This window comes from Microbacterium sp. NPDC056234, from assembly GCF_042267585.1.
Lineage (GTDB): Bacteria > Actinomycetota > Actinomycetes > Actinomycetales > Microbacteriaceae > Microbacterium.
Genome location: NZ_JBHJTE010000001.1, coordinates 612,881 through 722,007, shown reverse-complemented (window position 1 = coordinate 722,007; position 109,127 = coordinate 612,881). Strand labels below are relative to the sequence as shown.

Genomic DNA, 109,127 nt, shown 5'->3' with positions numbered 1-109,127 from the left:
TGGGCAGGATGATCGACGAGTCCAGCCCCACCATGTCGCCGCGACCGCGCACGAACGTCTGCCACCACTCGCGGCGGATGTTCTCCTTGAGCTCGGTGCCCAGGGGCCCGTAGTCCCAGGCCGAACGGGAACCGCCGTAGATCTCACCCGCTTGGAACACGAACCCGCGGTGGCGGGCGAGGCTGATGACCTTGTCAAGACGGGACTGTTCGGCCACGGTGGCTCCAATGGTCGGAAGGTACGGGAAGAACCCGTGATCACGGGCATCCCAATCCTACCGGCGCTTCTCGAGGCGCACGATGCGAGAACCTCGCGCAGTCGCACCGGCAGGGATACGGTCATGTGCATGAGCACAACGCGGGGGGAACGCACGGCCGGCGACAGGGATACGCGCTTCTTCGGGCAGCCGTGGGAGCTCGCGCACATCTTCGGCGTCGAGATGTGGGAGCGGTTCAGCTTCTATGGCATGCAGGGCATCCTGCTCATCTACATGTACTTCTCGATCGCCGACGGCGGGCTGGGAATCGACAAGGACGTCGCCACCGGAATCGTCGGCGCATACGGCGGCACCGTCTACCTCTCCACGATCCTCGGCGCCTGGGTGGCCGACCGTCTGATGGGCTCGGAACGCGTGCTGTTCTACAGCGCGTGGGTCATCATGGCGGGCCACGTCGCCCTGGCCCTGTTGCCGAACGCGTGGGGTCTCGGCGTCGGGCTGGTCCTCGTCGCGATCGGCTCCGGTGGGCTCAAGGCCAATGCGACGGCCGTCGTCGGCACTCTCTACGGTCCGAAGGATGTGCGACGGGATGCCGGATTCTCGCTGTTCTACCTCGGCATCAATCTCGGAGCGTTCCTGGGCCCGCTCATCACCGGCTTCCTGCAGAGCAACGTCGGATTCCACTGGGGGTTCGGGGCCGCGGCGGTCGGCATGGCGCTCGGATTGATCCAGTACTCGTTCGGTCGCAAGCAGTTGCCGGAGGCCTCCCGCGCCGTCGCCAACCCGTTGCCGCGGGACCGGTTCGGCCTGGCGCTCGGCATCGCGGCCGCCGGGATCGCGCTCATCGTGGTGCTCGTGCTGACCGGCGTGATCCGCGCCGACAATCTCGCGGCCGTCGTGATCCTGGTGACGGCGGTGGCCGCCGTCGCCTACTTCGTCGTCATCATCGGCTCTCGCGCGATCAGCGGGGATGCCCGGTCGCGCGTGATCGCATTCATTCCTCTGTTCGTCGTGAACGTGGGTTTCTGGTCGCTGTACCAGCAGCAGTTCACGGTGCTGACGATCTACTCGGACGAACGTCTGGACCGCACGATCCTGGGATGGACGATGCCGATCTCGTGGATCAACTCGATCGCACCGATCTTCGTGATCATCCTGTCGGGGACATTCGCCGCGATCTGGACGAAGTTCGGCGACCGCGCTCCCTCGGCGCCGGTGAAGTTCGCTCTCGGAGCCATGATCATGGGTGCAGCATTCCTGCTGTTCCTGCCGTGGGCGAACGGAGACGCGAACTCGACGCCGCTGCCCGCGATCATCGTGATCCTGCTGGTGTTCACAGTCGCCGAGCTGTTCATCTCACCGCCTGGCCTGTCGGTGACCACGAAACTCGCCCCGGAGCGGTTCCACACGCAGATGGTCGCGCTGTACTTCCTCTCGGTCGCACTCGGCACCGCGATCGCCGGCTGGCTCGCGCAGTTCTACGATCCGGACGACGAGGTTCCCTACTTCACGATCATCGGCGGCATCGCGATCGCGATCGGCATCGCGCTGCTGCTGGCTGCTCGCCCGGTGCTCGCGCTCATGAAGGGGGTGCGGTGAGCCTCGGGCTCACGCCAGCAGTCGCGTCTCCATGTCGGTGATCGCGCCGCCGTCGCTCTTCAGCAGCAGCAGGGAACTCGGAACCCCGCCGTGAGACGCGAGCACGCCGACCCCGTCGCCGAGCTCGACGACCTCGAACGCGTAGTCGCGCGCGAAGCGGTGGAACTCGGCGGCCTGGGATGCGACCTGCTCCGCGCCGCGCACGATGCGAACCCCCGCCGGGCCCTGATCGACACGGAACTCGACGTCCGGATGCAGCACGGCCAGGAGCCGGCTGAAGTCCCCGCTGCCGGCGGCGACGAGGAACGCGTCCACGACCTCGCGCTGCTGTGCACGAGTGGCTCGCAACTGGGGCGACGACGGAGTCGCCCCGCGGACGCGCTCCCTCGCACGGCTCGCCATCTTGCGCGCCGCCTGAGGCGACCGCTCGATCACCTCGGCGACGTCATCGAACGGCATTCCGAACACGTCGTGCAGCACGTACGCCAGCCGCTCATCCGGCGTCAGCTGCTCGAGCACGAGCATGAGCGCGTAGCCGACGCGATCGACCTGTTCGGCACGCTCCGCCGGGGCTGCCTGCGCGTCTGAGGACTCGACGTCCGGCAGGCTGTCGAGCGGATTCTCCTGCCGCCTGGTCCGCGAACGGAGGTGGTCGAGGCAGATCCTGCTCACGACACGGGTCAGCCACGCTCGCAGATCGTCGATCGCACCCTCCGCGCGTTCGAGACGGAACCACGACTCCTGGACGGCATCTTCGGCATCGGCGCGCACGCCGAGCATCCGGTAGGCCACCGCGGTCAGATAGCTGCGGTGCAGATCGAACTCCGCGGCCAGCGCGTCGGAATCACTCATGGTCTCTCCCGTCGGGTGCGAGGTTATCGTGCGGATGCCGGCGCGGGAACGAACGTGCGCGAGAACAGATTCGTGGGGTCGTACGCGCTCTTGATCTCTGCCAGTCGCACCCGCGTGCGCTCGGGGTACACGGATGCCACGGCATCCGCCGCCGTCCCGTCCAGGGAATTCGCGTACGCACCGTCGATGTGCGCGAGCAGCGGACCCCACAGATCCGTCATCCGGGCGAGCAGGTCGTCGTATGCCGGCGCCGGTGCCACGGCGAAGCTGCTGACCATGAGTGCAGCATGCCGGTGGGCGAAGGCCGTGGCTTCGGCGGGGGTCGCGCCGAACGCGCCGCCGAGCGCGTGCAGCGTGATCGCTGCCGGCTGCTCCTCCGCGGCCATTCGGACGACGGCCTCGACCGCGGCATCCGTATTCGCGTCGGCGACGAAGCCGCTGCGCAGAGCGACGCGCAGGACAGCCGGAAGCTCCTGGCCCTCGTGCAGGATCTCGGGGTACGGCGCCACGCGCACGTCCTCGGTCAGCGGCGTCGCCGCAGCGCTCAACGCCGCCAGCACGTCGCCGACTTCACCACCGTCGCTGCGAGCGAGCGTGACCTGGATCGGGGCTTGGCGTCCGCCGGCGAGCGGATTCGCCAGCACCAGCGTCGAGCTGATCTCGTCGGTCGCTGTACGCATGAGGCGCGCCCACGCTGGGACGACCTGTTCGGCGCTGTCCGCCGGGAACGAGACCGTCGCGACGGTGAATCGCGAAACCTGTTGCGCCTCGAACTCGAACGCCGTCACCACGCCGTACGCGCCGCCTCCTCCTCGAAGCGCCCAGAAGAGGTCGGCGTGCTCGTGCTCGTCGGCGCGCAGCACGTCCCCTGCGGCCGTGACGAGCTCGACCGCGCGCAGGTGGTCCAGCGTGAGCCCGTGACGACGCACCATCCATCCGATTCCTCCGGAGAGGGTCAACCCGCCGACGCCGACATCCGCGGTGTCCCCGGACGAGATCGCGAGCCCGTGCGGCGCGAGCGTCTCGGCGACCTGTCGCCAGAGCGCTCCGCCGCCCACGCGCACGCGGCGGTCGGCGAGCAGTTCGACCGCATCCAGCGCGCTCAGGTCGATGACGATGCCGTCATCCGTCGTGCTCAGCCCCGCCGCGGAATGCCCGCCGCCGCGGATCACGAGCGGGCGGTCGGATGCCGCGGCGAACCGCACGGCGCACTGCACGTCGGCGACGTGCGACGGGCGCAGGACGATCGCCGGTCGGGCGGTGGCGAGCGCCGTGCGCGCCGCGGACTCGTAATCCGGTGACTCCGGCGTGATGATCGTGCCGTCGAAATCGGCGAGCAGGTCGTCGGTGGTGTGCATGGGATCTCCTTCGGATCGGGGTTCATGAAGGAGACGCTCGGCGCACGGCGAATGTGACCGACTCCGAAGTCGTGATCGCGATCAGCGGTTCGGGTAGGCGGTGCCGCCCCCGGCGGCGAGCGCGTTCGCGACGATATCGAGGTGCTCGCGCATCATGTCCTCATCGAGCGCCGGGAGGATGTCGTTCCAGAACTCGAGGATTGCGCCGCGGCCCTGCATCATCCCGGCCGGGCGTGCGAGGGCCCACATGTGCAGGTGCGCCGAGCCATCGTTCCACCGCGCGAAATGGCAGCGCGCGACGCCGGGGATCGACTTGACGGCCTGCGAGATCCGCTGCATCAGGGGGCCGTACCCTGCCAGCACCTCGTGCGGGGCGTCCTCGAGCAGCCAGTGCTCGCGCGGCGCGATCGCCCCGATGAAGGGCAGGCCGCCCGGCTCCCACCCGGCGGTCACCTTCCAGTGCTCGTCCTGCCAGATGGTGTGCGGGTTGGTCTGGCAGGTGCGGCACTCGGTGGGATCGACCTCCCCGCCGCGCGGGACCTCCGGCACCAGCATCGGCTCGAGCGGGCGCATCGTGAGCTCTTCGATCGCCCAGGGCAGCCCTTCGGCGAGCGAGGACGCATCGAGGCGCTCCCCGATGGGCAGTCGGCGGTGATAAGCCGAATCGGCAGGATGCTGTTCGAAGGACGCGTCGCTCATGCCACCATGCAACCATGTCGGCGCTCGACGCGTCCCGGTGTCGCCAGCGCCGATAGCCTTGTTCGGTGGGTACGGATGAGGAGAAGGCGCGTCGGCGCCTCTCCAGGACCCCTCCCCGGTGGGCCACGGTCGCGGTTCTGGCCTTCGCAGGACTCTGCTCCTCGTTCATGTTCACGCTCGTCGTACCGCTGCAGGCCGAGCTGCCCACCCTGTTGAACTCCTCCCGCGAGGACACCACCTGGGTGGTGACCATCACGCTGCTCGTCGCGGCCGTCGCCACGCCGATCTCCGGGCGTCTGGGCGACATGTACGGCAAGCGTCGCGTCGTCGTCGTGCTCCTCGCGCTTCTGATCGTCGGCTCGCTGATCGCCGCGATGTCCGGCTCGATCGTCGGCGTCATCATCGGCCGCGGGCTGCAGGGCGGCGTCACGGGCGTCATCCCGCTGGGCATCGCGATCATGCGCGACATCCTGCCGCCGCAGAGGCTCGGCACGGCCGTCGCCCTGATGAGCGCGACCATGGGCGTCGGCGGCGCGGTCGGGATGCCGGTGGCCGCGCTCCTCGCCGTGCACGCCGACTGGCACACGCTGTTCTGGCTCGCGGCGGCTCTCGGCGTCATCGGCCTCGTGCTGGTTTTCCTGTTCGTTCCGGAGGACGTGCTGCGTTCCCCCGGCCGCCTCGACATCCCCGGCGCGATCGGGCTGGCGATCGGCCTGACCGGCATCCTGTTGTTCGTGTCGCGCGGCGCCGAGTGGGGTTGGACGGCCCCGCTCACCCTGGCCTGCATCATCGGCGGCGTCGTCGTGCTGCTGGTGTGGGGCTGGTACCAGCTGCGCACGAGCGACCCGCTGCTCGATCTGCGCGTCGCCGCCCGGCCAGCCGTGCTCTTCACGAACATCGCCGCGATCGGCATGGGGTTCGCCCTGTTCGCCTCCAACGTGACGTTCCCGCAGATGCTCGAGCTCCCGGTCGAGACCGGCAGCGGGTTCGGGCTCGACATGGTCGGTGCCGCGCTCATCGTGATGCCAGCCGGCCTGGTCATGATGGTGATCTCGCCGCTGTCGGGCTGGCTGGAGCGCACGATCGGCCCTCGACCGCTGTTCACCGGCGGCGCCGCAGCCATCGTCCTCGCGTACGTGTTCGTGCTGCTGTGGTCGAGCGAGGTCTGGCACATCCTCGTCGCCAACCTCTTCATCGGCGTCGGGATCGGCTTCACCTTCGCGGCCATGCCGATGATCATCATGCGCTCGGTACCGGCGAACGAGACCGGCGCATCGAACGGGCTCAACGCGCTGTTCCGCTCGGTCGGAACCTCAAGCGCCTCGGCGGTCATGGGCGGCGTGCTCGCCGCGATGAGCGTCGACGTCGATGGCGTGGCCCTGCCGACGCGCGAGGCCTTCCAGGTGTGCTTCTGGCTCGCGATCGCCGCCGGCATCGTGGCGGTCGTGCTCTCGCTGTTCATCCCCCGTCAGCGCGCCGTCGAGCCGCACCCGTCGCTGCCCTGAGCCGATCAGCGCGACGGGTCATGCTTCGTCACGCGAATCGGCGGCATCCCCGATGGCCCGATAGCGTCGGAGGATGAGCACGATCGCCACAACCACGTCCGGAAGCCTGCCTCGCACCGAGGCCCTCATCGCGGCCAACGCCGCCCGCGCGCTGGGTGACGACGGATTCACCCTCGAAACCACGGCCGAGTTCGAGGCCCTCGTGGCGGATGCGGTGATCGACGTCGTGCGGCGCCAGCGCGAGGCGGGCATCACGCTCGTCGGCGACGGCGAGTTCGGCAAGGCGATGTCGAACCCGCTCGACTACGGCGCCTGGTGGAGCTATTCGTTCCAGCGTGTGAACGGCCTCGCCCTCACGGACAACAATCTCTTCTCCCAGCCGACGGCGGTCTCGACCCCCGGCAACATCGAGCTCACCAGCTTCGTCGACCGTCGCGACCGCCAGCTGTTCCCCGCGGTGTACAGCGACCCGCACTCCGGAGCGTTCGAGGGGAAGCCCGCGACCGAGTTCCCCACGACCACCGGCGCGCTCTCGTACCGGGGTCAGGATGCCGTGGCCGCCGACATCCGCCAGCTCAAGGCCGCCCTCGGCGAAGGCGAACAGGGCTTCATCACGGCGATCGCTCCCGGCTCGGCCGCCCGAGTATGGAACGAGCACTACGCCACCCACGAGGAGCACCTGTGGGCGTGGGCGGAGACGCTGCGCGAGGAATACAAGGCGATCACGGACGCCGGGCTCATCGTCCAGCTGGACGACCCGTCGCTCGCCGAGAACTGGGATCAGATCAGCCCGGAGCCGAGCGTCGAGGATTACCTGGCCTTCACGGCGAAGAGCGTCGAGGCGCTGAACTATGCGATCCAGGGACTGCCCAAAGAGCTCGTGCGGCTGCACCTGTGCTGGGGATCGTGGCACGGTCCGCACGTCACCGACATCGAGATCGCGAAGATCCTCCCCGAGGTCCTCAAGGCGAATGTCGGATCGATCTCGTTCGAGGCGGGCAACGTCCGCCACGAGCATGAGTTCGGCGCATGGGCCGACGCGGCAGTGCCGGACGATCTCGTCCTGGTGCCCGGCGTCGTCAGCCACGCCACCAATGTCGTCGAGCACCCCGATCTCGTGGCTCAGCGCATCGACCGGTTCACGAACATCGTGGGCGCCGAGCGTGTGATCGCATCCACGGACTGCGGTCTGGGCGGCCGCGTGCATGCCGACATCGCCTGGGCGAAGCTGGCGGCTCTCGGTGAAGGTGCCCGCCGCGCCCGCGGATGAGTCCGTCACCCCTCTGAGCGGCCCTTGTCAAGGCCGCGCCGATCGCGATTCCGATCGGTAGGGTCAGGGCATGACCGACACGACCGCATCAGCCAGCAGGACCGAGGACATCGTCCGCCAATCGGCCGTCATCGCGGCGGCCGTCTTCATGCTGATCGGTGCCACGGTCGGAGGCGGCGCGTTCGGCGGTGCACCGGTGAACGAACTGCAGAACGGCGCCCTGGCTGCCGACGGCTCCTACCTGGCGCCCGCGGGTCCCGCCTTCGCGATCTGGACGGTGATCTACGTCGGCCTCGCCGGCTACACGATCTGGCAGGCGCTGCCGGCGCAGCGCGCGGATGCGCGCCAGCGGCGCGGGGGCTGGTGGATCGCAGCATCCATGGTGCTCAACGGACTCTGGCTCGTCACGGCACGGTACGGCACGCTCATCCTCACGGTGCTCGTGATCGTCGCGCTGCTGGCCGTGCTCGCCCGGATCATCGTGCTGCTCGGCGCCTCGCCGGCCCGGAACATGATCGACCGACTGCTCGTCGACGCGACGATGGGCCTGCACTTCGGCTGGGTCACGATCGCGACCGTCGCCAACACGTCCGCCTGGTTGACCCAGACGCTGCCGGAGGACCTCGCGTCGCAGGCGGATATCTGGGGCGTGACCGTGCTCGTCATCGTGACGGTGATCGGCGTGATCAGCGCCCTGGTGACGCGGCGGGTCTCCCCGGCGATCGCCTCGGCCTGGGGCCTCGCGTGGCTCGCGTTCGGGCGCCTGTCCGGCGAGCCGGCGAGCACGGCGATCGGTGTCACCGCCGCGGCGGCCGCAGCGCTCATCCTGGCAGCGGGCGTCTACGCCGCGATCCGCTCGGAGCGGCGCCCCGTGAAACGGGGCTGATCAGTGCGCGTACTCCATCAGCTCGACGCCGAGCACACGGAAGGCGTCGTGCGCACGCAGTCGATGCGCGATGGAGAGATCGTCGAAGCACACGATCATCGCGTAGGCGATGCCGGAGCGCGGCCCGGCGAGCACGCCGGCCTCCGCTCTCACCCCTCGGTCGCGTCCGGTCTTGTTGATGAACAGCAGCCCGTGCTCGTCATGGTCGTGAGCGAACGGGTCGAGCCCGGTCGACGCGGCCACGAGGCTGAGATCCTGATTGAGGCTGAGCCATTCCGCGACCTGGGCGCTGACCGCGGCATCCACGACCTCGGAGTTCACCAGCGCCGAGAACAGGCCGGCCAGCTCACGGCTGGATCCCACCGCGACCTGCGGGGCGTCATCGGGACCGCGGCGATCACGGAAGCGGTCCAGGATCGCGGTGCGGGTGAGGCCGAGCCCTTCGATCCGGGCACTCACCCGTTCGTGCCCGACCCGCTGCAGCAGCGCGTTGACGGCGATCGGGTCGCCAGCGGTCGCGGCGAGCACCGCGAGATCCGTGAGCGGGAGCGCCGGTGCGCGCAGATGACGCCAGAGTCCGGAGGTCGTGACCTCTTCGACCGATGATCGATCGACGATCTCGAGCGGATCCAGCGAACCGTCCTCGAACGCCGCGGCGACCTCGATCAGCAACGGCACGACGCCGAGACCTGCGATCGGCATGGTCACGTGATCGTCGCCGGACAGGACGTGCGCGTGCGTATCGAGGTCGACGACGTGCACCGAGACCTGCGCCCCGGAATCCACCAGCTCCTCCAGCGCCTTCAGCGTCGCATCGAAGGATCGCCGCCCGACAGCCGCGCGACGCGGCAGACGGCGGGCGCTGCGGTGCGAACGGCGCACGGCGGTCGACGGTGCGCCGTCGACGGGCTCATGGGCCGGGGGGAGGGAGGGTCCCACGCGTGGTCCTTCACGGCAAGGGGGGATGGAAGGGGTCCGGGAAGGGCAGGCTACCCGGGCAGCACGGATATCGTAACCCCGCCCGATACCCCTTCGATCACCACGAGCCCTGAATAGTCACCAGATCGTCACACGCCCGTCAGCGGGCAGGAACAGGGCATCGTTTTCTGCGACGTCGAACGCTGTGTAGAAGGCGTCGATGTTGCGCACGATCTGGTTGCAGCGGAACTCGTTCGGCGAGTGAGGGTCGATCGTCAGGAGGCGGATCGTCTCGGCATCCCGGCTCTTCTGCTGCCATGCCTGTGCCCACGACAGGAACAGCCGCTGCACGCCGGTGTACCCGTCGATCACGGGTGCCTCCGCGCCGTCCAGCGACAGCTCGTAGGCCTTCAGTGCGATGCCCAGGCCGCCCAGATCGCCGATGTTCTCGCCGATCGTGAGCGCGCCGTTGACGTGGTGCTCATCGGCCAGCCCGACAGGGACGAGCGCGTCGTACTGTGCGATCAGCGCCTTGGTGCGCTCCTCGAAGGCGGCGCGGTCGGCGTCGGTCCACCAGTCCTCCAACTTGCCCTGGCCGTCGTAGCGGCTGCCCTGATCGTCGAAGCCGTGTCCGATCTCGTGGCCGATGACGGCACCGATGCCGCCGTAGTTCGCCGCGGCATCGCGGGTGGCGTCGAAGAAGGGGTACTGCAGGATCGCCGCGGGGAACACGATCTCGTTCATGGAGGGGTTGTAGTAGGCGTTGACCATCTGCGGCGGCATGTGCCACTCGAGTCGGTCGATGGGCCCACCCACCTTGTCGACGTTGCGGTCGTGCTCGAACACGTTGGCGCGGCGGACGTTGCCGAACAGGTCGGACGCGTCGATCTCGAGCGAGGAGTAGTCGCGCCACACCTCGGGGTGGCCGATCTTGGGCGTGAAGGCGTCGAGCTTGGCGAGCGCCTTCTCACGCGTCTCGGGGCTCATCCATTCGAGCTCGGTGATGCTCTGCCGGTACGCCTCGATGAGGTTCGCGACCAGCTCGTCCATGGCGGCCTTGGCCGTCGGCGGGTAGTGACGCTCGACGTAGACCTTGCCGATCGCCTCACCGAGGGCCCCTTCGGTCACCGAGACGCCGCGCTTCCAGCGCTCGCGGATCGTCGGGATGCCGGAGAGCTCAGTGCCGTAGAAGGAGAAGTTCTCCAGAACGATGTCGTCGGTCAGGTACGGGGCGGCTGCGTGCACGACCTGGGCGCGCAACCACGCCTTCCAGTCGTCGAGGCGCTCGGCGACCAGCAGCGCGCCCAGGCCCTCGAAGAAGCTCGGCTGCGAGACGACCGCCTCGTCGAACGCGCCGGGATTCGTCGGCGCGACGGCGTCGCGCCACGGACCGAGGTCGACGCCGGCGATCGTCTGGATCTCGTCCCACGTCTTGAGGTTATAGGTCGCGACCGCGTCGCGGCTGCGCACGTTGTCCCAGTGGTGGCCGGCGAGCTCGGTCTCGACGGCGATCGAGCGGTCGGCCTCGGAGGCGGCATCCGCGAGGCCGGCGAGCGCGAGCAGGCGCTCGAGATGCGCGCGGTACGTCGCGCGGGTGCTCTCGAAGCTCTCGAGGCGGTAGTAGCTCTCGTCCGGAAGCGACAGACCGGACTGCACGAGCACGGGGACGTAGCGGTCGGGGTCGCCCGAGTCCTGATCGACGTAGAAGCTGATCAGGTGTGCACGGCCGTCGCGCTCGTAGACGCCGAGGGTGCGAAGGAAGGCGGGGATGTCGTCGATCGCGTCGATCTCGGCGAGCGTCTCGGCCAGCGGCGTCACACCGCCAGCCGCGATGCGCTCGGTATCCATGAAGCTGGCGAACAGATCGCCGATCTTGCGCGCCAGCGTGCCCGCATCGGCGGTCTGCGACTCCTCGATGATCGCGCGCACATCCTTCTCGGCCTGCTCGGCGAGGAGGTGGAACGAGCCCCAGCGCGCCTTGTCACCGGGGATCTCGGTGCGATCGATCCACGCGCCGTTCACATGCCGATACAGATCGTCCTGCGGTCGGATGTCGGAGCTGAACTCGGAGATGGCCAGGCCTGCGGGGAGCGCGTCAGTCATGAGCAACAGCCTACGACCGGGATCGGACAGGGCGGATGCCGCGACTCACCGGGACGGCAGATGATCTCCGATCGCACCGGCAGCCGCACCGACCAGCGTCTCGCAGGCCTGCGCGAGGCGCAGCGCGAACGGCGACGCGTCCGTGCGTCTTGTCAGGGCGTGGGCGGAGATCCCGTCGATCGTCGCGAGGATCTGCCAGGCCACGGCATCCGCATCGTCGGTGCGGAAGATCTCGGAGCGCGTTCCGTCCCGGATGATGTCCGCGATGAAGAGCTGCCATGCGTTCATCTGCTCGTCGATGGCGACCGCGAGCGTTGCGCTGCGCCGGCCGAGCGACCAGGCATCCACCCACACGAGGGTGACGTCGTCGTGATCGCTGCTGAGCACGGCCGAGATCATCCGCGCCATCCGGGCCGCCGGCTCGGCCTCGGTCTCGGCGCGGGTGCGGACCTCGTCCAGTTCGGATGCCGTCAGCTCGCGGAAGGTGCGGGCGATCAGGTCGTCCATGCTCGAGGCATAATGTGCGACCAGCCCTGGCGCGACACCGGCGCGGGCGGCGACCGCGCGCAGCGTCAGCGCGGACAGGCCTTCCTCCCTGGCGAGCGCGAGCGCCGCGTCGTGGATCTCGCCGGAGCGCTGCTGAGGGCTCTTGCGCGTGCGGGGACGGGCATGGGGCGTTGACATGGTGTCTTCAGTGTAGGAACATCTTGTATTGATCGCATGATCAATACTCGCGAGAGGGAGACGACATGAGCTGGCGGATGCCGCACGAGGGCGACCGGCACGAGCGCACCTGGATGGCCTTCCCTCGCGCGGGGATCACCCTCGGCGACGGCGCGACATGGCAGGAGACGGCCTACCGCGCGTGGACGGACACCGCGCTCGCGATCGCCGAGTTCGAACCCGTCACGATGCTCGTGGACCCGACCGAGACGGCGCGTGCGACGGACATGCTCGGCTCGGCCGTCGAGCTCCTCGAGACCCCGCTGGACGAGTTCTGGATGCGCGACTTCGGACCCACGTTCGTCCTCGACGACGAGCGACCAGGCGTCCTCGGCGGGGTCGATTGGATCTTCAACGGCTGGGGCGCGCCCGCGTGGGCGCAGTGGCAGGTCTCGGCGGGTGTTGCGCGCATCGTCGCCGAGCGCATCGGAGCCGAGCACATCAGCTCCGTGCTCGTGAACGAGGGCGGCGGCATCCACGTCGACGGCGACGGCACCGTGCTGCTCACCGAGACCGTTCAGCTCGATCCGCACCGGAACCCTTTCGCCGACAGGGCCCGCGTCGAGGCCGAGCTCGCGCGCACGATCGGCGCGACGAAGGCCATCTGGCTGCCTCGAGGACTCACCCGTGATTACGACGAGTTCGGCACCGGAGGCCACGTCGACATCGTCGCCGCGTTCGCCGGCCCTGGACGGGTGCTGCTGCACCGTCAGGACGACGCCGCGCACCCCGACCACGTCGTCACGCGCGAACTGAAGGCCTTCCTCCAGAACAGGACGGATGCCGCAGGCCGCCCGCTCGAGATCATCGACGTCCCCGCGCCGACCACGCTGCGCGACGACGAGGGATTCGTCGACTGGAGCTACATCAACCATCTCGTCGTCAACGACGCCGTGATCGCCTGCGGATTCGGGGAGGACGACGCAGATGCCCGAGCGAGGGAGATCCTCGAGGAGGCCTACCCCGGTCGTCGCGCGGTGACCGTCGACGCTCGCCCGATCTTCGCGCGCGGCGGCGGAATCCACTGCATCACCCAGCAGCAGCCCTCAACGAAGGGGGTGCCCGCATGATCGATGTCGTCGAGGCATCCATCGCCGACCTGCGCAGGGCGCTCGAGACCGGTGCGGCCACGAGCGCGCAGCTCGTGCAGGCCTACCTGGACCGTATCGACGCCTACGACGCACCCGGCACCGCGACCGCGCTCAACGCTGTCGTGGTGCGCAACCCGAAGGCGCTCGCGGAGGCCGCGGCATCCGATGCCCGACGGGCCTCCGGGGCCCTGCTCGGCCCGCTCGACGGCATCCCGTACACGGCGAAGGACAGCTACCTCGTCACCGGCCTCACCGCGGCGGCCGGGTCCCCCGCGTTCGCCGACCTCGTCGCCCAGCGCGACGCGTTCACGATCGAACGCCTCAGAGCCGGCGGGGCGATCTGTCTGGGACTGACCAACATGCCGCCCATGGCGAACGGCGGCATGCAGCGCGGCGTCTACGGCCGAGCGGAGAGCCCGTACAGCGCCGAATGGCTGACCAGCGCCTTCGGCTCCGGCTCCTCCAACGGCTCCGGCACCGCGACCGCTGCCAGCTTCGCCGCATTCGGGCTCGGCGAGGAGACCTGGTCGAGCGGTCGAGCGCCCGCGTCGTGCAACGCCCTCTGCGCGTACACGCCGAGCCGCGGGGTCATCTCGGTCCGAGGGAACTGGCCGCTCGTGCCCACGATGGATGTCGTCGTGCCGCACACCCGCACGATGGCCGACCTGCTCGAGGTGCTGGACGTGATCGTCGCGGATGACGCCGAGGTGCGAGGCGACTTCTGGCGCGCGCAGCCCTGGGTGACGATCCCGCGGGCATCCGAGGTGCGTCCGGACTCGTTCGTCGGCCTCGCCGCCGCCGATCTGCGCGGCGTCCGGCTCGGCGTCCCGCGCATGTACATCAACGCGGACCCGGACGCCGGGACCGGCACGACGATCGGTGGATCCACCGGACAGCGGATCGAGACCCGCGCGTCGGTGATCGAGCTGTGGGAGCAGGCGCGCCGCGCCCTCGAGGACGCGGGGGCGCAGATCGTGGAGGTCGACTTCCCCGCGGTCACGAACTACGAGGGCGATCGCGCCGGCGCCCCGACGATCGCCACCCGAGGGTTGGTCTCGCCCGAATACCTGCGCAGCGAGATCGTCGACCTGTCCGCCTGGGCGTGGGAGGACTTCCTCCGAGCGAACGGCGACCCTCGACTTTCGACGCTCTCCGCGGTGGACGGCGCCCAGATCTTCCCGCCCCCGCCCGGCACCCTGCCGGACCGCTACGACGGGTTCGACGACGACATCGCGGAGTATCCCGGTGTCGTGGCGGCGCGACCGTACGCGGACTTCATCGACATCCCGCACCTGGCCGCGGGCGCCAGAGGGCTCGAGGAGACCCGCCGCGTCGATCTGGAGACATGGTTGGATTCGCAGCGCCTCGACGCCGTCGTCTTCCCCGCGATGGCCGACATCGGCCGGGCCGACATGGACACGAACCCGGCATCAGCCGACGCCGGATGGCGCAACGGCGTGTGGGTGGCCAACGGCAATCTGGTCCCGCGCCACCTCGGCATCCCGACCGTCACGGTGCCGATGGGTACGATGCCGGACATCGGGATGCCGGTCGGTCTGACGTTCGCCGGGCGGGCGTACGACGACACCGCCCTGCTCGCCCTCGCCCTGGCCTTCGAGGCGACCGGCGCACGGCGCACCGAGCCGCAGCGGACCCCACGGCTGCAGACACGCGGCTGACGGACGGGCGCGGTCTCAGCCGCGCCGGAACCAGCTGCGCCGCCGGGCCTGCGTCGACGATGGAGCGGGCTCCTCGGCGACTGCGGCGGTCATCGCCGACGCCCTGCGCTCGCGCCACGCCGCGATCTCGGCATCCACATCGCGCGTCCGCGTCACGACCGGCGGGCCGCCCATCAGCTGACGCCGCGCGTCGACGACGCGCTTGTTGAAGTCCTCGAGCACGTCGCGGACGTCGCTCTCATGGCTCAGCGTGTCGAGCTGGTCGTTCAGCTCGCGGTCCTCGGTCCGCAGCATCAGCGCCGGGGGGCCGAGACCGGTGAGGTTCTCGGTCTCGATCTTGCGCCGGATCCACCAATCAGGGTCGTGATGCGTCCCGAGGCCCTCCAGCGGTTTGCCCGCGCCGGGCAGGTCGTCGAACTCACCGCGACGGATGGCGACCTGGATCGCGGTCTCGACGAACTCATGCTTGTTCTCGGCGGTGAGCTGCATCGGCGCCGGCGCAGCTTCGGCATCGGACTTGTCGGTCTGCCTCGCCCAGTAGCGGGCGGCGTTTCCTCGGGGATCGCTCATCGTGCACCTCCGGATTCCGGTTCCTCCAGCCTACCGACGACGCCGTCCCCCCCACGCCGTAGGCTCGGAGGGTGACCGCCCGTGCAGCATCCCTGAACCGAGAGATCCTGCGCCTCGCCGTCCCTGCGCTGGGGGCCCTGGTCGCCGAACCCGCGTTCCTCATCGTGGACGCCGCACTGGTCGGTCACCTCGGCACGACGCCGCTCGCCGGGCTCGGGATCGCCGGTGCCGTCCTGCAGACGATCGTCGGGCTGATGATCTTCCTCGCGTACTCGACGACCCCCGCCGTGGCGCGGCGCTTCGGCGCCGGAGATCCGAAGAACGCCGTATCGGTGGGCATCGACGGCATGTGGCTCGCCCTGGGCCTCGGAGCCGTGCTGGCGGTCGCCGGTGCGATGGCGTCGCCCTGGCTCGTGTCGCTGTTCGGGGCGTCGGATGCCGTCGCCGAACAGGCCGACACGTACCTCGCGATCTCGATGTGGGGCCTTCCGGCCATGCTCATCGTCTTCGCCGCCACCGGCCTCTTGCGCGGGATGCAGGACACCGTGACACCGCTGTGGATCGCGGGGCTCGGTTTCGCCGCCAACGCCCTTCTGAACTGGCTGTTCATCTACGGATGGGGCTGGGGCATCGCCGGGTCCGCCGCCGGGACGGTCACGGCGCAGTGGGCCATGGTCGCCGCGTACGTCGTGGTGATCGGCCGGCTCGCGCGACGGCACGAGGCATCCGTTCGACCCCAGCGGGACGGCGTCCGCGGGTCGGCGCGCTCGGGCGGCTGGCTGTTCCTGCGGACCGTGAGCCTGCGCGTCGCTCTGCTCGCGACCGTCGGAGTCGCGACCGGGATCGGCACCGCAGAGCTGGCCGGCTGGCAGGTCGTCTTCACGATCTTCTCGGCGGCGGCCTTCGCACTGGATGCCCTGGCCATCGCCGCGCAGGCCCTCATCGGCAAGGGACTCGGCGCCGGCGATGAGCGCACCGTGAAACGGGTGCTCGCGCGCACGGTCGCGTGGGGTGCCTGGTTCGGCGTGATCGTCGGCGTCGTGATCGGCGGCCTCTCCGGAGTGATCGGTCTGGCCTTCACGGGGGATCCGGAGATCGCCGCCCTCATCCAGCCGGCGCTCATCGTCCTCGCCGTCGCACAGCCGGTCGCCGGTGTCGTCTTCGTGCTCGACGGCGTGCTGATGGGCGCCGGCGATGCGCGATATCTCGCGATCGCCGGCGGACTCAACCTCGTGCCGTTCCTGCCGGCACTGTGGATCATCGCCGCCGCCGGCGTCGATGACACGACGGGTGTGACCTGGCTGGCCGTGGCGTTCTTCGGCGTGTACCTGCTCGCCCGCCTGGCGACACTCGGGTGGCGGGTCCGCACGGGTCGTTGGCTCACCGCGACCGTCTGACCGCTCACGCCTCCCGGCTCTCGATCTCGGCGAGGTGAGCCATCGCGCGAGCACGAGCCGCCTTGTCCTCGGCATCCTGTGCGGGTGCGGCCCGGTCGGCGCGGTGCATCGCGTAGGCCCACGCGGCCAGCCCGAGCAGCGGACCCCAGAGCCAGAACGGGAACATCGCCATGACGTAGAGCGTGTCGACGGTGCCTGCGGGAGACCCGAGTCCCTCGGCCGCGAACTCGATGCCGCCGGCCGTGAAGAGCACACTCACGAAACCCGCAGGGAGGATCGCCAGTGCGGGCGGGACGGCTCGCCCGCCGAGACCGGCCATCCAACGGGGGAACCGCTCCCCCCACGGACGGACGAGGCCCAGCGTGAGCACCCCGCCGAAGAGGATCGCGGATCCGAGCATCAACCCGGTCAGCTGCGTGCCCGGCGACTCGGCGAACATCTCGGCGCTGCCGCCGAACATCGGCCAGGGAGTGAGCCACGTGAGACGGGCGAACGTGTACGGGACCGCGCACAGGGCGGCCACGACGGTGATCGCGACGCGGTGACGCAGCACCCCGCGCGCGAAGGATCCCCGGGTGTCGACACTGACGCCGATCACCCAGGTGAGCAGGGACGCCGCCGTCAGCGCATGGGCGAGAGACATCAGCATGGTCGGGAGGATGCCGACCATGGCGGCCAGGATGCTCGGCAGGAGGGATGCCCCTTCGAGGTTCGTCGCGGCGTAGACGACCACCGCGATCACCAGCAGAGCGACGGGCACTCCGATCCACGGGCGGCGGATGGCCAGCAGCGTCGTGGCCACCACGATGCCGATGGGCACGAGCAGGGCGAACGTGTAGCCGGCGGCGGGGATCACGCCGCCGGGTGTCCCGAAGGCGATGATCGCCGCGACGAGCAGACCGACGACGCGCAGGGCCGTCAGGCTCGAGTTCGTCGTTCGCAGCGTCGTGGCGGCGAGCACGGCGACCGCGACGGCGCCGAGCGCCGCGCACAGGACGATGACGGATTCGGCGGTCGTTCCGCCGACCCGTTCGAGGAAGGTGGGAGCGAGGTCGTCCGTCCAGGCGACAGCATCGGGGGCGAGGAGCCGGAGCAGCGTCACGGCGGCGATGACCGCACCACCGAGGACGGCGGTGAGAAGGAGCAGCGAGCGGATTCGATTCGACATGCCCCCACGCTAGGAACGCGCGCCCTGCCCGCACATCGCCCACCGTGGCGACCGGGGTCACCCGTACGGGTGAGATCCGGCGAGTCGCGCTCGGGTGTTCCCGGTCGCCGCCGGTGCGGCCAGCCCTGGAGGCGGTCTGACCCGCCGTCCTCACTCTCCCGGGCGCAGCACACCGTTCTCGTATGCCCAGATCACGACGTGGACGCGATCGGGCAGACCGAGCTTGGCGAGCACGGCCTTGACATGGGTCTTGACGGTGTTCGCCGACAGGAACAGCCGGCGGGCGATGTCATCGTTCGATGCGCCGCCTGCGAGCAGCAGCGCGACCTCCTGTTCGCGCGGACTGAGCACGGCCAACGCGGCATCCGGTTCCCGAGCGGGCGAACCGTCCCGCACGAAGGCGATCATCGCCGCCATCGCCCGCTCGCCCAGCACCGGGTCGCCCTGCGCGACCGCCGCCACGGCATCCGCGACCTCCTGCGGGGCGGCATCCTTGGTCAGGAACCCGCTGGCTCCGGCACGCACCGCCGCGAACACGTATTCGTCGAGGTCGAACGTCGTCAGCACCAGCACGCGCGTGTGCGGTCGCAGCCGCAGCACCTCCGCGGTGGCAGCGATCCCATCCGTGCCCGGCATCCGCACGTCCATCAGGACGACGTCGACGGCCTGGCCGCGCACGAAGGCGATGGCCTCGTCTCCCGAACGGACGGAGCCGACGATCTCGAGCCGCTCGTCGCGGCCGAGCATCATCGCGAGCGCCTCACGCAGCAGGTCCTGGTCGTCGGCCAGGAGCACTCTGATCGTCATGGTCGGTCCTCCCCCGTCGCCGTCGTGGAATCCGCGCGCGGCAGCTCGGCCCTGACGACCCAGCCATCCGCCGCGGCTCGGGCGGACAGCGACCCGCCGGCCAGCCGCACCCGCTCGGCGAGTCCGACGAGCCCGACACCGGCACCGAGCTCGGTCACCCGACGCCCTGCGCCCCCGTCGTCGCGAACGGTCGCGACGAGTGCGGCGCCGCGCCAGTCGAGGGTCACCGCCACCCGCACGGGCGGCTCGGTGTGCCGCAGCGCGTTCGTCAGCGCCTCGCGCACGACGTGGTGCAGCGCGAGCACCACGACCGGCTCGAGCACTCCGACCGCACCGCGTTCGTCGAGTTCGACCACAGCCCGGGGGCTGCGTGCGGTCTCGACCAGTGCTCGCACGGCGTCCAGGTCCGGAGCAGGAGTGCGGCCGGCGTCGTCCGCCACGATCCCGCGCATGCCCCGGAGCGCCTCCCGCCCGGTGCCGACGACCACCCCGAGCGCCCGTTCGCTCGTCTCGGGGTCCTCCCGCAGGAACGCCCTGGCGACCTCGGCCTGGGCGATCATCACGGTCGTGGCGTGCGCGACGAGATCGTGCAGGTCGCGGTTGATCCGCTCTCTCTCCTCGGCCACGGCGCGTTGCGTTCGGGTGCGCAGTTCCTCATCCGCGCGCTCTCGTCGCAGCCGCTGCAGGACGCCGAGGGCCCAGGACGCCGCGATCGCCGCCGACAGCCCGATGAAACCGCCGAGCTGCCAGAGCGGGTTGTCGAGTCCCGGCGTCGTGAGCACCACGACGATCGCTCCGACGATGCCGACGGCGAGTGCGGCGGTGCTGTATCGGCGGTCGCACTGGAGCGCGACCTGGCCGAGCACGAGCAGATACGCGATGCCGGACGGATACATCGCGGCCGAGTTCACCCCGCCGACCGGGATGAGCGCCAGCGCGAGCATGAGCGCGCTCGCGACGACGAAGGCGACCAGCGGGTGACGTATCGCGACGAACGACAGCACATGCAGCAGCGCGAACAGCGCGATGGCCGCGGCCAGCAGCAGCCCGGTGAGTCCGGGAGGCTGCGCGAGCGCCGCCACGGTCGCCGGCAGCAGGATCGCCGCGAGCACCGCGGTCGTGATCACGTCGAGCCGCTGCCACGCGCGCGGCGCGTGTCGCCTGGCCCGCTGCTCCGTCGTCATCACCCGCCCATCCTCTCGTATCGGACGCTCGGGGAGGCCGGTCGGCCCGCAGGGCTCAGCCGGCGTACCGCCGGCACCACTCGTACATGACCACGGCGCCGGCCGCCGATGCGTTGATCGACCGGGTCGACCCGTACTGGGTGATCTCGATATGTCCGGATGCCGCGGCGAGCGCCTCCTCGGTGAGCCCTGGCCCCTCCTGGCCGAACAGCAGTACGCATCGCTCCGGCAGATCGGCTCGATCGACGGGCACCGCCTCGCCGACGTTGTCCACGGCGATGATCGGCAGCCCGGCATCGCGCGCCCAGGCGGCGAACGTCGCGACATCCTCGTGGTGCACGACGTGCTGGTATCGGTCGGTGACCATCGCGCCGCGCTTGTTCCACCGACGACGCCCGATGATGTGCACCGTGTCGGCGAGGAACGCGTTGGCGCTGCGCACGATGGAGCCGATGTTCATGTCGTGCTGCCAGTTCTCGATGGCGACGTGGAACGGATGCCGCTTCGTATCGAGGTCGGCGACGATCGCCTCCATCCGCCAGTAGCGGTACCGGTCGATGACGTTGCGGGTGTCGCCGTGCTCGAGCAGCTCGGGGTCGTACTGGTCGCCCGTCGGCCGCTCGCCCTCCCAGGGGCCGACGCCGTGGGTGCTGCGCTCGGGGGTCTCGCTCACCTCGCCAGCGTAGTCTGGAGCGGTGGCCTCCCCCGCAGCAGACGACTACCTGAAGACGGTGTACGCGCACACCGAGTGGCAGGATGCCCCGATCACCCCGTCGCAGCTGGCGGCGAAGCTGGGCATCGCTCCCTCCAGCGTCACCGAGATGGTCAAGAAGCTCGCCGCCGCCGGGCTCGTCTCGCATGTGCCGTACGGTGCGGTGCGGCTGACGGATGCCGGGCTGTCCCGCGCGCTGGCGATGGTGCGCCGCCACCGCCTGATCGAGACGTGGCTCGTGCAGGAGTTCGGGTACGCCTGGGATGAGGTGCACGACGAGGCCGAGGTGCTGGAGCACACGATCAGCGATCGCCTTCTCGAGGGCATCGACGAGCGCCTCGGGCGCCCGCGCTTCGACCCGCACGGCGATGCCATCCCGGATGCCGAGGGCCACGTCGAGCGTGTGCCCTTCGTCCTGCTGGCGGATGCCCCTGCCGGTCACACCGGGCGGGTTCTGCGCGTCGACGATCGGGACCCCGAACTGCTGCGGACGCTGGAGACGGCAGGCCTCGGCGTGGGGGCCGAGGTGCTCGTGCGGGAGTCGAGCGTGGTCGTCGGCGCCGTCGAACGCGACCTCGACGACGCCGCGCACGCCATCTGGCTGAGCCGCTAGTCGCCGACGCGACCGCTCGGTGGACGACCGCATCCCGGTATGGCAATAATTTCCACGATTGTGCAAGACTATGAAAATCCTTGTCACAATCGATGAAGTGAGGACTCGATGAAGAGACGCCCCCTGGCTGCGGCCGCAGCCGCTCTGCTGATGATCGCCGCCCCGACGGCCGCCGCAGCGACGACCAGCGCAGACGAAGACGTGCTCTACAAGTACGTCAAGAACGCCGACGGCACGTACGGCTACAGCACGACGCCGGTGGAGACGTACCCCGGCTCCGGAACGCAGGTCTCGATCCCGACGGATCTGGTCGAACAGCCCCGCCGCTTCTCCAGCGCCTGGGTCGCCACGATCGGAAACCTCAACTTCGGCAAGCCGACCGGCGAAGCCGACTTCGCCGCGAAGTACGACGCCGTCCTGGACGACTTCGAGTCGTGGAACATGAACTCCGTGATCTTCCAGGTGCGCCCCCTGCTCGACGCGTACTACCCGTCCGAGATCAATCCGTGGTCCGAGTTCCTCGGCGGCCCGCAGGGCACCGATCCCGGATACGACCCGCTGGCGCACATGATCGAGGCGACCCACGAACGCGGCATGGAGTACCACGCGTGGCTCAACCCCTACCGCGTGACGAACACCAAGATGACCGCCTCCGCCATCCTCACCGCGCTGGGCATGACCGCCGAGCAGGTCAAGGCGCTGAGCACGCCCGAGTACATCGCGGCGCTCAACGCTGCAGGCATCCTCGCCGACGAGAACTTCGCCGTCCGGCATCCGGAACTCGTCCTGTCCTTCGAGGAGAAGCTGTTCCTCGACCCTGGCCAGCCAGCGGTGCGCGACTACGTCGCGGCATCCGTGGCGGAGATCGTCGAGAACTACGACGTCGACGCGATCCACTTCGACGACTACTTCTACCCGTACCGGATCACCGTCAACGGCGTGAACGTCTTCTTCGGCGAGGCCGGCGAGGACCGCGCGACATTCGAGCAGTACGGACTGACCGCGGGGTACGCGGACACCACGGCCGGTATCGAGCAGTGGCGACGTGACAACGTGACAGGGCTCATCACCGACGTCCGCGATGCGATCACGACGCACAACACCGCGAGCGGCACTGCCGTCCAGTTCGGCGTCAGCCCGTTCGGCATCTGGGAGCACAACGCCAACGACCCGGCCGGATCGCACACCCCGATCACGTCGTCGCAGAGCTACAGCTCGTCGATCTTCGCCGACACCCGCGGATGGGTGCAGGACGAGCTGGTCGACTACCTGACGCCGCAGATCTACTGGAGCTTCGACCAGGGTGCGGCGCCGTACGGTGAGCTGGCCGAGTGGTGGAGCGGCACGACGGCCGACAGCCGCACTCAGATCTACACCGGACACGCCCTCTACAAGCACGTCAACAACGGCGGGTTCGAGTCGGCGTGGATGAACCCGCAGGAGGTGCCGAACCAGATCCGCTTCAACCAGAAGCTCGACGGCATCGACGGCAGCGTCCTGTTCAGCTACAACGACATGCGCCCGACGGATCTGTCGACGGTCGCGCCGGCCCTGCAGCCTCGCCACCAGGCCAAGAACGAGGCGGTCGAGCTGCTGAAGGCCGAGGCGTTCTCGTACCCGACCCTCGTACCGGCCAAGCCGTGGCTCTCGGACGGCGACGTGACCGCGCCGGGCAGCGTCACCCAGGACGGCTCGACGCTGTCGTGGGCGCAGTGCGGCGATGCCCGTTTCTTCGCCGTGTACGCGGGGACCGGATCGGCCGATGAGGTCGTGCAGGCCCCCGGCGCGCTGGTCGACCGCGTCTGGGCGGGCGACGCGACCTCGTTCGAATACGAGATCCCGGCCGACGCCGACCCGGATTCGACCTGGGTCGTGACGGCGCTCGACGCGGCATCCGTGCAGAGCGACGCGGTCGAGGCTGCGGCGCCGTCGCCCCACCCCGGCGGCGGCAACGGCAAGGCCAACGGGCACGACAAGGGCGAGGGCGCGGGCCAGGGACACGGCAACGGCAACGCGTGCAAGGCACCGCGCGGCTGACGCCCATCGCACAGCAGCACCGCCCGTTCCCGCCTCGGGGGCGGGCGGTGCTCGTGCGGGCGGCATCTCGTCGGCGCGCACGTCTAGGCTGAGCACATGGCAGAACGCACCGAGATCGAATGCTGGCTCACCGACATGGACGGCGTGCTGGTCCATGAGAACGACGCCATCCCCGGTGCGTCCGAGCTGCTCGCCGGTTGGGAGGCATCCGGCACCCCGTATCTGGTGCTGACGAACAACTCGATCTTCACGGCGCGGGATCTGTCCGCTCGTCTGCGGGCGAGCGGCCTGAGCGTTCCGGAGGACCGGATCTGGACCTCCGCGCTGGCCACGGCGGCATTCCTGCAGCAGCAGGTGCCCGGGGGCTCGGCGTTCGTCATCGGCGAGGCCGGCATCCTCACGGCCCTGCACGATGCCGGGTTCGTCATGACCGAGACCTCCCCCGACTTCGTCGTGGTCGGCGAGACGCGCAACTACTCGTTCGAGGCCATCACGAAGGCCATCCGCCTCATCAACAAGGGCGCGCGCTTCATCGTCACGAACCCCGATGCGACGGGTCCGAGCGCTGACGGTCCTCTCCCGGCCACCGGCGCGATCGCCGCTCTCATCACGAAGGCCACGGGCAAGGAGCCCTACGTCGTCGGCAAGCCCAACCCGATGATGTTCCGCTCGGCGCTGAACAAGATCGGCGCGCACTCCAAGCGCACCGGCATGATCGGCGACCGCATGGACACCGACGTCGTGGCCGGCATCGAAGCGGGGCTGCACACGGTGCTCGTGCTCACCGGCATCAGCGACCAGGCCGAGATCGAGAAGTACCCGTTCCGCCCGGACGAGGTCGTGAACTCGGTCGCCGATCTGCTCCCGGACGCCTGACATGGGAGCCCTCGACGACGGCGAGCAGCTGCGCGCGGCGGATGCCGAGGCGTGGCGCTCCTGGCTCGAGGACAACCACACCCGCACGGCCGGTGTCTGGCTGCTGAGCATCCGAGGCTCGCGCACCGAGGGCGTCGGCTACGAGGATGCCGTCCGGCAGGCACTGTGCTTCGGCTGGATCGACGGTCCGGTGCGCACGTTCGACGACGCCACGGTCGGCCAGTGGTTCTCACCGCGTCGACCGTCCAGCGGGTGGGCGGCCACCAACAAGGCACGCCTCGCGGAGCTCGAGGCCGCCGGTATGCTCGCCCCGGCCGGCCGCACGGCGGTCGAGGTCGCGAAGGCGAACGGCTCGTGGACGATGCTCGACGGACCGGAGGCCGGCATCGAGCCGGATGAGTTCGCCGCGGCGCTGGATGCCTCGCCGATCGCCCGCGCGAACTGGGACGCGTTCCCCAAGTCGGTCAAGAAGTTCGGCCTCACGCACATCGCGATGGCGAAGCGTCCGGAGACGCGGGCCGCCCGTATCGCGAAGATCGTCGCGGATGCCGCGGAAGGAAAACGGCCATGAACCAGAGCGACATGCTCTTCCTGGTGCTGATCCTCATCGGGATCTCATCGCTGACCCTCATCACGGTCCAGCTGCTCAAGCGCCCCAAGCGCGATGACCGCGGCGAGTGGTACGAGGGGCCCTGGGACGACGACGACCGGCCGAGAACGCGCTGACGTCAGCCCAGCGTCAGGCTCTGCACGCCGGTCACCGGCTCGGGCATCCGCAGGGGTCCGTCGCCGGGTGTGATGGTCCCGAGGATCCGCGGCTCGCGCGCACCGGTACCGCCGGGGATGACGGCGGGGACGCCGTGCATCGTGCACCACCCGATCAGGGCGAACAGGATCGCCTCCTTGGCGTCCGCCGACGCGCCCAGTTCATCGGCGAGCACGACCTCCACCTCCGGCAGCGCGTCGCGCAGGCCCTGCATGATCAGAGGATTTCGGCATCCGCCTCCGGAGACCGCGAGGAAGACGATCCCCGCCCGTCGGACGTCCTGCGCGACCGTGCGGACCGTGAGCTCGGCAAGCGTTCGGACGAGGTCGGCGACCGGGATGTCGCGTCCCTGCTCGGCCACCGTCGCGCGGATGTAGTCGAGATGGAAGTGCTCCTTGCCCGTGCTCTTGGGCGCCGCGAGGGAGTAATAGGCGTCGGCCAGCAACGCGTCGAGCAGTGCATCGTCGACCCGGCCGGCGCGGGCGATCGCGGCATCCTCGTCGTACCCGAGATCGTTGAGCCGCTCGGCGGTGACGATCGCGTCGACCAGCGCGTTCGCGGGGCCGATGTCGTACGCCGAGACCGTGCCGTCGCCGACGACCGTGATGTTCGCGATGCCGCCCAGGTTCAGCGCCGCAGAAAACCCCGAACGGTCGCGCAGCAGCAGTTCGTCCAGGAAGGACACCAGCGGTGCGCCGTGCCCGCCGACGGTGATGTCGCGGATGCGGACATCCGAGATCACGGGCGCACCCACGCGCTCGGCGATCCAGGCGGGCTGTCCGATCTGCAGCGTCCCGCGGGCATGATCGCCCTGGACCCAATGGAAGACGGTCTGCCCGTGGCTGCAGACGGCGTCGACTCCCCCGACGGATGCCGCGGCATCCGCTGCGACCTCGGCGAAGGCCTGACCGATCAGGGTGTCGATCTCGCAGACCTCGGCCATGGTCGTCTGCGCCGGGGGAAGGGCGGCGACCAGACGGGCGCGCAGCTCGGGCGCGTAGGGGACGCTGTCCTCGTGGAGCACCCGGCCGTGCAGTCGGCCGTCGGTCTCGGTGAAGTCGACGACCGCGACGTCGATCCCGTCGTGGGAAGTGCCGGAGAGCAGTCCGAGAACGCGCATCCGCTGTCCTTTCGTCGTGTCCTCCGAGCCTACGACGGATTTGTCAGGACGCCTGCCGAATGAGGCAGACGTGGTCGTTCGACACCACCCAGGGGGCCGACACGCCAGATGTCGGACCGAATCAGCCGAAACGTCCGACGGGTGGTGTGTCGGCCCCCGGCGGGCGAGCGCTCACCCTGCGGCTTCGAGCACCGTCCGCACGTCCTCACGGTCGGTGAGCGCGAGTGCATCCTGACGAGCCTGCTCGAGGACGTCGTCGATGCGCACCCGCACACCGGTCTCGGCCGACTGCACGGCGGCCTCGACCATCGCGAGGCTGCGCAGGTTGTCGCGCGCGGCGTTCTCCGGTGCGCGGCCCGTGCGCAGCGCCGCGACGAACGCGGCAAGCGATCCGGCGAGCTCCGACGGACTCGGCTCGACCGACGCGACGGCCGGCTCGCCGGCATCCGGCCGGTGCACGCGCGGAGCGCCGTCACCATCCCACTCGGCCGAGCCGTCGGCGGCGCTCACTCGCCACGATCCGTTCCAGGAGGTCTCGAGACCGGGGGCGCACCAGCTGCCGTCGTAGACGTAGCGGGCGCCGCCGTCGAACTCGAACACCGCGACAGCGTTCGCCGCACCGTCGTACCAGCTCCACTCGGGGTTGTACTCCTCGCAGTACACCGATACCGGCTCGGCATCCACGACATATCTCGCAGCGTCGAACGCGTGGATGGCCATGTCGACGAGCAGCACGTGCGGCATCTGCTCGCGGAACCCGCCGAAGTGCGGCGCCTTGAAGAAGTCCGTGCGCACCGTGCCGATCGTCCCGAGTCCTGCCACCTCGCGCCGGAGTGCGCGCAGTGCGGGGAAGAACCGTCGCGACTGGCTGATCATCAGCAGCTCACCTGCGGCCTCGGCGATCGCCGTCTGCACCATCGCCGCAGCGACGGTCGGCGCCGCTGGCTTCTCGCACAGCACCGGCAGCCCGGCCTGGAGCGCCTCCCGGTTCACCACGAGGTGCGCCTCCGGAACCGTGACGTTGACCACGGCATCCGCCGACGTCGCCTTCGCGACCGCCGCGGCGCTGCGGCCGATCTCGACGCCGTCGAGTCCGGCATCCGTCAGGGCGGCACGCGCGGTGTCGAGGTCGAGGTCGACCAGGCCGACCAGTTCGACATCCGGGTTCGCCGTGATCGTGCGCAGCCAGGCGCGCCCCATGCCTCCGGCACCGACCTGGACGAGCCGCAGCGGTCGATCTGCCGCGACCGTACGGAACGTCATCGCTCCATCGCCCCCTGATAGCCCTGTCCGTTGTAGAAGTCCTCGCGCTCGTAGCGCAGCAGCACGGGGCTCTTGCGCTCCGGGCGCAGGGTCCGCGCCCATTCGACTCCGTTGGAGAGAACCTTGCGCACCTCGGCCTGGTGGTACACCGGGTAGTCCTGGTCGCCGGGGCTGAAGAAGAAGATCTTGCCGAACCCGCGCCGGTAGGTCATGCCGCTGCGGAACACCTCGCCGCCCGAGAACGTCGACAGGAACACCAGCTCGTCGGGGGCCGGCACGTCGAAGAACTCGCCGTACATCTCCTGCGCCGGGATGATGAACGGATGCGGGATGCCCTGCGCGATCGGATGCGTCGGGTCCACCGTCCACACCACCTCGCGGTCGTCCTTCGACCGCCAGCGCAACGTGCAGCTGGTGCCCATCAGCTTGCCGAAGATCTTCGACCAGTGCCCGGAGTGCAGCACCAGCAGGCCCATGCCTGCGAGCACGTGCTTGTGCACGCGGTCGACGATCTCGTCCGCCACGTCGCCGTGGGCGGCGTGCCCCCACCAGACGAGCACATCGGTGTTCGCCAGCAGCTCTTCGGTCAGCCCGTGCTCCGGATCGTCGAGGGTGACGGTGGTGACGACCGCTCGATCGCCGAGGTTCTCCTCGATGCCCTCTCTGATCGTGGTGTGCATGCCGTTCGGATAGATGTCGCGCACCTTCTGCTCGACCTGCTCGTGACGGTTCTCGCCCCATACGACGACGCGCACGGGGTTGTCGGGCGTGGTGATCCCGGTCATTCTGGTTCTCCTCGGTGTGTGGTTCGGACGATTACTTGACGGCGCCGCCGGTGGCCCCCGCCGCGATGTAGCGCTGAGCGAGCACCAGCAGCAGGATGGCAGGGATGGACGACAGCACGGCGGTCGCCATGACGGCGCTCCAGTTGGCGACCTGGGTTCCCAGGTACTGGTAGATGCCGAGCGTCACCGGGGTGATGTCCTCGGTCGTGGTGAGGGTCAACGCGAACAGGAAGTCGCTCCACGAGAACAGGAACGCGAAGAGTCCTGCCGTGATGAGCGAATTCTTGGCCACGGGCAGCACGATCGACCAGAACGCCCGGAAGTGCCCTGCCCCGTCGACACGTGCCGCCTCGATGATGGACGGTGGGACGCTCATCATGAAGGCGCGCAGGATCATGATCGAGAACGGGATCGCCGAAGTCGCATCCGCGAGGATGAGGCCGGGGATCGTGTTCAGGATGCCGAGGTCGTTGTACGCCGCGTACAGCGCGTTCGCGATCACGATCCCGGGGATCATCTGCGCGATCAGCACCGCGAGCAGCGCCACGTTGATCCAGCGGTAGCGGAACTGCGCGAGCGCGTAGGCGGCCGGCGCTGCGATCGCGAGGCTCAGGATCACGGTGCCGACCGAGATGATGAGGCTGGTGACGAGGTTCGCTCCCTGGTCGGCGATCGCCTTCTCGTACCCGGCGAAGCTGGGGTTCCAGGGGAAGAGCGACGCGGTGAGCGTGTTTCCCGACGGCTGCAGCGAGGCGTTGATCATCCAATAGACGGGGAACAGCATGATCGCGAGGAAGAGGATCCCCACTGCGGTGTACAGGATGCTGCGCCCGGAGCGGCGCTGCGCGCGGCGCGCGGCGGCGGCGTCGCCGGTGACGATGGCCATGGTGGTCATGTGCGGTTTCCCTTCTACTCGTCGACGGCCTTGCGGTTTCCGCGCAGGTAGACGACGGCGAAGACCAGGGAGATCAGGATCAGGATGTTGCTGAAGGCGGCGCCGACGCCGAACTCGAAGTCGATGAACGACGTCTGGTACGAACGGATCGCGACGGTCTGCGTCGCGTTCGCCGGACCGCCGTTGGTGAGGCCGAGGATGATGTCGATGACCTTCAGCGTGTAGACGACGCCGAGCACGAGCACGACGTTGATGACGGGGCGCAGGTTCGGAAGAGTGATGTGCCAGAACGCCTTCCACCCGGTCGCGCCGTCCAGGGAGGCGGCCTCGTACAGCTCCTCCGGGATGTCCTGCAGCCCGCCGTACAGGATCGTGACGTTGAACGGGATGCCGACCCAGATGTTCACCAGGATCACGCTCAGCAGGGCGACATCGGGACTCGTCAGCCAGGGGACGGCGCCGATTCCGAAGTTTCCCAGAAAGGCGTTCAGGATGCCGCTGTCCTGGTCCATGATGGACCGCCATGTCGCGCTGGCGACGATCAGCGGGAGCAGCCACGGCAGCAGCAGCATCGCCCGCAGGAACCCGCTCAGCGGGAATCGGCGATGGAAGAAGACCGCCAGCGCGAGCCCGATCACGAACTGGCCGGCGATCGACCCGATCGTGAAGAGCGCCGTATTCCCCAGCGCCGGCCAGAACAGGTTGCTGCTGACCACGGTGACGTAGTTCTGCAGTCCCACCCATGGTGCTTCACCCGTGAAGAAGGTCTTGGTCGTGTAGTCCTGGAAGCTCATCGTGAGGTTCTTGACCACGGGGTAGCCGAAGAACAGCACGATGTAGAGCGCGGCCGGCACCACGAACAGGGCCTTGACGATGCTGTCGCGGCGGATGCGGACCCGACGCGGTGGAGGCGGGGCCGACGCGGCCGGAGCAGCCTTCGCGATCGCTGTCGTTGTCATCTCGATCTCCCTTCCGGATACCCCGCGGCGCGACGGAGCGCTGCCGCGGGGTATGCGCATCGGATGCGGACTCAGCCCTGGGCGGCCTGCTCGAACGCGACATCCGGTGTCGCCTTGCCGGTGAGGGCGAGCTGGATCGCGTTGTAGATCACGGTCGCCTGCGTCGGCCATTCCTCGCCGAGCTTGCCGGTGCGCGAGCGGGCGTTGACGACCTGGTCCGCGAACGCGGCCATGTCGGGCATCTTCTCGGTGAACTCCGGGATGACGTCGGTACGCGTCGGGACCGTGAAGCGGGTCTCGCCGGCCTGCAACGCGATGTCGTCGCTGCCCATGCACTCGACGAACTTCGCCGCGTTGGCCTGCTTCTCGGCGTCGCCGGTCTGCGGAACCGTCCAGACCTCACCGCCGAGCGGGGCGACCGGAGTCTGGCCGGCCTCGTTCACCGGCAGCTGCACGCTCGCCCAGTTCACGTCCGTCTCGTTCAGAGCAGGGATGTTCCAAGGGCCGTTGACCATCATGGCCGCCTTGCCTGCGGCGAACTGGTCCTTCACATCGCCCTGGCTCCAGTTGATGACGCTCTGGGATGCCGAGCCCGAATCGACGAGATCCACCCAGAGCTGCAGCGCTTCGGCGTTCTCGGGCGTCTGGAGATCGGTCTCATCTCCGCCGTTGGTCCACATGAAAGGCAGGAACTGCCAGGAGCCCTCGTACGTCGCGATGGCGGAGAACGCCATGCCGTACTGGTCGCCGACGGTCAGGGACGCAGCGGCATCCTTCAGCTCGGCCCACGTGGTGGGCGGGGCGATGCCGGCGGCCTCGAGGGTGTCGACGTTGTAGAACAGGCCGAGGGTGTTCACTGCCGGCGCGAGTCCGTAGACCTCGCCCTCGTAGGTGGCGGCCTCGATGATGCCGTCGATGTAGCCGGAGGTATCGACGTCGAAGTCGCTGAGCGGGGCCAGCGCGCCGCTCGCCGCGATCTCCTGAACGTCCGGGTTGTCGAGCATGAGCACGTCGGGGAGCGTCTTCGATGATGCGCGCTGGAGCACCTTCTGGATGAGGTCCTTGCCCGGCACGGACTCCCTCTCGATCGTGAGATCGAGCTCGGCCGCGCACTGGTCGAGGAGGTCCTGGACGAGCCCCTTGTCCGGCTCGTTGTTGTAGTAGTCGAGGATCGTGATCGTCGACGGGTCTCCGCCCGAGGCTCCGCCTCCCCCACTGCACCCGGCGAGGACGAGCGGGACGGCGGTCAGAGCGGCGGCGGCAGTGAACAGCTTGCGTCGAGTGCGCATCGGTGACTCCTTTGTGTGAGATGCGGGGTACAGCGAACGGTGCCGGACGGGCTCGGTGCGCCCTCGTCACGGCAATCGTTAAAGCGTTTAAACTCTCGGTGGGAACGAGTATGGATCGATAAGTTGTTCTTGTCAACAAGTGGATCGAACGGGAGCGCCATGGTCACCATGAATGACGTCGCGAAGCGCGCGAACGTATCGATCGCGACGGTCTCCTTCGTCCTCAGCGGGGCGAAGCCGATCTCGGCGGGCACTCGCGAACGGGTCGAGACCGCGATGCGGGAACTCGGCTATCGGCGCAACCCCGTCGGCGCCGCACTGGCGCGCGGACGCACGAACATCATCGCTCTGCTGTATCCGGCGCTGCAGCGACCGGCGACCGGATCCGTGATGGGGTTCTTCACGAGCGCTGCAGCCCGCGCGCAGGAGCGCGGCTTGAATCTCGTGATGTGGCCGATCAGCAACGACGCGAATGAGGCCGCCGCGCTGGCGAACACCGGCCTGGTCGACGGGGTGCTGCTCATGGAAGTGCAGATGGAGGACGCACGGGTTCAGGCTCTGCTGCCCGGAAGCACGCCCTTCGTCCTCATCGGCCGCACGCGCGACCCCGCTGGCCTCACTTTCGTGGACGTCGATTTCGAGACGTCGATGTCCGAGGCCGTGGCGGCTCTCGACGAACTGGGGCATCGCCGCATCGCGTTCATCACCGGGAACTGGGGCGACCTCCACCTCGAGGGGCACGGCGCCGCGGAGCGCTCCCGTGCGTGCTTCCGCAGGGAGATGTCCCGGCGGGGCACCTCCGCACCGCTGATCGTGCCGTGCCCCGAGAACTCACTGGACGGACGTCGGCTCGGCCGGACTCTGGCCGCCGAGCATCCGGACCTGACCGCCCTGGTGCTGATGAACGAGCACGCCGCACCCGGCATCGTGATGGGGTTGCGGGATGCGGGCAGCCGCGTCCCCGACGACATGTCCATCATCTCGATCGGCTCGTCCGCCAACATGGCGGGCATGGCCGACCCTCCGCTGAGCTTCATGCGGACTCCCGGAGAGGAACTCGGCAGGCTCGGCGTCGACGCGATCATCGAGCGGATCGAGAACGCCGACGCCGAGCCCCCCGCGGTCCTGCTGGCGTGCGAGATGCAGCCCGGCGAGTCGCTCGCGCCGGCGCGAGCGACTCGCTGAGCGAAGGGTCAGAGCTCCGAAAGCGGAACCGGGCTCGGTCGCTCGCACGTGCTCGCGACCTCGATCGAGGTGCCCTCCTCGGCCGCCCGCAGCACGGACAGCATGACGTCGAGCGTGTGGAATCCGACCGCACCGGACGCGCGTGCGTCGTCGGCACCCGCCACCGCGCGGTCGTGGATTCCGACGCCACGGCCGGCACCGACGTATCCGGCCGAGACCGGAAGCGTCTCCCACGCGTCTCCGCCGAGGACCCTGTGCTGCACCTCGCCGTCGAACCGATTGGGGTCGGGGACCACCAGCGACCCCGTCTCACCATGGACCTCGATGTTCGACGCCCGCGTCGCGACGGTGTCGAACGACATCACGAGCGTCGACAGCGCCCCGGACTCGTGCGTGAGCACACCGGTGATGTGGGTGTACACCTCGACCGGAATGCGCTCGCCCGCACGAGGCCCCGATCCGATCACGCGCTCGTCGCGCGTCCGGCTGCCCGCTCCCACGACGCGTGTCACGGGTCCCAGCAGCTGGATCAGCGCCGACACGTAGTACGGCCCCATGTCCAGCAGCGGTCCGCCACCCGGGAGATAGTAGAAGTCCGGGTTCGGATGCCACCGTTCATGCCCCGCGGTCATCATGGTCGCCGTGGCCGAGATCGGCGTGCCGATCAGACCGTCATCGACGGCCTTCCGCGCGGTCTGCAGGCCGGTGCCGAGCACCGTGTCCGGCGCGCAGCCCACCCAGGCACCCGCCGCGGTGGCCGCATCGAGCACAGCGGATGCCGACGCGACATCGGCCGTCAGCGGCTTCTCGGTGTAGACCTCCTTGCCCGCGGCGATGATGCGCAGCGCGACCTCGGCGTGCGCCGCGGGGATCGTCAGATTGACGACGAGCCGGATCGTCGGCTCGTCGAGGAGCTCGTCGATGCTCAGCGCCCGGACCCCTGGTACGCGCGCCGCGACCTCGGCTGCGCGCTCCGGAACGAGGTCCGCCACGGCGACGAGTTCGACGCTGTCCAATCGCGAGAAGGTGTCGAGGTACTGGGCGGCGATGTTGCCGCAGCCGATGATCCCGACCTTCAGGGCGCTCAACGGCTGGCCCACAGCATCCCCCGCTCGACGATCGTGCGGACGTTCGCGTCCTGCAGAACTTCGACCGAGTGGCCCGGCGTCGCGACGAAGATGCGCCCCTTGCCCCACAGTCGCGTCCAGACCGCGGGCGAGACGATGGGCCGGTGCCAGGGGTGGTACGGCTGGACCGGGTGCGTCGTCGTGGCGAGCACATCGTTGAGGTCGTCGTGCAGCACCCAGTACTGCTCGGTCTCGAGCTCGAAGTCCGAGAGGCCGGCCAAGATCTCGTGCGAACGCCCCAGGTCGGTCAGCTCGACCGTGTACCGCAGGTAGTTGTCCTGCGCCTTGCCCACGCGCTCGTCGGGGTGACGGCTCGGGTGCGTCGCGAACTGACCGCCGACGAGCTGCAGGTAGTCCGAGCTGTTTCGGTACGAGTCGGCGATGCCGCCGTGCCACCCGGCCATGCCGGTGCCTGCCTCGATCGCGGCGCGCAGCCCCTTGACCTCCTCCGATGCGATCGTCGTCATCGTGTTGCTCTGCACGATCAGGTCGATACCGGCCATCGTCTCGGCGTCGGCGTAGACCGCCGGTCCGTCCTCGATCCTGACCTCGAACCCCTGCTCGCGCAGGAACGGGACGAACAGATCCGTCGCCTCGACGGGTTGATGCCCGTCCCATCCACCGCGCACGATGAGGGCTGAACGCGTATTGCTCACCAGGTCTCCTTTTCCGATCGACGCTGATCTGGACATCGCGCCGTCCTCGATATATGTTGCCAGAAACAACTTTTGAAGTGAAGCCGTCGAAGGAGACAGACGTCCATGCGTGTTGCGTTGATCGGTCATGGATTCATGGGCGCAGCCCATTCTCAGGGCTGGCGGACCGCCCCGCGGTTCTTCGATCTGCCGATCCGGCCCGAGATGCACCTGCTGGTCGGGCGGGATGCCGCGAAGGCCTATGCCGCCGCTGAGCAGTGGGGCTGGGCCGAGACGGCGACGGATTGGCGCGCCGCGGTCGAACGCGATGACGTGGATGTCGTCGACATCGTCACCCCCGGCGACACGCACGCCGAGATCGCACTGGCCGCGCTGCGCGCCGGCAAGCACGTGATCTGCGAGAAGCCGCTCGCGAACACCGTCGCCGAGGCGGAGGAGATGACGCGGGCAGCCGAAGAGGCCGCGGCCGACGGCATCCGCTCCATGGTCGGGTTCACGTACCGCCGGGTCCCGGCCGCCGTGTTCGCCAAGCAGCTGGTCGCCGACGGCAGGCTCGGCGAGATCCGCCAGATCCGCGCCGAGTACCTGCAGGACTGGCTGTCGGATGCCGAGGCGCCCCTCACCTGGCGGCTGCAGAAGGACAGGGCGGGCTCAGGCTCGCTCGGCGACATCGGCGCCCACGCGATCGACATGGTCGAGTACGTCAGCGGGATCCGGCTCGAGAGCGTGTCGGGGATCCTGGAGACCATCGTCTCCGAGCGGCCGCTGCTCGGCGAGGGCGTCGGGCTGTCCGGTACCGCGTCGACCGAGCGCGGTCCGGTCACCGTCGACGACGTCGCGCTGTTCCACGGCCGGTTCGCGAACGGCGCCCTGGGTTCCTTCGAGGCCACGCGCTTCCGCACCGGACGCAAGAACGCCTTCCGCTTCGAGATCTCGGGGTCGCTGGGTGCGCTGTCGTTCGACATGGAGCGGATGAACGAGCTGGAGTTCTACGACGCGACCTCGCCCGATCTCGAACAGGGTTTCCGCCGCATCCTCGTCACCGAGGCCGGACATCCGTACACCGGATCCTGGTGGCCGACCGGTCACATGCTCGGCTACGAGCACGGCTTCTCGCACCAGGTCGTCGACTTCGTGCAGGCCGTCGCCGAGGGGACGCAGCCGCGCCCGTCGTTCGCGGACGCCCTGCATGTGCAGCGGGTCCTGGATGCGGTGGAGCGCAGTTCCGTGGCCGGCAGCGCCTGGACGCCGATCGGCTGACCCATTCTGGGGGCCGACACGCCACGTGTCGGACCGAACGCGGCCGAACGTCCGACATCTGGCGTGTCGGCCCCCGGTCCGGCGGGTGTGCGAGCCGAGCGCGAGCTACCGCAGCACGAAGGCGCCGGCGCCGATGAGCGGCCCCTCGTCGCCGAGACCGGAGCGCACCACGCGAGTGCGACGGGAGTACTCGTGCGCGGCGCTCGCGGTGAGCGCGGCCTGCACGAGATCGATGTAGTCGTCGGAGACCCGCGAGAACCCGCCGCCGATCGCCACGATGTCGAGGTCGACGAGGGTCGCGGCGTCCGCCAGCGCTTCTCCGACCGCCTTCGCCGAGCGCTCGATCGCGGCCCGTGCCGTGGCGTCGCCGGCCGCGGCATCCCTGGCGAGATCCTCACCGGTCGCGCCCGTCCAGCCCTGCGTCTGCGCCCACGCGGCGCTGGCGGGCCCTGAGGCGATCTCCTCGAGGGTCAGCCCTCCCTCTCGGCGGACCTGCCCGAGGTGACCGGCGTTGCCGGTGGCACCGGCGATGTACGCACCGTTCACGACGAAGCCGCCGCCGACGCCGGTCGAGACGACGATCGACAACGACGCGTGCGCGTCACGGGTGGCACCGAGCCAGGATTCGGCGAGCGCGAGCGCCCCGCCGTCGTGTCCGAAGACCGTCGGCAGCCCGCGGCCGAGGATCCCCGAGGCGGTCGTGCGCACCGCATCCGCGAGACCGTACCCTCGGGCTGCGGGCATGTTCACGGGGAGGATCTGGCCCGCGTTCCGGTCGATCGGCCCGGCGCTGCCGATGCCGGCTCCCACCAGCTCGGCACCCTCGGGAAGTCGGGAGAGCGCATGGGCGATCACTGTCGCGATCGCGTCGTCGAGCGACGCGGGGGTGGCATCCCGGCCCGTCTCCCGGCGGCTGCGGCTTCCCGGCACAAGGGCGCCGTCGTCGGCCACGAGTGCGGCCTCCATCTTGGTGCCGCCGACGTCGACGGCGAGGGCGTAGCGGGTCACTGGGCTCCCTTTCCGCGCGGCATCGGCGCGTTCATCGGTCGGAGAAATTCTCTCGGTCGGCCCAGCACCGCGCAGGCTCTCCGACGCCGCGCAGATCTCCGACCGGCCGTCACTGCGGGTCGAGTCCGAGGTCGTCGAGGTCGAAGGCTGCGCGCCACTCGAGGCCCGCCTCCTCGATCGCGGCCTGGGCACCGGTCTTGCGGTCGACGATCACGGCCACCGCGACGACCTCGGCGCCTTCGCGGCGCAGAGCCTCGACGGCCTTGAGCGCGGACTGGCCGGTGGTCGAGGTGTCCTCGAGCACGACGACGCGCTTGCCCTTGACGTCCGCGCCCTCGATCTGGCGGCCGCGGCCGTGGTCCTTGGGCTCCTTGCGGACGACGAAGGCGTCCAGGGGGCGATCCGTCGCGACGGATGCATGCATGACCGAGTTCGCGATCGGGTCGGCGCCGAGCGTCAGGCCGCCGACGGCTGCGACGTCGAGGTCGCCGATCAGATCGAGCATGATGCGGCCGATGGCCGGGGCCGCGCGGTGATCGAGGGTCAGCTTGCGCATGTCGACGTAGTACGTCGCCTTCTTGCCGCTGGACAGAGTGAAGTCGCCATGGAACACCGCCTCATCCGTGATGAGGGCGAGCAGGGACTGGCGGTCAGCGTCGAGGGTCACGGCATCCAGTGTAGGACGCGGGCCCTGTCGACGACGGCGCGCGTCGCCTATCGTGGCGGGCAAGCGAAGGATGCCGGAGGTCTCATGTTCTCGTTCGATCCCTATGCCGAGCTCGCCGCGCTGCGCCCCGTGGCGCCGTTGGAGCTCACCAGCCCCGATTTCACCGCGGGAGGACCGCTGCCGGCATCCGCCTGGTCGGCTTCCCGCGGCGGAGAGGATCGCGCGCCGGCGCTGCAGTGGTCGCAGCCGCCTGCCGGCACCCGGAGCATCGCGATCAGCTGCTTCGATCCGGATGCCCCGACCGGATCGGGTTTCTGGCACTGGGCCGCGTTCGACATCCCGCGTGGCGTCATGTCGCTCCCCGGCGGGGACGGCACGGCCTCTTCGCTTCCCCGCGGTGCCCGCGTCCTGCCGAACGAGCAGCGCAGCGAACGCTTCATCGGCGCTGCTCCTCCTGCCGGCACCGGCGTCCACCGCTACTTCTTCGTCGTCGATGCTCTCGACGTCGAGACGCTCGACATCGAGCCGCGTTCGACGCCGGCGGTCCTGGGATTCAACCGGCATTTCCACACGCTCGCGCGCGGCGTGCTCGTCGGCACCGCGGACCCCGCCGAGCGCTGAGCGGAGGGCACCGGCGACGACGCGTCTGTCCGACCCGCCCCGTAGGCTGGACTCATGCGCTTGGCCACCTGGAACATCAACTCCATCCGCACCCGCGTCACCCGCGCCGTCGAGTTCGCCGTCCGCGAGGACATCGACGTCCTGGCGTTCCAGGAGATCAAGTGCAAGCCGGAGCAGTTCCCCTTCGCGCCGTTCGAAGAGGCCGGTTATCACGTCGAGGTCCACGGCTTGAATCAGTGGAACGGCGTGGCCATCGCCAGCCGCCTGCCCATGACGGACGTGCGCACTTCGTTCGCCGGGATGCCCGGTTTCGCCAAGGGTCATGAGGGTCCGGATGCCCCACTGGAGGCTCGTGCGCTGGGCGTGATGGTCGACGGTGTGCGGGTGTGGAGCCTGTACGTCCCGAACGGCCGCAGCCTCGACGATCCGCACTACGCGTACAAGCTGCACTGGCTGGAGCAGCTCAAGAACGCCACCGCCGCCGAACTCGCCGCGAACCCGGATCTGCCGCTGGCGCTGGTCGGCGACTTCAACATCATCCCGTTCGACGCCGACAACGGCGACCCGGCGATCGTCGAGGGCGTCTCGACTCATGTCTCCCCGCCGGAGCGCCAGGCGTTCTTCGCCCTCGCTGAGGCCGGGGTCGCCGACGTCGTCCGCCCGCTCATCCCCGAGGGCTACACGTACTGGGACTACCAGCGCCTGAAGTTCCCGCGCAACGAGGGCATCCGCATCGACTTCATCCTCGGGTCCCGCACCCTGGCGGATGCCGTGACCGGCGCGTCCATCCACCGCGAGGAGCGCAAGGGCGAGCAGCCCAGCGACCATGTTCCCGTGGTGGTCGATCTCGACTTCGGCTCGGTGGAAGAGGACGACGATCTTCCGATGATCTTCTCCTGAGCGGCATGGCGATCCGCCTCATCGCGACCGACCTGGACGGCACGCTGCTCGACGCCGCCAGCTCGGTGTCGCCACGCACACGGGCCGCTCTGGATGCCGCGCGCGCTGCCGGAATCCGTGTCGTGCCGGTGACCGCACGTCAGCCGATCGGGCTGCAGCAGGTGGCGGCCGGGGCGGGCTTCGCCGACTGGGCCCTGTGCGGCAACGGCGCCTACGGCGTCCACCTCGCAACCGGCGAGCACCTGTTCGCCCAGGAGATCCCCGCGGCCGTGCAGCAGCAGTTGGCCGAGGCGCTCGGGGAAGTCATCCCTGATCTGGTCTTCGCGAGCGTGCGCGATGTCGGCGAGAGGTTCGTCGCGCAGCACGGCTATGCCGATCTCGCCCAGCTCAGCGATCACAAGCGAGACCCGGCGACCATGGGCGGAGTGCCCCTGGCAGAGGTGCTGTCCGCCCCGAGCCTGAAACTCGTGATCCGGCATCCGTCCGTGCCGATTCCCGAGATCTTCGCCGCGCTGCAGGCACTCGGCCTGACCGGGTTCGAGGCGACCCTGTCCGGCGCACCGTTCGTCGAGGTGATGGCCGAGGGCGTGACGAAGGCGACCGGCCTCGCACAACTGTGCACGCACCTCGGCATCGATCGCACCGAGGTCCTCGCGTTCGGCGATGCGCTCAACGATCTCGAGATGCTGCACTGGGCCGGCCGCGGCGTCGCGATGCCCGGCGCCGAGCCCGTCGTCCGGGATGCCGCGGACGAGGTCGCCCCGGCATCGAACGACGACGACGGGGTCGCGCTGGTCATCGAGCGCCTGCTCGCGTGATCACACCGCGTACGCGCGCTGCGAGGCCGCGCTACGACCCCATGGTTCCCGTCTGCACATCGCCGGGCAGCGGCGCATACCGCAGCAGCAGCGTCCCGCCGTCCCCGCTCGATGCGCTGAGCAGCTTCATGTTCGAGGGGACCGCGCCGTCGGGGAACACCTTCTTGCCCTGCCCGAGCACGACCGGATAGACCCAGAGCTGCAGCTCGTCGTAGAGCTTCTGCGCGAGCAGGGTCTGAGCGAAGTCGATGCTTCCGATCACGTGCACATCGCGATGCCGCGACCGCAGGGCCGCGATCTCGGAGGCCAGATCCGCTCCCACGCGCGAGCTGCCCTGCCAGCCCAGGCGGATGTCGGCATCCCTCGATGCGACATACTTGGGCACTCGATCGAACAGCCGGCCGATCCAGCCCTCCGGCCCCGTGGTGTGCTGGGGCCAGTAGCCGGCGAAGATGTCGTACGTGCGGCGCCCGAGCAGCAGGGCGTCGAGGGTCTCCATGCCCTCCGCGACGCTGCGGCCGACCGCCTCGCTCTCCAGCGGCGCCTGCCACCCGCCGAACGGGAACGCGCCGGATGCGTCCTCCTCCGGACCGCCCGGCGCCTGCGCGACGCCGTCGAGTGTGGTGAACAGATCGATGATGATGCGTCCGTCAGTGCTCATGTCATGCTCCCTTGCGTGACCAGCGGTGCGATGTGGAATGTCGACGCGAATGCGTCCAGTGCGCTCTCGTCGCCGCGCACCACGGCGACGAGATCCTGCGCGATCGCCTCGGCCGGCCTCACGTCGCCGGCGATCAGGCGTCGAATGCCGGGGCCGGCGACGATCACGGCATCCGGCTCCCCTTCGGGAAGGCGCCCGCCGACGGGCGGTGCCGGCGGTGCGAGCTGCGTGACCGCGAGTGCTCCCGCCGCCACGATCACGCGCAGCACGATGTCGCCGAGGTGCAGCTCGATGTCGGCATCCGTCGCGTGGTCGGGCCGGAACGACGTCCGAAGCGCCATGGTGAGCGAGTCCGGTGTGACGACGTCACCGGGTTCAGGGTCGCCCATCGCCTGGAATCCCCAGCGCCCGAGGGCGAGCAGGATCGGCTCGAGCGAGCGCCCGTACGGTGTCAGCTCATAGACCAGCCCGCAGTTCATCAGCGGCACGCGACGCACGACCCCGCCCTCCTGCAGCTCCTTGAGCCGTGTGGAGAGGATGTTGGTCGGGATCTTCGGCAGCCCCTGCTTGAGATCGGTGTACCGGCGAGGGCCGACGAGCAGATCGCGGACGATGAGCATGGCCCACCGCTCGCCGATCAGCTCGACGGCCGTCGTCACGCCGCAGTACTGGCCGTAACTCCGGGCGGCCATCAGGCCGACTCGGCGCCCTGCTCCGCCATGAACGTCTCCGGGCCCTGTTCGGCGGCCGCCGGGTCCATGTACAGGAACTCGAGCACGTTGCCGTCCGGGTCCTCGAGGTCGCGCGAGTACATGAAGCCGTAGTCCTGCGCGTCCCGCGGCTCGATACCACCGGCCGCCAGCCCCTTGCCGAGCACGTCGTCGACGTCCTCGCGCGAGTCGCGGCTCAGTGCGACGAGCACCTGGGCCGCGCTCTTCGCGTCGACGACCTGCTTGTCGGTGAACGTTCCGAAGTACTCGCGCGTGAGCACCATGAAGAACACGTCGTCGCTCCACACGATGCAGGCGGCGTTCTCATCGGTGAACAGCGGATTGATGTCGCAGCCCAGTGCCGTGTAGAACGCCTTGCTGCGCTCGAGGTCGGCGGTGGGCAGGTTGACGAAGACTTTCGTGGACATGCTGACTCCCTTGTCGATTTCCGGTCGTCCGATTCGGACGAGACCGATACTTGCAAATAACAACCATGCTTGTCAATAGCAAGTTCTCGTGACGGATCCCCCGCAGGGCGGATGCCGCGGCATCCGCTTTTCCGTACGGTTGTGACATGCCCGCACCGACCCGCCCTGTCACGCCTCAGCAGCGCCGGTACGACCTCCTCCTGGCCGGAGTCGTCTTCGTCTCCGGCGTCGTCAGTGCCGTGCTGTCGTCGATCTCGGAGATCTACGGCGACGAGCAGGCGCCGCTGTGGCACGCACTCGTATACCTCGTCGTTCTCGCGGCACCCCTCGCGTTTCGGCGAGTCCGGCCGGCTCAGGTGGCGATCATCGTCTCGGCCGCGTACTTCGCGGCGGTGACCTTCCGGATCCCCGAGCTGTACGCCGGCAACGTGGCGATGTTCATCGCGCTGTACACGGTGGGCGCGTGGATGACGAACCGCCGAGCCGCGATGGTCGTCCGGTCGGTGATCATCGCGGGCATGTTCGGATGGCTCATCATCACCACGTATCGGGACGCGATCGACATCGCGCGCGACGAAGAGGTCATCGCCGGTGCGATGTCCCCCTACATCGCCTTCATGATGCTGCAGCTGCTCCTGAACGTGCTGTACTTCGGCGGCGCCTATTACTTCGGCGAGCGCGCCTGGGGCGCCGCCATGCAGCGCGCCGCGCTGGAGCAGCGCACCGCCGACCTCGAACGCGAGCGCGAGGTCACCGCGGCGCAGGCCGTCGCCCTGGATCGGGTGCGCATCGCCCGCGAACTGCACGACGTCGTCGCGCACCACGTCTCCGTGATGGGAGTGCAGGCCGGAGCCGCCCGCGTCGTGATCGATACGGCTCCCGATCAGGCCGCGCACATCCTGTCCGGCATCGAGGAGTCGGCCCGCGAGGCCATCTCCGAGCTGCACAACCTGCTCGAGACGCTGCGCTCCTCGGACGAGGATGCCGCGGACAGCGCCTCCACGCTCGAGGTGGGCGACATCGCCGACCTGGTCGCGGCGACGACGGAAGCCGGCATCCCGACCACCTACGACGTCATCGGCGAGCCGCGCGCTGTGCCGCCGATGATTGCCGTGAATCTCTACCGCATCGCCCAGGAGTCCCTCACGAACGCGCGCCGTCACGCCGGAGCAGGCGCCACCGCCGACGTCCGGCTGCGCTACACGGACACCGCAATCGAACTCGAGGTCGTCAACACCGGCCGCCGCGTCCTCACCACCAGAGCCGGACTCGGCCAGCTCGGCATGCGCGAGCGCGCCGCCGCGTCCGGAGGAACCATCGAGTCGGGGCCGCGGGACCGCGGCGGCTGGCGCGTCCGCGTCACTGTGCCGCTGGTCGCGGCGCTCGCTGAGGCATCCGCGTGAGCGGCGGGATCCGCGTCCTCCTGGTGGACGACCACGCCATGCTGCGTGCCGGGTTCCGGACGATCCTCGATGCGCAGCCCGACATCACCGTCGTCGGCGAGGCATCCACGGGCGCGGAGGCGGTCTCCGCGGCATCCGCTCTCCTCCCGGACGTCATCTGCATGGACGTCCAGATGCCGGACATGGACGGCATAGCGGCCACCAGACGGATCATCGCCGACCCCGACGTGCCGGCCGCGATCGCCATCGTGACGACCTTCGACCGCGACGACTATCTGTTCGCGGCGCTGGATGCCGGCGCCAGCGGGTTCCTGCTGAAGAACGCCGGCCCCGAGGACCTCGTCGCGGCGGTGCGGGCGCTGGCCGCGGGCGACGGGATGCTGGCACCGGAGGTGACCCGCCGGGTGCTGCAGCGGTTCGGGCGCGAGCGTTCCGTGACCGCGACCCTCGTGCCCGCCGAGCCCTTCACCGACCGCGAGGCCGAAGTGCTCGCGCTGATGGCCGAGGCGCTCAGCAACGCCGAGATCGGAGCACGCCTGTACATCGGCGAGGCGACGGTGAAGACGCACGTCTCGCGGATCCTGCAGAAGCTCGGCGCCAGGGACAGGGTGCAGGCCGTCGTGCTCGCGCTGCGCGGAGGACTGGCGTGACGTCGGGAGCGCTCACGGCGACCGCGGTCGGCGTGAGCATCGACGAGCAGATGCTCCTTCCGACCACGTCCGCGACGATCACGGCGGGCAGCGCACTGGCCATCCGCGGCCCGAACGGGTCGGGCAAGACCACCCTGCTGCGCGTGCTCGCAGGCAGCGTTCGCCCGTCGACCGGCGAAGTCCATTGGGAGGGCGAGCCCCTGCGGATCAGACGTGCGGATCATCGCGCCGTCATCGCCGCGATGATCGGGATGCCGGCGATGGCGCGCGACCTCACACTCGTCGAACAGTTGCGCTTCGTCCGCGCGACCTGGGGAGATTCCGCGTCCGAGGGCGAGCGCACTGCGCTCGAAGGACTCGCCGAACTGGGCATCTCCGCTCTCGCGGCGCGTTACCCGACCGAGCTCTCGTCGGGACAATTGCAGCTGTTCTCGCTCGCACTCACGTTCGCCCGCCCCTGCCGCGTGCTGCTGCTGGATGAGCCGGAGCAACGGCTGGACGCCCACCGCCGCAGCCTCGTCGCCGACGCGCTGCGGCGCCGAATGGCCGCCGGGTGCGGAATCGGGCTCGCCACGCACAGCGGGAGACTCGCTCGAGCGATCGGCGCCGATGTGCTGACCGTCGGCGAAGCGCCGTGACGGACGATGCCGGCGAACGCGGCAGGATCGCCGCGGCTCACGCAGTGCGACGCAGCCGTGCAGGGCGGCCGACCCGCGCGGACGCCGCCTACCTCGTCTACGTCGGTCTGCTCGTCGCCGCCATCGCCGGAGTGCCCGTCGTGCGCACGATCGTCCTGGCACTGGCGACGCCGGAGGCCTTCGACGCGCTGACCCGCCCCGAGACCGCCCGCATCGTCGGGGCGCTGGGCGGACTGCTGTGGATCGGCGCGCTGGCGCTGGGGCGCGTGCGGGGGCCGATCGCGCCGCCTCCGTTCGCGGCGGCCGTCCTCGGTCACTCAGACATCTCGCCGCGGCGGGCCTGGGCGAGGACGTTGACCCGCGTGAGCGTGGGCACGATGCTGATCAGCGCAGCGGTCGCGGTGCTGGCGGTCAGCGGCCTGCTCGCGAACGGCGTCCACGTCGAGCGCTGCATCGCATTCGTCGCGGGCTGCGCACTTCTCGCCCTTCCGGCGGTCGCGATCTGGCTGGCTGGTCAGGTGCTCGGCCGACGAGGCGCCGGGACGCTCGCCGTGGTCCTGGGCGCTCATCTGATCGCTGTGCTGGCCGGCGTGCCGCGGCTTCCGGCATCCGCTCTGGCGTCGCTGTGGGACGGGTCCGGCGGACCGCTGGGGCTTGTCGCGCTCGGCATCGCGGCGATCGCGGCCGTCGCGATGCTGCCGCTGCTGCTCGCCAGGCTGCTTCCCGAGACCGTCGAGACCCACGCGAACCGATGGGAGGCGATGTCCGTGCTCGCGGCCACGGGAGATCTCGCCGGGGCAGCCGACCGGACGCGCCCCCTCCCGACGTCCGGCCGACGGCTGCGCATCGCGATGCGTCGACCCCTCATGTTCGCCGTGCTGCAGCGCGATGCGATCGGCTCGGCCCGAACGCCGCTGAGACTCGCGGTCGCACTCGTGACTCTCGGGCTGACCGGTGCGGGGTGGGCCTGGTTGTCTGGCCTGGTCGGCGGTCCCGTCCGGGTCGCAGCGATAGGCATCGGACTGATCGCATTCCTCGCGGTCGGCGCGCTGATGGACGGAAGCCGAGAGGCGGCCGACGCCGCCGGTCGCCCGGCACTGCATGGTCGACCTCCGGCGCGGATGCTTCTGCTGCACCTCTCGTGGCCATGGCTGTGCGCCATCGTCATCCCCACGACGGTCGCTCTCCCAGCCGGCGGCGACGTCGGAGCGGTCGTAGCCGTCTTCGGCGCGGTGCTCGTGGCGGTCCGCGCGTACGACACGACGAAGGGCCCACTGCCGATCGAGTTGATGATGCCGGTGCCGACCCCGGCCGGCGACGCATCGGCTATCGGGATCTGGCTCTGGCAGTCCGATGCACTGCTGTGGACCGCCGCGCTGTCGTTCGGAGCCTCCGTGGCGATCGCCGCGGGCCCGCTGGCGCTGGTGTGGTCGGCGGTGGCGCTGGTCGCGCTCGCCGCGCTGACCGTCGGGCGGCTGCGACGCGCGTCGGCGTGAGCCGGTCGGAGCCGTCCGCTGACAGCCCGCGATAGCCTCGCATCCATGACCGAAACCGCCGTCTCGATGTCGCGTCCGATCACGGCGGGCGTCGTCACGGCACTCGTCGGGTTCACGAGCTCGTTCGCGGTCGTGCTCACCGGACTCAGCGCCGTCGGCGCATCAACGGGTCAGGCCGCGAGCGGCCTGCTGGCGCTGAGCCTCACGATGGGGATCGCGTGCATCGTGCTCGCCTGGCGCTACCGGATGCCGATCACCTCCGCCTGGTCGACGCCGGGCGCCGCGCTGCTCGCCGCCACGGGAGCGGTCGAAGGCGGGTGGCCGGCGGCGGTCGGGGCGTTCCTCGTCGTCGCGGCGCTGATCCTCGTCGCCGGACTCTGGCCGGGCTTCGGACGTCTGATCGCACGGATCCCGGCGTCCATCGCGCAGGCCATGCTGGCGGGCGTGCTGCTTCCCCTGTGCCTGGCGCCCGTCACCGGAATCGCGGAGAACCCGTGGGGCGTGCTGCCGGTTGTGCTCACGTGGCTCGTGTTCGCGCGGCTCGCGCCGCGATGGGCCGTACCGCTGGCGTTCGTGGCTGCGGCCGTGGTCGTCGCCGTCGATCTGTTCCGCACCGGGGCCTCCGTCGATCCGCTGCTGCTGCTCCCGCACCTGGAGTTCACCGCACCCACCCTCACCGTCGGGGCGCTCGTCGGCATCGCCCTGCCGCTGTTCGTCGTCACGATGGCCTCGCAGAACGTGCCAGGCGTGGCGATCATGCGCAGCTTCGGATACGACGTGCCATGGCGGCCGGCGATGTTCGTCACCGGCATCGGAACCGCGATCGGTGCTCCGGCCGGCGGCCATGCGATCAACCTCGCGGCGATCAGCGCGGCGCTGGCCGCCGCCCCCGAGGCGGATCCGGATCCCGCAAGGCGCTGGGTGGCCGGCGTCTCGACCGGGGCGTCGTATCTCGTCCTCGGAGGCTTCTCGGCGGCCTTCGCCGCGCTCGTGCTGCTGGCGCCGACCGCGGTGATCCCGGCCGTCGCCGGTCTCGCCCTGTTCGCCGCGTTCGGCTCGGCCGTGCAGCAGGCGGTCGCTGAGCCGACCGAGCGGATGCCGGCGGTCGTCACGTTCGTCATCGCGGCATCCGGCCTGTCGCTCGGGGGGATCAGCGCCGCGTTCTGGGCGCTGATCGCCGGACTGATCGTGCGCGCGGTGCTGACGCCGCGGCCCTGAGTTCCGTCCGGCAGGGGACCGGCTGTCCGCCCCAGGGGGGATGCCACGGCATCCCCCCTCTTCGTAGCGTGGAAGCATGAGCACAGGAACCCTGCAGCTGACAGGAATCACCAAGAGCTACGGCGAGCGCCGTGTGCTCGACGACATCACCTTCCCGGTGGCCAGCGGCCACCTGACGGGATTCGTCGGCGGCAACGGCGCCGGCAAGACCACCACGATGCGGATCGTTCTCGGCCTGTTGTCGTCGGACGGCGGGTCCGTGACGCTCGGCGGCGCCACCCTGACCCCGGAGATGCGTCGGAACTTCGGCTACATGCCCGAGGAACGCGGCCTCTACCCCAAGATGAAGGTGCTCGAGCAGGTCGCGTACTTCGCTCGCCTGCACGGCTTCACGAAGGCGGATGCCGTGGCCCGATCAACCGCGCTGCTCGAGGAGCTCGGGCTCGGCGAACGACTGAACGACAACATCGAGGCGCTGTCGCTGGGCAACCAGCAGCGCGCGCAGATCGCGGCATCGCTCGTCCACGATCCCGACGTGCTGATCCTCGATGAGCCGTTCTCGGGACTCGACCCGCTCGCCGTCGACACCGTCGCGGGCGTCCTGCAGGAGCGCGCGGCGCGCGGCGTCTCGGTGCTGTTCTCCTCGCACCAGCTGGACGTCGTCGAGCGCCTCTGCGACGACGTCGTGATCATCGCCGGCGGCGTGATCCGCGCCTCCGGCCCGCGCGACGAGCTGCGCCGCCAGTACTCCGCTCCCCGCTGGGAGCTGGAGACCACGGGAGACACCGGCTGGCTGCGCGACGAGCCAGGGGTCACGGTCGTCGACTTCGACGGCGGCAGCGCCGTGTTCGACGTGGACGCCCCCGACACCGCGCAGCGGGTCCTCCGGCGCGCCTTCGACGGCGGCGATGTGAGCCGCTTCGCGCCGCAGCAGCCGACACTCGCGCAGATCTTCAAGGAAGTCATCCTGCCCGCCCCGGACTCCGACGTCCACGAACTGGAGGAAGTCCGATGACCACGCACCCCACCCTCTCTCCCACGCAGGGCATCTGGCTCGTCGCCGAACGCGAGCTCTCGACCCGCCTGCGCAGCAAGGCGTTCCTCATCTCGACCGGCATCCTGCTCCTCGTCGCGCTCGTCGGCGTGATCTGGGGCGGCATCGCATCGAACTCGACGAGTGCGACGCCGATCGCCGCGACCAGCGAGGCCGCGGCTCTTCTCCCGGAGGGCGACACGTTCGAGGTCACCGAGGTCGCCGACCGCGACGACGCGGCCGCGCTGGTCGAATCCGGCGACGTGGAGGCCGCGGTCGTCGCCGATTCGAGCGCGCCGACCGGCGTCGTGATCATCGCCAACCAGTCGCCGCCGGATTCCCTGGTGAGCGCGTTCTCGATCGCGCCGACCGTGGAGCTGCTGGATCCGAACGCACCGACCTTCGGCATGCGGTACCTGCTCGGCATGGTCTTCGGAATCGTGTTCATGATGGCCGCACTGAGCTTCGGATCGCCGATCGCGACGAGCGTCGTGGAGGAGAAGCAGACGAGGATCATCGAGATCCTGCTCTCCGCGATCCCCGCACGCGTGCTGCTGGCAGGCAAGGTCATCGGCAACACGCTGCTCGCGATCACGCAGATCCTGCTGCTCGTCGTCGTCGCGGCGATAGGGCTGATCGTCACGGGCCAGACCGAGCTCCTGCAGGGATTCGGGGCGCCGCTGATCTGGTTCGCCGTGTTCTTCCTCTTCGGGTTCGTGCTGATCGCGACGATGTTCGCGGCGGCAGGATCCCTCGTGTCGCGCCAGGAGGACGTCGGCTCGGTCTACACGCCGATGATGATCCTCGTGATGGCGCCGTTCTACCTCGTGCTGTTCCTGGGTGAGAACCCGACCGTCATGACGATCCTGTCGTACGTGCCGTTCTCGTCGCCCGTCGCGATGCCGATCCGACTGTTCTTCGGTGAGGCCGCGTGGTGGGAGCCGCTCGTCGCCCTCGCACTGCTGGTCGCGACCTGCGCGCTGGTCGTGCTCCTCTCGGCGAAGATCTACGAGAACTCCCTGCTGAAGATGGGCGCGCGGGTCAAGCTGGGTGAGGCGCTGCGCGCCTGAGCGCTCGCGCGTCTGAGTTCGCCCTGCGAGGGGTCGCGCATGATCGCGTCGCGTGAGGCGAGGCGACCGTGCGCGACCCCTCTTCGGGAACGCGCACCGCGACGCCCGGTGCCGAGCCCGAACGTGACGTTCCGTGACGCGAGGAATATGCATGCGTGCGCATGGGTTTACACTGACCAGAGCGCGGACGACGGAGTCGGCAAGGAACTCGACTTCGAAAGGCACTCATGTCCACTCCTGTCCTCGACCGCACCGCCGAGACGGCCGTCCCCGTCCTCGACATCCTTGCGCAGCGCTGGAGCCCCCGCGCTTTCGACGATGCCGCGCCGATCGATGAGGCGAAGCTCGCGGCTGCGCTCGAAGCCGCGCGCTGGGCACCGTCGGCCAACAACACTCAGCCGTGGCGCTTCATCGTCGCTCGCCGTGGTTCCGATCTGCACGCCCGGATCCACGACGGCCTCCTCGGCTTCAACCAGGTGTGGGCCGGCAACGCGGCCGTCCTGATCGTCGCGCTCGCCGAGGTGGCGGACGCCCAGGGGACCCCGCTGAGCCACGCGCAGTACGACCTCGGCCAGGCCGTCGCGCATCTCTCGGTGCAGGCGCACGCCGACGGTCTCGTCGTCCACCAGATGAGCGGCTTCGACCGTGCCACCCTGGAGCAGCTTCCGGGCGTCGAGGCACGGTTCGTTCCCACGACCGTGATCGCGCTCGGCGAGTTCGGCGATCTCGAGGCGCTTCCGGAGGCGCTTCAGGAGCGCGAGGTCGCTCCGCGTGTGCGCCGCGCCCTCGACGAGACGGTACTCGTCAGCGCCTGAGCCCGTCCAGCGCGACGCGCAGCACGTCGTCCGCGAGCTCCGCAGCACCCTCCGGGCCTGCCGGCCGATACCACTCGACGATCGAGTTGACCATGCCGAACAGCAGGCGCGTGGCGAGCGCTGCGTCGACGTCGGCGCGGACGCTCCCCTCGTCCTGGGCCGCCCGGACGAGGGCGGTGACCTCACGGTCGAAGACTCGCCGGCGCTCGAGCGCGCGCCGCTCGACATCGCTGTTGCCCCGCACCCTCAGCAGCAGCGTCACGTAGGGCAGCTTCTCGACGAGCACCCCGACCGCACCGCGGAGCACGTACTCGAGCTTCGCGCGCGCCGTGGCGCCGTGCGCCGAGTCCAAGACACCCTCGAGTCCGCCGAGCGCTTCCTCCAGCGCGACCTCGAGGACCTGCTCCTTGGAGGAGTAGTGGTGATAGAGCGCCGACTTCGACAGGCCGAGACGCGCCGCCAGCGATGACACCGATGTCGCGTCGTACCCGTGCTCGATGAACACCTGCACCGCGACGGCGAGGATCTGCCCCTGGTCGTAGCCGGGGCGTCCGCGGCGGGCTGGAGTGTCGGACACGGCTCCAGTCTCGCACCGATTGCCCCGTACTGATGTCCCTGCCATACTGAATTCCTGACCGATCGGTTGGTAATTACGCATCGAGGACGATGTCAAGGAGCACGGATGCCTGAGGCCTACCTCGTCGGCGGCGTCCGCACGCCGATCGGCCGCTACGGCGGAGCGCTCTCCGGCGTCCGACCCGACGACCTCGCCGCCCTCGTCGTCGCCGAGGCGGTCGAGCGCGCAGGCATCCCGGCCTCCGACATCGACGAGGTGATCCTGGGAGCCGCCAACCAGGCCGGCGAGGACAATCGCAACGTCGCGCGCATGGCCGTGCTGCTGGCCGGGCTCCCGGATGCCGTGCCCGGCGTCACCGTCAACCGACTGTGCGCTTCGGGGATGGCGGCGATCACGATGGCCGCGCAGGCGATCCGTGCCGGCGACGCGGACCTCGTCGTCGCCGGGGGTGTCGAGTCGATGACGCGCGCGCCGTGGGTGCAGGCCAAACCGGCTCGCGCATGGGCGAAGCCGGGCGAGGCGTTCGACACGTCGATCGGCTGGCGCTTCACGAACCCGCGCCTCGCGGCCCGCGACAAGGCGACCTTCACGATGCCGGAGACGGCGGAAGAGGTCGCGCGCCTCGACGGGATCAGCCGCGAGGATGCCGATGCGTTCGCCCTGCGCAGTCACCGCCGAGCGGTCGCCGCGATGGATGCAGGGCGATTCGACGCGGAGCTCGTCGCGGTGCCGACCGGCGGCGCCACGGTGTCGACCGACGAGGCGCCACGTCGCGACACCACGACCGAAGCGCTCGCGGCGCTGCGTCCCGTCGTCCCTGGCGGCTCGATCGTGACCGCGGGCAACGCGAGCGGCCTCAACGACGGAGCCTCGGCGCTCGTCGTCGCGAGCGCCGAGGCGGTCGAACGGTACGGCCTCGTCCCTAGAGCGCGAGTCGTCGCGGCGTCCTCGGTCGGCGTCGCCCCCGAGGTCATGGGTCTGGGCCCTGTGCCCGCGACGCAGAAGGCCCTGGCGCGCTCCGGCCTCACCGTCGACGACCTCGACGCCATCGAACTCAACGAGGCCTTCGCGGCACAGGCGATCGCCGCCATGCGACGCCTCGGCATCGAAGACGATCGTGTGAACGCGGACGGCGGCGCGATCGCGCTCGGACACCCGCTCGGCGCGAGCGGCTGCCGCATCGTGGTGACTCTCCTCGGGCGCATGGAGCGCGAGAACGCCGCGCGAGGTCTTGCGACCCTGTGCGTCGGGGTCGGGCAGGGAACGGCCCTGATCCTGGAGCGGGCGTGATGAACGACCCCGTCCTCATCGAGGAGCGCGACGATCGCGTCATCGCGACCCTGAATCGACCGGACAAGCGCAACGCGATCGACCTCGCCACCGTGGATGCCCTGCACGCGGTGTGCGACGAGCTCGAGATCCACCCGCGCATCCTGATCCTGACCGGCACCGCAGGAGTGTTCGCCGCCGGCGCCGATATCGGGCAGCTGCGAGATCGCCGCGCCGAAGACGCCAGGAAGAACATCAACGCGGCCCTGTTCGTCCGCATCCACGAGCTGCCGATGCCGGTGATCGCGGCGATGGACGGCTACGCGCTCGGCGGCGGCGCCGAACTCGCGTATGCCGCCGACATCCGCATCGCGACGCCGTCTCTGCGCATCGGGAATCCGGAGACGGGCCTCGGCATCCTCGCGGCGGCCGGGGGGACCTGGCGCCTGCCGGCGCTGGTCGGCGAGGCGCTGGCCGCCGAGATGCTGTTCACCGGACGCAGCCTCACCGCCGACGAAGCACGCGCCGCCGGCCTCATCACGGCGATCCACCCGGCTCAGGCGCTGATGGAGGCCGCGCACGCGATCGCGGATCGGATCAGCGCGAACGATCCGCTCGCGATCCGGCACACCAAGACCGCCCTGCACGCGCCGCGCTCGGACCACCCGCGCATCGACTCCGAGCTGCAGGCCGAGCTGTTCGAGAGTCCGGAGAAGATGCGTCGGATGACCGCATTCCTCGAGAAGCGGGGCCGCCGATGATCACCAGGGTCGGAGTGCTGGGCGGCGGACGCATGGGCGCGGGCATCGCACACGCGTTCCTGCTCGCCGGGTGCGACGTCACGGTCGTCGAGCGCGACGCGCCCAGTGCGGACGCCGCGGCCGCACGCGTACACGACATGCTGACCGGGTCGGCCGCACGAGGGCAGCTCGCCCCGAGGCCTGCAGAATTCCGCACCTCGACAGACGTCGGCGACTTCGCCGACCGGGAGCTCGTGATCGAGGCGGTCCCGGAGGATCGCGCGCTCAAGGCGGATGCCCTCGCCCGCGCCGAAGCGGTCGTCGCCGATACCGCGCTGATCGCGTCGAACACGTCGTCGATCTCGATCGATGTCCTCGCGGCGCCGCTGGCGCACCCGGAGCGCTTCCTCGGCCTGCACTTCTTCAACCCGGTGCCGACCTCGGCGCTCGTCGAGATCGTGACGGGCACGGCGACCGCACCCTCCGCCGTCGAGGGGGCTCGCGCATGCGTCGACGCGATCGGCAGGACCCCGATCGTCGTCCGCGACTCCCCGGGCTTCGCCTCGAGCAGACTCGGGGTGCTGCTGGGCCTCGAGGCGATCCGGATGCTCGAGGAGGACGTCGCGGATGCCGCGGACATCGATCGCGCGATGGAGCTGGGGTACCGGCATCCGATGGGTCCGCTGCGCACCACCGATCTCGTCGGGCTGGATGTGCGCCTCGGGATCGCCGAAGAGCTGCACGCGGCGTTCGGTGAGCGTTTTGCTCCGCCCGCCCTGCTGCGCCGGATGGTCGCGGAGGGCCGGCTCGGCCGCAAGAGCGGCGAAGGCTTCTACAGATGGGACGCATCATGACCGGCATCCTGCCCAGCTACGTTCAGGGCTCCTGGTGGACGCCTGACACCGCGGCCGACGCGACGATCGTACGCGACGCGTCGACCGGTGCCGAGATCACCGGGGTCAGCACGGCAGGGCTCGATCTCGCCGGGGCGCTCTGGCACGCCCGCTCGGCAGGCCAGCACAGCCTCGGCGAGCTGACCTTCCACCAGCGCGCGCTGCTGCTCAAGCAGTTCGCGCTCGCGCTCACCGAACGCAAGGACGAGCTCTACGCCCTGTCCGCCTGCACCGGCGCGACGAAGACCGATTCGTGGGTCGACATCGACGGCGGGATCGGCGTTCTGTTCGCGTACTCGGGCAAGGGGCGCCGGGAGCTCCCGAACGGGCAGGTGTATCTCGACGGCCCCGTCGAGCCGCTCTCCAAGGACGGCTCGTTCCTCGGTCGGCACATCGCCACGCGACTGCCGGGGGTGGCGGTGCAGATCAACGCCTTCAACTTCCCCGTCTGGGGGCCGCTGGAGAAGTTCGCACCGGCGTTCCTCGCCGGGATGCCGACGCTGATCAAGCCCGCGACCCCGACCGGGTACCTCACCGAGGCGATGGTGCGCATCCTCGTCGAGTCCGATCTGCTGCCCGCGGGCTCCCTGCAGCTGGTCAGCGGCAGCGTGCCGGACCTCTTCGACCACCTGCGCCTCGGCGACCTCGTCGCCTTCACCGGCAGCGCCTCGACGGCGGAACGGCTCCGAGCTCACGCGGCCGTGCAGACCGGCGGTGTGCGCTTCACCGCGGAGACCGACTCGATCAACGCCTCGGTGCTCGGCCCCGATGCGGTCAAGGGCACCCCGGAGTTCGACGCGTACGTGCGCCAGCTCGTGACCGAGATGACGGCGAAGGCCGGACAGAAGTGCACCGCCATCCGGCGGGCCATCGTCCCGACGAGCTCGGCCGACGCCGTCATCGACGCGGTGACCGCGCGCGTGGCGGACAAGATCGTGCTCGGCGACCCGCGCGCCGAGGGCGTCACGATGGGGCCGCTCGCCTCGCTCGCGCAGCGCGATGAGGTGCGACGTCAGGTGCAGAGACTCATCGAGGGCGGCGGACGGATCGTGGCCGGGTCGATGGATGCCGCGGATGCACGACGGACAGCCCGCGATGCCGCCGCGGAAGGGGACGGTGCATTCCTCGCCCCGATCCTTCTGCGGTTCGACGATGCGACGGCAGAAGCCGCGCACACCGTCGAGGCGTTCGGCCCGGTGTCATCGCTGCTCACCTACGACACGCTCGCCGAGGCATCCGACATCGTCGCCCGTGGCGGCGGATCCCTCGTCACCAGCGTCGCGACGCACGACAGCGCATTCGCCGCGGGGCTCGTCGCCACCGTCGCCGCGCACAACGGGCGCGTGCTGATCCTCGATCGCGACGACGCCCGCTCCTCGACCGGGCACGGTTCGCCGTTGCCCGCCCTCGTGCACGGCGGGCCTGGCAGGGCCGGCGGCGGCGAGGAGCTCGGCGGCATCCGAGCCGTGCTGCACCACATGCAGCGCACGGCCGTCCAGGGCTCACCCGACATGCTCACCGCGATCACCGGGGTGTGGCACGCAGGTGCGACAGCGCGCACCGACGGCATCCACCCGTTCCGCAAGTCGTTGGTCGACCTGCGGATCGGAGACCGGATCGCCTCGGCCTCCCGTGAGGTGACGCTCGACGACATCGAGACCTTCGCGCACTTCACCGGCGACACCTTCTACGCCCACATGGACGAGGAGGCCGCCGCGGCGAACCCCTTCTTCCCCGGCCGCGTCGCGCACGGGTATCTGCTGGTGTCGTGGGCGGCCGGACTGTTCGTGGACCCCGACCCCGGGCCCGTGCTCGCGAACTACGGCCTCGAGGGGCTGCGGTTCATCACCCCGGTGTCGCCGGGCGACAGCATCCGTGTCGAGCTCACCGCCAAGCAGATCACGCCGCGCGAGACCGACGACTACGGCGAAGTCCGCTGGGACGCGGTCATCCGCAACCAGAACGACGAGACGGTCGCCACGTACGACGTCCTCACACTCGTCGCGAAGCAGTGACCTCCTGCCTCACCCGCGCAGCGCGAGCACGAAGGGCAGCACGGCGGCCGCACCGGACTGACGGAGAACGCGTGCCGCGACCGTCAGCGTCCAACGGCTGTCGGCCTGGTCGTCGACGAGCAGCACCGGCCCTGCGGGGATCTCCAGACCGTCGGCGCGGAAACGGTCCCAGATCCCGGCGAGCCGGAACGCACTGTTGCCGCCCGGCTGACCGGTGGGTCCGCCGTTCGCGAAGGACAGGGCCCCGGCATACGGCAGGCGCCCGACCTCGGCGATGCCGCGTGCGAGCGAATCCACCAGCAGCGGGCGCGAACGGGAGGGCATCGCGACGACCGCGACGGGGCGCTCGTCCCAGCCCCAGTCCGCGAGCACGCGCACACAGGCACCGAGCGCCTGCGGGGTCACGGCCGCATCCGGCGCCCCCGCGGCGAAGATCTCCCGCAGCGTGCCGCCCCAACCGAGGTCGGTGAGACGGGCGAGCGCACGCCCGTCGGCCGCCTGCTCCGCGGGGGCGATGCGTCCCTTGACGGGCACGCCGAGCCGATCCGCGCCGGTCGGCCATGCCTTGCGGGGTTCGACCGGGATGCCGACGCGATCGAGCGACCCGGCCGCCGCTTCGGTCGCCGTCTTGCGGATCTCACGGGGGAACCAGACGCCGGCGCAGTTGTCGCAGCGCCCGCAGGGGGCGGCGGTCTCGTCGTCGAGCGAACGCTGGAGGAACTCCATCCGGCAGCCATCGGTGCGCTCGTACTCGATCATGTGCTGCTGTTCGGCGATGCGCTCGGCGGCGATGCGCTCGTAGCGCTCCGCGTCGTACGTCCACGGCTCCCCGGTGGCGACCCATCCACCCTGCACCCGGCGAACGGCTCCGTCGACGTCGAGGACCTTCAGCAGCAGTTCGAGCGGCGTCCGGCGGATGTCGACCATGGCCTCGAGGGCCGGCGTCGATACCGGCGTCTGACCGAGCGCGCCGATCACCCGCTCGGCGCGCTCCCGATCGGGCATCGACGCGGTGGCGAAGTAGTGCCAGATCTCTCGATCCTCCACCCCGGGGAGCAGCAGCACATCGGCGCTGTCGCTGGCGCGACCGGCTCGTCCGACCTGCTGGTAGTACGCGACCGGCGAAGACGGAGCGCCGAGATGCAGGACGAAGCCGAGATCGGGCTTGTCGAATCCCATGCCCAGCGCGCTGGTCGCCACGAGCGCCTTGACCTCGTTGCGTTTGAGCATGCCCTCGGATTCGGCGCGCTCATCGCTGTCGGTCTGGCCCGTGTACGCGCGAACCTCGTGCCCGTGCTCGCGCAGCAGCCGGGCGGTGTCGACCGCGGCGGCCACCGTGAGCGTGTAGATGATGCCCGAACCGGGCAGGTCGTCGAGATGGCTGAGCAGCCAGGCCAGCCGGCTCGCCGAATCCGGCAGCCGCAGCACGCCGAGCCGAAGGGATGCTCGCGCCAACGGGCCGCGGATCGTCAGCACATCGGCATCCGCAGCATCCGGACTCGCGGAATCCGCGCCTCCGGAGCCGAGCTGCTCGGCGACGTCCGCGACGACACGGCTGTTCGCCGTCGCGGTCGTGGCCAGGACGGGCACGGTCGCGGGCATCTCGGCGATCAGGTCGCGCAGTCGCCGGTAGTCGGGGCGGAAGTCGTGCCCCCAATCGCTGATGCAGTGCGCCTCGTCGACGACGAGCATGCCGATACGACGCACCAGTGCCGGCAGCTGCTGCTCACGGAACGCGGGGTTGTTCAGCCGCTCGGGCGAGACCAGCAGCACGTCGACCTCGTCGCGATCGAGCTGCGCGAGCACGTCCGACCACTCGTGCGCATTCGTCGAGTTGATGGCCACCGCCCGCACCCCGGCGCGTTCGGCGGCGGCGATCTGGTCGCGCATGAGTGCGAGCAACGGCGAGACGAGAACGGTCGGACCGGCGCCCTGCCGGCGCAGCAGCAGGGTCGCGACGAAGTAGACCGCGGACTTGCCCCATCCCGTCCGCTGCACGACGAGCGCACGGCGGCACTCCGCGACCAGTGCCTCGATCGCCTCGTACTGCCCCTCGTGGAATTCGGCGTCGGCGCGGCCGACGAGCTCTCGCAGTGCGGCGAGGGCCGCCTGGCGCGTTTCGGTCGATGTCGCGGCGGTCATATCCCCACTCTGCCTCACCCGACCGACAAAGGACCTCCGTCCCCGTCGGGCCGTAGTCTGAATTCATGCCCACCGCTGTCGCCGCCGTTCTGCCCGTGAGCGCACCGTGATCTCCCGTGAACTCGCGATCGCGCTGCGGGACGCCGGTCTGACCTGGCGGCCGGACAGCGGCGACCGCTTCCAGCTGGATCTTCCCGACGACGTCGAGCTCGAAGCGGAGGCCGAGGTCTTCACGATCAGCGAGATGACGATCGAGGCGCGGCGCACGCCGAGCGGCACCGACCTCGCGTTCAACGGCACCACCGAGTGGGCACTCGACGCGGTCACGTTCGAGGATGCCGTGTGGCTGCCCCGCGAGGACCAGCTGCGTGAGCTCCTGCGCGGGACGTTCCGCCGACTCGTTCGTCTCGAAGACACGTTCCGGGTGGAGATCGAGATCGCCGGCGAGCACCTGCCGTTCGAGCATCCGGACCCCTCGGAGGCGTACGGGAACGCGCTTCTGGAGCTCATCTCCCGATCCCGCTGAGCTCTCCCGTCCCAGGGCGGAGCGGATGCCGAGCCGCCGCATCGCGGGCGCTTTACGCTCTGGCGCTCGTGTGCGAGAATAAATGAACGATCGGTCAGTAAAGCGCGACGAAGGAGTCGACATGGACGACCTCTCCGCCGAACAGCGACGGTTCGACGAGATCATCGCCGCGGATTCCCGCGTCGAGCCCCGCGACTGGATGCCGGATGCGTACCGCAGGACCCTCATCCGTCAGATCAGCCAGCACGCGCACTCCGAGATCATAGGAATGCAGCCGGAGGGCAACTGGATCACCCGCGCCCCGAGCCTGAAGCGCAAGGCGATCCTGATGGCCAAGGTGCAGGACGAAGCAGGACACGGGCTGTACCTGTACTCCGCCGCGCAGACCCTCGGCATCGGCCGCACCGAGATGACAGAGCAGCTCATCGACGGCCGCGCGCGCTACTCCTCGATCTTCAACTACCCCACCCCGACGTGGGCCGACATGGGCGCGATCGGCTGGCTCGTGGACGGTGCGGCGATCTGCAACCAGGTGCCGCTGTGCCGGGCATCCTATGGTCCGTACGCGCGCGCGATGGTGCGCATCTGCAAGGAGGAGTCGTTCCATCAGCGGCAGGGTTTCGAGATCCTGCTCACGCTGATGCAGGGCACGCCCGCGCAGCGGGAGATGGCCCAGGATGCCGTGAACCGCTGGTACTGGCCGAGCCTGGCGATGTTCGGGCCGCCGGACGACGAGTCGCCGAACTCCGCCCAGTCCATGGCGTGGAACATCAAGCGGTTCTCGAACGACGAACTGCGCCGCCGCTTCGTCGGGATGCTGGTGCCGCAGGCCGAGATCCTCGGCGTCACGCTGCCGGACCCGCACCTCCGCTTCGACGAGGAGACGGGGCAGTACGAGATGGGCGAGATCGACTGGGACGAGTTCTTCGCCGTCCTCTCGGGCAACGGCCCGATGAATGCCGAGCGGATCCGCGCCCGCCGAGAGGCCCACGAGGACGGCGCCTGGGTGCGGGAGGCCGCGGCCGAATATGCGCGCAAGCAGGCTGCCGACGAACGGGAGACGGCGGCATGACGGATCCGACCTGGCCGCTGTGGGAGGTGTTCGTCCGCGCGAACCGCGGGCTCAGCCACGTCCACGTCGGCTCCCTGCTCGCACCGGATGCGGACCTCGCGGTCCGCAACGCCCGTGACCTGTACACGCGCCGCGGCGAGGGCGTCTCGATCTGGGTGGTGCCCGCCGAAGCGATCACGGCGAGCGACCCTGATGCCAAGGGCGCGTACTTCGAGAGCCCCGCGGGGAAGAACTTCCGGCATGCCGTGTATTACACGGCATCCGAGGGGGTGCCGCACCTGTGAAGCCGACGCCGCACGTCACCGTCGACGAGCTCGACCTCGCCGCAGAACTCGCCGGGACGGATGCCGCCGCCACCCCGGCGGTGGCCGGGTACGCGCTGCGACTCGGCGACGACGCGCTGATCCTGTCGCAGCAGCTCGGCGAGTGGATCGCCCACGCGCCGGAGCTCGAGGAGGACGTCGCGCTGGCGAACATCGCGCTCGACCTGCTCGGGCACGCACGATCGCTGCTGCGCTACGCGGGCACCGCGACCGGGCGCACGGAGGATGAGCTCGCGTACTTCCGCGATGAGGCGGAGTTCCGATCCGCCTGGCTGTTCGAGCAGCCGAACGGCGACTTCGCCCGCACGATCGCCCGCCAGCTCATCGCGTCGACCTACCTCTTCGAGCTGTATTCGGCGCTGCAGGGCTCGGCGGATCCGACCCTCGCCGCCGTCGCCGCCAAGGCGGTCAAAGAGGTCGAATACCACCGCGACCACGCAGAGCAGTGGACGCTGCGCCTGGCCGGCGGCACCGACGAATCGCGCCGCCGTATGATCCGCGGACTCGCCGACGTCTGGCCGTACGCCGACGAGCTGTTCCACGACGAGCCGCTGATCGACGAGCTCGACGGCATCGCCGTACGGCCATCGACGTTGCGGCCCGGGTTCGATGCCCGCCTCGGCGCCGTCCTCGACACCGCGGACCTCGAGGCACCGGCCGGGCCGGCCGCGGCAGGGGGCGGCCGGCGCGGCATCCACTTCCCCGAACTCGGGCGGATCCTCGCCGAGATGCAGGTGCTCGCCCGGCAGCATCCGGGGGCGACATGGTGATCACCCGGACGGGCGCCTGGTCCGTCGCGGCATCCGTCGCCGATCCGGAGATCCCCGTGCTGACGATCGCGGATCTCGGCATCCTGCGCGACGTCGCGGTCGACGCCGGACGGGTCGTCGTGACGATCACTCCGACCTACAGCGGATGCCCGGCCGTCGAGGCCATCGGCGACGACGTCGTGCGCGCCCTCGCGGAGGCCGGGTTCGAGGACGTCGCCGTCCGCACAGTGCTCTCTCCCGCCTGGACGACCGACTGGATGTCGGATGCCGGAAAGCAGAAGCTGCTCGACTACGGCATCGCACCGCCGACGGGGCATCGGACAGCCGGCCCCATCGCCGTGCCTCTGAGTGTGCGGTGCCCGCAGTGCGGGTCGCTGGACACCCGCGAGCTCACGCGCTTCGGGTCCACGGCATGCAAGGCGCTCCACGAGTGCCGCGCCTGCCTCGAGCCATTCGACCATTTCAAGTCGCTATGAGCACCACGACGCGCCGCCGCGCGCGCTTCCACGAGCTCGAGGTGATCGAGGTGCGGCCGCTCACGGCCGACAGCGTGGAGGTGACGTTCGCCGTCCCGCCGGAGCTGCGCGGCGCGTACGACTACCTCCCCGGACAGTACGTCGCCCTGCGCGCGCACATCGACGGTCGCGAGGTGCGGCGCAGCTACTCGATCTGCCGCGCGCCGGCCACCGGACGCATCTCGGTCGGCATCAAGCGCGATCTCGGTGGGCTGTTCTCGGTGTGGGCGCACGAGAACCTGCACCCCGGCATCCGGATCGAGGTGATGAGCCCGGAGGGGCGCTTCACCTCGAACCTGCCGGATCTGGACGGCGCGCACCTCGTCGGGATCGCCGCCGGGTCGGGGATCACGCCGATGATGGCGCTCGCTTCCTCGGTGCTGACCGCATCGCCGACCGCGCGCTTCTCACTGATCTACACGAACCGCGCGACGCGCGACGTGATGTTCCTCGAGGATCTCGCCGATCTGAAGGACCGCTACCCCGCGCGGCTCGCGCTTCATCACGTGCTGTCCCGCGAGCAGCGTGCGGCCCCGCTGCTGTCCGGGCGGATCGACGCCGCCAAGCTCGACGCGATCCTCGACGGCCTCGTGGAGCCGACGAGCGTGACCGAGTGGTTCCTGTGCGGACCGTTCGACCTCGTGGCGCTGTGCCGGGAGCGGCTCGCGGCCCGCGGCATCGGCGACGAGCAGATCCGGTTCGAACTGTTCACGACGGACGCGGACGAACCGCGCTCCGACCGTGGCCGCACGGTCGCCGTGCGCCCCGACGAGGAGATCTACCGACTGGAGTTCACCCTGGACGGGCTGTCGTCGACCGTCGAATCGCCGGTCGGGGCCGACGAGCCGCTGCTGGATGCCGCGCTGCGCGTCCGGGGCGACGTGCCGTTCGCCTGCGCCGGCGGGGTGTGCGGGACATGCCGTGCGCGCGTGGTCGAGGGCGACGTCCGCATGACGCAGAACTTCGCGCTCGAGCCGGACGAGATCGAACGCGGCTATGTGCTGACCTGCCAATCCCACCCCACGACGCCCCGCGTGGTCGTCGACTACGACGTGTGAGGAGAGCCCCATGATCGAGCTGACCATCGACGGCGACGTCGCCCATGTGGTGCTGAACGCCCCGGAGAAGCGCAACGCCCTGGATCCGGACGCACTGCTCGCCCTGGGCGATGCGTACGACCGCGCCGAGGACGCGGGGGTCCGCGCGCTGGTGCTGCGCGGCGAGGGGCCGGGATTCTGCGCCGGTCGCGACATCTCCGGCGTCGACCCCGCCACCGATGACGTGTCCGGCTACCTCGGCGGTCTCGTGACGCCACTGCTGCAGCGGATGGCGGCGTTCCCCGCACCGACCTTCGCGGCCGCGCATGGAGCGTGCCTCGGGGTCGGCCTCGGCCTGCTCATCGCGACGGACGTCGTATACGTCGCCGACACCGCCAAGGTCGGTTCGCCCTTCGCCGCACTCGGCGCGACGCTCGACTCCGGAGGGCACGCCCTGTTCCTCGATCGGCTCGGCCCGCACAAGACGCTCGATCTCATCTACACCGGGCGTCTGATGACCGGCGCCGAGGCGGTCGAGTCGGGTCTCTTCTCCCAGGTGCTGCCGGCGGATCAGGTGCATCAGGCGACGACGGATGCCGCGGTGCGCGCGGCCTCAGGAGCCACCGCCGCGTTCCTCGCGTCCAAGCGACTGATCGCCCGCATCCGCGACGAACGGCTCTCACTGTGGGAATCCGTCGTGCTCGAGAACGTCGCCCAGGCCGAACTGTGCGACACGAGCGACTACCGCGAGGGCTTCGCCGCCTTCCAGCAGAAGCGGAAGCCGGAGTTCACCGGGCGCTGACTCCGGGACGGATGCACCTGTCAGCGGCGCCGGAGCGCTCGCTGTCAGCGGCCGTAAGCGGCGAGGAAGACGTCCAAGGCTTCGTCGACGTGCGCGGCGGTGTCCAGCCCGATCCGCGCCGCGTCGTCGCCGAGCAGCATCGCCCGATTGACGGGTTCCCCCATCACGAGCCAGTTCAGCTGCGTCGCGGCTCGATCGGCATCCGGCACAGCGAGCAGTTCGGCGTCGTCGAGCCGTCCGATGAGCTCGGCGAGCGATCGGATCGCTCGCTGCGCCCCGTGCTCGTACAGTTCCCGCGCAAGATCGGGGAACGGCGCCAGCAAGCCGATGACCAGCCGACGGAGGGCGAGCAGATGGGGCGCGAGCACCGTGTCGAGCTGATCCCTGAGCACGCGACCGAGAACCGACCGGGCATCGTCGTCGGGCGCGATCGGCGGCGGCTCGTTCATCACGCGCTCGCTGGCCGCGCGCGTCTGCGAACGGACGAGCTCGAGGAACAGGGCCTCCTTGCTGCCGAAGTGCCCGTAGAGCGTCTGCTTCGCGACCTCGGAATCACGCGCGATCGAGTCCATCGTCACCGCGTCGTAGCCGTGCGCGAGGAACGCCTCCTGCGCGGCGGCCAGGATCGCCTCGCGCTTGGCAATCGAACTCGGCCGCAGCGGGCGCTCCCCTCTTGACGTCTTCATACTCATGAGTCTAGTTTAGAGAAATCATACTGAACAGTCTTGAAAGGACGCGATGATGGCCGTACCGGCGATGCAGTTCGACGCGGAGCTCGTGCATCCGGGGGAAGCGACGGGATGGACGGTGTTCGAGGCGCCCGGCTCCGCAGAGGTGTTCGGCACCGGCAACCCGGTCCGCGTCGTCGGCACGCTCGACGACGTGCCCGTCGCCCTCACGCTCCTGCCGTCCGGGCACGGTTTCCACTTCGGCCCCGTCAAGGCCGCCACGCGCCGAGCGCTGGGCAAGGCCGTGGGCGACCGCGTATCGGTGCGCATCGAGGCGGCATCATGAGCGCGTTCACGACCGCGCGCGGCGACCGCATCGTGTACGACGATCGCGGACCCGCCGGCGCGCCGACGGCGATCTTCATCCCCGGGGCCGGGCCCACCAGAGCGGATGACCCGACGACGCATGCCACCGCCGAGCTCCTCGCGGCATCCGGATTCCGCTCGCTGTTCGCGGATCGCCTGGGCCGCGGCGAGAGCGTGGCCGCGGGCGCCATCACGCTCGACGCCCAGCTCTCGGCGATCGTGGAACTCGCCGGGATCGCATCGTCTCCGGTCGTGCTCGTCGGCCATTCGTCGGGATGCGCGATCGCGATGCTCGCCTCCACAGACGTGCGGAATCTCGCCGGTCTGGTGCTCTGGGAGGCCCCCCTCGGCCTCTTCCCCGACGGAGCTCCCGCATGGTGGCAAGGCGTGCGCGAATCGATCGACGCCGGCGATCTCGAAACAGCGGTTGCGCTGTACATGGCGGGGATGCCGCCGGAGTGGCTGGAGCAGCTCACGGCGTCCCCCGAATATCCGGACCTCGTGCTCAGCTGGGTGCCGGACGGCGAGGCGCTCGCGCTCGTCGAGGAGCGCGGCATCCGCGAATCCCTCACGAGCGTCACCGCCCCGGTGATCGCGCTGACGGGCACCGAGACGTTTCCCGGAATGCGGCAGACCGCGGAGGAGATCGTCGTCGCGGCGGAGCAGGGCGCGGCCGAGCAGCTGCTCGGTTCCGAGCATTCCTGGGATCCGGATGCCATGGCGCAGCGCCTCGCGCGAATGCTGCGTCACTCCTGACTGGTCGCATGGTGGGCGAGCCCGCCTCCGCATCCCCCTCAGACGACCGGCGGATCCAGATCGAGAACGATGGCCCCCGCGAGGCGACGCACCTGCGATCTCGATCGCCCGTCGTGATCAGCGACGAGGAAGTGCTCGCCGATCGCCAGACAGAATGCGAGAAGGCTTCGCGCTTCGATCTCGTCGGGGTCGGAGCAGAAGGTGCCGATCATCTCCCGCAGCAGCGCCAGGCGCCGGTTGTCGACCCGTCGCAGGCGTTCGGCGACGCCCGCGTCATGACGAGCCCAATTGCGGACGGCGAGATCGATGGGCAGCAGCCGGTCGCTGGAGAAGGTGAGCATGCCCGCTCGTCGGATCTTGGCCTTCGGGTCGCCGCCGTCGCGCTCGATGCGCTCGATGACCTCGTCCGTGCTCTCCTTCTCCCACCTGTCGAGCATCGCATCGAGGAGGGCATCCCGGTCCGAGAAGTATCCGTAGAAACCACCCTTCGTGACCCCGAGACTCTTGGCGAGCGCTTCGACCCGCACGGCGTCGGAACCGCCTTCGGCGAGGGCGCGCAGTCCCTCCTCGACCCATGCGTCGCGCGGTGTGCGCAGTGCCCCCATGGACGCCACCTCCTCGAGCCTCGATGTATACGCAAGCGTACAACCACTGCTAGAGTCACCGTCATACGCCGACGTATAACGACGGGGAGGTGTCGGACATGGGACTGCGCAACGGCGCCCGCGAGCCCTCGACATCGGATGCGACCGCCCTCGTCGGGGTGTCCGCGATACCGGGGGCCGATCGAGCTGCGAGCGCGCTCTCCGACGCGGACTACGCCGACGCGTTCTCGCTCGCGACCGGCGTCGTGGCCTCCCCTGAGCAATGGGCCAGGGCGATGTTCGGCGACGTCCCGGGTCCGGCGCAGCAGTTCATCTGGCGCGGCCTGCTCGGCATCAGGCTCCGTCGCGGTCGATCGCCGCGGACCGTCGCCGGATGGCGAATCGCGGCAGCGAGCGAGCGCTGGGTCCGACTCGAAGCCGCATCCTGGTTCCTCAGCGCCGAACTCGTGGTGAGAACCTTCGAGGGCGGGGTCTCGCTGTCCACCTTCGTGCGCTACGACCGGGCTGCGGCTCGCATCGTGTGGCCACCGCTTTCCGCGGTGCACCGCCTGCTCATACCCGGCGTGCTCCGCACCGCCGTCGAGATCCGCTCGCGCGATCAGCGACGTTGAGTCGCCCGCGACGACGCGCCCGCCCTCCGAGAAGATCGGTCAGCTCGCCGAGGTCAGCACCAGTCCCGACCCATCAGCCGCGACATCCACTCGCACGGTGTCGCCATCGCGCACGCCGCCGGACAGCAGCGCCGTGGCCAGCTTGTTCTGCACCTCGGACTGGATGAGCCGGCGCAGCGGACGAGCTCCGAACAGCGGGTCGTAGCCGCGTTCGGCCAGCCACGAGCGCGCATCCGGGGTCACGGCGAGACTCAGCCGACGTTCGTGCAGGCGAGCCTGCAGCTGATCGACCGTGAGCTCGACGATCTGGGCGAGGTCGTCCTCGCTGAGCGCCTGGAACATGACGATGTCGTCGAGGCGGTTCAGGAACTCCGGCCGGAACGCCTGCCGCACCAGACCCATCACCTGCTCGCGCTTCACCTCGGGCGACAGCGTCGGGTCGATCAGGATCGGCGAGCCGAGGTTCGAGGTCAGCACCAGGATGACGTTCGTGAAGTCGACCGTCCGCCCCTGCCCGTCGGTGAGGCGGCCGTCGTCGAGCACCTGCAGGAGGATGTCGAACACCTCGGGGTGGGCCTTCTCGACCTCGTCGAGCAGCACGACGCTGTAGGGGCGCCGCCGGACGGCCTCGGTGAGCTGGCCGCCCTGCTCGTACCCGATGTACCCCGGAGGGGCACCGACCAGACGGGACACGGAGTGCTTCTCCCCGTACTCGGACATGTCGATGCGCACCATGGCGCGCTCGTCGTCGAACAGGAACTCGGCGAGCGCCTTCGCCAGCTCGGTCTTGCCGACACCGGTCGGCCCGAGGAAGAGGAAGGAGCCGGTCGGGCGTCCTGGATCGCTGATGCCCGCGCGTGAACGACGCACAGCATCGGACACCGCCTTCACCGCTTCCTTCTGCCCGACCAGGCGCTTGCCGAGCTCGGACTCCAGATGCAGCAGCTTCTCGCTCTCGCCCTGCAGGAGGCGGCCGACGGGAATGCCCGTCCACGCCGCGATGACCGCCGCGATGTCCTCCTCGGTGACCTGCTCGTTGACCATGCGCGGCTCGGTCGAGGCAGTCGCCTCGGCCTGCTCGGCTTCGGCGATGTCGCGCTCCAGGCGCTTGATCGTCTCGTACTCGAGCTTGGACGCCTTGGTGTAGTCGGCCTGGCGCATGGCCAGGTCGCGCTGCGTGACGGCATCGTCGAGCTGCTTCTTGAGGTCGCCGACGCGGTTCAGGCTCTGACGCTCCCGCGCCCAGCGCTCCTCGAGGACGGCCAGCTCCTTCTCGAGTTCGACCAGGTGCTCTCGCAGGGCGCCCAGGCGCTCCTTCGAGGCGGCATCCTTCTCCTTCTTGAGGGCGAGCTCTTCGAGCTTGAGCCGGTCGACCTGACGCTTGAGCTGATCGATCTCGACGGGCGAGGAGTCGATCTCCATCTTCAGACGCGACATCGACTCGTCGACGAGGTCGATCGCCTTGTCCGGCAGCTGCCGGCTGGGAAGGTAGCGATTCGACAGGGCCGCGGCCGCGACGAGGGCGCTGTCGGCGATCGTGACCCCGTGGTGCGCCTCGTACCGCCCCTTGAGCCCGCGGAGGATCGCGATGGTGTCCTCGACCGTCGGTTCGCCGACGTACACCTGCTGGAAGCGGCGCTCGAGCGCGGCATCCTTCTCGATGAACTCGCGGTACTCGTTCAAGGTGGTCGCGCCGATCATGCGCAGCTCCCCGCGGGCCAGCATCGGCTTCAGCATGTTGGATGCCGCGACCGATCCCTCCCCGCCGCCGGCGCCCATGAGGACGTGCAGCTCGTCGATGAAGGTGATGACCTTGCCGTCGGACTCGGTGATCTCCTTGAGGACCTGCTTCAGGCGTTCCTCGAACTGCCCGCGATACATCGCACCGGCCACCAGGGCGGAGATGTCGAGCGTGACCAGCTCCTTGTCCTTGAGCGACTCCGCCACGTCGCCCGCGACGATGCGCTGGGCGAGCCCTTCGACCACGGCGGTCTTTCCGACGCCGGGCTCGCCGATCAGCACCGGGTTGTTCTTGGTGCGACGGGTGAGCACCTGGCTGACACGGCGGATCTCGCTGTCGCGACCGATCACCGGGTCGAGCTTTCCCTGCCTGGCGCGGTCGGTGAGGTTGATCCCGAACTGCTCGAGAGCGGACTGCTGGTCTTCCTGTGCGGGGTTGGTCATCGTTCCTCCTGCGGAGACTCCTTCATGAAAGTTGAGTTGGCTTGACTCAACTTTACCAGGATCGACGCGCTCGGGGCCAGTTCGGTCAGATCAGGATCGGGAAGGTGAGCATGATGATCGCCCCTGTCACTCCGACGACGACGGCCAGACCGAGCAGCGCCCAACGCACCCACATCACCAGATCGCGTTGGGACATCGCCGTGAGGAACAGCACCAGGGCGAACAGCACCGTGAGCAGGGTGTAGTTGTCGCCGCGCTGGTTGCTCTCGAGGGCATCCGCGAAACGGGCGTCGGCGCGCTCCGACAGCGCCGTCGCCTCCTCGCTTCCCGGCGGCACGTACTCGGGCATGACGAAGGGTCCGCGTTCTTCGCGCCCACCCTCCTGCCAGGCATCGAAGGCGACATGGAACTCGGGGCTGAACCGCTCCTCGATGTACGCGGTCAGCTCGGCATCCTGAGCGCGGTCCGCGAGGACCCACTCCGTCCAGATCGTGAGGTCGTACTGGCGGGCGTCGCGGGCCGTCCCGTCGGCCACACCGGACTGGATGCGCGCGCCGGATGCCTCACTGAAAGCGATCGACATGTCGCCGCCCCACTTGGAGGATTCGAAGCCGCACCACGCCGTGAGCACGGCGGTGATCGACAGCACGAAGACCGCGATGACGTCGAACACGTCTCGCCGCTGCCTGGTCGTCTGGGTCATGCTGCGATTCTGCCGGACGCGCACGGCGAACAGGAAGAGCGCCGCGACATGTTCTGCCGCTCAGGGTCGGCGCGCGGCGACCACGGCATCCCACACGGCATCCGCGACCTGCCTCTTGGTTCCGGATGCCGCGCCGACGACACCCTCCGCCGCGACGATCTGCACCGTGTTGTCCGCCGATTCGAAGCCCTGCTCCCAGCCGACCTCGTTCACGACCAGCAGGTCGACGCCCTTGCGTTCGCGCTTGCGGCGAGCGCGCTCGAGCATCTCGTGCTCGTCCTGCGGCGTCTCCGCGGCGAACGCGACCACGAGCCGGCCGGCGTGCCGGTCGGCCGCGAGACCCGCGACGATGTCCTCGTTCTCGACGAGCTCGATGCGCTCGAGCGTTCCGGACTCCTTGGTGAGCTTGCGTTCGGCCTTCTCCGCGGGCCGGTAGTCGGCGACGGCCGCCGCCATCACGAGCACCTCGGACTCTGCGGCCGCCCGGCGCATCGCGTCGCCCAGATCGGCTGCGGTGCCGACGCGCTCGATCCGGATGCCGAGGCGCACCGCATCCGCCAGCACGTCGCCGGCGACGTTCGCGGCGACCAGCACCACGTCGGCACCGCGATCGGCTGCGGCCACGGCGAGAGCCGTGCCCTGTCTGCCGCTCGAACGGTTGCCGAGGAACCGCACCGGATCGAGCGGTTCGCGCGTGCCCCCTGTGGACACGACGACCCGGACGCCGACGAGATCCTGCGGTCGGACGGCGGCCAGTGCCGCATTCAGGATCTCCTCCGGCTCGAGCATCCGCCCAGGACCCGAGTCGCCTCCGGTGAGCTCGCCGTCGCCGGGTCCGGCGATCCGCAGGCCGCGCTCGCGCAGCGTGGCGATGTTGGCCTGCGTCGCCGGATGCCGCCACATCTCGGTGTGCATCGCCGGAGCGATCACGACCGGGGCCGTCGTGGCGAGCAGGGTCGTGCCGAGCAGGTCGTCGGCAAGGCCGGCGGCCATCTTGGCGATCGTGTTCGCGGTGGCCGGCGCCACGATGACGAGGTCCGCCTCCTGGCCGAGGGCGACATGGCGGACACGGGCGACGTCCTCGTGGACGCTGGTGGTGACGGGATTGCGGCTGATCGCCTCCCAGGTCGGCATCCCGACGAAGCGCAGCGCATCCTCAGTGGGGATCACCGTCACGTCGTGCCCGTTCTTGATCAGCAGCCGCACCAGGTGCACTGCCTTGTACGCGGCGATGCCGCCCGTCACGCCGACCACGATGTTCATGCGTCGATTCTCCCCGACGCGCAGCCTCTCGTGGGCCGGTTCGGTGCGCGGACGGGCCGCCGGCCTTCGCGCGCGGATAGGCTGGCCAACGTGTGCACCGTGGTGATCGATGTGGCGGATGCCGGAAGTTCACGCCTGCTGGCCGTACGCGATGAAGATCCGCAGCGCGCCTGGGATCACGTCGGCGCGTGGTGGCCGGACGAGTACCCCGGTGCGGTCGGCATCCGCGATCGACGCGCGGGCGGAGCCTGGCTCGCGGTGAACCCGGCGGAGCACCGCCTGGCCGTGCTGCTCAATCGCGCCGACGTCCTCGATCTGCCGGACGCCGCCTCCCGCGGATCGCTCGCCCTGGAGTCGGTGACGGGCCGGTCGCCCGCCGGCACCCCGCGGATGCACGGTTTCAACCTGCTCGAGGCGACTCCGGATGCGGCGCGTGTGATCTCGTGGGACGGCATCGCGCTGCGCGAGACGCCGATCGCCCGCGGCGTGCACATGATCGCCCATGACGATCTCGACGACCCCGGAACGCCGCGCATCGCAGCCTGGCTGCCTCGGTTCCGTGCGACGGAGCCGGATGCCTGGGTCGGCCTGCTCGCCGAGACGGCCCAGCTGCCGGCGGAGGACGACCGCGCGATCATCCGCGACAACCGACCGCACGGCTATCCGACGCAATCGCTGCTGTTCTGCACGGCGACGGTGTCGGATGCCGGCGTGCAGGTGCACGACCAGGCACTTCCCCGCCCCGGTCACTGGACCCCGGAGTGAGTTCGTGTCACTCCGGGTGCCCGAAATCGGCGGAATCGAAGCAGACGAAGTGACACGAACCCAGGGGTGACGGGGTCAGCGACGCGGAGACGTGCCCGGGGTCGCGTCCGTCAGGGATTCGAGCATGGCCTCGAACGCAGGCTTCGGCGTGAAGTCGTCCTCGTAGATGGTCGCCCAACCCTCACCGGGGAAGACGCCCGGAACCCACGAGTTCGCGTCGGGGAAGCCCCAGACCGTGAAAGACGAGCACGCGTTCACGTTCAGGCAGGCCTCGAGCATCGCCTCGTAGCGGTCCGACTGCACGGCCACCTGCTCCGGCGTCGGCCCGGTCTCGCCCTCCAGGAGCGGGATGCGGACATCGGCCTCGGTGATCGCGACCTTCAACCCCAGATCGGCGAAACGCTCGAAGTTCTCCTGCAATGACGGGTCGAAGCCGTACTGCAGGCTCAGGTGGCCCTGAGCCCCGAAGCCGCCCAGCGGCGCCCCTGCGGCGAGCATCTCCTGCGCGAGCGCGTAGTAGGCGTCGGTCTTCGCGTTGACGCCCTCCGCGTTGTAGTCGTTGAGGAACAGCACCGCATCGGGGTCGGCCTCGTGCGCCCACTGGAACGCATCCACGAGGAGAGCCACCGGGTCATCGGCGCAGGCCTTGAGGAACGGGTTCGCCTCGGTGCGCAACCGGACGCCGCCGTTGTCCCAGGTGTCCTGGAAGATCTCGTTCGCGACATCCCACTCGTAGATCTCACCCCTGAAGTGCCCGACCACGGTGCGGATGTGGTCCTCGAGCACGGCCCGCGCATCGTCGCACGTCCACGTCCTGCTCGCCTCGGTCACCCACGCCGGGTTCTGGCTGTGCCAGAGCAGCGTGTGCCCCCGGACCTCCTGACGGTTCGCCTTCGCATAGGCGACCAGCGCGTCGGCGGAGGCGAAGTCGTACTGGTCGGGCGCGGGTCGCAGCGCGTCCCACTTCATGTCGTTCTCGGGCGTCAGCGACGAGAACTGGGCGCCGAGCACCTGCTGGTACTCGGTCGGCGCCTTGCGGTCATAATCCATGAGCTGCTGCCGGCCCCATACCGCGCTGCCGATCGCGAGGTCGGCGGGCGCCTGGTTGCGCAGCGCGTCCTTGTCGGCATTGCTGAATCCAGGGGGCGAGGCGTTCGCAGCGGTCACACCGCACAGCGGAAGGACCAGGGCAGCGGTGGCCGTGGCCACCAGAAGCGATCGAATCGATCGACGCATGGAGATCTCCTGACATCATCGTCGGTCATCCGCGTCGCCGTTGCGACGCGTATGTTTGCGTTCGCAACAAAAGATATGGCCGCGCGCTTTCGATCGCAAGAGTTTCGGAAAACTATCGGAGCGACTTCCGGCACGGATCCGGATGCGGCGGCCCATCGGATCGCGCCACCACGGTCATCGCGGCCGCAGGCCGTCCATCGCCGTCGCCACGAGGGCGTCGACGAAACGATCATCGATCGGGCCGCTGCGCTGCAGCCAGCGAGTGAGCAACGGCCCCCAGATGATGTCTATCGCGACGTCGAGATCGACATCCGCCGCCACCTCCCCCGCGGCCTGCGCCGCCTCGAGGCGCCGACGCTTGGCAGCACGCAATGGCGCGTCCAGCTGCCGGTGATAGGCCTCGGCCAGCGAAGCGTCGTGCGCGACCTCGGTCGCCAGCGCCCGCATGGGTTCGGCAAGGCGCGCATCGTCGAGTTCCGCGACGGTCGCGCGCAGCACGGCCGTGAGATCGGCGCGGAGATCGCCGCTGTCCGGCAGAACGGGCGCCTCCCCCTCGGCGGCTTCGCTGAGCAGCAGGAACGCATCGAAAAGCACTGCCGCCTTGGACGGCCACCACCGGTAGATCGTCTGCTTCCCCACGCCGGCCCGCGATGCGATCCCCTCGATGCTGAGACGCGCGTACGGCACCTCCTGCAGCAGGTCGAGGGTGGCGGTGAGTACGGCTCGCCGCGAGGTCTCATTGCGACGAGAAGGGTTCGGATCGGCCATTCCAAGAGTGTACCAAGGCGAGACGAGACGTTCCGTGTTGCGTAGTGCCGAGCAACCTGTTAGGTTCACTCCAACGAGACGTACCGTCTCGTCTCGCTAAATCGGAGGAGTCACCCCATGCCGCAGTCATCCCCCGCATCGCGGACCTGGTTCATCACCGGAGCAAGTCGAGGCATCGGCCGCGCGCTCGCGATCGCAGCCCTGGAGCGAGGCGACCGCGTCATCGCCGCCGCCCGCAGCATCCGCCTCGACTCGTTCGACGCGCGACACCGCGAACGCGTGCTCGCCCTGGCCCTCGACGTCACCGACCGGACCGCGGTCTTCCGCGCCGTCGACGACGCCGTGGCCCGTTTCGGCCGCCTCGACATCGTCGTGAACAACGCCGGAACCATGTCGATGGGAATGGTCGAGGAGTTCACCGAGGACCAGGCGCGCGCCCAGTTCGACGTCAACGTGTTCGGAGCGCTCTGGGTCACGCAGGCCGCCCTGCCCCACCTGCGCAGGCAGGGCTCGGGGCACATCCTGCAGATCTCGAGCATCGCCGCACTCGGCGGTTTCGCGAGCACCGGCCTGTACAGCGCCAGCAAGTTCGCGCTCGAGGGCATGAGCGAGGCGCTCGCCGCCGAGGCCGCATCCTTCGGCGTGACCGTCACGATCGTTCAGCCGGGCGGCTACTGGACCGACCTGTACGCGAACATGACGTCGACCACCCCGTCGGATGCCTATGCACCGTTGCGCGCCGAACTCGAGAAGCAGTGGTCGGAGGGGTCTGTCGACAGCGATCCGCAGCTCGCGGCCGACGCGATGCTGACGCTCGTCGACAGTGACGAGCCGCCGCTGCGTCTTCTGCTGGGAAGCATGACCTACGACGTGGCCCAGTACCTCTCGACCCAGCGAGTGGAGACGTGGCAGCGGTGGGAGCACGTCAGCCGAGCCGCCGAGCACGCCATCAGCGTCGAGGAGGTCGCACCAGCGGTCCGCGACGTGGCCCCGTAGTCCGTCAGGCGGCGGACTCGTCCCGCGTGCAGGAGAAGGTCGCGCGGTACGCCGTCGGCGTCGTGCCCAGCACGCGGGCGAAGTTCTGCCGCAGCACGGCGGCGGATCCGAAGCCGCATTCCGCGGCGATCCGGTCCAGACCCAGGTCGGTGCGCTCCAGCATCCGCTGCGCCTGGATGATGCGCTGCCGCGCGAGCCAGGCCGCGGGCGTCGCGCCGTGCTCCGCCTTGAAACGGCGCGCGAAGGTGCGCGGCGACATGTGCGCTCGGTGCGCGAGCTGTTCGACGGAGAGATCCTCGCGCAGGTTCTCCATCGCCCAATCGGTGACGAGCGCGAGCGAGTCGTTCTGCACCAGCGGAAGGGGACGGTCGATGAACTGCGCCTGGCCGCCGTCGCGCTGCGGGGGAACGACCATGCGCCGGGCGACGCGGTTCGTGAGCTCGGCGCCGATCTCCTGGCGGAGAAGGTGCAGGCAGGCGTCCAGCCCCGCGGCCGTCCCGGCGCTGGTGATGATCCGATCATCCTGCACGAACAGCACATCGGGGTCGACGTCGATCTGCGGGTACATCTCGGCCATGACGTCGGCATACATCCAGTGCGTCGTCGCCCGCTTGCCGTCCAGGATTCCGGATGCCGCGAGGATGAACGATCCGCTGCACACGCTCAGCACCCACGCGCCCCGCTCATGCGCCGAGCGGACGGCATCGAGGATCAGGGGGTCGATGTCGCCCCATCGCTCGCGCGGAAGCGGACAGACCACGACGAGGTCGGCCTCGTAGGCGAACGCGAGGTCGTTCTCGACGTTGAGCGAGAAGCCGAGCTTCGAGGCGACGGCACCAGGGCGCGGCGCGACGACGCGGAAGTCGAAGTTGGGCACGCCGTCCTCGGACCGGTCGAGCCCGAACGCCTCGCACGCGACGCCGAACTCGAACGGCGCGAATCCGTCCTGGACGATGCAGGCCACTGTCTTCATCGGATGCCCCTTCCACGCTTTCGCCCATTCTGGCAGTTTTCGAGCGAACCGTGTCCATTCTGCCACTCGTGACCTGAAATACGCGAGCGTAGCGTTTCTGCCATGTTGATCGTCATCCTCCTCATCGCCCTCATGGTCTGGGGTCTCGTCTGGGCCCTCGTGGATGTGCGACGCGACGGCTACCGTCAGCGCGCCACGGACTGGTCCCGCGTGGCAGGCCACGACGACGCTCTCCAGCGCGCCGAGTCCACGACCACCTATCGCTGACGGCCGGATCGGCGACTATGCTCAGCGGCATGAGCGACCCCCAGCAGCCCCAGGTCCCGCCCTACGCGCAGCCGCAGCCTCCGGCATCGGGACGCTACCCCGGGCAGCCGGCGCACTACGCCCAGTCGCAGGGGTACGTGCTGAACGGGAACTCCGCGCAGCCGGGGTACCCGTCGCCGACTCCGGCCGCGCACGCGAATCCCCCTGGTCGAATCGGATTCATCTTCGGTCTCATCGGCATCGCCGTCGGGCTGATCTCCAGCCTGGCCACCAACGTGCTCGTCTACAGCGGCGGGTACGACACGTACGAGGTGTCGACGCTGCTCGGCACGCTCGTCATCCTGGTCGTCGCCGGACTCGCGCTGGGGTTCGGGGTCGCCGGCCTGCGCCGCCCGAACGCACCGCACGGGCAGGCGGGCATCGCTGTCGGCATCGGCCTCGCCCTCCTCGTCGGCACGCTCGGCAGCCTCGTCATCAACGCGGTCGGAGCGGCGCTGTTCCAGTATCTGTGAACCGGGCGATCAGCGCGACCAGGGCCAGCGTCGGCGGCGCCGGACGGGCACCGGCTCAGGGTCGGGTTCCGGCGGGACGGCCGTATGGTCGCCGGAGACCCAGCGCAGCAGCAGGGCGTCCGGATTCCCCTCGAGCACCAGCGCCCGGGTGAGCAGCGTCAGCGGGATCGACAGGATCGCGCCCAGTGGGCCGATCACGAAGGTCCAGAAGACCACCGAGAAGAAGCTCAGCGTCAGGCTGAGGTCGACCGCGTCGCTGACGAACTTCGGCTGCACCAGCACCTGCAGCACCACGTTGACGACGCTGTAGACGACGAGCACACCGAGCAGCAGCGGCCAGTCACCGACGAAGAACGCCAGGATCGCCGGCGGGATCACACCGAGGACGAATCCGATGTTCGGGATGAAGTTCGTCACGAACGCCAGCACCGCCCAGACCACCGCACCGGGAACGTTCATGGCCCACAGCGCCAGTCCGTCGATGATCGCGACGATCGCTCCGAACGAGGCGTTGACGATGTAGTACCGGCGGATGGCTCCGTTCAGGTGCGTGATCCGCGCGATCACGGGCCCGTGCGTGGCGTGGAAGACGACGCCGGCTTGACGGTAACGGGACGCGTCGATGGCCATGAAGATGATGTAGGCGAAGACGAAGAAGAGCGCGGTCGCCACGGCCAGCACCGTGCCGCCGATGCGGGAGGCGACGCTGAGCAGCGTCGCAGGATCCAGAGCGGATGCCGCGGCATCCGCCGCCTCTCCTCCCAGCCCCAGCGATTCGAGCCACGTGACCGTCTCGTCGAGACGGCGGGACAGGCCGCCGTCGGCTGCGAGGTCGACGACGAGGTGCGCGAACTGGTTCCCCGCGAACCACAGCAGCAGCCCCATGACCCCGAGGACGACATAGGCGACCGCGATGACGGCCGCCGATCCCGCCCAGCTCGGCCAGCCGCGACGTTCGAGCGGGCGTCGAAGAGGTTCGCAGATGACGACGATGACGATCGCGAGCGCGATCGGACCGACGATCTCCCGTGCGAACGACAGACCGGCGATGACGACCACAGCCGCCGCGAGCGAGAGGAGCACGCGCAGGCTCGGGGAGAGCATTCGATCGGAGGACGGCACGGGGCTGGTCACCGGGCAAGCGTAACCGCTCGGCGCCCATCGGACGGCGCTGGCGCGCGCGGGTCAGCTCTGCGCGAGCACCCGCTCGTACACCGCGATCATCGCGGCCGTGCGCGACGACTGCCGGAAGGACTCGGCGACCTCGGCATCCGGTTCCGGCGCGGTGCGGGCGGCGATGTCGGATGCCGCGATCCGCAGCGTGTCCGCCAGCGCGGCGACGCGCTCGGCCTCCGGAGCGTCGGAGCGCGGGACGAGCCATTGCCCGCCGCGCAGCTCCGCTCCGATGTCCGGATCGCACACGACGGTCGGCGTGCCGAGGGCCGCCGCCTCGAACGGGGTCATGCCCTGCGTCTCGAAGCCGATCGAGGTCTGCACGACGGCATCGGCCGCGGCGATGCGCGCCAGCGTCTCCGGGTATGACAGCCGACCGGCGAAGCGCACGCCGTCGTGGCCGCGCGCGATCCGCTCGGCCGCGCGCAGCTGCCCGCCTCCCCCGATGACCTCGACCTCGGCGTCCACGCCGGACGCGACCACGGCCTCGAGGAACGGCAGCAGTCTCTTCTCTGGGCTCATCCGTCCGAGCCAGACGAACCGCGGCCGCCCCGGCTCGCGCGCATCGCGCGAGGCCAGGACCCGGTCGAGCAGGTCGTCGTCGATGCCGTTCCACACCACGTCGACGGGACGGAACACGTCATGCCTCTCGAGGCGGCGCGCGAAGTGGCCGGATGGCGCGGTGACGGCACTGGAGCCCTGGGCGATTCCGCGGAGATACGCCCAGCCGTCCGCCCCGGGGACCCGCTCGCCGATGCCCCGCATCGCCGAGCGGCGCCACGCGTTCAGGACCGCGAGCACCGGGCGATGAAGCGGGGTCACCGCCGCGAGACCGACATCCACACGGTTGTGCATGGTGTGCACGACGGGGATGCCGTGGCGATGCGCGAAGCGGTGTCCGATGAACGCGCCCCAGAAGTCGGCCTGGACGTGCACGAGATCGACCGGCGGTCGCGAGGCGAACGCGTGATCGAGGAACCGATCGACCCGCTTCCCCGGCCAGGTCATCGAGTACTCGCGGTCGAGCGTGATCGGCGTCGACGGCGTGTCGAGGTACGCGGGATCAGCCGCCCCTGAGGACGAGTCCGCGCCTCGCCCCGCGTGCATCCGCGGCGCGACGACCGTCACGGTGTGACCGGCGCGCTCGAGGAACCGCCGCTGCAGCCTCATCGACACCTGCGCCCCGCCGAGCGAGTCGAGGTGCTGATCGCCGAACAGGACGATGTGCATGGTGCCTACTCCGGCAGCGGCTCGTTGCGGTAGAGCGCCTCGAACGTGTCCAGCGTGCGGTTGATGTCGTGCACGAGCACTCCGTCCAGCGACGCGCGCTGCATCCGCTCGTACTCCGTCGGCTCTGCTGTCAGCACGTCGGCGAGGCGTGCCGCGAGGGCGTCTGCATCGCCGGGTTCGAACAGGTAGCCGTTCTCGCCGTCGTGCACGAGATGCGGCAGGGCGACGGCATCCGCCGCGACGATCGGAAGCGCAGAGGCCATGGCCTCCATCGTCGCGATCGACTGGAGCTCGGCGATCGAGGCGATCACGAACAGACTCGCGCGGGAGAGCAGCGCGCGCAGCTCCTCATCCGTCGTGCGGCCGTGGAACGTGACGCGCTCGGCGAGACCCAGCTGCGTCGCGAGATGCTCGAGGTGCTTGCGCTGGTCGCCGCCGCCGACGATGTCGAAGTGCACGTCGAGCGCGGGATCGAGTTTGGTCATCGCCTGGAGGATGACCTCGATCTGCTTCTCGGCGGTGAGGCGGCCGACGAAGATGATCCGGTTCTTCTCACGCGGCGCGACCACGGGCGAGTACTGCGTGCGATCGATGCCGCAGCTCACCGGGATCACGTCGGCGATGTCGATCGTGCGCTCCAGGAAGTCCGCAGCGCGCCGGGTCGGAGTGGTCACGGCGCGGGCGAGGCGCAGGGTGCGCCCCGCATCCTTCCAGGCCGCCTCGATGATCGGCCGGTTGACGGCGTCGGGGAACGCGGAATGGTCGAGGATGTTCTCGGCCATGACATGGTTCGTCGCCACGACGGGGATGCCGCGCTCACTCGCGATGCGAGCCAGACCACGGCCGATGATGATGTGCGACTGGATGTGCACGACATCCGGGTTCACGGCATCCAGCACCTGACGGGCGTAGTGCTTGGAGCGCCACGGCCAGACGAAGCGGAGCCAGTCGTGCGGCAGCCACCGCACCGACGGCAGGCGGTGCAGCGTCATCCGCTCGCCCTCGACGACCTCGGTGTGCGCCCGCGCGCGGCGGTACGCCTGGTTCGGCGCGACGACGTGGACGTCGTGCCCGCGCTGCACGAGACCGGCGGCGAGGCGCTCGGCGAACCGAGCTGCTCCGTTGATGTCCGGCGCGAACGTGTCGCATCCGATGACGATCGTGAGCGGGCGGGAGACGGAGGCGTTCGACGAGTCGATCGGATCGTCAGAAGGAGTCACGGAGATGCTGCCTTACGGTCGGGCGGCCAAGAAGATGCGGAGCCTGGTCGGGCGCAGGCCACTCTACCCGAGCGCTCTGCGCCGATCCGGGAGGTTGACAGCGAGAATATAGTGAAGTCACATCATGATGCAGTATCATCATGAATATGGAACCGCTCCTCCTCGATCGCCTGCTGAAGATCAGCGACCTCTTCCAGCGCGACATGGCGCGCGCGTTCGACGGCAGTGGCCTCACCCCGGCCCGCGTCCACCTGCTGTGGGTGCTCACGCACAACGGCCCATCGACGCAGCAGTCACTCGCACTCGCGTGCGGTGTCAGCCCCCGCAACATCACCGGGCTCGTCGACGGGCTCGAGGCGTCAGGCCACGTGCGCCGCACGCCGCACCCGTCCGATCGCCGCGCGGTGCTCGTGGAGCTCACCGACAGCGCGACCGAGACGATGCAGCAGATGCAGCGCGAGCACGTCGAGCTGAACGAGACGCTGGTCGCCGCCATCGCGCCGGCGGATCGCGCGGCGGTCGAACGAGGGCTGAACAGCCTGAGCGAGAAGCTCACGGCGCTCGTCGACGAGGCCCACGCCGACGCCCAGGGGCAGCGCTCATGACCGAGGTCGGCACCCCCACGCGTCCGTCGCGCATCCGGCGCGTCGGTTCCTTCCTGAAGCGCGCACTGATCGCCGAGCTGCGGGTCTACTCCAGCATCGGTCGCGCGATCGCGCGCCGGCCGGCGGTCGAGGCCGGCGGCACCGGAATCGGCTATCACCGCCCCGTGCTCACGGTGCTCATCATCTTCATCGTGCTGTCGGCCGTCGAGATCCCGATCCTCGACCTCATCGTCCATCCGTGGCCCGGCATCCGCATCGCCGTCCTGATCCTCGGGATCTGGGGCCTGACCTGGATGCTGGGGCTGCTTTGCGCCATGCTGCTGCGCCCGCACTCGGTCGGGCCGACCGGCATCCGGGTCCGCAGCGGGCTGGAGGTGGATGTGGCGATCCCGTGGAGCGCAATCGCCTCCGTCGAGGTCGCCAAGCGCGTCGACGAGCCCAAGAGCCCGCGCATCACCGAGAGCCCCGCCGGTGTCGAGTACGCGGAGCGGATGCAGGACGAGACGAACATCCTCGTCGAGCTCGAAGAGCCGACGCCGATCCGTCTGCCGGGCATCGCGCTGCGCGGCGGCGTGCACGAGGTCACCAGAGTGCGGTTGTGGGCGGACGATCCACGCGCGTTCCTGGATGCCGCGCGCCCGTTCCTGCTGGACGACTGACGCTCACTCGAGCCCGCGTTCGGTCAGCCACGCCTTCCGCTCGCGGGCGGGTGCCCGTACCAGCCACGCGTCGCAGATCAGCTCCTGCAGCCGGTCACGGGCGATGCCGTCGAGCCGCACCAGCACCGCCGGATAGCCATCGAAATGCGGGATCGTGAAGAGGACGTCCGGCTCGGCGGCGAGCAGCGCCTCCTTCTCCTGCAGATCCGCGACGCGCACGCCGAGCACGACGCCATCCGGCCAGGAGCGACCGAGGCCGTCCAGCGAGCGCAGATCCGCCTGCGTCGGGCCGCGCAGCCACGCGATCTGACCGCTGCGCACGCGCCACGCCGCTTCGCCGGTGCGCCCACCACTGCGCTCTGCGACACCGGGAAGCGACATCGCGATCTCACGCACATCGGCCACGGTCGCCATGTCGCCCATCGTGCTCCGCCGGCCAGGGCGGCACAAGGCCCGCGCACAACAGGATCCCAGCGCGTTCCCCTAGCGTGGAGCCATGCGCCTGACAGCATCCGCCGACCCCGCCCTGTGGATCCCCGTCACCGACTCGTTCGGATGGAAGGGGCGCCGCCACCGCAAGGCCGCCCTGCGGATGCTGCTCGGGCAGGCCAATCTGGCCGCTGGCGCCGAAGCGCGACCGGGTTCGCGCTTCGGCGCGTGGCTGATGAGCCAGGCGGCGCCGATCGCGATGCGCAAGGCGGACGGCCGGGTCCTCGCGTGGACGTGGAAGGCCGACCCCGAGCTGGTCGTCGCCCTCGCGACCACGCAGGAGCTCACCCCCCAGGTGCGCATGGCCAGGGCGAACATGCCGATCGAGTACGACGACACCGAGACGTTCGCGACGCCGCTCGGCGTGGGCGAGAAGCTCGTGATGGCCATCCCGCCGTCGCCGGATTCGCCGCCGTTCGCCACGTACACCTGGGACACGGGCACGCACCTGGTCACGCTCAACGTGATCTGCAGCGACCGCGAGCGGTTCGGCACGCTGCTGCCCGCGCTGGACGACCTCGCCCGCAGCATCCGGATCTCCGACGATCTGACCTCCGGCGAAGCGGGCGATGTGCTGCGGCTGCCCCCTGCCTGATGCCGGTCAGTTCAGCGCGGAGGTGAGCCGGAAGACGCCGTCCAGGAACGTGGACTTCGCGGGCTCGCGACGCCACTCCTCCAGCGTGAGCTCTCGGCCGGCATCGCGGTAGGCCTGCTCGACCTCGCGCATCTGCGCGACGAACGACTCTCCGCGGACCAGCATGGAGATCTCCATGTTCAGCGTGAACGAGCGGATGTCCATGTTGCTCGACCCGATCACGGCGATGTCGTCGTCGATCGAGAAGTGCTTGGAGTGCAGGATGAACGGCGCGGGATACAGGAAGATCCGCACGCCGGCCTCGAGCAGCGCCTCGTAGTACGACCGCTGCGCGTGGTAGACCATGCCCTGGTCGCCGAGCTCGGAGACGAACAGCTGCACCTCGAGCCCGCGCTGCCGGGCGATCGTGATCGCGTAGACCATCGCCTCGTCGGGGACGAAGTACGGGCTCGTGATGATGACCTGCTCGGTCGCGCCGTGGATGAGCGAGAGGAACAGTCGCAGGTTGTTCTCGGTCTCGTAGCCGGGACCGCTCGGCACGAGCTGGCACACGAGCGCATCCGGCGCCGTCGATGCGGCGACCTCGGATGCCGGGACGATCTCGTCGAGCTGCTCACCGGTCTCGATCAGCCAGTCGGAGAGGAACACGGCATCGATCTCGGTCACGGCGGGACCGGTGACCCGCGACACGAGCTCCTGCCATTTGAGGCCGCGGCTGATGTTCTTCGGCGAGTTGTAGGTGCGGTCGATGAGGTTCTGCGAGCCGACGAACGCGACGCGCCCGTCGACGACCACGAGCTTGCGGTGATTGCGCAGGTCAGGACGCTGGTACTTGCCCTTGAGGGGCTGCACCGGAAGCATCCAGTTCCACAGCACCCCGATGCGGTCGAGCTCGGCGAAGGTCTCGTCGGCCTTCGCGACCTTGCGCGAGGCGATGTGGTCGGCCAGCAGCCGCACCGTGACACCGCGGGCGACGGCGTTCTCCATGGCGGTGAAGAACACCTTCGTCGTCTCGTCCCAGCTGACGATGTAGAACTCGACGTGCACGTACGACTCGGCGGTGTCGATGGCCGCTGCCATCGCCTGGACGGATGCTTCGTAATCGTCGATGAGCTCGGCGGTGTTGCCGCCGACCGGCGGAAAGCTGGTCAGCTCCGTGTTCTGCGCCGTGACGCGGGTGAACCAGGTCGGCCAGTCGGAGCTGTCGACCCGCAGGTCGCCGGAGGCGACCCGGTCGCGGATGATGCCGTCGATTCGCGCCTGCTCGGCCCGTCGCTTCTTCGGCAGCTTGACGCCGCCGATCAGCAGGAAGATCACCAGGCCGACGATCGGCAGGAGGAAGATCAGCAGCAGCCAGGACATGGCGGCCGTGGGCTTGCGTCCCTTCGGGATGATGACGAGCGCGGCGATGTTGATGATGAGCACGATGATCGCGCTGGCGACCCACCCGAGGTTGGCGAGGAGAAGGGAGTTCACGTGAGCAGTCTCCCGCATTTCGTCGCCGCCCCGGTAGATTCGCGGGTGTGACCTCGTCCGCCCCCGCTCGCCCCGCGCCGCGCACGCTGCTGCCGACGCTGGCCGGGTACCGCCGCGAATGGCTGACGCGGGACGTCGTCGGGGGTTTGTCCGCCGGGGCGGTGGTGGTCCCGCAGGCGATGGCGTACGCGACGATCGCGAACCTCCCTGTGCAGGTCGGGCTGTACACGTGCATCGTCCCGATGCTGGTGTACGCGTTCCTCGGCCGCAGCCAGGCCATGAGCGTCTCGACGACGTCGACGATCGCGACGCTCACGGCCACGACGCTCGTCACCGCCGGGGTGGCGGCGAGCGCCGAGGATCCGGATGCCGCGCTCGGCGCCCTCGTGACGCTCACACTCCTCGTGGGGATCGTGCTCCTCGTCGCCCGCCTGCTCAACCTCGGGTCGCTGGTGGAGAACATCAGCGCGGCGACGGTCCTGGGCATCAAGATCGGTGTCGGCGCGACGGTCGCCGTCGGTCAGCTCCCCAAGCTGCTCGGCGAGTCGGGCAGCGTCGCCGGTGAGGGCTTCGTCCGATCCCTGATCGCGGTCGCGGACTCCCTCGACAGCGTGAACGGGCCGACCGTCGCGCTCTCGGCGGGATCGATCGTCGTGCTCGTCGTGCTCCAGCGATTCGCCCCGCGCGTCCCCGGCACCCTGATCGTCGTCGCCGCCGGCATCCTGCTCGCGGCTTTCACGGGGCTGACCTCGCTCGGTGTCGCGCTCATCGATCCGGTGCCGTCGGGGTTCCCCGTTCCGCGACTGCCCGACCTCGCGCTCGTCGCGGACCTCGCACCCGGCGCTCTGGCGATCGCCGTGATGGCGTTCCTGGAGTCCGCCGCGGTGGCCCGCGGCATCCGGCGGGCGACGGAGCCGCCGATCGACAGCAACCGGGAGCTGTTCGCGACCGGTGCGGCCAACGTGTTCGGCGGGTTCTTCACCGCCATGCCGGCCGCGGGCGGGTTCTCGCAGAGTGCGGTCAATCAGGCCGCCGGCGCGAAGACGCAGCTGTCGTCGATCGTCACGGTCGCCCTCGCGGTGCTGGTCGCACTGTTCCTCGGACCCGTGCTGAGCCTGCTGCCGGAGGCCACCCTCGCGGCGATGGTGTTCGTCGCGGTCGCGGGGCTCATCGACGTCCCCGAACTGATCCGCTGGGCGCGGATCAGCCCCCGCGACTTCTGGATCGCACTCGCCGTCGCGCTCATCGGGCTGTCGGCGGGCCTCCTCGCAGCCGTCGCCGTCGGCGTGGTGCTGACGCTCATCCTCGTGCTCCGCGAGGTCAACATCCCGCGGCTGCGCGTCATCGACCGGCGCGGATCAGCGGTGACGATCCATCTCGGGCAGGGTCTGTACACCGGCAATGCGCTGCAGAACGAGCGCGCCATCGTCTCGCTCGCCACGCAGAGCGCCGATGCGACGGCCGTCGTGCTCGACGTGCACCGGCTCGACGTCGTGACGGTCACCGTGCTGGACGCCCTCGAGGACCTCGACCGCGAGCTCTCCCAGCTCGGCATCGAACTGCACCTGGCCCGCTTGCCGGAGCACTCGGCGACGATCGCGCGCCGGATGCCCTGGTACGCGGGACTCGAGAAGGACGGCCGAACACACGATTCGGTCGAAGACGGGCTGACCGCGGCATCCCGCGCGCCCCGCTGAGAGGAAAGCGCATGACCGACATCCTGCCTTCGTGGCGAAGCACCGCGACACGCGACGCGATCGTCGACTTCGTGGCGGCTGTGACCGCGGAGGGCGGCGCCGACTACGTCGCCCCCGAGGCGCGCGTCGCCGTCTTCGACAACGACGGGACGCTGTGGACCGAGAAGCCGATGGTGACGCAGCTGCATTACCTGCTCGGCGAATGGAAGAAGGCCGCCGAGGCCGACCCGTCGCTCGCCGAGAAGCAGCCGTACAAGGCAGCGGTCTCCGGAGATCTCGGCTGGTTGGCCGCCGCCGTGGACAAGCACTACGCCGGAGACGATGCCGACCTCGGTGTGCTCATCGCGGCGGTCGCCGGCAACTCGGCAGGACGCAGCGTCGACGAATACGCCGCATCGGTCGCAGAGTTCTACCGCGACGCGCGCCACCTCTCCCTCGGCACGCCGTATTCGCTCACCGTCTACCAGCCGATGGTCGAACTCGTGCGCTACCTCGACGAGAACGGCTTCACGACGTACATCGTCTCGGGCGGCGAGCGCGATTTCATGCGTCCGATGACGGTGGCGAACTACGGCATCCCCGCCGAACGGGTGATCGGAACGGGACTCGGTCTCACCTACGACGAGGAGGCGAACGTCGTACGCTACGCCCCCAAGCTCGCGTACTTCGACGACGGCCCCGAGAAGCCGGTCCGCATCTGGATGCGCACCGGACGGCGCCCGATCCTCGCCGCCGGCAACTCGAACGGCGACCTGCCCATGCTGCGCTACGCGCAGGGCAGCCCGCGGAGCCTCGCGCTGCTCGTGCATCACGACGACGACACCGACCGCGGCGACGTCCCCTACGACAAGGGCGCCGAGCGGGCGCTCGCGGCAGAGGATCTCACGGTCATCAGCGTCCGCGACGACTGGTCGCAGGTCTTCCCGGCGGATGCCTGAGGCTCAGGCGTCGCTCGCGCAGCGGAAGCCGATGTGCGACATGCCGGTGTCCTCCGCCTGCGGTGACCGCGCGGCGGGACGGAAGCGCAGGCAGTACTCGGGCGAGCACAGCTGAGACCCGCCCTTGAGCACGCGCCGGGGGATCTCCGGGAACTCCTTCAGCGCGCTCGCGGCGGCGAGCAGATTCGCGCGCTTGCCGGCATCCACCGGCTTGTCCGACAGCCGCAGGTGCCGCGGCGTGTAGTAGTCGCTCGTCCACTCCCAGACGTTGCCGATCAGGTCGTACAGTCCGTACCCGTTCGCGGGATACGAGCCGACCGGCGCGGCATCCCCCACGCCCTGATTGTCGTACGGGAACCGGCCGAGCCACGAGTTCGCCTGCGCGACGCCGTCCGGGTAGGGCTCGTCGCCCCACGCGAAGCGCTGAGCTTCGAGGCCGCCACGCGCGGCGAATTCGTGCTCCGCCTCGGTGGGCAGACGCAGCCCCGCCCAGTCGGCGTACGCCGTCGCGTCCTCGAAGGCGATGTGCACGACGGGATGCTGCAGGCGGTCCTCGATGGACGAGTCGGGGCCGAACGGTCGACGCCAGAACGCGCCGGGCTGCCACCGCCACCAGTTGCGCCAGTTGCGCAGGTCGACGGGTCCGGCCGTCGGGGTGAACACCATCGAGCCGGGAACCAGATCAGCCGGATCCGCGCCCTGGAACTTGGCGGGATCCAGCTCGCGTTCGGCGACGGTGACGTAACCGGTGTCGTCGACGAACGCGGCGTACTGCGCGTTCGTCACCTCGTAGCGGTCGATGCGGAACGAAGCGACCGTGCGCTCGTGCACCGGGCGCTCGTCGGGGTAGAACTCTTCGGATCCCATGAGGAACGTTCCGCCGTCGAGGAGGACCTGATCGTGTGTCGTCACGCTCCCACCGTATCCGCGCGCCGCGACGGCGGCGCGGTTCCGATTTGTTCCTAGCCCGTTCCGGGTGAACCTCTGGCCCGGCCGGAGCGCCACAGGTAGCGTTTGGATCGTACGTGCGCGGAAGCATCCGCGCTCCCGAACGGAGGGAAAGCATGTCCAAGGAATTCGCGGGCAAGATCGCGGTCGATGTGCGGGACTCGGTGCCCGACTGGAGCCCCTACGAGCTGCCGAAGGCGCCCGAGGGCGCGCCCAACATCCTCGTGATCCTGTACGACGACACGGGCATGGCCTCCTGGTCGCCGTACGGCGGGCGCATCAACATGCCGACGCTGGACCGCCTGGCCGAGAACGGTCTCACGTACACGCAGTGGCACACGACCTCGATCTGCTCCTCGACGCGCTCGACGTTCCTCACCGGTCGCAACCACCACGCCAACGGCATGGGCGTGATCATGGAGGGCACGAACGGCTTCCCCGGCTACTCCGGACGCATCCCGGCCGAGTGCGCGACCATCGGGCAGGTCCTGCAGGACAACGGCTACTCGACGTTCTGGGTGGGCAAGAACCACAACGTGCCTGAGGAGGACATCTCCTCCGGCGGCAGCAAGTCGCAGTGGCCGCTCGCCATGGGCTTCGACCGGTTCTACGGATTCCTCGGCGGCGAGACCAACCAGTGGTACCCCGACCTGGTCGAGGACAACCGCTTCATCGAGGCGCCGTACACCCCGGAAGAGGGCTACCACCTCTCGAAGGACCTCGCCGATCAGGCCATCCGGATGATCCGGGATCAGAAGTCCTCGAACCCGTCGAAGCCCTGGTTCACCTGGTACAACCCCGGCGCCAACCACGCCCCCCACCAGGCCCCCGACGAGTACATCGCCAAGTACAAGGGCCTCTTCGACGACGGTTACGACGCCTACCGCACCTGGGTCCTCGCGCGCATGATCGAGCGCGGCATCCTCCCCGAGGGCACGACGCTGACCGAGTTCAACCCGATGCCGGAGGACCAGGCGAACGCGGCCGACCACGTCAAGCCGTGGGACTCGCTCTCGGATGACGAGAAGCGCCTGTTCAGCCGCATGGCCGAGGTCTTCGCGGCCTTCAGCGAGTACACCGACACCGAGATCGGGCGCGTCATCGACTACCTGGAGGAATCAGGACAGCTCGAGAACACGCTGATCTTCTACTGCGCGGACAACGGCGCCTCCGGTGAGGGCAGCCCGGACGGCTCGGTCAACGAGAACAAGTTCTTCAACGGGTTCCCCGACGATCTGCAGGAGAACCTGGACAAGATCGACGAACTCGGCTCGAACGAGACGTACAACCACTACCCCACGGGGTGGGCTGCGGCGTTCTCGACCCCGTTCAAGATGTTCAAGCGCTACTCGCAGTTCTCGGGCGGCACGTGCGACCCGATGATCATCCACTGGCCGGCCGGCATCAAGGCCAAGGGCGAGGTCCGTCACCAGTACCACCACTCCGTCGACGTCGTCTCGACGATCCTCGACGTGATCGGCATCGAGTTCCCCGAGGTCTTCCGCGGGGTCGAGCAGCGCCCCCTGCCCGGCGTCTCGATGCGGTCCTCGTTCGACGCGGCGCCCGATGGTCCCACGGACAAGCACGTGCAGTACTACTCGATGCTCGGCACCCGGGGCATCTGGAAGGACGGCTGGAAGGCGTCGACGATCCACGCGCCGCTGACCGGGCACGGCCGCTTCGACGAGGACCAGTGGGAGCTGTACCACGTGGACGCCGACCGCTCGGAGTCGAAGAACCTCGCGGCCGAGCATCCGGAGAAGCTCGCCGAGCTCATCGAGGCGTTCGAGATCGAGGCGAAGGACAACAACGTCTACCCGCTCGATGACCGTCCCGCCCGCGAGCAGCTCACGATCGAGCGCCCGCAGGCCGAGCCGCCGCGGAACCGCTACATCTACTACCCCGGCACCACCGCGGTGCCGGAGTCGGTGGCGGTGAACGTCCGCGGCAGGTCGTTCAAGATCATCGGCGACGTCGTGGTCGAAGAGGGCACCCAGGGCGTCATCTTCGCTCACGGTTCGCGCTTCGGCGGGCACGCGCTGTTCATCAAGGACGGCAAGCTCAACTACGTCTACAACTTCCTCGGCATCCCGCCGGAGCAGACGTTCACGTCGGGTGTCCTGACGCCGGGGCCGCACGCACTGGGCGTCGAGTTCATCCGCGAGAGCGCTGGCGAACACGGCGAGTCGATCGGAACCGCGAAGCTCTACGTCGACGATCAGGTCGTCGCCGAGGGTCCGATGCGGGCGCAGATCGGCAAGTTCACGCTGTGCGGCGACGGGCTGTGCATCGGCTTCGACAGCGCGGACGCGGTCAGCCACCAGTACACCAACCCGTTCCCGTTCACCGGCGGGAAGCTGCTGGGCGTCGGCATCGATGTGAGCGAGGAGCAGTATCTCGACCTCGAGCTCGAGGCGCAGGCGGCGTTCGCCCGCGAGTAGTGCTCTGACGCAGGAGGGGCGGGAAGGCTGTGCGGCCTTCCCGCCCCTCCTGCGTGTCCGGGTGGGTGCGGGTCCGGTGCACGATCACCCGCCGCACCCCGGACACGCTCGATCCGTCAGGCGCGCGCGTACTCGGCGAGGACGACGCCGGATTCGAAGGCGGTCGTGTCCGTGCGCGCGAGCGCTTCGGGCGCATAGCCGCGGCGGCCGAACAGCGGGATGCCGTCGCCGATCAGCACCGGGTTGATCTTCAGCACGAGGCGGTCGATCTCGTCGGCCAGGGCCGCGGCGAGCGCACCCCCGCCGCACAGCCAGATGCCCTTGCCCTCCTCCGACTTGAGCTCGCGCACGACGTCGACGGGATCGCGGTCGGTGAACTCGACCCCGTCTACCGGCTCCGGTGCGCGGCTCGTGAAGACGACCTGCCGAAGATGCCGGTACGGGCTGGGCATGCTCGGCAGCCCGACCGCGTACGTGTTCCAGCCCATAAGGACGGTGTCGAACAGTTCGCCGTCGGTGGGGATGCCGAGGGCCTCGTTGATCTGTGTGGGGATGGTCTGGTTGAACCGGGCGTTGATCGCGTCCCGGTGATCGCCCTCCGCGAGGAGGAAGTCGAACTCGCCATTCGGTCCGGCGATGAAGCCGTCGAGGGTGACGGCCACGTAGTAAGTCAGTTCGCGCATAAGAGCTCCAATCACGACAGGTGCAGTGGTTAGAGACTACAACAGCTGCAGTGGTTGCGCTAGTCTGCTTCCATGGCGAAGAACGAAACGCGTCGCAACGCGCTGGCGGATGCCGGCATCGCCGTCCTGGCGAGCGAAGGCTCGCGCGGTCTCACCCACCGGGCGATCGATGAGCGCGCCGGTGTTCCGATCGGCACGGCATCGAACTACTTCCGAAGCCGTGAGGCCCTGATCGCCGGGCTGTTCGAGCGCATCGGTGCGCGCCTCGCTCCGACGCCGGAGGATCTGGAGCGCCGAGCGGCGCAGGAACCGAGTCGCGAGCTGTTCGCTGAGTATCTCCGCGACATCGTGCGGCGCCTGTCGACCGAGCGCGAGGTCACGCTCGCGCTGTTCGAGCTGCGGCTCGAGTCGGCACGGCGCCCCGACCTCGCCGACACCGTCTCGTCGTGGCTGCGTGCCGGCTTCGCCGCCGATGTCGCGTTCAACGAAGCAGCCGGTTTGCCTGGCGGGGCGCGCGAGATCGCCCTGTTCCACTACGCGATCGACGGTCTCCTGCTCGATCGACTCACCTCGTCGATCGACCCTGAGACGTCGACGGATGCCATCGTCGACGCCCTGGTCGAAGGGCTGCTGCCGCGGCATCCCTGACGGCGGCCGCTGCCGGGAACCCACCCGGCGCGCGAGACAGCACGTCACGATCGGCTTCTCGCGCAGGAGATGGTTTCTCGGCGCGGCGGGCGGCGGGGTCGGCGTCAGACTGCGACGTCGCCCACCAGTTCAGGATGCCTTCAATCAGATCAGATGCGGGAACGAGGTCTCTCGGCCCCTGCTGACAGTGGATGCCCACGGCATCCGTACCGGACTGGAAGATCAGAGGGCCGACGGTCGAGGTCGTCGGGTTCACGACCGAGGCTCCTTCCGCGCGAACGAGCGAGCGCCGGGAAGCGCGGCACGGTGGCCGGCTTCCCAGCGCTCGATCGGCGAGGCTCTGCGCGTCAGACGACGGCGGATGCCGCGGTGATGCGCTGCACCGGCGCGAACGCGCGCGTCCGATCCGATTCGTACGCCGCGAGGATGACGCCCAGCACGTCGATGCCCTCGACGTGCGTGTGCAGCGGACGCTTGCCTTCGATGAGGCATTCGGCGAAGTGCGACACCTCGGCGGCGATGTCGTGCACGCCCTCGAACGAGATGGTTACGGGGTCCTGCCCGCGCAGGCGGTACGTCAGCGTCACGCCGTCGGAGGACATCGAGCCGAGCTCGCCGACCAGCGAGAACTTCTCGGTGCCCGGTGCGGCGTCGTACGCCCAGCTCGTCGTGACGACGCCGACGACGCCGTTGTCGTAACGGACCAGCACCTGGGCGGAGTCCTCGCCCTCCATGAACTCCAGCCGGTGTCGCGAGAGCATCGCGGTGACCTCGGTCGGGACCGCCCCGGCGAGGTGCTGGAGGAGATAGACCGGGTGGTAGCCCGTGTCGATCAGCTCGCCGCCACCTGCCGTGGAGGCGTGCGCGCGCCAGCCCATGCTCTCCGGGGTGAATCCGTTGTGGAAGCTGTCGGTGGTGCGCACCTCGTAGACCCGCCCGAATGCTCCGTCCTCGATGAGGCGCTTGGCTTCGGCGACGGTCGGAAGGAAGAGCTGATTGTGCGCGCACATGATGGTGACACCCGTGCGGTCGGCCACCTCGGCGATGGCGGCCGCCTCATCCATCGTCATGCACAGGGGCTTCTCGCACAGGACGTGCAGACCCGCCTCCGCCGCTGCGATGATCGCCTCGGCGTGAAGGTGGTGCGGCAGGCAGATGTCGACGGCGTCGAGTTCCGCTTCCGCGATCATGGTGCGGTAGTCGTCGAAGATCTGCACACTCGTGTCCTCGCCACGGCGCGCCTCCGCGTTCGCGCGCACCGGATCGGCGACGGCGGCGAACACCACCTTGTCGGTGTTGCGGAGGTAGCCCTCCACGTGCGCACCTGCGATGCCGCCGGCACCGATGAGTCCGATTCGGATCTTGTCGGTCATGTCCCTTTTCCCGTTTCTGGTCAAGCCTGGAAGTCGATCGTCTGCCGCGAGTGCGCAGACGCGTTCGCCGCCACGACGAGCCTGGTCAGCTCGATCGCGGCGGCACGGTTGGCGGAGGCGTCCGCTCCTGCTTCGATGGCGTCGATCCACAGGTCGAACGGCTGGAGCGGTGCGTCCGGGAGTTCGACCTCGACCCACCCCTCGTCGCCGAATCTGCCTCCCGTCGCGGTGAGGACATCGCTGCCGAAGCCGAACAGCACGGATGCCTCGGTCCCCCGCACCTCGAATGCGAATGCTCCGGGCCGAGTGACGAAGCTCGCCTCGGCGACGCCGACGGCACCGTTCGGATACCGGGAGACGACGACCGCGTTGTCTTCGACATCGCGCCCTGTCACCGCGCCGTATGTGGCGCTGATCGTCGCCGGTCGGGTTCCCAAGAAATGCTGGATCAAGTAGGCAGGATGGCATCCGAGGTCGGCGAAGACTCCGCCGATGGCCGTGGCAGGGTCGGCGAATCGTTCGGGCAGCCAACCGGCGAGCCAGCCGTCGTGCGCCAGGCGCACACGTGCATACGTGACGGTTCCGAGATCACCGGACTCGATGAGATCACGCACGGCGACGGTGGTCGCCTCGCTGAGTCGCGGCAGGGAGACCACGAGCTGCACCCCGGCCGCTTCCGCCTCCCGCACGAGCGCCTCGCACTCGGCGACCGTGGGCGCCAGCAGCTTCTCGGTGAACACGTGCTTGCCTGCCGCGATCGCACGACGGATCACATCCGTGTGGTCGGAGGTCGCGGTCGTGATCGTGACCGCGTCGACGTCGGGCCGCGCGAGCAATGCGTCCAGATCACGCTCCAGCTCGATGCCGAGCACCTCCGCACCTTCGCGCGCGATCGTCTCATCCTGGTCCCAACCCGCGACCAGCCGAGTCCGGGAATGCCTGAGCGCTTCCCTGGCGTAGTCGTTGGCATGCACATGCCAGAACCCGACGACACCGATTCCTACCGTTTCCACGACACCTCCGTCTTGGCGATATCCCATCTTTGGGCGTGGCAACGCTACCAACCTCGTACGGCGATGCTCCGGCGTGACGTCGGCGTGTTACTCGTGTCACCAAGTCATTCTCGACCGACCGACGCTCCACCCGTCGGCCACCGCGCACACACCTGCGCTCCGTAGACTCGCCAGATGACGCGGGGACCGCGTGGGAGAGGAGGCGGAGCGAGCGTGAGGTGGCGGACGATCTTCGGTGCGCTGCGCCTGCTCACCGCCGCCGTCTGCCTGGGCGCTCTGACCCATCGCCTGTTCTGGGGGCTGAGCTCCAACACCGTCGCGGGCGACAATTTCTTCGCCTACCTCACCGTGCAGTCGAACTGCGCACTGGTCGCCCTGCTGGCGGTCGGCGGCGTGCTCGCCCTGCGCCGCGAGAACGATCCGCGATGGTTCACGATCGCGCTCGCGCTCGTCCTCACCTGGACGATCACGGCCGGGCTCGCCTTCGCCCTGATCGTGTGGCAGGCGGGGCTGCGGGGCATCCGCATCGACGTGCCCTGGTCGGACCAGTTGCTGCATTTCTGGCTTCCCGCCTGCACGGCACTGGCCTGGGGTATCACTCCCGGGCATCGTCGGGTCACCTGGCTGGTCGTGCCCGGATCCCTCGCGTTCCCGATCCTGTGGGGCCTCGTCACGCTGTGGCGCGGCCCGTCGATCGGCTGGTATCCGTACTACTTCCTCGACCCTCGACAGGTCTCAGGACCGCTCGAGTTCGTCGTGACATGCGCGCTCGCGCTGGCGATCTTCGCGCTGGTCGCGACGGCTGTCGTCGGAGTGAGCCGGATGCCGAGCCCCTGGGCGCCTCTCGCCCGACGCCGATCGGTGAAGGAGCCCGTCCGCTACGGTTCGTCGTCCGAGGGCATGAACGGCGCCAACGACACGAGTGCCGCGACGACGGCTTCCTGATCGCCGAGTTCAGCGAACTTCCCGGCGGCTTTGCCTCCGACGAGGCCGACGAGCACCGGCTCTCCGGTGGCTGGTCGGAGGTTGAACCAGGTGCGGATGACGCCGTCACCTCCGACGACATGCCACAGCGCCGCTTCGGTCTCCCAGAACGCCTCGTCGAAGCGCAGCCAGATCGTCTCGATCGCACCGACACCGAGGTCGGCGATCGCCCCGCGATGCGTGAACGGGAGTGCGGGTGAGAACTCGAGCCCACCGTGTTTGAGCACACCGAGCGGCACGGTGAGCACCACACGATCGAACGACAACGACTCGCCCGTTCCCAGCTGCAGGCTGACGCCGGTGTCGTCGTAGGCGACGCGCGACACCGGAGACGACAGGCTCACCTCGAGCCCCTGCAGCAGCGTCTCGATGAAGATCGTCAGATCAGCAGACGGAGCCGCATAGCTCTCCGGCGGAAGCGCGGGCGGGAACCAGGATGACAGGACGTCGGGGTCGCCACCGGATGCCGCGGTCACGGCCGCGAGCAGCGCAGCCAGCGCGGGCTCCTCGGGATCCGCACCGTTCTCGGTGAGCGCTTCGGCGACGGAGACATCCATCGCCTGAGCCTGCGCGGACTCGAGCGCTCCGGTCAGAACCGCCTCGTCGACCGCTTCGACCGCACCGTCGCGCGAGCGCCATTCGGCGTCCACCAGATCCAGCAACCGGGTGTCATCACCGGCGAAGCGCTCACGCAGATCGGTGTCGTCGACGCCCAGGAGCCAGCCACCGAGCTGGACCGGAATGGGCCAGACCTCGTCGACGCGCGAGTCGACGCGTCCGCCGAGCCGGTCACGGGCCTCGAAGACGGTCACTTCGGCGCCCTCTGCGGTCAGCTGACCTGCGGCCACGGCGCCGGCGAGCCCTGCTCCGACGACGGCGATGCGCTCACCGGCCGCCGCGCGCGTGCGCAGAGCCGTCGCCGCTCGTTCACCGGATCGGATGGCGCCGCGCATCGTGCCCGGGTACTCGGTGTCGACGGCCTCGCCGGCGAAGAACACGCGCTGTTCGATCGGCTCCGCGAGCGCGGCGCGCAGGCTCGGCTGCGCGCCGACCGGCGTGAAGCTCGCACCACCGCGGGAGAACGGATCCGTCGACCACGCGCTGCGCATCGAATGCGTCGGCGCCGGTCCGTCGAACGTCGGAGGCGGATCCGTCGGCGTACGGGTCGGGGTGCGCGTTGGCGTGGGCTCTGGCGTGCAGGACGCGAGAAGCACACTCATGGCGCCGACCCCGGCGCCGATCAGCAGCGTGCGACGTGTCATCCTCATCGTTTCGCCACCCTACCGCGACGACCTCACTGTCCGGTGAGACGGACTCAGTCCTCGGTGCGGCGATCGCCCGGTCGCCACAGCACGACTTCGGTCGACCGGCGGATGCGGCGGCCGGACGCCATGGGGATGACACCGCTCGCTCCGGCGGCGAACACGCGCACGCCTGGGCGGTTCTCGCGCTCGGCGCGCAACGCGCCCTCGAGATCCAGGACGCGTCGGCGCAGCATCCGCACCTCGTCCTCCAGGTGCAGCAGACGCGAGATCGCCGGCAGGCTCATGCCCTCGCCGGACAGCCGGGCGACCTCACGCAGCTGCTGCACGTTGCGCGCCGAATAGCGCCGCGACCCGCCCCTGGTACGACCGGGGACGACGAGTCCGATCCGGTCGTACTGGCGCAGGGTCTGCGGATGCATGCCGGCGAGCTCGGCGGCGACGGCGATCGCGAACACCGGAGCATCGTCATCGTCGGGGGCCATCGCCATCACCTCCTGGATTTTCTTCGATTCTTGCTGCGTTTCGACTCGCTTCACTCCCTCAACGAGCGAGGGGCGGGTCAGCCGCGCGCCTTCGACATCAGGTCCGCGCGCGGGTTCTCCTTGGGTTCGGCGGCGGCGAACGCCTCGAGCGCCGCACGGGCTGCGTCGTCCAGGTGCGACGGGACGGCGACCTGCAGCTCGGCCAGCAGGTCGCCGGTGCCCTTGCTGCTCGCGATGCCCCGCCCCTTGACACGCAGGACGCGTCCGGAGGGCGTGCCGGGCGCGACGCGCAGCTTCACGGTCTCACCGCCGAGCGTCGGCACCTCGATGGTCGCGCCGAGTGTCGCCTCGGTGAACGTCACCGGCACGGTCACACGGAGGTTCAGCCCGTCTCGCGTGAACACCGGGTGCGGGCGCACCGCGATGCTCACGACGATGTCGCCGCTCTCCCCGCCGTCGGGCGATGGCCGACCACGACCACGCAGACGGATCTTCTGACCGTCCGCGACCCCCGCAGGGATCTTCACCTTGAACGGCTTGCCGTCCTCGCCCTGCAGGGTGATCGTCTCGCCCTGTGCTGCGGTGATGAAGTCGAGGGTCGTCCGCGCGGTGACGTCGGCACCGCGCTGCGGCCCGCCGAAGCCGCGGTACCCTCCGGATGTCTGACCGAACCGCCCCGAGCCGAACGAACCGCCCTGGGCCTGGCCCTGGTTGAACATCGCGAAGATGTCCTCGAAGTCGGCGGACGACTGCCCGCGCTGCCCGAACCGGCTGAAGACGTCCTCGAAGCCGCCGGCTCCGGCGCCGCTCGCGGTGAAGCGCGCACCCGACCCCATGGCACGGATCTCGTCGTATTCCTTGCGCTGCTCCGCATCGGAGAGCACCGAATACGCCTCGCTGATCTCCTTGAAGGTCGCCTCCGCCGCGGCATCCCCCGGGTTGGAGTCCGGGTGGTACTTGCGGGCCAGCTTGCGGTAGGTCTTCTTCAGCTCCGCGTCGCTGACGTCCTTGGAGACGCCCAGCGTCTTGTAGAAGTCCTTGTCGAACCAGTCCTGGCTTGCCATCTGACCTCTACTCCGCCGGAACGGCGACGACGACCTTCGCCGGACGCAGCTCGACATCGCCCAGGCGGTAGCCCACCTCGACGACCTCGAGAACCGTGGTCTTCTCCGCTCCTGGTGTCGGCTGCTGGAAGATCGCCTCGTGGTGCTGCGGGTCGAACTCGTCGCCCTTCTCGCCGTAGGACACCACGCCGAGACGCTCCACGACCGCGCGCACCTTCTCGGCGATCACCGCGAAGGGCGTGCCCTCGACGAGGTCACCGTGCTGCGCAGCGCGGTCGAGGTCGTCCAGCACCGGGATGAGACCCTTGGCCGCCTCTCCCTTGGCACGGTCGATCTCGATCTGGCGCTGCTCCTCGGTGCGTCGGCGGTAGTTCGCATACTCCGCCTGCAGACGCTTGAGGTCGTTCAGCAGTGCGGATTCGAGGTCCGCGAGCACGGCATCCTCCGCCGCGGCCTCGCCGGTCTGCTCGGTACCGAGGATGTCCTCGATGGTCAGGTCGTCCGCGGGAGTCGCGTCGGATCCTTCAGCGGCCGCAGCCTCTGCCGAATCCGGGTTCTCCTGCGACTCGGGGCCGGATGCCGCAGCATCCGACCCCTCGCCGTCGGGACGAACCTCGTCGTTGTCGTCGAAGTTCTTGTCCGTCATGGTTACTTCTTCTCTTCGTCCTCGTCGATGACCTCGGCGTCGATGACGTCCTCATCGGAGGAGGCGTCACCGGCGGGGGCGTCGCCCTCGGCCGAAGATCCGGCCGAGGCATCCGCCTGGCTCTGGGCGTAGATGGCCTCGCCCAGCTTGCCCTGCGACTCGTTGAGCTTGTCGTACGCGGCCTTGACGGCGTCGTCGTCCTCGCCGGCCAGAGCCGTCTTCAGAGCGTCGACATCGGCCTGGACCGAGTCCTTCACGTCGGTGGGGAGCTTGTCCTCGTTGTCCTTGATGAGCTTCTCGATCGAGTACGCGAGCGTCTCGGCCTGGTTGCGCTGCTCGAGAGCCTCGGCGCGGCGCTTGTCCTCTGCCGCGTTCTCCTCGGCCTCGCGCACCATGCGCTCGATGTCGTCCTTCGACAGCGACGAGCCGCCGGTGATCGTCATCGACTGCTCCTTGCCGGTGCCCTTGTCCTTGGCGGACACGTGCACGATGCCGTTCGCGTCGATGTCGAACGTGACCTCGATCTGCGGGATGCCGCGCGGAGCCGGCGCGATGCCGGTGAGCTCGAACGTCCCCAGCGGCTTGTTGTCGCGGGTGAACTCGCGCTCGCCCTGGAAGACCTGGATCGCGACCGAGGGCTGGTTGTCGTCGGCCGTGGTGAAGGTCTCGCTGCGCTTGGTCGGGATCGCGGTGTTGCGGTCGATGAGCTTGGTCATGCGGCCGCCCTTGGTCTCGATGCCGAGGCTCAGCGGGGTGACGTCGATCAGCAGGACGTCCTTGCGCTCACCGCGGAGGACACCGGCCTGCAGGGCGGCGCCGACGGCGACGACCTCGTCCGGGTTGACGCCCTTGTTGGCCTCCTTGCCGGTCTCGCGCTTGACGAGCTCGGCGACGGCGGGCATGCGGGTGGAGCCACCGACCAGCACGATGTGGTCGATGTCGGCGACCTTGATGCCTGCTTCGCGGATGACATCCTCGAACGGCTTCTTGGTGCGGTCGAGGAGGTCCTTGGTGAGGTCCTCGAACTTCGCGCGGGTGATCGTCTCGCTCAGCGACACGGGGCCGGATTCGGTCAGCGAGAGGTACGGCAGGTTGATGCTCGTGCTCGTGGAGCTGGAGAGCTCCTTCTTCGCCTGCTCTGCGGCCTCCTTGAGACGCTGCAGGGCGATCTTGTCACCCGAGACGTCGACGCCGGAGGTCTCCTTGAACTGCTTGATCAGGTGGTCGACCAGGCGCTGGTCCCAGTCGTCACCACCGAGGCGGTTGTCGCCCGAGGTGGAGCGGACCTGGATCGTGGAGAAGTCGTCGTCCTTGCCCACCTCGAGCAGGGAGACGTCGAACGTTCCGCCACCGAGGTCGAAGACGAGGATGAGCTCGTCCTCCTTGCCCTTGTCGAGGCCGTAGGCCAGAGCGGCAGCGGTGGGCTCGTTGATGATGCGCAGGACGTTCAGACCGGAGATCTCACCGGCCTCCTTGGTGGCCTGGCGCTCGGCGTCGTTGAAGTACGCGGGAACGGTGATGACGGCATCCGTCACGGTGTCACCCAGGTACGACTCGGCGTCGCGCTTGAGCTTCTGGAGGATGCGCGCGGAGATCTCCTGCGGCGTCCACTTCTTGCCGTCGACGTCGAAGGACCAGTCGGTGCCGACGTGACGCTTGACGGAGGCGACCGTGCGGTCGACGTTCGTGACGGCCTGGCGCTTGGCGGTCTCGCCGACGAGCACCTCGCCGTCCTTCGTGAACGCGACCACCGAGGGGGTCGTGCGGAAGCCCTCGGCGTTGGCGATGACCTTCGGCTCGCCACCTTCGAGGACGCTGACGACGGAGTTCGTCGTACCGAGGTCGATTCCAACAGCACGTGCCATGTGTTTCTCCTTCTGAGATTCGGTTGGGGAGTCTGAGGCGATCAGCAAACCTGAGTCGCGATGACTCAACTGTACCCCGAGCGTCGAACGTTGTCAAACAAAGTTGATACGAGTTCACTCAAGTTTTACCTACGGGTGCCCGTCGTAACGCGAGAGTGCGACACCTGTCGGATTGCCGACCTCGCCCATATGCCGACTCTTTCGACGTGCCTGCACACCCGAATACCTCAAGACCGCGCCGCTCGGCACTCTGTGTCGTCATGTTTCGTCGGCTGACGTCATGTGTCGCGCGCACGTGACCGCGATGGTCGTGCTCGTCAGAGTTGTGCAACGCCATCTCCGACGAGCAGTGCAGAGAGCATCCTCATGACCACGCCCCAGCAGACCCCGATCCGCGGTGCACGCACGCGCACCGGCCGTACGCCGACGAAACCGCACGGCCAGTGGCTGGTCGACGGTACGGAGCCTCTCAACGGCAACGAGGAGTTCAAGCTCGCCGACAACGGCCTCAACGTCCGCGAACGCATCGAGAACGAGTACGCGGCCGGCGGTTTCCAGAGCATCGATCCGACCGACCTGCACGGACGCTTCCGCTGGTGGGGTCTGTACACGCAGCGCAAGCCCGGGATCGACGGCGGCCGCACCGCGCAGCTCGAGCCGCACGAGCTCGAGGACGAGTACTTCATGCTGCGCGTCCGCATCGACGGCGGTCAGCTCACCACCCACCAGCTGCGCGTGATCGGCGAGATCTCGACCGAGTTCGCTCGCGACAGCGCCGACCTCACCGACCGCCAGAACGTGCAGCTGCACTGGATCCGCGTCGAGGACGTCCCCGAGATCTGGCGCCGGCTCGAAGAGGTCGGCCTCAGCACGACCGAGGCCTGCGGCGACGTGCCCCGCGTCATCCTCGGCTCCCCCGTCGCGGGCATCGCCGCCGACGAGATCATCGACCCGACCCCGCAGATCCACGAGATCGCCGAGCGCTTCATCGGCGACCCGACGCTGGCGAACCTGCCCCGCAAATACAAGACCGCGATCACGGGGCACCCCAGCCAGGACGTCGTCCATGAGATCAACGACTGCGCCTTCGTCGCCGTCGAGCACCCCGAACTCGGCATCGGCTACGACCTCTGGGTCGGCGGCGCCCTCTCGGTCGTCCCCCGGCTCGGCGAGCGCCTCGGCACCTTCGTCGCCCCCGAGCGAGTCGCCGAGGTCTGGCACGGCGTCACGCAGATCTTCCGCGATTACGGCTACCGGCGCCTGCGCAACAAGGCGCGTCTGAAGTTCCTCCTCGCCGACTGGGGCACCGAGAAGTTCCGCGAGGTGCTCGAGACCGAGTACCTCGACAGCCCCCTTCCGGATGGTCCGGCAGCCCCCGCCCCGACCACGATCGGCGACCACGTCGGCGTGCACGCGCAGAAGGACGGGCGCTTCTACGTCGGCGCCGCTCCGCTCGTCGGCCGCGTCTCCGGCAGCACCCTCACGGCCCTCGCCGACCTGGCCGAGGTGCACGGGTCGCAGCGCGTGCGCACCACACCGCACCAGAAGATGCTCGTCCTCGACATCCCCGAGACCGAGGTCGAGGCGCTGGTGAAGGGACTCGACGCGATCGGCCTGTCCGCCCGCCCCAGCCTGTTCCGCCGCGGCACGATCGCCTGCACGGGCATCGAGTACTGCAAGCTCGCGATCGTCGAGACGAAGGCGAACGCGGCTACGGCCATCGAGCAGCTGGAGGAGCGTCTCGGCGCCCTCGAACCCGAGATCGGCCGCCCCATCACGCTGCACGTGAACGGATGCCCGAACTCCTGCGCGCGCATCCAGACCGCCGACATCGGCCTGAAGGGCCAACTGGTCTCGATCGACGGCGAGCAGGTCCCGGGCTACCAGGTGCACCTCGGCGGCGGCCTCGCCGGCGTCGACCGCGCCGAGGCAGGGCTCGGCCGCACCGTTCGCGGCCTCAAGGTCGCCGCCGACGGCATCGCCGACTACGCCGAGCGCGTCATCCGTCGATACCTCGCCGACCGCGAGACGGGTGAGACGTTCGCACAGTGGGCGCATCGCGCCGACGAGGAGGCGCTGCAATGAGCGTCAGCCTCGCCCCCCGCATCCGGACCAAGCGCACGCGCGAAGAACTCGCGGCCCTCGCCGAGCAGGGCAACGCCGAGCTCGGCAGCCTGACCGACCACGAGGCATCCGCCGCCGACGTCGTCGCCTGGGTCGCCCGCAACTTCGGAGCGGATGCCGCAGCCGTCGCCTGCTCGATGGCGGATGCCGCGCTGCCGCACCTCGTCGCGGAGCAGCTCCCCGGCGTGGACGTGCTCTTCCTCGACACCGGCTACCACTTCACCGAGACGTACGCGACACGTGACGAGGTCCAGCGCGCTCTCGACGTGCGCATCGTCGACGTCACGCCGGACCAGACGGTCGCCGAACAGGATGCCGAATTCGGCGCCAAACTGTTCGAGCGCGACGCAGCGCTCTGCTGCGCCCGCCGCAAGGTCGCCCCGCTGCAGGACGCCCTCGGCGGCTACGAGCTGTGGTTCACGGGTGTGCGCCGCGACGAGGCCCCGACCCGCACGAACACGCCGCTGGTCACCTGGGACGAACGCAACGGCCTCGTGAAGGTGAACCCGGTCGCTGCGTGGAGCTTCGACGACGTCCTGGCGTACGCGGCCGAGCACAAGGCGCCGGTCAACCTGCTGGTGAACTTCGGCTACCCCTCCATCGGATGCGAGCCGTGCACGAAGCAGGTCGCACCGGGCGAAGACCCCCGCTCCGGCCGATGGGCCGGGCAGGCGAAGACAGAATGCGGGCTGCACGTATGACGAACCTCTCCCCCGTCGCCGCACCGCCGCGACTCAGCGCCCTCGACCAGCTCGAGGCCGAGGCCATCCACATCATCCGCGAGGTCGTCGCGGAGTTCGAGCGTCCTGTGCTGCTGTTCTCCGGCGGCAAGGACTCCGTGCTCGTCCTGCACCTCGCCACCAAGGCGTTCGCCCCAGGGCGCGTCCCCTTCCCTGTGCTGCACGTCGACACCGGGCACAACTTCCCCGAGGTCATCGCGTTCCGCGACGAGACGGTCGCGCGCCTCGGTCTGACCCTCGAGGTCGCGAGCGTCCAGGACTACATCGACGACGGGCGCCTCACCGAGCGCCCGGACGGCACCCGCAACACGCTGCAGACGCAGCCGCTGCTCGACGCGATCACCGCGGGCAAGCACGACGCCGTCTTCGGCGGCGCACGTCGCGACGAGGACAAGGCCCGCGCCAAGGAGCGCATCATCTCGCTCCGAGACGAGTTCGGCCAGTGGGACCCGCGCAACCAGCGCCCCGAGCTGTGGAGCCTGTACAACGGCCGCCACCTCCCCGGGCAGCACGTGCGCGCCTTCCCGATCTCGAACTGGACCGAACTCGACGTCTGGCGCTACATCGAGCGCGAGGGCATCGCGCTCCCGCCGCTGTACTACGCCTCCGAGCGCGAAGTCTTCCGCCGCGACGGCATGTGGTGGGCGGTCGGCGAGTTCGCCAGCCCGCGGGCCGGCGAGCAGGTCGAGAAGCGCGTCGTCCGCTACCGCACCGTGGGCGACATGAGCTGCACCGGCGCCGTCGAATCGGATGCCGTCGACACGGCATCCGTCGTCGCCGAGGTCGCGCGGTCGACGCTCACCGAACGCGGCGCCACCCGCGCGGACGATCGCATCAGCGAGGCCGCCATGGAGGACCGCAAGAAGGACGGGTACTTCTGATGACGACGCTTCTCCGCGAGCACACGCTGTTCCGATTCGCGACCGCCGGGTCCGTGGACGACGGCAAGTCGACCCTGGTGGGTCGGCTGCTCCACGACGCCAAGGCGATCCTCGCCGACCAGCTCGAGCAGGTCGCCTCGACGTCCCGCGCCCGCGGCTTCGCGCACGGCGAGTTCGACTTCGCGCTGCTCACCGACGGCCTTCGCGCCGAGCGCGAGCAGGGCATCACGATCGACGTCGCCTACCGCTACTTCGCCACGGATCAGCGCAGCTTCGTCCTCGCGGACTGCCCGGGTCACGTGCAGTACACCCGCAACATGGTCACCGGCTCCGCCACCGCCGACGCCGTGATCGTGCTCGTCGACGCGCGCAAGGGTGTCGTCGAGCAGACCCGCCGGCACCTCGCGGTCGTCTCGCTGCTGCGGGTCGCGCACGTGATCGTCGCGGTCAACAAGATCGACCTGACCGGCTACGACGAGGACCGCTTCATCGAGATCGAGCTCGAGGCCGAACGCGTCGCCGAGCAGCTGGGTCTGTCCGGCATCCACGTGCTGCCGGTGTCGGCACTCGAGGGCGACAACGTCGTCGATCGCTCGGCGCAGACGCCCTGGTACACCGGCCCGACGCTGATCGAACTGCTCGAGACCCTGCCGACGCAGGAGGAGACGGAGTCGGCGGATGCCGCATTCCGCCTTCCCGTGCAGGTCGTGCTGCGTCCGCAGGGCGGTCTCGATCCTCGCATTCCCGCATCAGACGCCGAACGCTACCGCGACTTCCGCGGCTTCGCCGGGCGCGTGTCCTCCGGCACCGTCCGGGTCGGCGACCGCGTCGAGGTGCTGCCAGGAGGCCACGAGACGGTCATCACCGGCATCCAGGTCGCCGGTCACGATGCCGAGGTCGCGACGGCAGCGCAGTCGATCTCTGTGACCCTCGCCGATGAGGTGGACGCCGCACGCGGCGCCGTCATCGCCGCGGCCGGCACCGCACCGACGTCGCGCCGCGAAGCCGTCGTGGAACTCTTCCAGCTCGACCCGCGGGCGACCACCCCCGGCGCCAAGGTGCTCGTCAAGCACGGCACGTCGACCGTGCAGGCACTGGTCTCCGCGATCGTCGACCGGCGCGACCTCGAGACCCTCGCGCACGAGGACGCGGAGCAGCTCGCCGTCAACGAGATCGGACGCGTGCGGCTGCGCTTCGCCGCCGATCTGCCGATCGAGCCGTACGCGGTCAATCGCGCGTCCGGTTCGCTGCTGCTCATCCACCCCGTCGACGGGGCGACGCTCGCCGCGGCCACCGTCGTCGACTGACCCTGCACCACCCCGACAACGTCTAAGGAGGCGAAACCGTGAAGATCACCCGCAAGACCACCGCTTTCACCGCTCTAGGAGTGGCCGCGATGATGCTCGCCGGCTGCGCCTCCGCGGCCCCCGGTGCCGAAACGGAACCCGCCGACGAGGTGCGCCTCGGCTACTTCGCCAACGTCACCCACGCGCCGGCGCTGGTCGGCGTCGAGGAGGGTCTGTTCACGGACGCCCTGGGCGACGACATCGAGCTCAAGACCGAGATCTTCAACGCCGGACCGGCCGCGATCGAGGCGCTCTCGGCCGGTGCGATCGACGCCACCTACATCGGCCCGAACCCGTCGATCAACACGTTCATCCAGTCCGGTGGACAGTCGGCGCACATCATCGCCGGAGCGACCTCCGGCGGGGCGGCGCTCGTCGTCCGAGCCGGGATCGACGACGTCGCCGACCTCGAGGGTGCGAGCATCGCCAGCCCGCAGCTGGGCAACACGCAGGACGTCGCGCTGCGCAGCTGGCTGGCGGACGAGGGCTTCGAGACGTCGACCTCCGGCGGCGGCGATGTCACGATCACACCCACCGAGAACGCCCAGACGCTGACCCTGTTCCAGCAGGGCGAGGTCGACGGCGCCTGGCTGCCGGAGCCGTGGGTGTCCCGTCTGGTCGTGGATGCCGGGGCGCACGTCCTCGTGGACGAAGCAGATCTGTGGGAGAACGGTGCGTTCCCGACCACCGTGCTGCTGGTCCGCGCCGAGTTCGCCGCGGACCACCCCGACCTGGTCGAGAAGCTGCTCGAGGGGCACATCGCCTCGGTCGCGTGGCTCGGCGAGAACGCCGCAGAGGCGCCCGTCGTCATCAACGCGGCTCTGACCGAGGCCACCGGAAAGGGACTCTCCGACGAAGTGCTGGCACGCGCCCTCGAGAACGTCACCTTCACGGTCGACCCGCACGCCGAGACCTTCGAGACGCTCGTCGAGGACGGCCTCGCCGCCGGCACGCAGAAGGACGGCTCGATCGATGGGCTGTTCGATCTGACCGCGCTGAACACGCTGCTCGAGGAGGACGGCCAGGAGCCGGTCTCCGCAAGCGGCCTCGGGGACGAGTGATGACGGCGCCGGCGGGGAAGGCCATCGCGGACGACACCGCGCGTGCGTACGCGGGCGCCTCCTCGCTGGCGCCCAGTTTCGACGGAGTGACGCCGGTCGCCCCGGCATCCGCACCGGCCGAGCCGATCGTCCGAATCGACCACGTCTCCAAACGGTTCGGATCGGGACCCCTCGTCATCGACGACGTCTCGCTCGACATCGCACCCGGCGAGTTCGTGTGCCTGCTGGGTGCGTCCGGATGCGGCAAGTCGACGCTGCTGAACCTCATCGCCGGCCTCGAGCCGGTGACCTCCGGGGCGATCTCCGTGCCGAGCACCGGGGCGGCCGTGATGTTCCAGGAGTCGGCCCTGATGCCCTGGCTGACCGCCCGGCGCAACGTCGAACTCGCCCTGCGCCTGCGCGGCGTCCCTCGGTCCGAACGCCGCGAGGAGGCGCTGCGCCTGCTGGGCACCGTGAATCTCGCGGATGCCGGGGACAAGCGCCCGCACGAGCTCTCCGGCGGAATGCGCCAGCGTGTGGCCCTGGCGCGTGCACTCGCGCAGGACCGCCCGGTGCTGCTGATGGACGAGCCGTTCGCGGCACTCGACGCCATCACGCGCGACCTGCTGCACGAAGAGCTGGAGCGCGTCTGGCGCGCCACCGGGCGCACGATCGTGTTCGTCACCCACAACGTGCGCGAGGCCGCGCGACTGGGCCAGCGCGTGATCCTGCTCTCCAGCCGCCCCGGCCGGATCGCCAGGGAATGGAAGCTCGGCGGAACGGCAGGGCGCCGCATCGAATCGCCGGAGGTCTCCGCCCTCGCTGCCGAGATCACCACCGAGTTGCGTGAGGAGATCCGACGCAATGCCGCGTGAAACCGTCAAGACCAACGCGCTCGATTCCTTCGACGAGCTCAACACGCTCTCGACCGGGCTCGACCGGCTGCAGAGCGAAGAGGAGCGGCGCTCCTCCTCCTGGCGCACCGCGCTGTCCAAGGTGCTGCCACCGATCATCCTGCTCGTGGTACTGCTCACCGCGTGGCAGCTCTACGTGGTCATCGCAGAGCCGCGACCCGACCTCTCCCCCGGGCCGCTGCAGGTGGCCGCCGCGCTCGGCGACGCCTGGGAGTCCGGACGGTTGCAGGAGGCCGTTGCGACGAGCCTCGAACGCGGCGTGTTCGGCTTTCTCATCGCCATCGTCGTGGGAACTCCGCTCGGGCTGCTGCTGGCGGAGTGGAAGGTGCTACGGCGTGCCGCCGGCCCGCTCATCTCCGGTCTGCAGGTCCTGCCGTCGGTCGCCTGGGTTCCCGCGGCCATCCTCTGGTTCGGGCTGAGCGACGCCACGGTGTACTTCGTGATCCTGATGGGGGCGATCCCCTCGATAACGAACGGTCTGCTCTCGGGAATCGATCAGGTCCCTCCGCAGCTGCGTCGAGCGGGCATCGTGCTGGGCGCCAGCCGCTGGCAGCTCGCGACGGCCGTCATCCTGCCCGCCGCTCTTCCCGGTTACCTCGCCGGCCTCAAGCAGGGGTGGGCGTTCTCGTGGCGCTCCCTGATGGCGGCCGAGATCATCACCGGCGGCGGGTCGCTCGGGTTCGGCGTCGGCACGATGCTGCAGCAGACCCGTGAACTCGCAGACCTCGCCGGCGTGCTCGGCACCATCCTGCTGATCCTCGCGATCGGCATCCTCATCGAGCTCGTCCTGTTCGGGCCGCTCGAGCGGCGTCTGCTGCGCAGCCGCGGACTCGCCCAGGGAGGAAGCAGATGACCGGTCTCGTCACCCTCGTCGGTGCCGGCCCCGGCGACGCAGGGCTCCTGACGCTCCGCGGCCTGCGCGCTCTGCAGGACGCGGATGTCATCGTCGCCGATCGGCTCGGCGCCCGGTCGGTGCTCGACCAGCTGGCGCATGAGGGCATCGTCCTCACCGCCGAGGTCGTGGACGTCGGAAAGCTCCCCGGTCACCACAAGGTGCCGCAGGACGGCATCAACGCCCTGCTCGTGCAGCTCGCCTCCGATGGGCGCCGCGTCGTGCGTCTCAAGGGCGGCGACCCGTTCGTGTTCGGACGCGGGCGCGAGGAGCAGCTGTTCTGCGAGCAGGCCGGCGTGGCCGTCGAGGTCGTCCCCGGGGTCACCAGTGCCGTCTCGGTCCCGGCCCTCGCCGGCATCCCGCTGACCCACCGCGGCGTCTCGACATCCTTCACCGTCGTCAGCGCGCACGACCAGATCGAGCGGCTCCCCGGTGGTGCCGACCACACGGTCGTGCTGCTCATGGGCGTGAACACGCTCGGGCACTCCGCTCACGTGCTCGCCGACGGTGCGCGCGGCGCGGACTGCCCCGTCGCGATCATCGAGGACGGCTACGGCGAGAACGAGCGCGTCACCGTCGGGACGCTCGACACCATCGCCCACCTCGCCGCGACCAGGCAGGTGCGCTCGCCTGCCGTGGTCGTCGTCGGCGATGTCGTCCGGCTCAGCCCGCACGCGGCATCCCTTCCGGCATCCGAACCGGCGTCCGAATCTGCGGATGCGGCCTCTGCGGCGCGACGAATCACGGACGATGTGACGAATGACGGACGAATCGACCCGAAAGGTCCGTCGAACGTCACCGAGTCCGCGAATCGTCGCACGCGGGAACCGGCCCCGACCCCGCGGACCCGCTGGTTCGAGGCGATGGATGCCGGACTCGCCGTCGACACCGGCCTCAGCCGGGCGATCGACAGCACTCTCGACTACGTGATCTGACCCCGTTCGCACGCTCCGCGGAGCGGCACCCCGAAAGGCCATGCCCATGTCCTCCTCTCCTCTCGCCCTGCGCGTCGCGATCGTCGGCGCGGGCCCTGCCGGGATCTACGCCGGCAACCTCCTGTCGAACGCCGTCTCCGAGCGGGGCGGTCGTCTCGAGATCGACCTGTTCGAGTCGCTCCCCGCGCCGTACGGGCTGATCCGATACGGCGTCGCGCCGGACCACCCGCGGATCAAGGGCATCGTGAACTCGCTGCACGAGATGCTCGACGCGTTCCCCGCGGCATCCGACGGCGAACCGGCGGCACGCCGAACGATCCGCTTCATCGGCAACGTCGAGGTCGGGCGCGACATCGCCCTGGACGAGCTGCGCGAGCAGTACCACGCGGTGATCCTCGCGACCGGGGCGATCCGGGATGCCGCTCTCGACGTCCCCGGTGTCGACCTGCCGGGGTCGTACGGCGCCGCCGACTTCGTCGCGTGGTTCGACGGGCACCCCGATGTCGCGCGCACGTGGCCGCTCCAGGCCCGCGAGGTCGCCGTGATCGGCAACGGCAATGTCGCCCTCGACGTCGCCCGCGTCCTCGCCAAGCACGCCGTCGACCTGCGTTCCACCGAGGTTCCGGACAACGTTCTGGCCGGCCTCGAGTCCTCCGCCGTCACCGATGTGCACGTGTTCGGACGCCGAGGACCGGCCGACATCAAGTTCACCCCGATCGAGCTCCGCGAGCTCGGCGAGGTGCGCGACGTCGACATCGTGCTGCACGACGAGGACTTCGACGGGGTCGACCCGACCACGGCATCCAACAATCAGCTCAAGGTCATGCTGCGCACCCTCAACGGCTGGCGAGACCGGCCCGCCGGCACGGCGTCGCGCCGCCTGCACCTGCACTTCTGGCACGCACCCCTCTCGATCGAGGGCGACGGCCGCGTCGAGAGCATCCGCTTCGCCCGCACCACGACGGATGCCGCGGGCAACCTGGTGTCCACCGACGAGGTCCGTGAATACCCAGTGCAGGCGGTCTACCGCGCCGTGGGCTACTACGGCACGCGAGTCAACGGCGCTCCGTTCGACGAGGGGCGCGGCGTCGTCCCGAACGCGGGCGGACGCGTGGACGATCAGCCGGGCCTGTACGCCACCGGCTGGATCAAGCGCGGTCCCGTCGGCCTCATCGGCCACACCAAGTCGGACGCGCTGGAGACGATCACCAACCTCGTCGCGGATGCCGAGGCCGGCCTGCTCTCCGCCGGCGACGCCGCAGACGTCCTCGATCTGCTCGACGCGCGGGCCACCGAGTACACGACGTGGGACGGCTGGCTCGCCCTCGATGCGCACGAGCGGCACCTGGGCGAGACGCACGAGCACACGCGGGAGCGCGTCAAGGTCGTCCCCCGCGAGGAGCAGGTGGCGGTGTCGCGCGACGGAGCGCTGGTCCGATGACGTATGTGATCGCTCTGCCCTGTGTCGATGTGAAGGATCGCGCCTGCATCGACGAGTGTCCCGTGGACTGCATCTACGAGGGCGAACGGTCGCTGTACATCCACCCCGATGAGTGCGTGGACTGCGGCGCCTGCGAGCCGGTCTGCCCCGTCGAGGCCATCTACTACGAGGACGACCTCCCCGAGGAGTGGGCCGACTACTACAAGGCCAATGTCGAGTTCTTCGAGGAGATCGGCTCCCCGGGCGGCGCGGCCAAGGTCG

Annotated in this window: 110 protein-coding genes (2 of these 110 running past the window's edge); 61 read left to right on the top strand and 49 right to left on the bottom strand. The window is 69.5% G+C overall.

The window, feature by feature from the left end; genetic code table 11:
• Nucleotides 1–217: the 5' portion of a glycine--tRNA ligase gene (locus ACFCYE_RS03580; RefSeq protein WP_376176340.1), read on the bottom strand. The gene continues 1,169 nt to the left of window position 1, outside the view; the window shows 217 of its 1,386 coding nt (coding positions 1–217); it begins with the start codon at nt 215–217; its stop codon lies off the left edge, out of view.
• Between the two features lie 129 nt (nt 218–346).
• On the opposite strand from ACFCYE_RS03580, the gene ACFCYE_RS03575 reads away from it, so the two are divergent.
• Nucleotides 347–1,816, top strand: a complete 1,470-nt coding sequence (locus ACFCYE_RS03575) for a peptide MFS transporter (protein WP_376176338.1) — start codon at nt 347–349, stop codon at nt 1,814–1,816.
• 9 nt (nt 1,817–1,825) lie between these two features.
• Here the strand turns inward: ACFCYE_RS03575 and ACFCYE_RS03570 are convergent, their stop codons facing one another.
• From ACFCYE_RS03570 to ACFCYE_RS03560, 3 genes are all read right to left on the bottom strand, one after another.
• Nucleotides 1,826–2,668, bottom strand: coding sequence for a sigma-70 family RNA polymerase sigma factor (locus ACFCYE_RS03570; RefSeq protein WP_376176336.1), 843 nt, complete (start codon nt 2,666–2,668; stop codon nt 1,826–1,828).
• A gap of 23 nt (nt 2,669–2,691) precedes the next feature.
• Nucleotides 2,692–4,026: an FAD-binding oxidoreductase gene (locus ACFCYE_RS03565; RefSeq protein ID WP_376176335.1), complete on the bottom strand. Its 1,335-nt coding sequence runs from the start codon at nt 4,024–4,026 to the stop codon at nt 2,692–2,694.
• 81 nt (nt 4,027–4,107) lie between these two features.
• Nucleotides 4,108–4,725 (bottom strand): hypothetical protein, encoded by a 618-nt coding sequence (locus tag ACFCYE_RS03560; RefSeq protein ID WP_376176333.1) that lies wholly within the window; start codon nt 4,723–4,725, stop codon nt 4,108–4,110.
• Between the two features lie 65 nt (nt 4,726–4,790).
• On the opposite strand from ACFCYE_RS03560, the gene ACFCYE_RS03555 reads away from it, so the two are divergent.
• The 3 genes from ACFCYE_RS03555 to ACFCYE_RS03545 all read left to right on the top strand — a co-directional run bounded on the left by ACFCYE_RS03555 (nt 4,791) and on the right by ACFCYE_RS03545 (nt 8,386).
• Nucleotides 4,791–6,230 carry an MFS transporter gene (locus ACFCYE_RS03555; RefSeq protein ID WP_376176331.1) on the top strand — a complete coding sequence of 480 codons (1,440 nt, stop codon included), beginning with the start codon at nt 4,791–4,793 and terminating at the stop codon, nt 6,228–6,230.
• A 73-nt stretch (nt 6,231–6,303) separates the two neighbouring features.
• Nucleotides 6,304–7,500, top strand: a complete 1,197-nt coding sequence (locus tag ACFCYE_RS03550; RefSeq protein WP_376176330.1) for a cobalamin-independent methionine synthase II family protein — start codon at nt 6,304–6,306, stop codon at nt 7,498–7,500.
• 70 nt (nt 7,501–7,570) lie between these two features.
• A complete protein-coding gene (locus tag ACFCYE_RS03545; RefSeq protein ID WP_376176329.1) occupies nt 7,571–8,386 on the top strand; it encodes a TspO/MBR family protein in 816 nt (271 codons plus the stop codon).
• On the opposite strand, the gene ACFCYE_RS03540 is transcribed toward ACFCYE_RS03545, so the two are convergent.
• From ACFCYE_RS03540 to ACFCYE_RS03530, 3 genes are all read right to left on the bottom strand, one after another.
• Nucleotides 8,387–9,325 carry a serine hydrolase gene (locus ACFCYE_RS03540; RefSeq protein WP_376176327.1) on the bottom strand — a complete coding sequence of 313 codons (939 nt, stop codon included), beginning with the start codon at nt 9,323–9,325 and terminating at the stop codon, nt 8,387–8,389.
• A gap of 117 nt (nt 9,326–9,442) precedes the next feature.
• Nucleotides 9,443–11,407, bottom strand: coding sequence for a M13 family metallopeptidase (locus ACFCYE_RS03535; protein ID WP_376176325.1), 1,965 nt, complete (start codon nt 11,405–11,407; stop codon nt 9,443–9,445).
• A 45-nt stretch (nt 11,408–11,452) separates the two neighbouring features.
• The gene (locus tag ACFCYE_RS03530; protein ID WP_376176322.1) at nt 11,453–12,091 is read right to left on the bottom strand and encodes a TetR/AcrR family transcriptional regulator; all 639 of its coding nucleotides are present in this window, start codon (nt 12,089–12,091) and stop codon (nt 11,453–11,455) included.
• 65 nt (nt 12,092–12,156) lie between these two features.
• Between ACFCYE_RS03530 and ACFCYE_RS03525 the strand changes: the two genes are divergently transcribed.
• Together ACFCYE_RS03525 and ACFCYE_RS03520 are read left to right on the top strand one after the other, a co-directional pair.
• A complete protein-coding gene (locus tag ACFCYE_RS03525; RefSeq protein WP_376176319.1) occupies nt 12,157–13,200 on the top strand; it encodes an agmatine/peptidylarginine deiminase in 1,044 nt (347 codons plus the stop codon).
• The gene (locus tag ACFCYE_RS03520; protein ID WP_376176316.1) at nt 13,197–14,900 is read left to right on the top strand and encodes an amidase; all 1,704 of its coding nucleotides are present in this window, start codon (nt 13,197–13,199) and stop codon (nt 14,898–14,900) included. The genes ACFCYE_RS03525 and ACFCYE_RS03520 overlap by 4 nt, the downstream gene beginning before the upstream one ends.
• Nucleotides 14,901–14,915: 15 nt before the next feature.
• On the opposite strand, the gene ACFCYE_RS03515 is transcribed toward ACFCYE_RS03520, so the two are convergent.
• On the bottom strand, nt 14,916–15,470 hold the full coding sequence (locus ACFCYE_RS03515) for a DUF1992 domain-containing protein (protein ID WP_376176313.1): 555 nt from the start codon (nt 15,468–15,470) through the stop codon (nt 14,916–14,918).
• Nucleotides 15,471–15,541: 71 nt separating this feature from the next.
• Between ACFCYE_RS03515 and ACFCYE_RS03510 the strand changes: the two genes are divergently transcribed.
• Entirely contained in the window at nt 15,542–16,867 is a 1,326-nt protein-coding gene (locus ACFCYE_RS03510) for an MATE family efflux transporter (protein WP_376176311.1), read from the top strand.
• 4 nt (nt 16,868–16,871) lie between these two features.
• On the opposite strand, the gene ACFCYE_RS03505 is transcribed toward ACFCYE_RS03510, so the two are convergent.
• The 4 genes from ACFCYE_RS03505 to ACFCYE_RS03490 all read right to left on the bottom strand — a co-directional run bounded on the left by ACFCYE_RS03505 (nt 16,872) and on the right by ACFCYE_RS03490 (nt 20,699).
• Nucleotides 16,872–18,035 carry a hypothetical protein gene (locus ACFCYE_RS03505; protein WP_376176309.1) on the bottom strand — a complete coding sequence of 388 codons (1,164 nt, stop codon included), beginning with the start codon at nt 18,033–18,035 and terminating at the stop codon, nt 16,872–16,874.
• Nucleotides 18,036–18,185: 150 nt separating this feature from the next.
• Complete coding sequence (locus ACFCYE_RS03500) at nt 18,186–18,842, bottom strand: response regulator (protein WP_376176307.1); 657 nt, start codon at nt 18,840–18,842, stop codon at nt 18,186–18,188.
• Nucleotides 18,839–20,026, bottom strand: coding sequence for a sensor histidine kinase (locus ACFCYE_RS03495; protein WP_376177131.1), 1,188 nt, complete (start codon nt 20,024–20,026; stop codon nt 18,839–18,841). Before ACFCYE_RS03495 ends, ACFCYE_RS03500 begins: the two co-directional genes overlap by 4 nt.
• A 55-nt stretch (nt 20,027–20,081) precedes the next feature.
• The gene (locus ACFCYE_RS03490) at nt 20,082–20,699 is read right to left on the bottom strand and encodes a TrmH family RNA methyltransferase (RefSeq protein ID WP_376176306.1); all 618 of its coding nucleotides are present in this window, start codon (nt 20,697–20,699) and stop codon (nt 20,082–20,084) included.
• A 22-nt stretch (nt 20,700–20,721) separates the two neighbouring features.
• Here ACFCYE_RS03490 and ACFCYE_RS03485 point away from each other — a divergent pair, with 22 nt between their 5' ends.
• The 5 genes from ACFCYE_RS03485 (at nt 20,722) to ACFCYE_RS03465 (ending at nt 24,990) form a co-directional block, all read left to right on the top strand.
• Entirely contained in the window at nt 20,722–21,351 is a 630-nt protein-coding gene (locus ACFCYE_RS03485) for a metal-dependent transcriptional regulator (RefSeq protein ID WP_376176303.1), read from the top strand.
• Nucleotides 21,352–21,459: 108 nt separating this feature from the next.
• On the top strand, nt 21,460–23,388 hold the full coding sequence (locus ACFCYE_RS03480; protein WP_376176301.1) for a glycoside hydrolase family 10 protein: 1,929 nt from the start codon (nt 21,460–21,462) through the stop codon (nt 23,386–23,388).
• Between the two features lie 96 nt (nt 23,389–23,484).
• Nucleotides 23,485–24,264 carry an HAD-IIA family hydrolase gene (locus ACFCYE_RS03475; RefSeq protein WP_264156570.1) on the top strand — a complete coding sequence of 260 codons (780 nt, stop codon included), beginning with the start codon at nt 23,485–23,487 and terminating at the stop codon, nt 24,262–24,264.
• 1 nt (nt 24,265) lies between these two features.
• On the top strand, nt 24,266–24,835 hold the full coding sequence (locus ACFCYE_RS03470; RefSeq protein WP_376176300.1) for a YdeI family protein: 570 nt from the start codon (nt 24,266–24,268) through the stop codon (nt 24,833–24,835).
• Entirely contained in the window at nt 24,832–24,990 is a 159-nt protein-coding gene (locus ACFCYE_RS03465) for a hypothetical protein (protein WP_376176298.1), read from the top strand. Before ACFCYE_RS03470 ends, ACFCYE_RS03465 begins: the two co-directional genes overlap by 4 nt.
• Before the next feature lie 2 nt (nt 24,991–24,992).
• Here ACFCYE_RS03465 and ACFCYE_RS03460 read toward each other — a convergent pair whose 3' ends face one another.
• The 6 genes from ACFCYE_RS03460 to ACFCYE_RS03435 all read right to left on the bottom strand — a co-directional run bounded on the left by ACFCYE_RS03460 (nt 24,993) and on the right by ACFCYE_RS03435 (nt 31,341).
• Nucleotides 24,993–26,150: an anhydro-N-acetylmuramic acid kinase gene (locus tag ACFCYE_RS03460; RefSeq protein WP_376176296.1), complete on the bottom strand. Its 1,158-nt coding sequence runs from the start codon at nt 26,148–26,150 to the stop codon at nt 24,993–24,995.
• 171 nt (nt 26,151–26,321) lie between these two features.
• On the bottom strand, nt 26,322–27,413 hold the full coding sequence (locus ACFCYE_RS03455) for a Gfo/Idh/MocA family protein (RefSeq protein ID WP_376176294.1): 1,092 nt from the start codon (nt 27,411–27,413) through the stop codon (nt 26,322–26,324).
• A complete protein-coding gene (locus ACFCYE_RS03450; protein WP_376176292.1) occupies nt 27,410–28,198 on the bottom strand; it encodes a ThuA domain-containing protein in 789 nt (262 codons plus the stop codon). Before ACFCYE_RS03450 ends, ACFCYE_RS03455 begins: the two co-directional genes overlap by 4 nt.
• A gap of 31 nt (nt 28,199–28,229) precedes the next feature.
• Nucleotides 28,230–29,084 carry a carbohydrate ABC transporter permease gene (locus ACFCYE_RS03445; RefSeq protein ID WP_376177129.1) on the bottom strand — a complete coding sequence of 285 codons (855 nt, stop codon included), beginning with the start codon at nt 29,082–29,084 and terminating at the stop codon, nt 28,230–28,232.
• Between the two features lie 23 nt (nt 29,085–29,107).
• Nucleotides 29,108–30,052: a carbohydrate ABC transporter permease gene (locus ACFCYE_RS03440; RefSeq protein ID WP_376176290.1), complete on the bottom strand. Its 945-nt coding sequence runs from the start codon at nt 30,050–30,052 to the stop codon at nt 29,108–29,110.
• Between the two features lie 71 nt (nt 30,053–30,123).
• Nucleotides 30,124–31,341, bottom strand: a complete 1,218-nt coding sequence (locus tag ACFCYE_RS03435) for an extracellular solute-binding protein (RefSeq protein WP_376176287.1) — start codon at nt 31,339–31,341, stop codon at nt 30,124–30,126.
• Between the two features lie 159 nt (nt 31,342–31,500).
• Between ACFCYE_RS03435 and ACFCYE_RS03430 the strand changes: the two genes are divergently transcribed.
• The gene (locus ACFCYE_RS03430) at nt 31,501–32,526 is read left to right on the top strand and encodes a LacI family DNA-binding transcriptional regulator (RefSeq protein ID WP_376176284.1); all 1,026 of its coding nucleotides are present in this window, start codon (nt 31,501–31,503) and stop codon (nt 32,524–32,526) included.
• 8 nt (nt 32,527–32,534) lie between these two features.
• Here ACFCYE_RS03430 and ACFCYE_RS03425 read toward each other — a convergent pair whose 3' ends face one another.
• Together ACFCYE_RS03425 and ACFCYE_RS03420 are read right to left on the bottom strand one after the other, a co-directional pair.
• Nucleotides 32,535–33,626 (bottom strand): Gfo/Idh/MocA family protein, encoded by a 1,092-nt coding sequence (locus ACFCYE_RS03425; RefSeq protein WP_376176281.1) that lies wholly within the window; start codon nt 33,624–33,626, stop codon nt 32,535–32,537.
• Nucleotides 33,611–34,345 (bottom strand): ThuA domain-containing protein, encoded by a 735-nt coding sequence (locus ACFCYE_RS03420; protein WP_376176279.1) that lies wholly within the window; start codon nt 34,343–34,345, stop codon nt 33,611–33,613. Before ACFCYE_RS03420 ends, ACFCYE_RS03425 begins: the two co-directional genes overlap by 16 nt.
• A gap of 69 nt (nt 34,346–34,414) precedes the next feature.
• On the opposite strand from ACFCYE_RS03420, the gene ACFCYE_RS03415 reads away from it, so the two are divergent.
• Nucleotides 34,415–35,569 (top strand): Gfo/Idh/MocA family protein, encoded by a 1,155-nt coding sequence (locus ACFCYE_RS03415; RefSeq protein WP_376176277.1) that lies wholly within the window; start codon nt 34,415–34,417, stop codon nt 35,567–35,569.
• Between the two features lie 105 nt (nt 35,570–35,674).
• Here ACFCYE_RS03415 and ACFCYE_RS03410 read toward each other — a convergent pair whose 3' ends face one another.
• A complete protein-coding gene (locus ACFCYE_RS03410) occupies nt 35,675–36,577 on the bottom strand; it encodes an ROK family protein (protein WP_376176276.1) in 903 nt (300 codons plus the stop codon).
• Nucleotides 36,578–36,686: 109 nt separating this feature from the next.
• Complete coding sequence (gene pyrE, locus ACFCYE_RS03405) at nt 36,687–37,244, bottom strand: orotate phosphoribosyltransferase (RefSeq protein ID WP_376176273.1); 558 nt, start codon at nt 37,242–37,244, stop codon at nt 36,687–36,689.
• A gap of 84 nt (nt 37,245–37,328) precedes the next feature.
• On the opposite strand from pyrE, the gene ACFCYE_RS03400 reads away from it, so the two are divergent.
• Genes ACFCYE_RS03400 through ACFCYE_RS03390 form a run of 3 tightly spaced genes read left to right on the top strand, consistent with a single transcriptional unit; the run spans nt 37,329 to nt 39,583 of the window.
• Nucleotides 37,329–37,865 carry a YbhB/YbcL family Raf kinase inhibitor-like protein gene (locus ACFCYE_RS03400; RefSeq protein WP_376176271.1) on the top strand — a complete coding sequence of 179 codons (537 nt, stop codon included), beginning with the start codon at nt 37,329–37,331 and terminating at the stop codon, nt 37,863–37,865.
• Nucleotides 37,866–37,919: 54 nt separating this feature from the next.
• The gene (locus tag ACFCYE_RS03395) at nt 37,920–38,765 is read left to right on the top strand and encodes an exodeoxyribonuclease III (protein ID WP_376176268.1); all 846 of its coding nucleotides are present in this window, start codon (nt 37,920–37,922) and stop codon (nt 38,763–38,765) included.
• A gap of 5 nt (nt 38,766–38,770) precedes the next feature.
• The gene (locus ACFCYE_RS03390) at nt 38,771–39,583 is read left to right on the top strand and encodes a Cof-type HAD-IIB family hydrolase (RefSeq protein WP_376176265.1); all 813 of its coding nucleotides are present in this window, start codon (nt 38,771–38,773) and stop codon (nt 39,581–39,583) included.
• A 31-nt stretch (nt 39,584–39,614) separates the two neighbouring features.
• Here ACFCYE_RS03390 and ACFCYE_RS03385 read toward each other — a convergent pair whose 3' ends face one another.
• The 3 genes from ACFCYE_RS03385 to ACFCYE_RS03375 are packed head-to-tail and all read right to left on the bottom strand — an operon-like array spanning nt 39,615 to nt 41,382.
• Complete coding sequence (locus tag ACFCYE_RS03385; protein WP_376176264.1) at nt 39,615–40,244, bottom strand: dihydrofolate reductase family protein; 630 nt, start codon at nt 40,242–40,244, stop codon at nt 39,615–39,617.
• Nucleotides 40,241–40,936 carry a winged helix-turn-helix transcriptional regulator gene (locus tag ACFCYE_RS03380; protein ID WP_376176262.1) on the bottom strand — a complete coding sequence of 232 codons (696 nt, stop codon included), beginning with the start codon at nt 40,934–40,936 and terminating at the stop codon, nt 40,241–40,243. The genes ACFCYE_RS03385 and ACFCYE_RS03380 overlap by 4 nt, the downstream gene beginning before the upstream one ends.
• Nucleotides 40,936–41,382, bottom strand: a complete 447-nt coding sequence (locus ACFCYE_RS03375; protein WP_376176260.1) for a VOC family protein — start codon at nt 41,380–41,382, stop codon at nt 40,936–40,938. The genes ACFCYE_RS03380 and ACFCYE_RS03375 overlap by 1 nt, the downstream gene beginning before the upstream one ends.
• Nucleotides 41,383–41,528: 146 nt before the next feature.
• Here ACFCYE_RS03375 and ACFCYE_RS03370 point away from each other — a divergent pair, with 146 nt between their 5' ends.
• The 8 genes from ACFCYE_RS03370 (at nt 41,529) to ACFCYE_RS03335 (ending at nt 49,705) form a co-directional block, all read left to right on the top strand.
• Complete coding sequence (locus ACFCYE_RS03370; protein WP_376176259.1) at nt 41,529–42,785, top strand: sensor histidine kinase; 1,257 nt, start codon at nt 41,529–41,531, stop codon at nt 42,783–42,785.
• On the top strand, nt 42,782–43,435 hold the full coding sequence (locus ACFCYE_RS03365) for a response regulator (RefSeq protein ID WP_376176257.1): 654 nt from the start codon (nt 42,782–42,784) through the stop codon (nt 43,433–43,435). Before ACFCYE_RS03370 ends, ACFCYE_RS03365 begins: the two co-directional genes overlap by 4 nt.
• Nucleotides 43,432–44,073: an ATP-binding cassette domain-containing protein gene (locus ACFCYE_RS03360; RefSeq protein ID WP_376176255.1), complete on the top strand. Its 642-nt coding sequence runs from the start codon at nt 43,432–43,434 to the stop codon at nt 44,071–44,073. Before ACFCYE_RS03365 ends, ACFCYE_RS03360 begins: the two co-directional genes overlap by 4 nt.
• Nucleotides 44,070–45,569, top strand: a complete 1,500-nt coding sequence (locus ACFCYE_RS03355; RefSeq protein ID WP_376176253.1) for a hypothetical protein — start codon at nt 44,070–44,072, stop codon at nt 45,567–45,569. Before ACFCYE_RS03360 ends, ACFCYE_RS03355 begins: the two co-directional genes overlap by 4 nt.
• A gap of 45 nt (nt 45,570–45,614) precedes the next feature.
• Nucleotides 45,615–46,787: a benzoate/H(+) symporter BenE family transporter gene (locus ACFCYE_RS03350; protein ID WP_376176252.1), complete on the top strand. Its 1,173-nt coding sequence runs from the start codon at nt 45,615–45,617 to the stop codon at nt 46,785–46,787.
• Nucleotides 46,788–46,863: 76 nt separating this feature from the next.
• Nucleotides 46,864–47,802 carry an ABC transporter ATP-binding protein gene (locus tag ACFCYE_RS03345; RefSeq protein WP_376176250.1) on the top strand — a complete coding sequence of 313 codons (939 nt, stop codon included), beginning with the start codon at nt 46,864–46,866 and terminating at the stop codon, nt 47,800–47,802.
• Entirely contained in the window at nt 47,799–48,890 is a 1,092-nt protein-coding gene (locus ACFCYE_RS03340) for an ABC transporter permease (protein WP_376176247.1), read from the top strand. The genes ACFCYE_RS03345 and ACFCYE_RS03340 overlap by 4 nt, the downstream gene beginning before the upstream one ends.
• A gap of 227 nt (nt 48,891–49,117) precedes the next feature.
• Complete coding sequence (locus ACFCYE_RS03335; protein ID WP_376176246.1) at nt 49,118–49,705, top strand: nitroreductase family protein; 588 nt, start codon at nt 49,118–49,120, stop codon at nt 49,703–49,705.
• On the opposite strand, the gene ACFCYE_RS03330 is transcribed toward ACFCYE_RS03335, so the two are convergent.
• Entirely contained in the window at nt 49,695–50,327 is a 633-nt protein-coding gene (locus tag ACFCYE_RS03330) for a TetR/AcrR family transcriptional regulator (protein WP_376176244.1), read from the bottom strand. The genes ACFCYE_RS03335 and ACFCYE_RS03330 overlap by 11 nt on opposite strands.
• Before the next feature lie 60 nt (nt 50,328–50,387).
• On the opposite strand from ACFCYE_RS03330, the gene ACFCYE_RS03325 reads away from it, so the two are divergent.
• From ACFCYE_RS03325 to paaZ, 4 genes are read left to right on the top strand one after another with little or no spacing between them, the layout of a single operon-like run.
• Entirely contained in the window at nt 50,388–51,572 is a 1,185-nt protein-coding gene (locus ACFCYE_RS03325; RefSeq protein ID WP_376176242.1) for a thiolase family protein, read from the top strand.
• A complete protein-coding gene (locus ACFCYE_RS03320; RefSeq protein ID WP_376176239.1) occupies nt 51,572–52,312 on the top strand; it encodes an enoyl-CoA hydratase/isomerase family protein in 741 nt (246 codons plus the stop codon). The genes ACFCYE_RS03325 and ACFCYE_RS03320 overlap by 1 nt, the downstream gene beginning before the upstream one ends.
• Complete coding sequence (locus tag ACFCYE_RS03315; RefSeq protein WP_376176236.1) at nt 52,309–53,145, top strand: 3-hydroxyacyl-CoA dehydrogenase family protein; 837 nt, start codon at nt 52,309–52,311, stop codon at nt 53,143–53,145. Before ACFCYE_RS03320 ends, ACFCYE_RS03315 begins: the two co-directional genes overlap by 4 nt.
• Nucleotides 53,142–55,199: a phenylacetic acid degradation bifunctional protein PaaZ gene (paaZ, locus tag ACFCYE_RS03310; protein ID WP_376177127.1), complete on the top strand. Its 2,058-nt coding sequence runs from the start codon at nt 53,142–53,144 to the stop codon at nt 55,197–55,199. Before ACFCYE_RS03315 ends, paaZ begins: the two co-directional genes overlap by 4 nt.
• Nucleotides 55,200–55,208: 9 nt before the next feature.
• Here paaZ and ACFCYE_RS03305 read toward each other — a convergent pair whose 3' ends face one another.
• Entirely contained in the window at nt 55,209–57,341 is a 2,133-nt protein-coding gene (locus tag ACFCYE_RS03305; RefSeq protein WP_376176234.1) for a DEAD/DEAH box helicase, read from the bottom strand.
• Nucleotides 57,342–57,447: 106 nt separating this feature from the next.
• On the opposite strand from ACFCYE_RS03305, the gene ACFCYE_RS03300 reads away from it, so the two are divergent.
• From ACFCYE_RS03300 to ACFCYE_RS03270, 7 genes are all read left to right on the top strand, one after another.
• Complete coding sequence (locus ACFCYE_RS03300; RefSeq protein WP_376176232.1) at nt 57,448–57,867, top strand: pilus assembly protein CpaE; 420 nt, start codon at nt 57,448–57,450, stop codon at nt 57,865–57,867.
• A gap of 121 nt (nt 57,868–57,988) precedes the next feature.
• On the top strand, nt 57,989–58,939 hold the full coding sequence (gene paaA, locus ACFCYE_RS03295; RefSeq protein WP_376176229.1) for a 1,2-phenylacetyl-CoA epoxidase subunit PaaA: 951 nt from the start codon (nt 57,989–57,991) through the stop codon (nt 58,937–58,939).
• Nucleotides 58,936–59,223, top strand: coding sequence for a 1,2-phenylacetyl-CoA epoxidase subunit PaaB (gene paaB / locus ACFCYE_RS03290; protein ID WP_376176228.1), 288 nt, complete (start codon nt 58,936–58,938; stop codon nt 59,221–59,223). The genes paaA and paaB overlap by 4 nt, the downstream gene beginning before the upstream one ends.
• A complete protein-coding gene (gene paaC / locus ACFCYE_RS03285) occupies nt 59,220–60,032 on the top strand; it encodes a 1,2-phenylacetyl-CoA epoxidase subunit PaaC (RefSeq protein WP_376176225.1) in 813 nt (270 codons plus the stop codon). The genes paaB and paaC overlap by 4 nt, the downstream gene beginning before the upstream one ends.
• Nucleotides 60,026–60,508: a 1,2-phenylacetyl-CoA epoxidase subunit PaaD gene (paaD, locus tag ACFCYE_RS03280; RefSeq protein WP_376176223.1), complete on the top strand. Its 483-nt coding sequence runs from the start codon at nt 60,026–60,028 to the stop codon at nt 60,506–60,508. Before paaC ends, paaD begins: the two co-directional genes overlap by 7 nt.
• Nucleotides 60,505–61,605, top strand: coding sequence for a 1,2-phenylacetyl-CoA epoxidase subunit PaaE (gene paaE / locus ACFCYE_RS03275; RefSeq protein WP_376176221.1), 1,101 nt, complete (start codon nt 60,505–60,507; stop codon nt 61,603–61,605). The genes paaD and paaE overlap by 4 nt, the downstream gene beginning before the upstream one ends.
• Nucleotides 61,606–61,615: 10 nt before the next feature.
• Complete coding sequence (locus ACFCYE_RS03270) at nt 61,616–62,386, top strand: enoyl-CoA hydratase/isomerase family protein (RefSeq protein ID WP_376176219.1); 771 nt, start codon at nt 61,616–61,618, stop codon at nt 62,384–62,386.
• Between the two features lie 44 nt (nt 62,387–62,430).
• Here ACFCYE_RS03270 and ACFCYE_RS03265 read toward each other — a convergent pair whose 3' ends face one another.
• Nucleotides 62,431–63,078, bottom strand: a complete 648-nt coding sequence (locus ACFCYE_RS03265; RefSeq protein WP_376176216.1) for a TetR/AcrR family transcriptional regulator — start codon at nt 63,076–63,078, stop codon at nt 62,431–62,433.
• A 49-nt stretch (nt 63,079–63,127) separates the two neighbouring features.
• Between ACFCYE_RS03265 and ACFCYE_RS03260 the strand changes: the two genes are divergently transcribed.
• Together ACFCYE_RS03260 and ACFCYE_RS03255 are read left to right on the top strand one after the other, a co-directional pair.
• The gene (locus tag ACFCYE_RS03260; protein ID WP_376176214.1) at nt 63,128–63,400 is read left to right on the top strand and encodes a DUF1905 domain-containing protein; all 273 of its coding nucleotides are present in this window, start codon (nt 63,128–63,130) and stop codon (nt 63,398–63,400) included.
• Nucleotides 63,397–64,176, top strand: a complete 780-nt coding sequence (locus ACFCYE_RS03255) for an alpha/beta hydrolase (protein WP_376176212.1) — start codon at nt 63,397–63,399, stop codon at nt 64,174–64,176. The genes ACFCYE_RS03260 and ACFCYE_RS03255 overlap by 4 nt, the downstream gene beginning before the upstream one ends.
• Nucleotides 64,177–64,214: 38 nt before the next feature.
• Here the strand turns inward: ACFCYE_RS03255 and ACFCYE_RS03250 are convergent, their stop codons facing one another.
• Nucleotides 64,215–64,781, bottom strand: a complete 567-nt coding sequence (locus ACFCYE_RS03250) for a TetR/AcrR family transcriptional regulator (RefSeq protein ID WP_376176209.1) — start codon at nt 64,779–64,781, stop codon at nt 64,215–64,217.
• Between the two features lie 98 nt (nt 64,782–64,879).
• Here ACFCYE_RS03250 and ACFCYE_RS03245 point away from each other — a divergent pair, with 98 nt between their 5' ends.
• Entirely contained in the window at nt 64,880–65,392 is a 513-nt protein-coding gene (locus ACFCYE_RS03245) for a hypothetical protein (protein ID WP_376176207.1), read from the top strand.
• A 39-nt stretch (nt 65,393–65,431) separates the two neighbouring features.
• On the opposite strand, the gene ACFCYE_RS03240 is transcribed toward ACFCYE_RS03245, so the two are convergent.
• The 3 genes from ACFCYE_RS03240 to coaBC form a co-directional block, all read right to left on the bottom strand.
• Nucleotides 65,432–67,576 (bottom strand): ATP-dependent Clp protease ATP-binding subunit, encoded by a 2,145-nt coding sequence (locus ACFCYE_RS03240; RefSeq protein ID WP_376176205.1) that lies wholly within the window; start codon nt 67,574–67,576, stop codon nt 65,432–65,434.
• 85 nt (nt 67,577–67,661) lie between these two features.
• Nucleotides 67,662–68,279, bottom strand: a complete 618-nt coding sequence (locus ACFCYE_RS03235) for a hypothetical protein (RefSeq protein ID WP_376176204.1) — start codon at nt 68,277–68,279, stop codon at nt 67,662–67,664.
• Nucleotides 68,280–68,339: 60 nt separating this feature from the next.
• Nucleotides 68,340–69,542 carry a bifunctional phosphopantothenoylcysteine decarboxylase/phosphopantothenate--cysteine ligase CoaBC gene (gene coaBC / locus ACFCYE_RS03230; protein ID WP_376176202.1) on the bottom strand — a complete coding sequence of 401 codons (1,203 nt, stop codon included), beginning with the start codon at nt 69,540–69,542 and terminating at the stop codon, nt 68,340–68,342.
• Between the two features lie 90 nt (nt 69,543–69,632).
• Between coaBC and ACFCYE_RS03225 the strand changes: the two genes are divergently transcribed.
• On the top strand, nt 69,633–70,307 hold the full coding sequence (locus tag ACFCYE_RS03225) for an NRDE family protein (protein WP_376176201.1): 675 nt from the start codon (nt 69,633–69,635) through the stop codon (nt 70,305–70,307).
• A 75-nt stretch (nt 70,308–70,382) separates the two neighbouring features.
• Here the strand turns inward: ACFCYE_RS03225 and ACFCYE_RS03220 are convergent, their stop codons facing one another.
• Both ACFCYE_RS03220 and ACFCYE_RS03215 read right to left on the bottom strand, forming a co-directional pair.
• Nucleotides 70,383–71,543 (bottom strand): endo-1,4-beta-xylanase, encoded by a 1,161-nt coding sequence (locus tag ACFCYE_RS03220; protein ID WP_376176198.1) that lies wholly within the window; start codon nt 71,541–71,543, stop codon nt 70,383–70,385.
• A gap of 174 nt (nt 71,544–71,717) precedes the next feature.
• On the bottom strand, nt 71,718–72,311 hold the full coding sequence (locus tag ACFCYE_RS03215; protein ID WP_376176195.1) for a TetR/AcrR family transcriptional regulator: 594 nt from the start codon (nt 72,309–72,311) through the stop codon (nt 71,718–71,720).
• Nucleotides 72,312–72,428: 117 nt separating this feature from the next.
• On the opposite strand from ACFCYE_RS03215, the gene ACFCYE_RS03210 reads away from it, so the two are divergent.
• Entirely contained in the window at nt 72,429–73,307 is an 879-nt protein-coding gene (locus ACFCYE_RS03210) for an SDR family oxidoreductase (protein ID WP_376176193.1), read from the top strand.
• A gap of 4 nt (nt 73,308–73,311) precedes the next feature.
• Here the strand turns inward: ACFCYE_RS03210 and ACFCYE_RS03205 are convergent, their stop codons facing one another.
• A complete protein-coding gene (locus ACFCYE_RS03205; RefSeq protein WP_376176191.1) occupies nt 73,312–74,280 on the bottom strand; it encodes a GlxA family transcriptional regulator in 969 nt (322 codons plus the stop codon).
• Nucleotides 74,281–74,382: 102 nt separating this feature from the next.
• Here ACFCYE_RS03205 and ACFCYE_RS03200 point away from each other — a divergent pair, with 102 nt between their 5' ends.
• Together ACFCYE_RS03200 and ACFCYE_RS03195 are read left to right on the top strand one after the other, a co-directional pair.
• Nucleotides 74,383–74,547, top strand: coding sequence for a hypothetical protein (locus tag ACFCYE_RS03200; protein ID WP_376176188.1), 165 nt, complete (start codon nt 74,383–74,385; stop codon nt 74,545–74,547).
• Between the two features lie 29 nt (nt 74,548–74,576).
• Nucleotides 74,577–75,059 carry a hypothetical protein gene (locus ACFCYE_RS03195; protein WP_376176185.1) on the top strand — a complete coding sequence of 161 codons (483 nt, stop codon included), beginning with the start codon at nt 74,577–74,579 and terminating at the stop codon, nt 75,057–75,059.
• 9 nt (nt 75,060–75,068) lie between these two features.
• Here the strand turns inward: ACFCYE_RS03195 and ACFCYE_RS03190 are convergent, their stop codons facing one another.
• From ACFCYE_RS03190 to ACFCYE_RS03180, 3 genes are read right to left on the bottom strand one after another with little or no spacing between them, the layout of a single operon-like run.
• On the bottom strand, nt 75,069–76,193 hold the full coding sequence (locus tag ACFCYE_RS03190; protein WP_376176183.1) for an AI-2E family transporter: 1,125 nt from the start codon (nt 76,191–76,193) through the stop codon (nt 75,069–75,071).
• 51 nt (nt 76,194–76,244) lie between these two features.
• Nucleotides 76,245–77,462, bottom strand: a complete 1,218-nt coding sequence (locus ACFCYE_RS03185; protein WP_376176181.1) for a glycosyltransferase family 4 protein — start codon at nt 77,460–77,462, stop codon at nt 76,245–76,247.
• Between the two features lie 5 nt (nt 77,463–77,467).
• The gene (locus ACFCYE_RS03180; RefSeq protein ID WP_376177126.1) at nt 77,468–78,688 is read right to left on the bottom strand and encodes a glycosyltransferase; all 1,221 of its coding nucleotides are present in this window, start codon (nt 78,686–78,688) and stop codon (nt 77,468–77,470) included.
• Between the two features lie 140 nt (nt 78,689–78,828).
• Here ACFCYE_RS03180 and ACFCYE_RS03175 point away from each other — a divergent pair, with 140 nt between their 5' ends.
• Together ACFCYE_RS03175 and ACFCYE_RS03170 are read left to right on the top strand one after the other, a co-directional pair.
• Nucleotides 78,829–79,287 (top strand): MarR family winged helix-turn-helix transcriptional regulator, encoded by a 459-nt coding sequence (locus tag ACFCYE_RS03175; RefSeq protein WP_376176180.1) that lies wholly within the window; start codon nt 78,829–78,831, stop codon nt 79,285–79,287.
• Nucleotides 79,284–79,946 (top strand): hypothetical protein, encoded by a 663-nt coding sequence (locus ACFCYE_RS03170; RefSeq protein ID WP_376176179.1) that lies wholly within the window; start codon nt 79,284–79,286, stop codon nt 79,944–79,946. Before ACFCYE_RS03175 ends, ACFCYE_RS03170 begins: the two co-directional genes overlap by 4 nt.
• 3 nt (nt 79,947–79,949) lie before the next feature.
• Here the strand turns inward: ACFCYE_RS03170 and ACFCYE_RS03165 are convergent, their stop codons facing one another.
• Nucleotides 79,950–80,360, bottom strand: coding sequence for an MmcQ/YjbR family DNA-binding protein (locus ACFCYE_RS03165; RefSeq protein WP_376176177.1), 411 nt, complete (start codon nt 80,358–80,360; stop codon nt 79,950–79,952).
• Between the two features lie 82 nt (nt 80,361–80,442).
• On the opposite strand from ACFCYE_RS03165, the gene ACFCYE_RS03160 reads away from it, so the two are divergent.
• Nucleotides 80,443–81,030, top strand: a complete 588-nt coding sequence (locus tag ACFCYE_RS03160; RefSeq protein ID WP_376176175.1) for a hypothetical protein — start codon at nt 80,443–80,445, stop codon at nt 81,028–81,030.
• 6 nt (nt 81,031–81,036) lie between these two features.
• Here ACFCYE_RS03160 and cls read toward each other — a convergent pair whose 3' ends face one another.
• Nucleotides 81,037–82,506, bottom strand: coding sequence for a cardiolipin synthase (gene cls, locus ACFCYE_RS03155; protein ID WP_376176174.1), 1,470 nt, complete (start codon nt 82,504–82,506; stop codon nt 81,037–81,039).
• A gap of 47 nt (nt 82,507–82,553) precedes the next feature.
• Here cls and ACFCYE_RS03150 point away from each other — a divergent pair, with 47 nt between their 5' ends.
• Both ACFCYE_RS03150 and ACFCYE_RS03145 read left to right on the top strand, forming a co-directional pair.
• On the top strand, nt 82,554–84,203 hold the full coding sequence (locus tag ACFCYE_RS03150) for a SulP family inorganic anion transporter (RefSeq protein WP_376176171.1): 1,650 nt from the start codon (nt 82,554–82,556) through the stop codon (nt 84,201–84,203).
• Nucleotides 84,204–84,214: 11 nt separating this feature from the next.
• Nucleotides 84,215–85,141, top strand: coding sequence for an HAD family hydrolase (locus ACFCYE_RS03145; RefSeq protein ID WP_376176169.1), 927 nt, complete (start codon nt 84,215–84,217; stop codon nt 85,139–85,141).
• Nucleotides 85,142–85,144: 3 nt separating this feature from the next.
• Here ACFCYE_RS03145 and ACFCYE_RS03140 read toward each other — a convergent pair whose 3' ends face one another.
• On the bottom strand, nt 85,145–86,008 hold the full coding sequence (locus ACFCYE_RS03140; protein WP_376177125.1) for a formylglycine-generating enzyme family protein: 864 nt from the start codon (nt 86,006–86,008) through the stop codon (nt 85,145–85,147).
• Between the two features lie 197 nt (nt 86,009–86,205).
• Here ACFCYE_RS03140 and ACFCYE_RS03135 point away from each other — a divergent pair, with 197 nt between their 5' ends.
• Nucleotides 86,206–88,530: an arylsulfatase gene (locus ACFCYE_RS03135; RefSeq protein ID WP_376176166.1), complete on the top strand. Its 2,325-nt coding sequence runs from the start codon at nt 86,206–86,208 to the stop codon at nt 88,528–88,530.
• 116 nt (nt 88,531–88,646) lie between these two features.
• On the opposite strand, the gene ACFCYE_RS03130 is transcribed toward ACFCYE_RS03135, so the two are convergent.
• Nucleotides 88,647–89,213, bottom strand: coding sequence for a dihydrofolate reductase family protein (locus ACFCYE_RS03130; protein WP_376176164.1), 567 nt, complete (start codon nt 89,211–89,213; stop codon nt 88,647–88,649).
• Between the two features lie 72 nt (nt 89,214–89,285).
• On the opposite strand from ACFCYE_RS03130, the gene ACFCYE_RS03125 reads away from it, so the two are divergent.
• The gene (locus ACFCYE_RS03125; RefSeq protein ID WP_376176161.1) at nt 89,286–89,861 is read left to right on the top strand and encodes a TetR/AcrR family transcriptional regulator; all 576 of its coding nucleotides are present in this window, start codon (nt 89,286–89,288) and stop codon (nt 89,859–89,861) included.
• 347 nt (nt 89,862–90,208) lie between these two features.
• On the opposite strand, the gene ACFCYE_RS03120 is transcribed toward ACFCYE_RS03125, so the two are convergent.
• Together ACFCYE_RS03120 and ACFCYE_RS03115 are read right to left on the bottom strand one after the other, a co-directional pair.
• Nucleotides 90,209–91,234: a Gfo/Idh/MocA family protein gene (locus tag ACFCYE_RS03120; protein WP_376176159.1), complete on the bottom strand. Its 1,026-nt coding sequence runs from the start codon at nt 91,232–91,234 to the stop codon at nt 90,209–90,211.
• Nucleotides 91,235–91,254: 20 nt separating this feature from the next.
• The gene (locus ACFCYE_RS03115; protein ID WP_376176156.1) at nt 91,255–92,247 is read right to left on the bottom strand and encodes a Gfo/Idh/MocA family protein; all 993 of its coding nucleotides are present in this window, start codon (nt 92,245–92,247) and stop codon (nt 91,255–91,257) included.
• Nucleotides 92,248–92,460: 213 nt separating this feature from the next.
• Between ACFCYE_RS03115 and ACFCYE_RS03110 the strand changes: the two genes are divergently transcribed.
• On the top strand, nt 92,461–93,192 hold the full coding sequence (locus tag ACFCYE_RS03110; protein ID WP_376176154.1) for a Pr6Pr family membrane protein: 732 nt from the start codon (nt 92,461–92,463) through the stop codon (nt 93,190–93,192).
• On the opposite strand, the gene ACFCYE_RS03105 is transcribed toward ACFCYE_RS03110, so the two are convergent.
• The 5 genes from ACFCYE_RS03105 to dnaK all read right to left on the bottom strand — a co-directional run bounded on the left by ACFCYE_RS03105 (nt 93,126) and on the right by dnaK (nt 98,553).
• A complete protein-coding gene (locus ACFCYE_RS03105) occupies nt 93,126–94,499 on the bottom strand; it encodes an FAD-dependent oxidoreductase (RefSeq protein WP_376176153.1) in 1,374 nt (457 codons plus the stop codon). The genes ACFCYE_RS03110 and ACFCYE_RS03105 overlap by 67 nt on opposite strands.
• Nucleotides 94,500–94,546: 47 nt before the next feature.
• Nucleotides 94,547–94,984, bottom strand: a complete 438-nt coding sequence (locus ACFCYE_RS03100) for a heat shock protein transcriptional repressor HspR (RefSeq protein WP_376176150.1) — start codon at nt 94,982–94,984, stop codon at nt 94,547–94,549.
• A gap of 71 nt (nt 94,985–95,055) precedes the next feature.
• Complete coding sequence (locus tag ACFCYE_RS03095) at nt 95,056–96,042, bottom strand: DnaJ C-terminal domain-containing protein (protein ID WP_376176149.1); 987 nt, start codon at nt 96,040–96,042, stop codon at nt 95,056–95,058.
• Between the two features lie 7 nt (nt 96,043–96,049).
• Complete coding sequence (locus ACFCYE_RS03090; protein WP_376176147.1) at nt 96,050–96,688, bottom strand: nucleotide exchange factor GrpE; 639 nt, start codon at nt 96,686–96,688, stop codon at nt 96,050–96,052.
• Nucleotides 96,689–96,690: 2 nt separating this feature from the next.
• Nucleotides 96,691–98,553, bottom strand: coding sequence for a molecular chaperone DnaK (gene dnaK / locus ACFCYE_RS03085; RefSeq protein WP_376176144.1), 1,863 nt, complete (start codon nt 98,551–98,553; stop codon nt 96,691–96,693).
• A 366-nt stretch (nt 98,554–98,919) separates the two neighbouring features.
• Here dnaK and ACFCYE_RS03080 point away from each other — a divergent pair, with 366 nt between their 5' ends.
• The 10 genes from ACFCYE_RS03080 to fdxA form a co-directional block, all read left to right on the top strand.
• A complete protein-coding gene (locus tag ACFCYE_RS03080) occupies nt 98,920–100,638 on the top strand; it encodes a nitrite/sulfite reductase (RefSeq protein ID WP_376176141.1) in 1,719 nt (572 codons plus the stop codon).
• Entirely contained in the window at nt 100,635–101,378 is a 744-nt protein-coding gene (locus ACFCYE_RS03075; protein WP_376176139.1) for a phosphoadenylyl-sulfate reductase, read from the top strand. Before ACFCYE_RS03080 ends, ACFCYE_RS03075 begins: the two co-directional genes overlap by 4 nt.
• Nucleotides 101,375–102,298: a sulfate adenylyltransferase subunit CysD gene (cysD, locus tag ACFCYE_RS03070; RefSeq protein WP_376176138.1), complete on the top strand. Its 924-nt coding sequence runs from the start codon at nt 101,375–101,377 to the stop codon at nt 102,296–102,298. The genes ACFCYE_RS03075 and cysD overlap by 4 nt, the downstream gene beginning before the upstream one ends.
• Nucleotides 102,298–103,605, top strand: a complete 1,308-nt coding sequence (locus ACFCYE_RS03065) for a sulfate adenylyltransferase subunit 1 (RefSeq protein WP_376176136.1) — start codon at nt 102,298–102,300, stop codon at nt 103,603–103,605. The genes cysD and ACFCYE_RS03065 overlap by 1 nt, the downstream gene beginning before the upstream one ends.
• An 89-nt stretch (nt 103,606–103,694) precedes the next feature.
• Nucleotides 103,695–104,705 carry an ABC transporter substrate-binding protein gene (locus ACFCYE_RS03060; protein WP_376177123.1) on the top strand — a complete coding sequence of 337 codons (1,011 nt, stop codon included), beginning with the start codon at nt 103,695–103,697 and terminating at the stop codon, nt 104,703–104,705.
• On the top strand, nt 104,702–105,559 hold the full coding sequence (locus ACFCYE_RS03055; RefSeq protein WP_376176134.1) for an ABC transporter ATP-binding protein: 858 nt from the start codon (nt 104,702–104,704) through the stop codon (nt 105,557–105,559). Before ACFCYE_RS03060 ends, ACFCYE_RS03055 begins: the two co-directional genes overlap by 4 nt.
• Complete coding sequence (locus ACFCYE_RS03050) at nt 105,549–106,451, top strand: ABC transporter permease (RefSeq protein WP_376176131.1); 903 nt, start codon at nt 105,549–105,551, stop codon at nt 106,449–106,451. The genes ACFCYE_RS03055 and ACFCYE_RS03050 overlap by 11 nt, the downstream gene beginning before the upstream one ends.
• Nucleotides 106,448–107,425: a uroporphyrinogen-III C-methyltransferase gene (cobA, locus tag ACFCYE_RS03045; RefSeq protein WP_376176130.1), complete on the top strand. Its 978-nt coding sequence runs from the start codon at nt 106,448–106,450 to the stop codon at nt 107,423–107,425. The genes ACFCYE_RS03050 and cobA overlap by 4 nt, the downstream gene beginning before the upstream one ends.
• A 40-nt stretch (nt 107,426–107,465) precedes the next feature.
• Entirely contained in the window at nt 107,466–108,866 is a 1,401-nt protein-coding gene (locus ACFCYE_RS03040) for an FAD-dependent oxidoreductase (RefSeq protein WP_376176128.1), read from the top strand.
• On the top strand, nt 108,863–109,127 hold the 5' portion of the coding sequence (fdxA, locus tag ACFCYE_RS03035; RefSeq protein WP_376176125.1) for a ferredoxin. The gene runs 65 nt beyond the window's last position; the window shows 265 of its 330 coding nt (coding positions 1–265); the start codon lies at nt 108,863–108,865; its stop codon lies beyond the right edge, outside the window. The genes ACFCYE_RS03040 and fdxA overlap by 4 nt, the downstream gene beginning before the upstream one ends.

What these genes read in the sequence shown, in the direction of transcription:
- ACFCYE_RS03575 (WP_376176338.1), top strand. Translation starts at nt 347, where the DNA reads ATGAGCACAACGCGGGGGGAACGCACGGCCGGCGACAGGGATACGCGC.
- ACFCYE_RS03570 (WP_376176336.1), bottom strand. Translation starts at nt 2,668, where the DNA reads ATGAGTGATTCCGACGCGCTGGCCGCGGAGTTCGATCTGCACCGCAGC.
- ACFCYE_RS03565 (WP_376176335.1), bottom strand. Translation starts at nt 4,026, where the DNA reads ATGCACACCACCGACGACCTGCTCGCCGATTTCGACGGCACGATCATC.
- ACFCYE_RS03560 (WP_376176333.1), bottom strand. Translation starts at nt 4,725, where the DNA reads ATGAGCGACGCGTCCTTCGAACAGCATCCTGCCGATTCGGCTTATCAC.
- ACFCYE_RS03550 (WP_376176330.1), top strand. Translation starts at nt 6,304, where the DNA reads ATGAGCACGATCGCCACAACCACGTCCGGAAGCCTGCCTCGCACCGAG.
- ACFCYE_RS03545 (WP_376176329.1), top strand. Translation starts at nt 7,571, where the DNA reads ATGACCGACACGACCGCATCAGCCAGCAGGACCGAGGACATCGTCCGC.
- ACFCYE_RS03535 (WP_376176325.1), bottom strand. Translation starts at nt 11,407, where the DNA reads ATGACTGACGCGCTCCCCGCAGGCCTGGCCATCTCCGAGTTCAGCTCC.
- ACFCYE_RS03530 (WP_376176322.1), bottom strand. Translation starts at nt 12,091, where the DNA reads ATGTCAACGCCCCATGCCCGTCCCCGCACGCGCAAGAGCCCTCAGCAG.
- ACFCYE_RS03525 (WP_376176319.1), top strand. Translation starts at nt 12,157, where the DNA reads ATGAGCTGGCGGATGCCGCACGAGGGCGACCGGCACGAGCGCACCTGG.
- ACFCYE_RS03520 (WP_376176316.1), top strand. Translation starts at nt 13,197, where the DNA reads ATGATCGATGTCGTCGAGGCATCCATCGCCGACCTGCGCAGGGCGCTC.
- ACFCYE_RS03515 (WP_376176313.1), bottom strand. Translation starts at nt 15,470, where the DNA reads ATGAGCGATCCCCGAGGAAACGCCGCCCGCTACTGGGCGAGGCAGACC.
- ACFCYE_RS03505 (WP_376176309.1), bottom strand. Translation starts at nt 18,035, where the DNA reads ATGTCGAATCGAATCCGCTCGCTGCTCCTTCTCACCGCCGTCCTCGGT.
- ACFCYE_RS03500 (WP_376176307.1), bottom strand. Translation starts at nt 18,842, where the DNA reads ATGACGATCAGAGTGCTCCTGGCCGACGACCAGGACCTGCTGCGTGAG.
- ACFCYE_RS03495 (WP_376177131.1), bottom strand. Translation starts at nt 20,026, where the DNA reads ATGACGACGGAGCAGCGGGCCAGGCGACACGCGCCGCGCGCGTGGCAG.
- ACFCYE_RS03480 (WP_376176301.1), top strand. Translation starts at nt 21,460, where the DNA reads ATGAAGAGACGCCCCCTGGCTGCGGCCGCAGCCGCTCTGCTGATGATC.
- ACFCYE_RS03475 (WP_264156570.1), top strand. Translation starts at nt 23,485, where the DNA reads ATGGCAGAACGCACCGAGATCGAATGCTGGCTCACCGACATGGACGGC.
- ACFCYE_RS03470 (WP_376176300.1), top strand. Translation starts at nt 24,266, where the DNA reads ATGGGAGCCCTCGACGACGGCGAGCAGCTGCGCGCGGCGGATGCCGAG.
- ACFCYE_RS03465 (WP_376176298.1), top strand. Translation starts at nt 24,832, where the DNA reads ATGAACCAGAGCGACATGCTCTTCCTGGTGCTGATCCTCATCGGGATC.
- ACFCYE_RS03460 (WP_376176296.1), bottom strand. Translation starts at nt 26,150, where the DNA reads ATGCGCGTTCTCGGACTGCTCTCCGGCACTTCCCACGACGGGATCGAC.
- ACFCYE_RS03455 (WP_376176294.1), bottom strand. Translation starts at nt 27,413, where the DNA reads ATGACGTTCCGTACGGTCGCGGCAGATCGACCGCTGCGGCTCGTCCAG.
- ACFCYE_RS03450 (WP_376176292.1), bottom strand. Translation starts at nt 28,198, where the DNA reads ATGACCGGGATCACCACGCCCGACAACCCCGTGCGCGTCGTCGTATGG.
- ACFCYE_RS03445 (WP_376177129.1), bottom strand. Translation starts at nt 29,084, where the DNA reads ATGGCCATCGTCACCGGCGACGCCGCCGCCGCGCGCCGCGCGCAGCGC.
- ACFCYE_RS03440 (WP_376176290.1), bottom strand. Translation starts at nt 30,052, where the DNA reads ATGACAACGACAGCGATCGCGAAGGCTGCTCCGGCCGCGTCGGCCCCG.
- ACFCYE_RS03435 (WP_376176287.1), bottom strand. Translation starts at nt 31,341, where the DNA reads ATGCGCACTCGACGCAAGCTGTTCACTGCCGCCGCCGCTCTGACCGCC.
- ACFCYE_RS03430 (WP_376176284.1), top strand. Translation starts at nt 31,501, where the DNA reads ATGGTCACCATGAATGACGTCGCGAAGCGCGCGAACGTATCGATCGCG.
- ACFCYE_RS03420 (WP_376176279.1), bottom strand. Translation starts at nt 34,345, where the DNA reads ATGTCCAGATCAGCGTCGATCGGAAAAGGAGACCTGGTGAGCAATACG.
- ACFCYE_RS03415 (WP_376176277.1), top strand. Translation starts at nt 34,415, where the DNA reads ATGCGTGTTGCGTTGATCGGTCATGGATTCATGGGCGCAGCCCATTCT.
- ACFCYE_RS03400 (WP_376176271.1), top strand. Translation starts at nt 37,329, where the DNA reads ATGTTCTCGTTCGATCCCTATGCCGAGCTCGCCGCGCTGCGCCCCGTG.
- ACFCYE_RS03395 (WP_376176268.1), top strand. Translation starts at nt 37,920, where the DNA reads ATGCGCTTGGCCACCTGGAACATCAACTCCATCCGCACCCGCGTCACC.
- ACFCYE_RS03390 (WP_376176265.1), top strand. Translation starts at nt 38,771, where the DNA reads ATGGCGATCCGCCTCATCGCGACCGACCTGGACGGCACGCTGCTCGAC.
- ACFCYE_RS03385 (WP_376176264.1), bottom strand. Translation starts at nt 40,244, where the DNA reads ATGAGCACTGACGGACGCATCATCATCGATCTGTTCACCACACTCGAC.
- ACFCYE_RS03380 (WP_376176262.1), bottom strand. Translation starts at nt 40,936, where the DNA reads ATGGCCGCCCGGAGTTACGGCCAGTACTGCGGCGTGACGACGGCCGTC.
- ACFCYE_RS03375 (WP_376176260.1), bottom strand. Translation starts at nt 41,382, where the DNA reads ATGTCCACGAAAGTCTTCGTCAACCTGCCCACCGCCGACCTCGAGCGC.
- ACFCYE_RS03370 (WP_376176259.1), top strand. Translation starts at nt 41,529, where the DNA reads ATGCCCGCACCGACCCGCCCTGTCACGCCTCAGCAGCGCCGGTACGAC.
- ACFCYE_RS03350 (WP_376176252.1), top strand. Translation starts at nt 45,615, where the DNA reads ATGACCGAAACCGCCGTCTCGATGTCGCGTCCGATCACGGCGGGCGTC.
- ACFCYE_RS03345 (WP_376176250.1), top strand. Translation starts at nt 46,864, where the DNA reads ATGAGCACAGGAACCCTGCAGCTGACAGGAATCACCAAGAGCTACGGC.
- ACFCYE_RS03340 (WP_376176247.1), top strand. Translation starts at nt 47,799, where the DNA reads ATGACCACGCACCCCACCCTCTCTCCCACGCAGGGCATCTGGCTCGTC.
- ACFCYE_RS03335 (WP_376176246.1), top strand. Translation starts at nt 49,118, where the DNA reads ATGTCCACTCCTGTCCTCGACCGCACCGCCGAGACGGCCGTCCCCGTC.
- ACFCYE_RS03330 (WP_376176244.1), bottom strand. Translation starts at nt 50,327, where the DNA reads ATGGCAGGGACATCAGTACGGGGCAATCGGTGCGAGACTGGAGCCGTG.
- ACFCYE_RS03325 (WP_376176242.1), top strand. Translation starts at nt 50,388, where the DNA reads ATGCCTGAGGCCTACCTCGTCGGCGGCGTCCGCACGCCGATCGGCCGC.
- ACFCYE_RS03320 (WP_376176239.1), top strand. Translation starts at nt 51,572, where the DNA reads ATGAACGACCCCGTCCTCATCGAGGAGCGCGACGATCGCGTCATCGCG.
- ACFCYE_RS03315 (WP_376176236.1), top strand. Translation starts at nt 52,309, where the DNA reads ATGATCACCAGGGTCGGAGTGCTGGGCGGCGGACGCATGGGCGCGGGC.
- paaZ (WP_376177127.1), top strand. Translation starts at nt 53,142, where the DNA reads ATGACCGGCATCCTGCCCAGCTACGTTCAGGGCTCCTGGTGGACGCCT.
- ACFCYE_RS03305 (WP_376176234.1), bottom strand. Translation starts at nt 57,341, where the DNA reads ATGACCGCCGCGACATCGACCGAAACGCGCCAGGCGGCCCTCGCCGCA.
- paaA (WP_376176229.1), top strand. Translation starts at nt 57,989, where the DNA reads ATGGACGACCTCTCCGCCGAACAGCGACGGTTCGACGAGATCATCGCC.
- paaB (WP_376176228.1), top strand. Translation starts at nt 58,936, where the DNA reads ATGACGGATCCGACCTGGCCGCTGTGGGAGGTGTTCGTCCGCGCGAAC.
- paaD (WP_376176223.1), top strand. Translation starts at nt 60,026, where the DNA reads ATGGTGATCACCCGGACGGGCGCCTGGTCCGTCGCGGCATCCGTCGCC.
- paaE (WP_376176221.1), top strand. Translation starts at nt 60,505, where the DNA reads ATGAGCACCACGACGCGCCGCCGCGCGCGCTTCCACGAGCTCGAGGTG.
- ACFCYE_RS03270 (WP_376176219.1), top strand. Translation starts at nt 61,616, where the DNA reads ATGATCGAGCTGACCATCGACGGCGACGTCGCCCATGTGGTGCTGAAC.
- ACFCYE_RS03265 (WP_376176216.1), bottom strand. Translation starts at nt 63,078, where the DNA reads ATGAGTATGAAGACGTCAAGAGGGGAGCGCCCGCTGCGGCCGAGTTCG.
- ACFCYE_RS03260 (WP_376176214.1), top strand. Translation starts at nt 63,128, where the DNA reads ATGGCCGTACCGGCGATGCAGTTCGACGCGGAGCTCGTGCATCCGGGG.
- ACFCYE_RS03255 (WP_376176212.1), top strand. Translation starts at nt 63,397, where the DNA reads ATGAGCGCGTTCACGACCGCGCGCGGCGACCGCATCGTGTACGACGAT.
- ACFCYE_RS03250 (WP_376176209.1), bottom strand. Translation starts at nt 64,781, where the DNA reads ATGGGGGCACTGCGCACACCGCGCGACGCATGGGTCGAGGAGGGACTG.
- ACFCYE_RS03245 (WP_376176207.1), top strand. Translation starts at nt 64,880, where the DNA reads ATGGGACTGCGCAACGGCGCCCGCGAGCCCTCGACATCGGATGCGACC.
- ACFCYE_RS03240 (WP_376176205.1), bottom strand. Translation starts at nt 67,576, where the DNA reads ATGACCAACCCCGCACAGGAAGACCAGCAGTCCGCTCTCGAGCAGTTC.
- ACFCYE_RS03235 (WP_376176204.1), bottom strand. Translation starts at nt 68,279, where the DNA reads ATGACCCAGACGACCAGGCAGCGGCGAGACGTGTTCGACGTCATCGCG.
- coaBC (WP_376176202.1), bottom strand. Translation starts at nt 69,542, where the DNA reads ATGAACATCGTGGTCGGCGTGACGGGCGGCATCGCCGCGTACAAGGCA.
- ACFCYE_RS03220 (WP_376176198.1), bottom strand. Translation starts at nt 71,543, where the DNA reads ATGCGTCGATCGATTCGATCGCTTCTGGTGGCCACGGCCACCGCTGCC.
- ACFCYE_RS03215 (WP_376176195.1), bottom strand. Translation starts at nt 72,311, where the DNA reads ATGGCCGATCCGAACCCTTCTCGTCGCAATGAGACCTCGCGGCGAGCC.
- ACFCYE_RS03210 (WP_376176193.1), top strand. Translation starts at nt 72,429, where the DNA reads ATGCCGCAGTCATCCCCCGCATCGCGGACCTGGTTCATCACCGGAGCA.
- ACFCYE_RS03205 (WP_376176191.1), bottom strand. Translation starts at nt 74,280, where the DNA reads ATGAAGACAGTGGCCTGCATCGTCCAGGACGGATTCGCGCCGTTCGAG.
- ACFCYE_RS03200 (WP_376176188.1), top strand. Translation starts at nt 74,383, where the DNA reads ATGTTGATCGTCATCCTCCTCATCGCCCTCATGGTCTGGGGTCTCGTC.
- ACFCYE_RS03195 (WP_376176185.1), top strand. Translation starts at nt 74,577, where the DNA reads ATGAGCGACCCCCAGCAGCCCCAGGTCCCGCCCTACGCGCAGCCGCAG.
- ACFCYE_RS03185 (WP_376176181.1), bottom strand. Translation starts at nt 77,462, where the DNA reads ATGCACATCGTCCTGTTCGGCGATCAGCACCTCGACTCGCTCGGCGGG.
- ACFCYE_RS03175 (WP_376176180.1), top strand. Translation starts at nt 78,829, where the DNA reads ATGGAACCGCTCCTCCTCGATCGCCTGCTGAAGATCAGCGACCTCTTC.
- ACFCYE_RS03170 (WP_376176179.1), top strand. Translation starts at nt 79,284, where the DNA reads ATGACCGAGGTCGGCACCCCCACGCGTCCGTCGCGCATCCGGCGCGTC.
- ACFCYE_RS03165 (WP_376176177.1), bottom strand. Translation starts at nt 80,360, where the DNA reads ATGGCGACCGTGGCCGATGTGCGTGAGATCGCGATGTCGCTTCCCGGT.
- ACFCYE_RS03160 (WP_376176175.1), top strand. Translation starts at nt 80,443, where the DNA reads ATGCGCCTGACAGCATCCGCCGACCCCGCCCTGTGGATCCCCGTCACC.
- ACFCYE_RS03145 (WP_376176169.1), top strand. Translation starts at nt 84,215, where the DNA reads ATGACCGACATCCTGCCTTCGTGGCGAAGCACCGCGACACGCGACGCG.
- ACFCYE_RS03140 (WP_376177125.1), bottom strand. Translation starts at nt 86,008, where the DNA reads ATGGGATCCGAAGAGTTCTACCCCGACGAGCGCCCGGTGCACGAGCGC.
- ACFCYE_RS03135 (WP_376176166.1), top strand. Translation starts at nt 86,206, where the DNA reads ATGTCCAAGGAATTCGCGGGCAAGATCGCGGTCGATGTGCGGGACTCG.
- ACFCYE_RS03130 (WP_376176164.1), bottom strand. Translation starts at nt 89,213, where the DNA reads ATGCGCGAACTGACTTACTACGTGGCCGTCACCCTCGACGGCTTCATC.
- ACFCYE_RS03125 (WP_376176161.1), top strand. Translation starts at nt 89,286, where the DNA reads ATGGCGAAGAACGAAACGCGTCGCAACGCGCTGGCGGATGCCGGCATC.
- ACFCYE_RS03120 (WP_376176159.1), bottom strand. Translation starts at nt 91,234, where the DNA reads ATGACCGACAAGATCCGAATCGGACTCATCGGTGCCGGCGGCATCGCA.
- ACFCYE_RS03105 (WP_376176153.1), bottom strand. Translation starts at nt 94,499, where the DNA reads ATGAGGATGACACGTCGCACGCTGCTGATCGGCGCCGGGGTCGGCGCC.
- ACFCYE_RS03100 (WP_376176150.1), bottom strand. Translation starts at nt 94,984, where the DNA reads ATGGCGATGGCCCCCGACGATGACGATGCTCCGGTGTTCGCGATCGCC.
- ACFCYE_RS03095 (WP_376176149.1), bottom strand. Translation starts at nt 96,042, where the DNA reads ATGGCAAGCCAGGACTGGTTCGACAAGGACTTCTACAAGACGCTGGGC.
- ACFCYE_RS03090 (WP_376176147.1), bottom strand. Translation starts at nt 96,688, where the DNA reads ATGACGGACAAGAACTTCGACGACAACGACGAGGTTCGTCCCGACGGC.
- dnaK (WP_376176144.1), bottom strand. Translation starts at nt 98,553, where the DNA reads ATGGCACGTGCTGTTGGAATCGACCTCGGTACGACGAACTCCGTCGTC.
- ACFCYE_RS03080 (WP_376176141.1), top strand. Translation starts at nt 98,920, where the DNA reads ATGACCACGCCCCAGCAGACCCCGATCCGCGGTGCACGCACGCGCACC.
- ACFCYE_RS03075 (WP_376176139.1), top strand. Translation starts at nt 100,635, where the DNA reads ATGAGCGTCAGCCTCGCCCCCCGCATCCGGACCAAGCGCACGCGCGAA.
- cysD (WP_376176138.1), top strand. Translation starts at nt 101,375, where the DNA reads ATGACGAACCTCTCCCCCGTCGCCGCACCGCCGCGACTCAGCGCCCTC.
- ACFCYE_RS03065 (WP_376176136.1), top strand. Translation starts at nt 102,298, where the DNA reads ATGACGACGCTTCTCCGCGAGCACACGCTGTTCCGATTCGCGACCGCC.
- ACFCYE_RS03060 (WP_376177123.1), top strand. Translation starts at nt 103,695, where the DNA reads ATGATGCTCGCCGGCTGCGCCTCCGCGGCCCCCGGTGCCGAAACGGAA.
- ACFCYE_RS03050 (WP_376176131.1), top strand. Translation starts at nt 105,549, where the DNA reads ATGCCGCGTGAAACCGTCAAGACCAACGCGCTCGATTCCTTCGACGAG.
- cobA (WP_376176130.1), top strand. Translation starts at nt 106,448, where the DNA reads ATGACCGGTCTCGTCACCCTCGTCGGTGCCGGCCCCGGCGACGCAGGG.
- ACFCYE_RS03040 (WP_376176128.1), top strand. Translation starts at nt 107,466, where the DNA reads ATGCCCATGTCCTCCTCTCCTCTCGCCCTGCGCGTCGCGATCGTCGGC.